This window comes from Sphaerisporangium perillae (assembly GCF_023276435.1).
Lineage (GTDB): Bacteria > Actinomycetota > Actinomycetes > Streptosporangiales > Streptosporangiaceae > Sphaerisporangium > Sphaerisporangium perillae.
Map to the genome: position 1 here is coordinate 1 of NZ_JALLPO010000039.1, position 96,875 is coordinate 96,875.

A 96,875-nucleotide genomic window follows, 5' to 3' on the forward strand; every position below is an offset into this window, starting at 1 on the left:
CCGGCGCCCTCCCTCTGCCCGGTCTGGTGGTCGTGGATGGGGCGCCGCGGCGGCGAGAAGGAGTGCGGCGGTGCCGGTGCCTTCGTACGTCGAGCGACCCGGCGTACGAAGGCACCAGCGGGAGAACTAGCGTGCGTGGCGTTGGGGGACGACGTCGGGGCCGATGCCGAGACGGGCGGCCCGCACGGCCTGCTCCTCCTCGGGGGAGAGTTGCTGGATGCCGCGGCCGCCCCGCACCGGACGGACGTACGTGCGGGTCTCGGTGCGGCCGTTGATCGACGTCAGCACGATGCCGTCGCCCAGGCCGTTGATCATGGCGACCGAGAAGGACAGCCTGCCGGTCATCTCGGCCAGGGCGTCATAGCGGAACACCGCCACATCGCGGATCGCCTTGACGTCGACCACGCCGTCGAGCACGCACTGCCGCCCGAGCATTGCGAGGCACTCCTCCACGGCACTCCGGGCGCTGCGCAGCGCCAGCAGGCCGATCACCACACCGGTCATCCCGGCCAGCCCGCCGATCAAAGCGATCAAAGTCCCCAGCACATGACCGAGGGTAATCAATCATTCACGGAATCGTGCGGAAATCCCTGTGCGATCTGGGTTTCCGCGCGGTTTCGCTGGAGGCCCGAGATCGCGGCCCCGGCCTCCGAGCGGCGTGCCAGCAGCCACACCAGGCCGACCGCGCCGAGCCCGAAGGCGTCCTGGACGATCCGCCCGGCGACGGGGCTGAGGACCGGGATCTCGGCGGCGCGGAGCGAGACCCCCCACCAGGGGATCGGCAGCACGTAGTAGAGCCAGACCCCTGCCGGAAGCGCGATTCGGGTCAGGTGACGAGCGTGCCGGGTCACGCTCGCGGGCAGGCCGTACCTGGCCTTCGCGGGCCCGGAACCGGCGGTCGCCGGCCCTGTGCGTGCGGGCCCCGTGCGTGCGGGCCCTGTGCGTGCGGGCCAGGTGGGTGCGGCTCCTGTGGGCGCGGTTCCGGTGAGGGCGGTTCCGGTGAGGGCGGCGAGGACCACGACCAGCCAGGCCAGGTGGTGGATCCAGGCGACCGGTGAGATCAGCACGGCCATCAGGCCCGTCAGCGCCACGGCCGTCATCCGGTCGCCCCGGAGCAGTGCCCGGCGGGCGTGGCGGAAGCCGTACCACGCGACCACGGCCACCAGCGCGAGCCAGAGCACCGTGGTGAGGGCGTCCGGCAGGTAGAGGCGCAGCAGCATCCCGCGGATCGACTGGTTGGTGGTGGCGTTGTTGGCCCCGACGCGGTCGCCGTCGAGCAGGGCGGAGAACCAGAACGCGGCAGCGTCCCGCGGGATGACCAGGAAGGGCAGCACCGTCAGCAGCCCGGCGGTGAAGGCCGCCATGAAGAACGTCTTGCGCTGCTCGGGCAGGGCGCCCCTGCCGAATCCGGTGATCAGCAGATATATCAGGAACACACCGGGGGTGAGCTTGACCGCCGTGGCGAGCCCGATCAGCATGCCGCGCGGCCACCAGGGCCTGCGCGCGACACAGTCGACCAGGCACAGCATCACCAGCAGGATGTCCACCTGACCGAAGCGGACCTGGTCCCTGACGGGCATCAGATAAAGGCACGCCGCCGCGAGCACGCCGAACAGCACGGGCGCGGCCCATACCGGCCGGGCGCGCGACAGAGCCTCGCGGAAGCCGTACCAGGCCGTGACCGCGAGGCAGGCCAGCACGCCCACCGTCCACACCCACTGGGCCGCCGGCCACGACATCACGGCCAGCGGCGTGGCCAGCAGCGCGGCGATCGGCGGATAGGTGAACGGCAGCAGCTGAGGCGCCGGCGTGAACGCGTCGTAGAGCGGGAGCCCGCGCAGCAGGCTCTCGCCGCCCGTGCGGTAGACGTCAAGATCGACCAGGCGCTGGTCGGCCGGGTTCGTGAGCCAGTAACGCACCAGCGGGACCGCGGCCACCCCGATGATCAGTACGGCGAGCGGCCACGCCCACCACCGCCCACCACCGCGCGCCTCACCAGTCCTCACGACGTGGCAGGTTACCCGTTCCTGCCGACCACGGCCGGGCTCGCGAGCCAGGTGACCCACCGCAAGAGGCGCCGACACCGCCGCACCACCCCCCACCGCCCCGGCGCCCCGAACGTGCCCCCTCCCGGAGGGAGAACCGCACCACCCGGCCGGCACGTCGCCCCCGGCCCTAAGGAGGAATCGGGGCCGCGAAGGTGGGCCCGGTTGGTGGGGGGCGGGTTGGGGGCTCGCGCGTGGGGGGAGGGCGCTGCGGGCAGTTGGTCCGACTTGTCGCCGGAGGTCCGGGCTTGCGTGTGCGGGGAGAGGAACTCTGGGTTCTGGCTATGGTTTGCAGGGCCGAGGTGGTCGGACAGGGTGGAGGCGAGGTTCCCGTTGGACATGCGAGAGGCCGTCCGGGGGTTCCTCGCGCCGGGCCTGCGGCCGCGGTCGTGGTTCACGCTCGTGTGCGCCATCGTCCTGGCCGCCCTCTGCGTGGGACCCGCCGGCGCCGCGTCACGCGACGGCCTCTCGATGCCCGACCGGCGCGATGGCCGGGTGGCGCTCGAAGGGACCCACAGTGGCCAGGTCGCGCTCGCAGGACCCCAAAATGACCCGGCGGCGCTCGCAGGACCCCGCAGTGGCCGGGTGGCGCTCGAAGGGGTCCGCGATGGCCGGGTGGCGGTCGAAGGGGTCCGCAGTGGGCGGGCGCCGGTGGTATGGCCCTTTGGTGATCTGTTGCCCGGACGGGCGCGGGACGGGGTCTCGGCGCAGGTGGCGCTGATCGGGGTGCCGGGGCTCCAGTGGTCGGATCTCAGCCAGGCCGGTACGCCGAACCTGTGGGCGCTGACCGGAAAGGGCGCGTCGGCGTCGATGTCGATCCGCGCCTACCCCCGGCCGAACCGCGCGAGCACGTGCCCGGTCGCGGGCTGGCTGACGGTCTCGGCGGGACGGCGGGCGGGGTCGGCGGCGAGCGAGTGCGAGCTGCCCCCGGTTCCCCGGGTGGGCGCCGGCGGCTCGGCGAGCGTGCCGGGCTGGGCGGAGCTGGCGTCCTTCAACGCCGCCACCTCCTACCAGGCGACGATCGGGCTGCTCGGCCAGGCCGTACGGGACGCAGGCGGCGCCGTGGCCGCGGCCGGTCCTGGAGCGGCACTGGCCGCCGCCGACAAATCCGGAAATATCCAGCAATACGCGGACAGCGTGCGCGCCTTGGGCGACCTGAGCCGGTACGACCTTCTCGTCGCCGACGTGGACGACCTGGCCCGCGCCTGGATCACCCAGCCCTCGGCCACCACGACGGCCCCCGCCCCCGATCTGAGCGCCGAGGCCAGGGCACGCGCGGTGGCGAGCGCCGACCGCCGGGTGGGCGAGATCCTCGGCCTGCTGCCCGCCGGCGCGACCATCCTGGTCGCCGGCCTGTCGGACGCCTCGGCCGCCTCCCACCTGCACGTGGCGATCGCCACAGGACAGTCCCCGGCGGGCGAGCCGTATCGCCACGGCCATCTCACCGCCGCCTCCACCCGCCAGGACGCCCTGGTCGCCATCACCGACATCACCACCACGGTCCTGCGCCGGCTCGGCCCGACCGCCCCCGAGGGAGCCGTCGGGCGTCCCTGGACGCTGGGCGGGCCCGCCCCCGCGTCCGTCTCCGGCACCGTCACGGAACTGGCCGACGCCGACCTTGCCAGCCGGGTGCTCGTCCAGGTGCGCGCGCCGTTCTTCGCGGTGTTCGTGGCCGTCCAGCTTCTCTTCTACGGGCTGGCCGCCCTCGCCATGCGCCGCCGCTGGGGCTCGCGCGTGCCGGTCGCCACGCAGGTCCTCGCCGTGGTCAGCGGCGCCGTCGCCGTGTCCACCTTCCTGGCGCAGCTCGTCCCCTGGTGGAGCCTCGCCCATCCGATGGCCGCCCTGATCGGGACGATCGTGGGCTTCGCCGGCCTCCTGGCGGCGCTGGCGTTCGCCGGCCCCTGGCGCGCGCACCCGCTCGGCCCGCTCACCGTCGTGGCGGGCGTGACCTCCCTGGCGCTGCTGATCGACGTGATGACCGGGTCGCGCCTCCAGGTGAACGCCGTCACCGGGTACGAGCCGGTGACCGGCGGCCGGTTCTACGGCTTCAGCAACATCGCCTTCGCCGTGTACGCGACCGGCACGCTGCTCGCCCTCGCGGGGGTCGCGCAGGCGCTGCTCGAGCGAGGACGACGTGCCCTGGCCCTGGCCGTATGCCTCGTGTACGGCCTGACGGCCATCTTCGCGGACGGGTGGCCCGGCTGGGGCGCCGACTTCGGCGGGGTGCCCGCGTTCGTGCTGGGAGTCGCCGTCTTCCTGCTGATGCTCTCGGGCCGGCGGGTCACGGTGGTCAAGCTGGCGCTCGTGGCCGTCGCCGGAGCCGTCCTGATCAGCCTCATCTCGGTGGCCGACTGGCTGCGCCCGAGCGACCAGCGCACTCATCTGGGAGCGTTCGTCCAGCAGGTGGCCGACGGCGAGGCCCTGCCCGTGCTCGGCCGCAAGCTCGGGGCGATGCTGGGCACGCTCGGCAACTGGCAGCTCACCGTGCTGTCGCTCGCCGCCCTGGCGTTCCTCTTCCTCGTGCTAGCCCGCCCGTCACGCTGGGGCGCCTCGGCGCTCGGCCTCGCCTACGCCCAGGCCCCGGCGCTGCGGGCGGGGCTGTTCGGCGTGCTCACCACCGCGCTGGCGGGGTTCCTGGTCAACGACTCCGGCATCGCGATCCCGGCCATGGCGCTCACGGTGGCGGTGCCGCTGACCCTCGCCGCGTCGATCCGCGCGCTCCAGCGGTCAGGGCCCACCACGCCAGAGCCACCGTCAGCGCCAGCAGGATCCACGGCACCACCTGGCTCCGCAACACCGTGACCAGCCAGTGCAGGTCGAGCGGCTGATCGTCCTGGCGGGCCGGGAGGTAGGCCATCGACAGCACGGCGAGCCGGGCGACCGCGAAACCGTCGAGGGCGCTCGCCGGCACCATCGCGAGCAGCGCGAAGAGGAGCCCGTCGTACCACGGCAGGGCGTAGGGGGTGGCGAACAGCCAGGCCGCCACCATGACCGCGGCCACCCCTGCGGCCTCACGAGCCTGGACGGCCTCGGCGGAAACATCCCGAGCGGCCACGGCACCGGCAGGCACGGCGGGAGCGGACGTGGGGCTGGACGTGGTGGGAGCGGACGTGGTGGGAGCGGTGACGGCACCGGTCAGGCCGTACGGCCCTCGCAGCGCGCGCAGCAGCGACACGGCCAGCAGCGCGAGCACCGACAGGGACCCGATCTGGATCCACACACGGTAGGCGCCCGGCCCGAAGAGCGCCTGCAGCCCGCTCTGGACCAGGTGCCAAGGAGTGGCCCAGGAGATGGACTTGGTCGCGTGCAGCACCGGGTCGAGCGCGTGCGGCCCGGCCAGCGCGTACGCCACCAGCACGGTGAGCGAGGCCGTGCCGGCCACCACCGCTAGCGCCGCCGGCCGCCTCCTCAGCGCCCACGCGGGGCCGAGCGCGACCAGGCCCACGTTCGCCTTCACCGCGATGCCGAGGCCGAGCAGCGGCCCGGACGCCCGCCACCGCCCGCCCGCCCCGGCGGCCAGCGCGGCGACCACCAGGGCGATGGCCGGCGTGTCGACGTGCATGCCGGCGACCAGCTGGTAGATCACGAGCGGGTTGGCCGTCCACAGCAGCGCCGCCCGCGCCTGCCGCGCCCGGTCGGCGCGCGCGAGCCTGTGGAGCAGCAGCGCCGCCACGATGAAGGCGGCGGCGTTGACGGCCGCGAGCACGAACACGGTCAGCCGCACCGACCCGCCGCCGACGAGGCCGGCCAGCGCCTGGACGGCCGTCGCGACCGGCCCGTAGACGCTCGGCTCCTCCCGCCAGGGGGTCTCCACCGCGTCGGCGACAGGGTCTCCGGGCAGGGCGGACGCCCCCAGCACGTAAGGATCATGACCGAGAACGGCCATCCGGCCATACGCCGCGTAGTTCAGGTGGTCCGCCGAACCGGACGGCGGCAGGAAGGCGAGCACCACCGCGGCCAGGCATCCGGCGAGCAGCAGCCGGCGAGGATCGGGGCTCCAGCCGCGCCGCACGGCGAACAGCCCGGCGGCCAGGCCGAGGGCGCCCAGCGCGATGGCCACCGCCTCCAGGGCGATGACCAGATGGGCGCCGGGATGGGCGTCAAGGGAGTACGGCGGCTGCCACGCGGGCCCAGGGAGCGGCGGGACCACGGCCGACGGCCCGAGCGCCCCGATCGCGATCGTGACCACGACGCTGAGCGCGGCGCCCGCGACGGCGATGCCCGCCCATCCGCCGTACCCCGGCCGCACGCCTCGATCCACCGGACGATTCCAGCACATCACCGAGGCCACTCGCGCCACGCCGAATCCCACCCTCATGTACGAACCCGACCGGCCCGATGCCGCGTACGGCCACCCGAGTTCGTGCCGGCCACGCGCGGGACGTGCCGGCCACGCGCGGGACGTGCCGGCCACGGGTGGGACGCCGTCAGCGGGCGCCGCGCACCACGCCTCTGACGTCGGCCACCAACTGCTCGCGCGCCGCGAGGGCCAGCGCGACGTCCCGGAACTGGCGGGCGCGGTGGATCTGCGCGTGCCAGTCGGTGCCGGTCGCGCGGTGTGACATGTCCACGTCGACCTCGACGACCCGGAAGCCTCTGCGGACCAGATCGATCGTGAGACCCGTCTCGACGCCGAAGCCGTGGGCCAGCGGGCGTGCCGCCTCGAAGGCCGTCCTGGTCAGGCAGCGCTGCCCGTTGAGCGGCTGGCCGGCCTCGAAGCCGGAGGCGCGCCTGATGCCCTCACGGGCCAGCCGTACGACCAGGCCGTGGCCTCCGAGCTTGACGCGGGTGGCGAACCTGGCGATGGTCATGTCGGCCGAACCGCTGCGAACCGGCTCGATCAGCGGCGCGGCCGCGCGTGCGGTCCCGGCGAGGTCGGCGTCCAGGAAGAGCAGGTGGCGGGCCTCTGCCTCGTCGAGGAGGCGCACGGCTTCGGCGCCGCTCTCCATGGCCGCGGCCTTGCCGCGGTTGCGGCTGTGGCGGACGACGCGCGCGCCCGCCGCCTTGGCCGCCCTGCCGGTGGCGTCGTTGGAGCCGTCGTCGACCACGACGACCAGGTCGACCCCGGGGATGGTCAGCGCGGCGGTCACGGTGGCGCCGATGCGGTCGGCCTCATCCTTGGCCGGGATGATCACCGCTGTGTCGGGCTTTACGGATGGGTCGCTCATCGCTCCTCGTCCGGATGGCTACCTTTGGCGATCGATCGACGCTAGCACCGATCGGCGCCGGTGCGATTTCCCTTCGCGGACACCGCACGAGCCCCCGTTCGCCGTCCCGTGCGCGGGCACCCCCGCCGGGACGGCGGCATGGTCATGGCACCACCGTCCAGGGCTCGGCTCTGCGTGGCCTCGCCGGGACGGTGGTGCGGTGACCGTGTCAGCCGGGGTGTTCGGCTGTGAGCAGTTCCGCCGGGATGGTGTCGTGGACGGTGAACACCGAATCCAGACCCGTCACCTGGAGGATCTTGCGGACGGCGGGACGCGGCGAGGCCACCTCCAGCACGCCGCCGCGTTCTCGCATCCTCTTGAGCGCGGACAGCAGTACGTTCATGCCGGTGGAGTCGCAGAACTCCACTCCGGACATGTCTATGACGACCCGGTCCGGCCCGGTCTCCAGCAGGCGGGTGAACTCCGCCTGCAGACGGGGCGCGGTATATAGGTCGATTTCGCCGACGACCGTCAAGATGGCGTGGCCGGCATGTGATCGAGTCGAGACCTTGAGCTCCACAGCGGGCACACTAGCGCCGTACCGCCCCCGGGTCACGCTCTACCGCGATAACCGAAGAGTCGTCCGCCCTTTGTTCCCTGTTTCGGCCTCATGAAAACGCTCCGTGCGCAAAGCTTGACGCTATGCGACACCGGCTCGGCCGGAAGGGGGGGAGGCCCGGAACCTCCGCGTCCGGTCGTCACTTCGAGAGGGAGGGGCGGGCGTGGAGTGCGACGGGCCCGACAGCGCCGATGAACAGTGAAATACCTGAGGATCCCCAGCGACAATGCATGCGTGAGCGACTGGAGGGCATCCTCGCCCGGACGGAGAAGGCACGCGGCTGGGGGGCCGCGGCACTTCCCTTCCAGTCATTGATCAACCGGGACGGCTATGTCCCGGTCAAGACGCGCCTCACGGTCGACGATCTCGACCTGCTCATGGCGGCGCGCGAGGAGCTGCTCTGCTTCTCCGAGCTGGGCCTGCGCCTGCTCGATCTGCACCAGCCCCGCGACGCGGGGGGCATCACCAGCGACGCCGCGCATCCGATCCTGCGCTGCCGGAGTTGCATGTGGCGCTGGCCCTGCCCGACGTTCCGGGCGATGTCGGAGGCGCTGGAGACCCTTCCGGCCACCGGTCACGAGGCGGCGGCCGACGCCCTGCCGGCGGCGGCTCCGCAGGACGCGCCCGTGCCCGGCGGCGGTCCCGCCGTGGCGGACATCTCAGGAGGAGAGAACGGCTCGGCACAGCAGGACGGCCCGGCCGCCGCGCCGGCGTCCCTCGGCACGGGTTCCTTATCGAGCTCCAACGGAGCGGCGCCCGCCGTGAACGGTTCCCACAGTGCGAACGGCACGAACAGCACGAACGGCGCGAAGGGTACGAACGGCGCGAACGGCGCGAACCGCTCGGCGCCGTACGCGGACTCCGGTTCGGGGCGGGTCAACGGCCGAGGTCGTGCCGGCGATTCCGCCGATTCCGGCGATTCCGCCGAGCAGGCCAACGGGGCCGGCGGGGCCGCGGCAGGCCCCCGCTCAGGCCGCGGAGTCGGAGATGGGCAGCCTGATCTCGAAGCGGCAGCCCGCGCCTTCGTTGACGACGGCGATCGCTCCTTCGTGCGCTTCGACGATGCCGCGCGCGATGGCCAGGCCGAGTCCCGCGCCCCCATCGGGGCCAGGGGTGCGCGCGGCCTCGCCGCGAAAGGCCACGTCGAAGACCCGTGGTAGGTCCTCTTCGGGGATCCCGCCGCAGCAGTCGGCCACCGACAGGCGTACGGACAGCTCGTCCGCGACCGCCCGCACCACCACGGTGCCGTCCTCGGGGGTGTGCCGGATGGCGTTGACGACGAGGTTGCGCAGGGCGCGTCCCAGCTCGGCCGCGTCGGCGTACACGGGCAGGATGGGCTCGGCCTCGCCGGTCAGGCGGACGCCCTTGGCCTTGGCCAGGGCCTCCACCCCGGCGAGCGCGTCGGCCATGAGGTCGCCGAGGCCGATGCGGCGCGGTGAGAGCCGCAGCGCTCCGGCATGGATCCGCGAGAGTTCGAACAGGTCGTCCACCATGTGCGAGAGGCGGTCGACTTCGAGCCTGATCTGGTTGTGGTAGCGGCGGACGGTGCCGGCGTCGTCCACGACGCCGTCCTCCAGCGCCTCCACCATGGCGCGCATGCCCGCGAGCGGGGTGCGGAGGTCGTGGCTGACCCAGGCGACGAGCTCCCGCCGCGCGCCCTCCAGAGCCCTCTCCCGCTCCCGGCCCTCACGCAGCCGCTCGTACGCCTGGTCCAGCGCCTCGGAGATGGTGGTGAGCTCCGCCGGGAGGGGGCCCGCGGGCGGGACGAAGTCACGGGAGGGCGAGACGGCCTCCACCGCGGCGACCAGCCTCCTGCTGGCCGCGACGACCTGGCGGGCCACGGTTATCGCGACGCCGAGCCCGACGAGGCCGCCGACGGCGACGACCGTGAGGACGACGTTCTTGGGATGGCCGTCGATGATCATCTCGATGGTGATCGCCACCACGCCCGCGAGGGTGGCCGCCACTGTCACGACCGCGACCACGGCGAGCATGACGCCGATGGACCGGCCGCGCAGCAGCCGCAGGATCGCGAGGCCGAGCCCGGCGATCACCAGCCCCAGGCCCGCCGTGACGGCGACGATCTGCAGGATCATCGGCATGCCACCGTCGTGAAGATCATGAATGGCCCTCGGCGGGGTCGCCTTCGACGGGTTCGTAGCGGTAGCCGACGCCCCACACCGTGACGATGCGGCGCGGCGCGGTCGGGTCCGGTTCGATCTTCTCCCGTAGCCTGCGGACGTGGACGGTGACCGTGGAGGTGTCGCCGAACGACCATCCCCACACCTGGTCCAGGAGCGCGGCGCGGCTGAACGCCTGACGCGGGTTGCGCATGAGGTAGGCCAGCAGGTCGAACTCGCGGGCGGTGAGGGTGATCTCGCGGTCGCGCAGCCGTACCTCGTGGGCGCCCACGTCGACCAGCAGGTCCCCGTCGCGCAGCACCCCGGTGCCGGAGGTGACCAGGGCGCCCCGGGCCCGCCGCAGGACCGACTGCACCCGCAGCGCCAGCTCGCGGGGGCTGAACGGCTTGGTGACGTAGTCGTCGGCGCCGGTTTCCAGGCCCACGACGCGGTCGATCTCCTCGCCGAGGGCGGTGAGCATGATCACGGGGACCGGCCAGCGCTCCCTGAGCTTCTTGCAGACCTGCAGGCCGTCCATGCCAGGGAGCATCAGGTCGAGGACTAGCAGGTCGGGCGGGTTGGCGAGGGCCCTGCGCAGCGCCTCGGCCCCGTCCCCGACGCTCTCGACGACATGCCCGTCGCGTTCCAGGTACTTGACGACGACCTCCGCCACCGTGGGGTCGTCGTCCACGACCAGTATCCGGGGCGGGGGTGTGGCGCTCGTCATCGACTCCCTATCTCGCCCAATTTGTCACACTTTATCGCTCTATCGGGATAAAGTGCCGCAATAACCGAAGTTAACACCCACGGTAGAACCGATCCGGCCGCGCCTACGACCCGCGTCATCACTTCGTAAGAGTTGGGCCATCGGGAAAGTCACGATCTCGCGGAGAGATCGGCCATCGCGCACGACCGGGCCCCGCTCGACGTACCTTCTTGATATGGCCCGCATCGTGCTTTCCGTTCTCGGAGTCCTGCTCGCACTCTACGTAGTGTTCGGGCTCCTGATCCCCGCCATTTTCGGGATCTTCAAGATCCTCTTCATCATCGCCATCGTCGCCTTCGTGGCCGTGGCCGCGGTCACGGTGGTCGGCAAGCTCTCCAAGTGACATGACCGCCCTCCACGCCACCGCCGCGCTGTTCGCGCAGCTCGCCGCCGGGCAGGCCGGCCCGGCGACGGTGACGGCGGCCGGCCTGGTGGGCGTCACGCTCCTGCTGTTCGCCTGGGCGCTCGGGCGGCTGGCCTCGGTGCCACCGGTGGCGGTGACCACCGCCCGGCGCCCGAGCGCCGGCCGGGCCACGTTCTTCGTGCGGCTGCGCCATCCCGCCGCCGCGGGCCGCCCCCGGCCGAGAGCGCCCTCAGCGAGCCCCGCGTCCGTCTAGCGTTCCCGCACGCCCTTGTCGCGTGCGGGGAGGCGGGCGGGCGCTTTCGTCATGTCCTCACGCAGACGAAGGGGCTCTTCCATCATCATGTTCGACACCGTCATCGACTCCGCCTACCGCCTCATCAGCGCCGTGAGCTCCCTCACCGGACCGCCCTTGGCGATCGTGGCGTTCACAGTCGCCGTCCGCCTGCTCCTGCTGCCGCTCAGCGTCAGGCAGGCGAACGCCGTCAAGGCCCGCCTGCGCCTGGCGCCACAGGTCGAGGCGCTGAGGAAGCGTTTCGGCCGCGACCCCGAGCGGCTCCTCCAGGAGACCTCGAAGCTGTACGCCGCCGAGGGGACGTCGATGTTCGCCGGCATCCTGCCCGGCCTCGCCCAGACGCCGTTCTTCATGGTCACTTACCGGGTCTTCGTCTCGGCCACCATCGCGGGGCATCCCAACCTGCTGCTCGCCCAGAGCGCCCTCGGCGTCCCGCTCGGCGAGCACTTCGCGGCCGCGGTCGCGGGCGGCGGTCTGTTCGGCCCCGCCGCTCTGGTGTTCCTCGGGCTGTTCGCGCTGCTCGCGGTCGTCGCGTGGGTGACCTGGTGGCGCATGGGCGACACGGTACGGCCGCGCGTGCTGCGCCTGCTGCCGTTCGGGACCGTTCTGGTCGCGGGTTTCCTGCCGCTCGCGGCGGGGCTGTACCTGCTGGTGAGCACGGCGTGGACGGCGGCCGAGCGGGTGGTCCTGTACCCGAGACCGGCCTGACGAGGCGACCTCACGCCTCCTCGTGGTGTTGTGCGCCGTTAACGTGGAATGCCGGGAACGGTTCCCGTGACATCGCGCCAACCCGGAGGGCCGAACGATGAACGGTGCCGACAGCGAGGTCGGACGGCTGGAGACGGTGCTGCTGCACCGTCCCGGAGCCGAGCTCAAGCGGCTGACCCCCCGCAACAGCGACAAGCTGCTGTTCGACGGCATCCCGTGGGTCGGCAGGGCCCAGGACGAGCACGACGAGTTCGCCCAGGCGCTGCGCGACCACGGCGTCGAGGTCCTCTACCTCACCGAGCTACTGCAGGACACCCTGGAGTACGACGACGGGCGCCAGGAGATCATCAGCGCCGTGCTCGAGGAGCGGCAGCTCGGCGACCGGCTCGCGGAGCTGACGCGGCGCCACCTTGAGGACCTGCATCCCGAGGACCTCACGCAGACGCTGATCGCCGGCCTGGCCCGCGAGGAGCTGAAGACCGGGCGGGGCCTTGTGTACGAGCTGATGGACCGGCACGACTTCGTCATCGACCCGCTGCCCAACCTGCTGTTCACCAGGGACTCCAGCGTGTGGATCGGCGACCGGGTGGCCGTGACCAGCCTGGCGATGCCGGCCCGCACCAGGGAGAGCCTGCTGACCCGCCTGATCTACACCTACCATCCGAGGTTCGCGGGCGCCGAGCACCTGTACGAGCCATGGCTGGAGCACGTCGAGGGCGGCGACGTACTGCTGATGGGACCGGGGGTCATCGCCGTGGGGACCGGCGAGCGCACGACCCCGGCCGGGGTGGAGCGGCTGTGCCGGCGGGTCTTCGCCGCGGGCCTGGCGCACACCGTCCTCGCGGTGCCGATCGCCCAGCAGCGGGCCACGATGCACCTGGACACGATCTGCACGATGGTCGACCTGGACACGGTGGTCATGTATCCGCCGGTGGCCTACTCGCTGCAGGCCTACACCGTGACGTCGGCGGAGGACGGTGAGCTGCGCATCTTCGAGCCCCGGCCGTTCCTGGAGGCGGCCGCCCAGGCCATGGGCATCGAGCGGGTGAAGGTGATCGACACCGGGCTCGACCCCGTCACCGCCGAGCGCGAGCAGTGGGACGACGGCAACAACACGCTCGCCCTCGCTCCGCGCGTGGCGGTGGCCTACGAACGCAACGTGGAGACGAACGCGCGCCTGGAGGCCTCCGGTGTGAAGGTCATCCGAATTGCGGGCAGCGAACTCGGCAGCGGCCGGGGAGGTCCACGCTGCATGTCATGCCCTGTCAGCAGGGAACGTCTAGCCGCACTCGCGTAGGGCCCCGATTTCGGGCGTTCTAACTTGCGAATTAAGGACAGCGACCGGGGCGTGGATAACCGCCCACACCGTGGTCACGTCACCGTCGTGGCGCACGCCCCAGCGCTCGGCGAGGAACTCGACGATTCCGAGGCCCCGCCCGCCGAGCGAGGAGAGGGCCGGCCTGCCCGCGCGGGGCTCCGTGGCGGCTCCTCCATCACTCACCGTGACCTCGAGGTGGTCGTCCGCCCACTCCCATGTGGCCATGATCTGCCCTGATGGGAGCGGGTGGGCGTGACGCAACGCATTGCTCAGCAGTTCGCTCACCACGAGGACGGCGTCCTCTATGGCGGCGGCGAACACCCCGCATGCCTCGAGATCGGCGCTGAGACGTTGGCGTGCGACGGCGACGCTGGTCGGCGCATACGGCAACAGCACGACGCCCTCACTTCCCCGTTCTCCTGCATTTCCCCCTGAGGAAAACACATCCCAGTACGACCGAAATGCCCCGTTCGATGGTTCTGGAAACCGCACGGCGATCATTGCTTGTGCAGATTCGACAATAGGTGAGTCCATCCGTGACCAGCTCGTTACCGCTTCGGTGTGTCGGATCCGATATAGGCGCCTGCAATGTCCAGAACGAACCTCATTCGAGTGCCTCCACCAGGTCGAGGATGGGCGGTCACCTCGCCGCCTTGGGCCCGCGCGAGGCTGCGCGCTATGTAAAGTCCGAGCCCCACTCCGCCGAAGCGGCGCCGGTCGCCGCTGTCCGCCTGCACGAACCTTTCGAAGACGCGTTCGCGGTCCTCCGGGGCGATGCCGACCCCCTCGTCCTCGACCGCGAGGACGACCCGGCCGTCCTCCTGCCACGCGAGCACCCGGATCAGCCCTCCGTTCGGCGAGTACTTGAAGGCGTTCTCCAGCAACTGGCCGAGCAGGATGTCGGTGGCCAGCGCGTCCCCGTCGACCAGGGGCAGGTCGTTGGGGATGTCCACCTCCACGTGGTGCCGGTCGGACAGCACCGGCATCCCGAGGGTCGCGGCGCGGACCCGCTCGCCGAGGTCGAAGCTCTCCACCCGGATCTTGAGCTCCTCCGCCCCGGCCCGGGCGCCGAGCAGGAGGTGGTCCATCAGCTGGCCCAGCGCCCGCGCCCGCTCGGCGATGGTCCGCACCGCTGAGCGGCGTTCGACGTCCGACAGCTTGTCCCACCGCGCGTCCAGCGTGCTGGCGAACCCCTGCACCACGGTGATCGGCGTGCGGAGCTCGTGGCTGGTGGTCGCCAGGAAGAGATCCTTGGCCTCCTCCAGCTCCTTGGCGCGCGTGACGTCGCGGAAGTCCACCACGATCTCGGCGGTCTCGTTGATCTCCGCGCTCACCACGTCCAGCCAGCGGCCCGACGGAAGCTGCGTGGTGAGCTTCTCGCCAGGGGCGGGCAGCGGGAACGGGGGCCGGCCTCCGATCACCTCGCCCGCTCCCAGCCCGGTGAGCTCCTCGGCCGCGGGGTTCCACTGGCTGACGAACCCCGCGCCGTCCAGCACCGCGATGCCGTCCGCGCTCGCGTCTACGACGGCCCGCTCGTGCGCCCGCTGCCGCACCGCGTCCTGGTAGGCCATCGCGTTGGCCAGCGCGATGCCGGCGTGCCCCGCCAGCAGTTCCAGCAGCTCCAGCTCGATGTGCCCGGCCTTGTGCTCGGCGAACAGCGCGTACAGGGCTCCGTACGGCCGGCCGCCGACCGCGGCGACGCCGAGCGCGATGGTGTGCAGGCCGGGCAGCTCCGACCAGATCAGCTCGTCGAGCGCGGCCTGGTCGCCGGTCTCGAGCAGCACGGTCTTACCGGTGCGCAGCAGCTTGCCGACAAGGCTCGTGTGCAGGTCGGCCGTCGTGCCCCTGAGCCGGGTGGGCAGCCGGTGGGTGCTCACCAGCCGCAGGCGCTCGTCCTCGATCAGCACGAAACCGCCCGCGTCGGCCCCGGTCAGCTCGGTCAGGCTCGCGGCGATGCGGTCGAGGACGGCTGCGAGCTCCAGTTCGGCGTTGATGTCGGCCACCACGTCGGTGAGCCGCCGGACGAGCCTCGCCCTGCGGGTGCCCCTCTCGCGGGCGGCCGCGTCGTTCTCGACGGCGTGGTAGACGCTCACGTACCCGAGCAGCGCGCCGGCCTCCGAGCGCAGCGCGCTGATGTCCACGCCGACGTCGAGCAGGGAGCCGTCGCTGCGCAGGCGCTTGGTGCGCAGCGAGACCGGCCCGCCGGTGCGGACCCGTTCGAGCACCGCGTTGTGCTCGGCCACCAGCTCGTCGGGGACCAGGGGCGCCCTGCGGCCGGTCATGTCGGCCGAGGTCCAGCCGAACAGGCGCTCCGCCGCGGGGTTCCACATCAGGACGGTAAGATCACGATCGAGCGCTACGACGGCATTGGGAGAGCTCGCGAGGACAGCGTGGGCAAAGCCGTCATCGACGTTCTCTACCCTGTCGTCACTCATGACCCCCATCGTGCCCGTTTTTGGCACCGTGCCTTGGCACTTTCGTCATGCGAATCGTCGCATTCAGGTCGCCCGTCCATGACATGGCCGCCACTCCCTCTGTCGTGGCCGGTAGGAGGGCTCGCTCGGATACGCTGCCGGTAGCGGAAGGGGTACGGCCATGACGACAGGGGATCTCGAGGCCCTGGTGCGGGTGACCGCTCCCGGCTATGTGGGCGAGACCCCACCGGATGTGGCGTTCGGCATGACCGACAGCCCCGTCGGGCGGATGGTGCTCGCCGTCACCGCGCGCGGCGTGGTCGCGTGCAGCTACGAGAACGAGCACGTCGTCTTCGCGCGGGTCTCCCGGGAGATCGGCTCGTTCATCGGCCCGGATCCCCGGCGGCTGGACCCGATCCGCCGCGAGTTGGACGCGTACTTCTCCGGCCGGCTCCGGACTTTCACCCTGCCGGTGGATCTGCGGCTGGCCACGCCCTTCGCCCGGACGGTGCTGCAGATGACCATGGCCGTGCCCTACGGCAGTGTCACGACTTATCAGGAGATCGCCGCGCGGATCGGGCGGCCTCAGGCGTTGCGCGCGATAGGCAACGCCCTGACGGCCAACCCGGTCTGCGTCATCGTCCCCTGCCACCGGGCGGTCGAGGCGTCGGGACGCCCCGGCGGCTACGCCGGTGGCGCCGCCGCCAAGGCGCACCTGCTCCACCTCGAAAGCGCCCAAGGCGACACCGGGCGGCACTGAAGCCGTCCCCTCGAGGACGGCCCCTGTGTCCTGGGTCCGCTATACGCGAGCGTCGGTGACCGCGGCACGGTCTCCGCCGCGCCGCCGCACGAAGCCCACGAGCAGCGTCACCAGCGCGGAGACGATGAACGCGGCCAGCGCGGCGTTCATCCACACCTGCCGCTCGAACCCGATCAGCTCCCGGGCTCCGGACCACGCCCCGTCCCACCACGCCACCGTGGGCGTCGCCGTGACCAGCCAGTACGCCACGAAGCCGAGCACCCACGGCACGAGCATCCCCCAGCGTGACGGCGCCGCCTCCGAGGTGTCCCACCTGGCGGCCCCGCCCAGCAGGAAGTAGTCGACCACGAGCACCGCGAACATCGGCACGAACACCGCGCCGATGACCCCGAGGAAGGCCCCGTAGGAGTTCACGTCGGCGAACAGGGCGATGCCGGTCGTCAGCACGCCGACCCCGGCCGAGAAGACGCGCCGGTCCACCCGGGGCAGCAGGTTCTGCAGGGACATGGCCGTCGAGTAGACGTTGGCGAACGACTGGTCGGCCTCGCGCAGCACCAGGACGCCGAAGAACAGGGCGCCGAGCGGCACCGCGACGAACGCGTCCCACACCCGGTCGGGATCGTTGCCGACCAGGGCCAGCGCGACGATGCCGAGGACCAGGCACGCCACCTGGGCGATCGTGTAACCGGTGACGACCCCGGTGAACGCCGCCCGGCTCGACCGCGAGTGCCGGGCGTAGTCCGCCGCCACCGGGACCCAGGAGACCGAGAGCGCGATCACGTAGTCGACGGCCGGGGCGAACGCGTTCCAGCTCCCGCCCCCGAGGCTCGGCGCCTCGCGCAGCAGCGCCACCGCCAGCCACACCATAGCGACGACCACGGCGGCCGTCACGAAGCGGCGGAGCAGCCGGATCGCGCCCAGCGGCCTGATCGTCAGGGCGACCGTCAGCGCTCCGGCCCCGAGCACCCACACCTGGTACGGAACGGAGTCACCGAAGACGGCCCGCGCCCCGGTGGCGATCACCCACAGCTCGAACGCTCCCCAGCCGAGCATCTGGACGATGTTCAGCACCGTCGGGACGTACGACAGGCGCGCTCCGAACAGGCCGCGCAGCAGCACCATCGCCGGCGCGCCCGTACGCGCCCCGGGCACGGCCGCGAGGCCCACCATCACGGTCCCGATGAGGCTGCCCACGACGGCGGCGAGCACGGCCGCCGTGAGGCTCAGTGACGAACCGTCGCCCAGCGGGTCCAGGAGGTACAAGGCGCCCGAGAATCCGAGCAGGCTCACCCCGAGGTTCGCCCAGAACGCGCCCTGGTCGAGCGTTCCGAGCGTCTTCGGAGGGGCCTCGTCGAGGGTCAGGGGGACTTCATCGACGGCGGACGTCATCGCACGCTCCCTACGCCGGCATTACCCGGACAGGTTCATGCGGTCGGCGGCGCGCCCGGTTCACCCGGGAACCGCCCTCTCAGCCCGGTGACGCCCGAGCTCCCGCGGTATGAATTTGACCGAATTATTACACCCCTTCGTCAGGCGACGAAGGGCTGCCCCCCGTTTTCGGCCACCATGGGACGGCCCGCGGCCGCCCAGGACTGCATGCCGCCCTCGACGTTGATGGCCTCGCGGCCCACGTGGTTGAGCCACGCGGTGGCGTTCGCGGACCTGCCGCCGACGCGGCAGACGACGTAGACGGGGACGCCGGTCGGAACCTCGTCGACCCGCTGCTGCAGCGTGCCCAGCGGGATGTGGACGGCGGTCGGGGCGTGGCCCGCCTGCCACTCGTCGGGCTCGCGCACGTCGAGCAGGTAGACATCGTCGGGCACGGCCCCGGCCTCGATCTCTGGGACGGTCATGCCCACCATTGTTCCCCGCTTCGCGAGCGTTCCGCCCGCTAACAGATGGTTACCTCGCACTAACAGAGCGAAGTTACCCGCAAGCGGCCCGGCATAGGCGGACAGAACCGCCCGTTCCTCCCCCAAGGGGTGACCACCTGGGATTCCTACTTGAGCAGGCGGGAGAGCCTCCGGTCGGCGAGCGGCTTGCCGCCCGTCTGGCACGTCGGGCAGTACTGCAGCGAGGAGTCGGCGAACGAGACCTCTCTGATCGTGTCGCCGCAGACGTCGCACTGCTGCCCGCTGCGGCCGTGCACGCGCAGGCCGGACTTCTTCTCGGTCTTCAGGTCCTTCGCGGCGATGCCGCGCGAGCGCTCGACCGCCTCGCGCAGCGTGCCGACGATCGCCTCGTGCAGGTCGGCGACCGCCGTGTCGGTCAGCGACCCGGCGATCTTGAACGGCGACATCTTCGCGACGTGCAGCACCTCGTCGGAGTACGCGTTGCCGATGCCCGCGATCACCTTCTGGTCGCGCAGCAGCCCCTTGATCTGCGTGCGGCTCCCGTTCACGATGCCCTTCAGCGCCTCCACTGTGAAGCCGGGGGCCAGCGGGTCGGGACCCAGGCTCGCGATGCCGGGCACCTGGGCAGGATCGGTGACGACGTAGACGGCCAGGCGTTTCTGCGTGCCCGCCTCGGTGAGCTCGAACCCCGGCATCCGGCCCTCGTCGTCCGGCGCGAACCGCACCCGGACGGCCAGCGGGCCCTTGCCCGGACGGACCGGCTTGGCGCCGGAGAGGTCGTCCCGCCAGCGCAGCCAGCCGCCACGGGCCAGGTGGGTGACGAAGTGGAGCCCGTCGCAGTCAAGATCGAGGAACTTGCCGTGCCGGGCCACGCCCGTCACCGTCAGGCCGCCCAGCGCGGTGACCGGCGGGTCGACGGTCTTCAACGCCTGGAAGCCCACCACGTCCACACCCGCGACCGCGCGGCCGACGGCGCGTTCGCGCAGGAACTCGGCGAGCGACTCCACCTCGGGCAGCTCGGGCATGCCCTCACACTAACCGCTCGCCGCGTCCCGATACGGCCCTCCTCGGCGAAGCCGCGCCTTCCGGCCAGGCCCGCTCCGGCGAGCCGCGCCGTCCGGCCCGACCCGACCCGCACCGGCATGCCACGCACCGGCCCGGCCTACTTGGCCAGGGCGTCCTTGGGCACCGGCTTGTCCGCGGCCAGGGCGTTGAACAGCTTCAGGGCGCGCTGGGTGTCCCACTTCACGACGGCGGCGCCGTTGATCGTGGGGAGCGACCCGACGGGGACGGCCGTGGTGACCGGGTCGCCGCTCATCGCGAGCCCGAGCGACAGCAGGTCGAAGGTCCCCGTGCCGCCGTCCACCGCGACCGAGTCGGTGGCGCTCATCGCGAGCGGCACGGACCTGAAGGGGTTGACCAGGATGCCGGGGCTCGCGGCCTTCTTGACCACGGCCGAGAAGAACTGCCGCTGGCGCTGCGTGCGGTCGAAGTCGGGGAGCGCGCCCGTCGCGCGGGTGCGGACGAACCCGAGCGCCGTGCCGCCGTCCATGTCCTGGCAGCCCTTCTTCAGGTTGATGCCGGCCTTGGGGTCCTTGATGTTCTGCTTCACGCAGATGTTCACCCCGCCGATCGCGTCCACGATGCCGACGAAGCCGCTGAACCCGATCTCCATGTAGTGGTCGATCCGGATGCCGGTGGCCTTCTCGACCGTCTTGGCCAGCAGCGTCGGGCCGCCGAAGGCGTAGGCGGCGTTCAGCTTGTCGCTCCCGTGCCCGTCGATGGGGACGTAGGAGTCGCGGGGCAGGCTGACGAGGGTCGGCTTGCCGTCGCCGCTCGGGATGTGCAGGAGCATCATCGTGTCGGTGCGCTTGCCGACGGCCCGGCCGGTGGCGAGCTTCTTGCGCTGGGCGGCCGACAGCCCGGCCCGGCTGTCGGACCCGACCAGCAGCCAGTCCTCACCGGGGGTGGCCGCCGGGCGGCCGTTGTAGTCGGTGAGCGACTCGACGGTGGTCAGGCGGGAGTTGACCCACAGGAACCCGCCGACGCCGAGGACGATCAGCAGCACGAGCAGGACCGCCAGGATCCGGACGATCAGCCGGCCCGTCCGCCGCGGCCGCCGGGCGCGCGGCTCTCCGCCGCCGCCGTCGTGGCCGCCGGCGCCCGAACGCGCCGTGTCGGGCTCCTGCACCCCGGACAGGGGGCGGACCGGCGACTGCCCGGACCGCGGCTTGCCGTACACGCGCGACCGGCCCCGGCCCGCGTCGCCCGAGGGCGCCGCCGGAGCCGCCTCCCCGCCGCCGGGGACCGCCTGCACCCAGGTCGCGTCTTCGCCGGCCCCGCCACGACCGCCGCCTACGTCGTCGCGGCGCTGCCGCTCACCCTCGTCGGGCCGTGCGCCCGGCGGGAAGCGGTATGCGGGCTGGCCCGCGGCATAGGCCTCTCCGGCACCGCCTCCGGCCGGCGGGCCGTACGCGCCCTGACCACCCGCTCCGGCGGGACGCCGGAGAGCCCGGGTCGGTCCCTCCCGGGTCTCGTCGGACCCCTCCGACCCGCCTCCAGGCAAATCGCCCACGTTGCCGTCCCCGTCCTGTGCCAAGAGCCACCTCTGCCTCGAAGCTACGCCGTCGTGGCCGAGCCGGTGGCCCTGTCACCACAGTTTTCTCCGGTAAAAGTACGCAGAGTCACAGTAAGTCACCAATGTCGTGCCGCCGGAAACATTGGCCAGGCCGCCACCGTTACGGTTAACGACGACAACTAGCGAAAGGACAGTCGTGTCCGCTCCGGACCCGTGGAGTACCTGCCCGTGCCACGGCACGGGCCCAATTCAATCGGGGATGGCAGACCTGTGACCATGGTTCTCGGTCTGCCGGCCGTACTTCTTCTCACCCTCGCGACCGGCTTCTTCGTCGCGCAGGAGTTCGCGTACATCGCCGCCGACCGGGCGACGCTCCGGCAGCAGGCCGCCTCGGGCGACGCCGCCGCCGGACGTGCCGTGGAGGTCACCGGCAGGCTCTCGTTCATGTTGTCGGGCGCGCAGCTCGGCATCACCGTGACCACGCTGCTCGTGGGCTTCATCACCGAACCGGCGCTCACCCCTTTGATCACACCCGGCCTCTCGGGGGCCGGCGTCCCGGAAGCGGCCATTCCCGGCGTCGCCGTGACCCTCGGACTGGTGATCGCCACGATCGTCCAGATGGTCCTGGGCGAGCTGGTGCCGAAGAACATCGGCATCGCCCGGCCGGAGCCCCTCGCCAAGTGGCTGTCCCGGCCGACGCTGGTCTACCTGGCCGTCGCGGGCCCGGTCATCCGGCTCTTCGACTCCTCCGCCGCGCGGCTGCTCCGCCTGTTCGGCGTCGAGCCCGTGGAGGAGGTGGAGCACGGCGCGACCCCCGAGGAGCTCTCGCGCATCATCGCCGAGTCCGAGGCGGCCGGCGATCTGTCCGGGCGCCTCTCCGACCTGCTGGAGCGGGCGCTGGAGTTCGGCGACCGTACCGCCGAGGACGTCATGGTCCCCCGGCCCCGGGTCGTCTCGCTGCGTGCCGGACGGCCGGCCTCGGACCTGCTGGAGGCCATGAAGTCGTCGGGCCACTCCCGCTACCCCGTCCTCGGCGCCGACGGGCGTGACGTCGTCGGCGTGACCGGCCTGCGCCGGCTGCTCGGCGCCGGGCCGCTGCCGGGCGACGCGCCCATCGACGGCATCACCGACGCGCCCCTACTGGTGCCCACCACGCTGCCGCTGCCCGTGCTCCTCGAACGGATGCGCACGGCGGAAGGCGAGCTGGCGTGCGTCATCGACGAGTACGGCGGCCTCGCCGGCGTCGTCACCATGGAGGACCTGGCCGAGGAGCTCGTCGGCGAGCTGATCGACGAGAACGACCCCGAGCCGGCCGAGGCCGTCCCCCTGGGCGACGGCACCTGGGACGTGCGCGGCACCCTCCGGCTGGACGAGGTGGAACGCGCGACCGGCCTCCAGCTTCCCGAGAGCGAAGAGTACGAGACCGTGGCCGGCCTGATCATGGCCCGCCTCGGACGTCTGGCCCAGCCCGGCGACGAGCTGAGCGTGCCCCTGGTGCCCGAGCTCCACCTGCTGGAGGACCGGGACCCCGCCGAGGAAGACGCTCTGATCACCGTGCTGGACGTCCAGCGCAGGGTCCCTGACCGGGTGCGGCTCGCGCGGGTCACCGACGCCGCCGTCATGATCGGTGAGGCTCGATGAACACCCTGACCGCACTGCTCCTGGGCGTCGTCCTGCTGCTCGGCAACGGCCTGTTCGTCGCGGCCGAGTTCGCCGTGGTGTCGGGCAGGCGGCACCGCCTGGAAGAGGCCGCCGCCGGCGGCGGCCGCCTGACCAGGACGGCCGGCCGGGCGGCGCTGCGCAACGCGCGCGAGCTGTCGCTCATGCTGGCCGGAGCCCAGCTCGGCATCACGCTGTGCTCCCTGGGCCTGGCCATGGTCACGGAACCGGCCATCGAGCACCTGCTCGAGCCGGTCTTCGGGTTCGTCGGCCTCCCGGAGTCCCTTGAGGTCGGCGTCGCGTACGTCATCGCCCTGACGATCATCACGTTCCTGCACATGGTGGTGGGGGAGATGGCGCCCAAGTCCTGGGCCCTGACCCACCCCGAACAGGCCGCGATGGGCCTCGCGCTGCCCTTCCGCGGCTTCACCTGGATCGCCCGGCCGGTGCTCGCCACCCTCAACGGGCTCTCCAACGGGCTGCTGCGCGCGTTCGGCGTCCGGCCGCGCGACGAGCTCGCCACCACCCGCACGCCGCCGCAGCTCGCCATGCTCGTCGGCGAGTCGGGCCGGATGGGGCTGCTGGACCGGGACGAGCACGACCTGCTCACCAGTGCGCTGCGCGTCCAGTCACAGCCGGTCGAGCGGCTGATGGTGCCGATCGAGACCGCCGCCGCCGTACCCGCCGGCACGGCCGACGGTGTCGTTCGGGAGGTGGCCGCGGCGAGCGGCCACCTGCGGCTGCTGGTCAACGGCGGCTCCCCCGAGAACGTGCTCGGCGTGCTGCACGTGCGCGACACCCTGATCAACCCCGGCACCCCTCCGGAGGAGCTCATGAGCCCCGCTCCGCGCCTCCAGCCGTCCACGACCATCCCTGAGGCCGTGGAACGCCTCCAGGACGCTCACGCCCATCTGGGCCTCGTGACGGGCAAGGACGGCCGGGTCACCGGCATGGTCAGCCTCACCGACCTCGTCGGCGAACTGCTCAACACCCGGACGCCCCGCGCCGCCGGCCTCGACCGTCAGCGCACCGCCGCCCAGGCGAGGTAGCCCGGGCGCGCGCCCGTCCGCCCTGGAGCCCGTACGGGCCCGGGCGGGCGTCGCGCGTGCAAGCCCGCAGAAAGCGATCTGAAAGCCGCGGGGGTTAGACATTCGGGGTGGGGCGACCACGACGGACGTGTAGGAAGGGTTAAGAGGACCCGCCGGGGCTTCTCTCCCTGGGCGCCGGCGGCTACCTTGATCGAAGCCTCTTCGTCACAGGGGTGTCTTGTGCGCCATATGGGGTAACGCCCATCGGGAGCACGAGACCTCGAACCTTCGGGGGTTCCAGGGGTCGACTCCTTGACCACGCATCTCCCCGGAGGACCGACGATGACAGCGACCGCCACACCCTTCGCGGCCCCTTGGGCGAGCGCAGAAGGTTCGCGGGAGAAAACTTTGCCTTACCCGTCCGGCAGTCTGGAGCCCCAGGAGATGCCCGCCTGGACGAACGCAAAAGCCCCGTCGGAAGAAGCTTCGCTTCGACCCGCCGGGGCTCGGGGGTTCCAGGGGGTGTCCCCCTGGACTAACACAAAGGCCCCGTGGGAAGAAGTTTTACTTCGACCCGCCGGGGCTCGGGGGTTCCAGGGGGTGTCCCCCTGGACTAACACAAAGGCCCCGTGGGAAGAAGTTTTACTTCGACCAGCCGGGGCCCTAGTGGGCGAGGAGGGATTTGAACCCTCACATCCTTTCGGACACACGGACCTGAACCGTGCGCGTCTGCCGTTCCGCCACTCGCCCTCTTTGAGTGCGTGGAAAGGCTAGCACGGATCCGTGCATGCCACCGAACCCGGATACGATCCTCCTAGACGATGGAGGAAGGGAGGTACCCGGTGGGAGTCCTTCAGCGCTTCGAGCGAAGGCTCGAGGGCTTGGTTGAGGGGGCCTTTGCGCGGGCGTTCAAATCTGACCTTCAGCCGGTCGAGGTCGCCAGCGCGGTTCAGCGGGAGATGGACGAACGAGCCGCGATCGTGGCGCAGGGTCGCACTCTTGTGCCCAACGACTTCGTGGTGGAGCTGTCCACGACCGACAGCGAGCGACTGGAGGTGTACGCCGACAGCATCGGTCACGAGCTCGCGAACCTCGCCAGGGAGTACGCCAAGGAGCAGGGGTACTCGTTCGTGGGACCTGTCCGGGTTCGCTTCGAGACCGCGGACGACCTCGCGGTCGGCCTGTTCCGCATCCGCTCGGGAGTCATCCGGGGCGCGACGGTGGAGCAGGACGAGATCCGGCAGCCGGTCAGCGATCTTCCCGCGAGCAAGCCCAGCGCGTTCGGCGGCCGCCCACGCCTGCTGGTGTCCACTCAGGACGACCCGCAGGGCCAGCGGTCATTCGAGCTGACGACCCCTGTGACGCTTCTAGGACGGGGCACCGACTGCGATCTGCGGCTGGTGGATCCGGGCGTCTCCAGGCACCATGCCGAGCTCAGAGTCGAGGGCCTGACTGTCGCCCTCGTAGATCTCGGTTCAACGAACGGCACATTCGTCAACGGCCAGCCGGTTCGCCGGATCGAGCTCCAGGACGGCACCCGCGTGACCTTGGGGCGCACGACTCTGGTGTTCCGGCGGGATTAAGGGTAGACAGACGGTCCATGTCCGAGCTCACTCTGCTGCTGATCCGGCTCGCGTTCCTCGCGGTGCTGTGGTTCTTTGTGATTGCCGCGGTGGGTGTGATCCGGACAGACTTGTTCGGCTCACGCTCGGCCGCCGCGGCGGTCGCGCGCAAGCCTGGCAAACCCGCACGTCAACCGGCCAAGCCGAAGAAGGGGGAGCCGAAACAACTGGTCGTTACGGGTGGTCCCCTCCAAGGAACCATCATCAACCTCACGGAGACGCCAATCACTATCGGTCGGGCGAATGACGCCACGCTGGTACTCAGCGACGATTACGCTTCCAGCCGGCACGCCCGGCTGTTCCCCCAGGACGGTCAGTGGATCGTGGAAGACCTCGGCTCGACCAACGGCACGTATCTCGACCGCTCCAAAGTGACCCGCCCGACTCCGGTGCACCTCGGCCAGCCGATCCGCATCGGTAAAACCGTCATCGAATTGCGCAAATGACAATCGCACTCCGCTACGCCGCCCGCTCGGACGTCGGCCTCCTCCGCGAAGGAAACGAGGACTCCGCGTACGCGAGCCCGCGCCTGCTCGCCGTCGCAGACGGCATGGGCGGGCACGCTCACGGTGAGGTGGCCAGTTCGGTCGCCATCACCGCCATGTCGTCCCTTGACCGGGACGCCTCCGGGGGTGACCTGCTCAGCGCCATCGAGGCCGCGGTGCGCGATGCCAATCGCAAGCTGCACGAGATGGTCGGCCGTGATCCCAGCCTCAAGGGCATGGGGACCACTCTCACGGCCATGCTGTGGTCGGGCACCCGCGTCGCCCTCGTCCACGTCGGCGACTCCCGCGCCTACCTGCTCCGCAACGGCGAGCTGTACCAGATCACACACGATCACACGTTGGTGCAGTCGCTGGTGGACGACGGAAGGATCACGCAGGAGGAAGCCGCCAGCCATCCGCAGCGTTCGATTCTGCTCCGGGCCCTCGACGGCAGCGGCGAGGTCGATCCCGACCTCTCGCTTCGCGAGGCTCAGATCAACGACCGCTATCTCCTGTGCTCCGACGGCCTTTCCAGCGTCGTCAGCGCCGAGACCCTGCATCACACGTTGACCACGGTCGAGGAGCCCGAGTCGGTGGTCCGGCAGCTCATCGACCTCGCCAACCGGGGCGGTGGCCCCGACAACATCACCTGCATCGTCGCCGACGTCGTCGAGATCGAGGAGGGCCAGGTCGTGGCGGGTGACGCCGCGGTCGTGGGCGCCGCCGGGTCCAACCGGCTCCGCTCCCAGCCTCCCGACACACCGGCTGGACGCGCGTCCACGATCACCGCGCCGCAGCCAGTGATCGTGGACGACGACCTTGACGAGCCCGCGGGCGGCCCGGCGGCGAACGCCGTGGCCGCCCCGCGGCGTGTCAGGCGACGGCGGCTGTGGCCGGTCGCGGTGACCGTGGTCGGCCTTCTCGTGGTGGTCGTGGGGGGTGGTGGCTATTTCGGATACAGGTGGACCCAGGATCAGTACTACGTGGGCGCTCAAGGCGACGAGCTAGTGTTGTTTCGCGGGGTGGACACCACCATCGGACCGATCCAACTGAACTCCGTAGCCCAGAGCACCGGCCTGTCGGTGTCCTCCATCCCCGAGCCGGAGCGTGAACAGGTGCGGCGGGGCATCCCCGTAGCCGACCTCCAGGCAGGACAGACGAAGATCAACGACTTGAAGGCCAAATCCGGTGGCGACCAGAAGACCACCCAGCCGTCACCTTCCCCCAGCGCCACGGAGTCCTCGTAAGTGAGTGCCGTAGACGACGTCGCGGCCGTCCCCATGACCGCCAAACGGCGGGGGGCGCAGCTCATCATGCTCGCCTTCGCCGTCGCGATCGTCATGGTCGCCTACGCCAACGTCGGGCTGGGCGAGGGCGGCAAGGTTCCCGCCGGCATGCTGGGCTACGGCCTCGGCCTCGGCGGTCTGATGCTGGCCGCCTACTTCGTGCTGGCGAAGTTCGCCCCCTGGGCCGATCCCCTCATTCTTCCGCTGGTGACGCTGGTCAACGGCATCGGCCTGGTGATGATCTATCGCCTCGAGCTGGCCACGCGGCTCGCCTCGGCGAACACCCAGCTCTTCTGGACCGCCCTCGGCATCGTCATGTTCTCCATCACGCTGATCGTGCTGCGCGACCACCGCGCGCTGCAGCGGATGACGTACACCGCGGGTTTCGTGGGTCTCGGGCTGCTGATCCTGCCTCTGACGCCCTTCCTGGGCAAGCAGATCAACGGCGCCCGCATCTGGATCGAAATCGGGGGTTTCTCCATCCAGCCGGGCGAGTTCGCCAAGCTGGCGCTGGTCGTGTTCTTCGCGGGCTACCTCGTCGCCAAGCGTGACGTGCTGGCGCTCGCCGGGCGCCGCCTGCTCTTCATCGACCTGCCCCGCGCCCGCGACCTCGGGCCCGTGCTCATCACCTGGGTCGTCAGCGTCGGCGTCCTGGTCCTGGAGAAGGACCTCGGCACCTCGCTGCTGCTGTTCGGCGCTTTCATCGCGATGCTCTACATCGCCACGCAGCGCACGTCGTGGGTCCTCATCGGCGTGCTGCTGTTCGCCGGCGGCGCGTTCATCGCCGGCCAGTTGTTCAGCCACGTCGGCGACCGCTTCGAGGTCTGGCTCAACCCGAGCGACCCGGCCCTCTTCTACCGCACGGGCGGCAGCGGGCAGTTGATGCAGGGCCTGTTCGGCATGGGGTCCGGCGGCATCCTCGGCACGGGGCTGGGCCAGGGCCATCCCTGGCTGATCCCGCTGTCGTTCTCGGACTTCATCTTCGCCGCCACGGGCGAGGAGCTCGGGCTCACCGGCCTGATGGCCCTGCTCATGGTGTACGCCCTGATCGTCGAGCGCGGCCTGCGCACCGCCATCGCGGCCCGCGACCCGTTCAGCAAGCTGCTGGCGGGCGGCCTGTCGTTCATCCTGGCCTGGCAGGTGTTCATCATCGTCGGAGGCGTGACCAACCTGATTCCCCTGACAGGCCTGGTCACGCCGTTCATGTCGCAGGGCGGATCCGCCCTCCTGGCTAACTGGATCCTTATCGCGCTGCTGGTACGCATGTCAGACGCGGCACGACGGCCACCGCCGCAGGCGATCCAGGACGAAGGACTGACGCAGGTGTTCCAGCGATGAACGGCACGCTCAAGCGGGCAGCGGTGGCCTGCCTACTGATGTTCGGCCTGTTGATGATCAACATCAACTACCTTCAGGCCGTGAAGGCCGACGAGCTCCGCTCGGACAACCGCAACACGCGGAGCTTCTTCGCGCGCTACGAGAGCGAGCGCGGCCTGATCACCGCGGGCGGCGAGACGCTCGCCAAGTCGGTCGACGTCGGCGGCGACTTCCGGTTCCAGCGCAAGTACATCGACGGCCCGGTGTACGCCCCGGTCCTCGGGTTCTTCGCCCCTGAGAGCGAGCGGGGCATCGAGAGCGCTGAGAACTCCTACCTCAACGGCACCCACCCCGATCTGTTCGTCCGGCGCACGGTCGACCTCATCACGAGCAAGCCGACCCGCGGGGCCGCCGTAGACCTGACCCTGGTGCCCAAGGCCCAGAAGATCGCCTACGAGGACCTGCAGAAGAGCGGCAAGCGCGGCGCCGTCGTGGCGCTCGACCCGAAGACCGGCGCGGTCCTCACCATGGTGTCGGTGCCGAGCTACGACCCGAACACCATGGCCGTGCCGAACAAGGCCAAGGCCGCGAAGGCGTACAACAAGCTCAACGCCGACGACAACGAGCCGCTGATCAACCGGGCGACCAGCAAGACCTACGCTCCCGGGTCGACGTTCAAGGTGATCACCTCGGCGGCCTACCTCAGCGAGGACGGCACCCGAGACGTCAACACCACCGTGGACGCGCCGAACGTCCTGCCGCTGCCGGGCACCACCATCGGCCTGCGCAACTACCACGGCGAGTCGTGCGGCGGCCGCGCGACGCTGATCGACGCGCTGACGATCTCGTGCAACACGGCGTTCGGCTCCATGGCGCTGGAGATGGGCTACGACAAGCTCCAGGAGCAGGCCGCGAAGTTCGGCATCGGCCAGGAGATGAGCATCCCGCTGAACGTGGTCAAGAGCGACATCGGCCCCGACGAGGGCAAGGCCGCGCTGGCACAGACCGCCATCGGGCAGCGCAGCAACCAGATGACCCCGCTCCAGATGGCCGTGGTGGCCGCCGCCGTCGCCAACGAGGGCAAGGTCATGAAGCCCTACCTCGTGAACAAGATCGTCAGCCCGGACGGCGACGAGATCGACAGCGCGCGCCCGCAGGAGCTCGACGAGGCGATCACCCCTGACACCGCCGACAAGCTCCGGCAGATGATGATCAGCGTGGTGCAGAACGGCACCGGCACGGCCGCGCAGCTTCCCGGCATCACGGTGGCGGGCAAGACCGGCACCGCCGAGACCGCCAAGGGCGCCGCGTCGCACGCCTGGTTCATCTCCTTCGCTCCCGCCGAGGACCCGAAGATCGCGGTCGCGGTGTTCGTCGAGTCCGGCAGCGCCGGCAACGACGCCACCGGAGGTGCCGTCGCGGCGCCCATCGCGCACGACGTGATGCAGGCGGTGCTCCAGTAGTGACCTTCGCCAACCGGGTGCTGAACAACCGCTACCGGCTCACCGGGCGCATCGCGACCGGCGGCATGGGCGAGGTCTGGCGCGCCTCGGACGAGCTGCTGGGCCGGGACGTCGCGGTGAAGCTGCTGCGCGCGCACGTGGCCGCCGATCCGGAGTTCCGCGAGCGCTTCCGCAACGAGGCCCGCATCACCGCCGGCCTGGCCGACGCCGGCATCGCCCAGGTCTTCGACTACGGCGAGCAGGACGAGATCGCCTACCTGGTGATGGAGCTGGTTCCCGGGGAACCCCTGTCGGCGATCCTGGCCCGCAACGGCACGCTCAGCCCCGAGGTCACCCTCGACGTCATCGGCCAGACGGCACGGGCCCTGTACACCGCGCACCGGTCGGGCATCATCCACCGCGACATCAAGCCGGGCAACCTGCTCGTCACCGAGACCGGCACCATCAAGATCACCGACTTCGGCATCGCGCGCGCCCTTGAGGGCTCCCGCATGACCATGACGGGCACCGTGCTCGGCACCGCCCAGTACGTCAGCCCCGAACAGGCGTCCGGCAGCACGCTCACCCCGTCCACCGACCTGTACTCCCTCGGCGTCGTGGCCTACGAGTGCCTGACCGGGCAGCCGCCCTTCACGGGCGGCAACCAGGTCGCTATCGCGCTGCGTCACCTGAACGAGCAGGTGCCCCCGCTCCCGGAGTCCGTGCCGCGGTCCGTGCGCGACCTGGTCGTCGCCATGCTGGCGAAGGCCGCCGAGCACCGGCCCGCCACCGCGCGCGAGCTCGCCGACCGGGCGATGGTGCTGCGCGACTCCCTCGCCCACGTGAGTGAGTCGCATCTCAGCATGCTGACCGATCCGTCGGGTTTCGCGATCCGCAAGGCGATCGAGGAGTCCGGCGACCTGTTCGCCGGGAGCGAAGCGGCCGGTCGATGGGGCACCGCCGCCGGCCGCACGCCCGGCGACTTCGCCGGGCTGTACGAGAACCCCACCGCCGCCGCCGGGTACGACGGCACCACCGCCGGCGTCTCGCCCGCCACACCGACGCGCATCGGCCGCCCGCCGGCGGGCCCCGTGCACTCTCGGCCGGTCACCGCGCCGCCCCGGCGGCGGCGCCGGCGCTCGGCCATCGGGCTGTTCGCGGTCGCGGGCTGCGCGGCGGCGGTCGGGTTCGGCGCGCTGGCGGCCGGCGGCCTCCCTGAGCTGGGGCTCGACGGAGGGGGGCCGACCACGCCGGCCAAACCGGTGACCGATGGCCCTGTGTCGTCTCCGGCCCCGTCGAGGACCCCGACGGCATCGGTTCCACCGAAACCCGTGAAGCCTGTCAAGCCGACGGTGTCACGGTCGGCTACGGTAATCACATCGGCGAAGCCAACTCGCACCCGGACGCCGAAGCCCACCCCGTCCGCTACTCCGACCCCTACTCCGACGCCCACACCGACCCCCACGCCGAGTGAGACGCCAAGCCCCACCTCATCCGCAAGCACCACAATCCCCCCGAACGGGGAGACGTAATGCGGCGAGGGGTCGATGATGGACACCGGCAGCCGCACCGCGGGCCGGTACCCAAGATGAACGGCAAGGGACAGTGCAGGAAATGACTCAGCCTCGGCTACTCGGTGGTCGCTATGAGCTCGACGGGGTCGTCGGGCGCGGCGGCATGGCCGAGGTGTATCGCGCCCGGGACATCCGGCTGGACCGCGTTGTCGCCATCAAGACACTGCGTGCCGACCTGGCGAGAGACCACACCTTTCAGGCCCGTTTCCGCCGTGAGGCACAGTCCGCGGCGTCCTTGAACCACCCTTCGATCGTGGCGGTGTACGACACCGGCGAGGACATGACGGAAGGCACTCCCGTGCCGTACATCGTCATGGAGTTCGTCGACGGGCGTACGCTCCGCGACCTGCTGCGGGCCGACCGGCGCCTGCTGCCCGAACGGGCGGCCGAGCTGGTCGACGGCATCCTTCGTGCCCTCGACTACAGCCACCGCGGCGGCATCGTCCACCGGGACATCAAGCCCGCCAACGTGATGATCACGCTCGCCGGCGACGTCAAGGTCATGGACTTCGGCATCGCGCGCGCGATGGCCGACTCCGCCGCGACCATGACGCAGACGGCGCAGGTCATCGGCACGGCTCAGTACCTCTCGCCCGAGCAGGCCAGAGGCGAGCGCGTGGACGCCCGCAGCGACATCTACTCCACAGGCTGCGTGCTGTACGAGCTGCTCACCGGCCAGCCGCCGTTCACCGGCGACTCCCCGGTGGCGATCGCCTACCAGCACGTGCGCGAGGACCCGATCCCGCCGTCGCAGATCGATCCCGACATCCCCAAGTGGGCCGACGCGATCGTCCTGAAGGCCATGGCCAAGGACCCCGCGCACCGCTACCAGAGCGCGGCCGAGATGCGGGCGGACATCCAGCGCGCCATGTCCGGCATGCCGGTCGACGCCGCCCACACGATGGCCCTCAGCAACAACAACTACACGGGCCAGCAGACCCGCACGCTCAACGCGCCGGGCGGCCCCGCCACCCAGCGCACCAACGCCGTCCCGGCCTACGAGTACGCCCCCACGCAGGCCGGCGGCGGCCGCTACGAGCGCCGCCGCGCCGCCTCGGGGGGGAACACCGCGCTCAAGACGGCCGCGTGGATCCTCATCCCGCTGATCGTGATCGGCGCCTTCATCGGCGTCGGATACGCCTTCCTGAGCTCTCCCGGCACCAAGGACACGGCGACCCAGGTCTCGATCCCGCTGGTGAAGAACCAGACGATGGAGGCCGCGAAGGCCAAGCTCGAGGCCGAGGGCCTGAAGGTCGAGGTCGTCGAGGAGTTCAACGCCGACATCGACAAGGGCGTCGTCATCGGCACCGACCCGGCCGCCGGCCAGCAGGTCGCCAAGGGCGACACCGTCAAGCTCATGGTCTCCAAGGGCCTCAAGCAGGTGGTCGTGCCCGATGTGATCGGCAGCACCGTGGACGAGGCCACGCAGACCCTGGAGGCCAACAACCTCAAGGCGCAGGTCGTGCCCGTCGTCTCCGGCAAGGAGCAGGAGAAGGTCTTCCAGTCCAAACCGGCCGCCGGCGAGAAGGTCGACGAGAACAGCATCGTCAAGATCTACGTGCCCAAGCAGCAGACCGAGGTCCCCGATGTCACCGGCCAGACCCTGGCGGACGCGACGGCCACGCTGAAGGGCGCCGGCTTCAAGGTCAAGCCGGTCCGGCAGACGAGCGCGGACGTTCCCGAGGGCAACGTCATCAGCCAGAGCCCGCGGCCCGGTTCCAAGCTGACGCCCGGTACGACGATCACCCTGGTGGTGTCCGCAGGTCCCCCCCAGGAGACCTTCCCGACCGACGAGCCGACCGACCAGCCGACCGAGCCGACCGACCAGCCGCCGTCCGACCAGCCGACCGACGACCCGTTCAGCGACCCGCCGGCGGACAACTTCGGCAACTGACGCCCCGCCCTACCGCGTCACTGCGACAAGGCCCCTCCCCGCAGCGGGGAGGGGCCTTGTCGTCTTTCCGGCCTCTGTGGCGCGCCTGGACCGGAGTGGGTGAGAGAGGGGCTACGCGCTTACTGAGCGGCGGAGCGGGGCTCGACGCCGCCGGGACCCGCGCCGGCGGGCGGGGACATGAGAAGAGGATCTCCGCCGCTCGGGGGCGACGGCGGAGACCCTCATCCGGTAGTCGTTAGAAAGGGGCCCGGCGTTACATGATTTGGGCGAGCCAATTCGCGAGAAGTTCGTGCCCGTGGTGAGACAGCACGGATTCGGGGTGGAACTGCACGCCCTCGATGGGGGCGGCGCTGTGCCTGAGCCCCATGATGACCCCGGTGTCGGTGACGGCGGTGACCTCGAGAACCTCGGGCATGGTGCCCGGCACGACGGCGAGCGAGTGGTAGCGCGTCATGGTGACCGGCGAGGGCAGCCCCTCGAACACTCCCCTGCCGTCGTGGCGGATCTCGCTGGTGCGCCCGTGCATCAGCTCCGGCGCGCGGGCGACGACGCCGCCGTAGGCGACGGCGATGGCCTGGTGGCCGAGGCAGACGCCGAGCAGGGGAAGGTCGCGCTCGGCGCAGAAGGTCACCAGGGGGACGCTCACCCCCGCCGCCTCCGGCGTGCCGGGACCGGGGCTGATGACGACCCCGTCGAAGCCCTCGGCGTCCTGGACGCGCACGTGGTCGCGCGGCCGGACGTCGCACTCGGCGCCCAGCTCGCGGAGGTACTGCACGATCGTGTGGACGAAACTGTCATGGTTGTCCACGACGAGTACGCGGGTCATCGGCCTACGGTCACCCTGTCGAGAGGGACGTGCGGCTCCATCAGAGGGAACACGAAATACCAGAGTACGGCCCCCGCGCCACCTGCCAGCACCAGGACCGTCGCCAGCTTGACCCCGGTGCCTCCGGGGATGACGCGCCAGATCCATCCGTACATCGGCTGCCTCGCTTCCAGGAGCTGATCGGTGTGCCAAGGGCCGCTCGCCGTCCGGGTGCGACGCCTCAGCCGGTGCTGCGGTCGCGCTTGCCGGACAGGACCCCGTAGACGACGAGCCGTTGCCGGGCGGAGTACTCCGGATGGCAGGTCGTGAGCGTGATGACCGCCTGGGTGGGCCGCGCGTCCGGATGGTTGGGCACGGGGGCGATGACGTCCACGTCCGTCGGCAGGACGACCTGCTTGCCGGAGACGCGGTAGGTGTACCGGGCCTCGGGGGCGTCGATGATGATGTCGTCGCCGCGGCGGAGCTCGTCGATGCGGTTGAACGGCGCGGCGTAGGTCGTCCGGTGACCCGAAAGGACGAAGTTCCCGATCTTGCCGGGCCTGGCCGTGCCCGGATAGTGTCCCGGCCCCCGGCGCAGGTCCTCGGAGGTGACGCCTTCGAGGATGGCGTACTCGTAGCTCCGGCCCAGGCGGGGGATCCTGATCAGCCCGACCGCGCGGCCCAGGTCGAGCTTGCCCAGCTTGTCGAGCTTCGCGAGTTTCGTCGTCTCGTGGAGCTGCTGCTTGAGGATGCGCTGGTACCACTCGGTGTAGGAGCTGGTCCCCCACAGCAGGTAGCCGCAGAACAGCAACATGATGACGCCTACGGTGATGCTGAGCTCTCCGCAGGTGCGCAGCAGCGCCCTCACGGGGGCCAGGCGGTGCCGTGGCGGCGCCGCTCCCCGTCACGGCGGTGGCGGGGCGTCCTGGGCTCCTCAGGGCTCTCTCCGGGCCGCTCGTCAGGCCTGTTCACCTAGTTGCATCCATCCACAGCAGACGGCATGATCACGAAGTATCCGGACCGGGGGCTGCAGGCGTGCCGGTCACACCTGTGCAGCCAGCGTAGGCACGGCTTCCGGCACCGTCCCGGCGACGATCGGCGCTTGACTCACATTTTGCGCTGGAATCGCCGTTCGCCGCCTGCGCCGACTAGGCTTACTCGGGTCTTCCTACACCAGCGATTACGCTGGCTGCCAGAGCCCGCGACAACCGAGCGGGTCCCCATCAGGAGAGCTGCCGTGCCCAAGTCTCACACTCGCAAGAAGGCGGTCTACACCCCGCCGCAGAAGTCGCAGCAGGTCAAGGTGAGCCCCCGCTGGCTGGCACCGCTGATGGTCATCTCGTGGATCGTCGGCATCCTGTGGATCGCGGTCTTCTACATCATGCCAACGGCGCCGGGCATCGGAGTCCTGGGCAACTGGAACCTGGCGGTGGGCTTCGTCCTGATCATCTTCGGCGTGATCCTGTCCACACGCTGGCGGTAGAGCCGGACGGACCGCACGGCGGGTGACGGTTTTCCACAGGTTTTATCCACAACCTGGGGAAGCAGCCCGCCACCTGCGGCTTCTACCCCCCCAAGGGCGGCAAAGCGGCCACCAGCAGCACGCAGGCGACGAGCACCGCGAGCGCCGTGCCGAGTTGGAACGCGCTGCGCTTCTTGGCGGGCGCGTAGGCGAACAGGGCCGTCACGAGCGTTCCGGTGACCAGGCCGCCGAGGTGTCCCTGCCAGCTGATCCCCGGGATCACGAAGGTCAGCACCACGTTGATCCCGATCAGCCAGAGCACGCCGCTGACGTCGTAGCCGAGGCGGCGGGCGACCACGAACATCGCGCCGAACAGGCCGTAGATCGCGCCCGAGGCGCCGACGGCGGCGGACCCGAAGAGGTAGACCGCGACCGACCCGCCGAGCGCCGACAGCAGGTAGACGCCCGCGAACCGGGCCGAGCCGAGCATCCTCTCCAGTTGCGGGCCGATGACGTACAGGGCCCACATGTTGAACAGGATGTGCCAGTAGGTCGGCGGCGGCGCGTGCAGGAAGGCTCCAGTGAACAGCCGCCACCACTCGCCGGCGGCGACGTAGTCGGCCGACATCTGGAACCGGCCGAGGACCTGCGGGGCGTTGACCACCTCGCCGAGGTAGGCCAGCACGTTGATCGCCACCAGCGTCCACGTGACGACCGGCGTCGTGACGGGCCTGCCGCCGAACGGCGCCTCCGCCCGGCGGACGGACCTGCTCCCCTCGCGCACGCACTCCACGCACTGGTGCCCGACCGAGGCCACCCGCATGCAGTCGGGGCAGATCGGGCGATCGCACCGCTGGCAGCGCACGTAGGTCTCGCGGTCGGGGTGCCGGTAGCAGCTGGGAACGCCGTCGTACGGGCCCTGCTCCGTGCGGTCCTGCGGCCGGTCCGACGGACTCGGGTGATCTGGCTGCGTGGTCATCGCCTGTTCGACGCCCCTTCACCTGTGCGCTTATCCACAGACTGCCACCCTATGCACGCCACCGGGTGCCTGACGCCACGGACATCGCATCGAATTGGCCGACGCCGGTCGTTCTTTCCACCGGTTGGCTCCCCTGGCGGCCCCGGATGCCCGGGGTCGCCGCGGGAGGCCTGCCTTCGCTCAGGACTGGACGCGCTCGATCACGACCTCCTGGATGACGACGTCCGTGAGCGGACGGTCCTGCCGGGCCGGGGTCTTGGCGATGGCGTCCACGACGTCCTGCCCCTCGATGACCTCGCCGAAGATGGTGTGCTTGCCGTTGAGGTGCGGGGTGGGGACGACGGTGATGAAGAACTGCGAGCCGTTCGTCCCACGGCCGAAGCGCTTGCCGGCGTTGGCCATGGCGAGCAGGTACGGCCGGCTGAACTGCAGGTCAGGGTGGATCTCGTCGTCGAAGTCGTACCCGGGGCCGCCGACGCCGTGGCCCAGCGGGTCGCCTCCCTGGATCATGAAGCCCTGGATGACCCGGTGGAAGATCGTGCCGTCGTAGAGCTTGTCGTTCGTCTTCTGCCCGGTCCCGGGGTGGGTCCACTCACGGCCCCCCTCGGCGAGCTCCACGAAGTTGCGCACGGTCTTGGGCGCGTGGTCGGGGAAAAGGCGGAGTTTGATGTCTCCGAGAGTGGTCCGCAGTTTTGCGATGAGATTCTCAGCCACGAGGACTGCCCCCTTCGATATGTTTCTGGTTAGTGCCAGATTCGTGATGTTTTGAGGACTATGGCGCAATGGCCTACCCCGCATCCTCCCATGCCTCGTCAGGATTGAGCCGCTTTCGATCGGGAAGGTGAGCCTGCGGGGCCCCAAGGACAGGGGAGGTTGTCGTGTCCCTGACACTGAGAAGACGCCGCGTGAGCATGGTCATGCCGATGACCGGCACGCGGATGGGTCGCATGAAGGCCCAAGCCATCCGGACGGCGGACCAAGTCCGTCCAATGGCGAGCACCGCCCGCGAGGTCGCCGCACACCGCATCGAAGACGCTCGCATCTGGGCCGCACCCAAGCTCGACCGTGCGGCTCACCAGGTCGAGGAGCAGATCGCGCCGAAGGTGAGCGCGTTCCTCTCCCAGGCGGCGGAGCGGATCGATCCCGCGCCGTCGATCAGGCGACGCGGTCGCTGGTCGACGATCGCACTGCTGGCCGGCTTCGCGGCCTGCGCGGTGGGCATTGTGCTCTACCGCAACAACGCCCGCCAATGGGCCGACTCCATGAAGGACACCGGGGCGGATGCCAGCAGGTGGTCCGGTGACAGGGTGGAGGACGCGAGCAGGGCCGAGGAAGGTGACGTGAGGGCCGACGAGACCCCGCGCAGGAAGTACTGATCCCATGTGCGGTATGCGCCCCCCGGGTCCGCCCAGGGGGCGCATCCCGTTGTTGACGGCCACCCGCGCTTGTTAGAACGTGTTCCACATCGCCGAACCGTGGAGCACCGATGACGCTGTCGCCGCTCGATGACTACCCGATCCACCAGACCGCCCAGGTCATGCGCCACGTGGCCACCTCCGACCGCAACTTCTACGACCGCTACTACTTCAACTGCCACGCCGGCTCCGACGAGCTCATGCTCATCATCGGCATGGGGCAGTATCCGAACCTCGGCGTGACCGACGCCTTCGCCTGCGTCCGCTACCGCGACCTGCACCGCGTGGTCCGCGCGTCCCGCGAGCTGGGCGACGATCGGATGGACACCAGTGTCGGCCCCTTCCGGGTCGAGGTCATCGAAGGGCTCAAGCGGCTCCGGGTGGTCCTGGACGCCAACGAGCACGACCTGTCGTTCGATCTCACCTGGGAAGGCACCATCCCGGCCACGCTCGAACCCCGGCACTTCCTCCGCTGGCAGGAGCGGGTCGTCTTCGACTCGGTGCGGATGGCGCAGACCGGACGCTGGAGCGGGCACATCATGGTCGGCGACGAGCGCGTGGAGGTCACCCCCGACCGCTGGCGGGGCGCCAGGGACCGCTCGTGGGGCATCCGCCCGGTGGGCGAGGCCGAGCCGCCCGGCATCCAGGCCAAGAACCCCGGCACCTTCTACTGGCTCTACACGCCCATGCAGTTCGACGACCACTCCATCCTGTGCATCGTCCAGGAGGACGAGAAGGGCCGGCGACTCCTCGAGGAGGCCGTGCGAGTATGGCCCTCCGGCGAGGAGGAGTACCTCGGCAGGCCTGAGTACCGTCCGGTGTACGCGCCCGGTACCCGGGACGTCACCTCCGCCACGATCACGTTCTCGCCGCCCGGGGGCAAGCCCTTCGACCTGCACTGCACGCCCGTACTGCCCGTCCACCTGATGGTCGGCACCGGCTACGGCCTGGAGCCCGGCTGGCGGCACGGCATGTACCAGGGGCCGAAACCGGTCGTGCAGGGCGTGACCTACACCCTTCCCGAGGACGCGGCGAAGATGTGGGGCATGGTCGACGCCGTCGGCCGCTTCGAGTACGACGGCAACGTGGGGTACGGGCTGTACGAATACTGGGCGCTCGGCCCGCACCCGTCCTTCACGGAATGATCCGCGCGGCCACGCCACGGGCCGGTCTGCCCCCGACGGCCCCGCCTGCGGCTGAACCGCACCGCCCTCGCGTACGTTGCGGGAGAGAGAAGTCTCCCTTTCCCCCAGGAGTGGAGGTTGCATGTCGGCCGATGAGACAGGGACGACACGCCGTGCGGTGATCTTCCGGAGCCTCGCGGGCGGGTTCGCCGCCGTGCTGGGCCTGGTCGGTGTGCGGCCGGCGCAGGCATCAGTGGACACGGCGTCGGACGCGACCGACGAGGCGGCGGCGGGACCGGTTCTCGCCAAGACCAAGAACATCCCGGTTCGCGGCGGAAAGATCATCAAGGGCAAGTACGTCGTCACCCAGCCGACGAAGGGAGTGTTCCGGGCGTTCAGCGCGAAGTGCACTCATCAGGGCTGCACGGTGGCGAGCGTCAGCGGCGGCACGATCAACTGTCCCTGCCATGGAAGCAAGTTCAAGATCTCGACAGGAGCCGTGGCGCAGGGCCCGGCCGACAAACCCCTCCCGCGTAAGAGGATCACGGTCTCCAAGGGCGTCATCCGTCTGAAATAGGCATCTTCTCCGGCGCTCCCCGCCCAGCGGCCGGGAGCGCCGGATCACCATTTCTGGCGATTTATCAGGGCGGCACCGCGAATAGAGACGGCTCCAGCGGGCAGCGGTGCTCCGTGTCCGACACCGGCAGTTCCGAGCGCGCAGACATCTCCAGCGTGTTCCCCCCGTTCCCCGGCGGCGACGCCTCCGATCTCTCTGACGGCGCGGCCGGCGAGCCCCCCTCGGGGGCGCGGGGAGCCGAGCTCGCCTCTGACGACGACCCCGCCGAACCGCAGGTCACGGAACGCGGCACGCCCGCCGAGGCCTCGCCCGACGGCGCGGGCACCGCCTCCGGCGACGGTCCCGCGGGGACGCGCGCGGTGGATCCCAAGGACCACGAGCAGCCCTTCGGGCGGCCCGGGCGGCCGTTGCGGAGCAACCCCTTCCTGTTCGGCCTGACCGCCGCCCTCGGCGTGCTGACCGCCTGGCTGCTCGTCCAGTCGATCGCCACCGCCGGGTCCGCGCTCGTCCTGATCATCGTCTCGCTGTTCCTGGCGATCGGCCTCAACCCCGCCGTCGAGGCCCTGCAGCGCCGCAACCTGTCCCGCCGCTTCGCGATCGCGATCGTGTTCGGCGGGGTCATCGCGTTCTTCGCGGCCTTCGGGCTGGCGATCGTGCCGCCGCTCACCGACCAGACCACCGGCTTCGTCCAGCACCTCCCGGAGTACCTGCAGCAGCTGCAGAACCACCCGTGGATCCGCACCATCGACCAGCGCTACCAGGTCCTGGACAAGCTCCAGCAGTACGTGACCAGCGGCGATCTCGCGAGCCAGATGTTCGGCGGCCTGCTCGGAGTGGCCAGCGTCGTGATCAGCGCGCTGTTCAGCGGGCTGACGATCCTGGTGCTCACCCTTTACTTCCTCGGCTCGCTGCACTCGATCAAGGAGACGGCCTACCGGCTCGTCCCGCGCTCGCGGCGGACCCGGGTGCGGCTGCTCGGCGATGAGATCATCAAGCAGATCGGCGGCTACGTCGCCGGCAACCTGATCATCTCGCTGATCGCCGGGTGCGTGACCTTCGTCTTCCTGTCCATCCTCAAGGTGCCGTACGCGCTCGCCCTGGCCATCTTCGTGGCCGTCACCGACCTCATCCCGATGGTCGGCGCGGTGGCGGGCGCGGTGGTCGCCTCCGGAGTCGGCTTCCTGACCTCGGTCCAGGCCGGCATCGCCTGCGTGATCTTCTTCATCGTGTACCAGCAGATCGAGAACTACCTGATCTCGCCGCCGGTGTTCAAGTCGTCGGTCGCGGTGCCCCCGGTCGCCACGATCATCGGCGCGCTGCTCGGAGGAGCGCTGCTCGGCATCGTGGGCGCGCTGCTCGGCATCCCGCTGGCGGCCGCGGTCCTGCTCCTGGTGAGAGAAGTGGTCTTCCCCCGCCAGGAAAGGCTGTGAATCCGCGGCCCGCCGCGCCTCGGTCGTCCCCTGCCCTCGGGCGCCCGCCGCTCGCTCCCCGCGGTGGCGCGCCGGGCCGTTCAGGGTGGCGCGCCGGGCCGTCCACGGTCGTACCGGCCTATCCGCGGTCGCGCGCCGACGGACCCTGCCACACGTACGGGTTGCGGGACTTGCGGCCGGGCTCGCGGAGCACGTCGTGGCGCTCGGCGGGCTTGCCGGCGCGGCGCTTGCGCATCAGCCACCATCCGACGCCGAGGACGACGAGCCCGAACGGCGTGCGGGCCAGCCAACGGGTCATCACGAGTTGCAGGATCCTCTTCATGCCTTCTCCTCGTTCCGGTCGTTGCGCCTCCCTCTACCCCTTTGACCGGCGAACATGCTGCTACGGGCTCCGCCCGGTCACAGCTTCCACTTCTGGTTGCTCCAGCGGTTGCAGTCCCAAAGATGCACCCGGGCGCCGTTGCTCCCGACGCCCTTGAGGTCCGCGTCCAGGCACCGCCCGTTGGCGAGGCTGTAGATGGCGTGGCTACGCCGGTCGTACACCCACTGCTGGTTGGCACGACCGTTGCAGTCCCACAGCTGCACCCGGGTGCCGTTCCTGCCGAGGTTGCCGTGGTCGGCGTCCAGGCACCGCCCGTTGGACAGGCTGCGGATGGTGTGGGTGGCCGGATCGTAGGTCCACGCCTGGTTGGCCCAGCCGTTGCAGTCCCACAGCTGGATGCGGGTGCCGTTGCGCCCGATGCGGCCGAGGTCGGCGTCCAGGCACCGGCTGTCGGCCCGGCTGTGGATGGGGCCGGTCCCGGTGACACCCGCCGACGCGCCCGGGGCGGCGACGATCGCCGCGCAGCCGGACGCGGCCGTGAGCACCAGGGCCGCCCTGGTCAGGTAACGTCGCATCAATCCCGCTCTCCTCTCGTGCGTTCGTGCGCGAGCCCCGCGGCGCACGTCCACCCCGGTCGATCAGACCGTCCACTTCTGGTTGGCCCACCCGTTGCAGTCCCACAGCTGGATGCGGGTGCCGTTGCTGCCGATGCCGCCGAGGTCGGCGTCCAGGCAGCGGCCGTTGTACAGGCTGTAAATGGTGTGGCTGATCGCGTCGTAGATCCACTTCTGGTTGCTCCAGCCGTTGCAGTCCCACAACTGCACCTTGGTGCCGTTGCCGCCGATGGTGTTCAGGTCGGCGTCCAGGCAGCGGCCGTTGTACTGGCTGCGGATCGTGTGCGTCCTGACGTCGTAGGTCCACTTCTGGTTGTTCCAGCCGTTGCAGTTCCACAGCTGGACCTTGGTGCCGTTGCCGCCGATGGTGTTCAGGTCGGCGTCCAGGCAGCGCCAGTTGGCGTGGCTGCGGATGGGGCCGGTCGCGCCGGCCTCCCACGCCGCGGCGGACGCGCCGGTCGTCCCGGCCAGGACCACCGCGCAGCCGGAGATGGCCGCGAGCGTGCGGGCCACCCTGGTGAACTTCCCTCGCATCGTTGTCCGATCTCTCTTCGCGCACGTCTGACTACTCTGCGTAGTCGAACTTACACGCCAAGTGATGGAACAGCGGGGGTTGACACGACGGCGAGACCTTCGATCGTGGCACCGCTTCGCTCACGACCGGACCGCCGGGCGGACGATCACATATTGATCATGTGGCCGGCGAGGCCGTGGACGGCCTCCTTGACCGCTTCGCCGAGCGTCGGGTGCGCGTGCACGTTGCGCGCCACCTCGTGGACGGTCAGGTCCCACTGCTGGGCGAGCGTCAGCTCGGGCAGCAGTTCGGTGACCTCGGGCCCGATCAGGTGAGCGCCGAGCAGCTCTCCGTACTGTTCGTCGCTGAGCAGCTTGACGAACCCGACGGTGTCTCCCAGGCCGTGGGCCTTGCCGTTCGCCGAGAAGGGGAACTTGGCGACCTTCACCTGGAAGCCCTTTTCGCGCGCCTGCGCCTCGGTGTACCCGAAGCTCGCGATCTGCGGCTGGCAGTAGGTCGCGCGCGGGATCATGATGTAGTCGAGCTCCATCGTCTCCGCGTCCGCGATCGTCTCCGCCGCGACGATGCCCATCGCCTCGGCCGCGTGCGCGAGCATGAGCTTGGCCGTCACGTCGCCGATGGCGAAGATGTGCGGCACGCTCGTGCGGCACCGCCCGTCGATGTCGATGGCTCCCCGGTCGGTCAGGCGCACCCCGGTGTTCTCCAGGCCGTACCCCTCGACGCGCGGCTGGAAGCCGATGGCCTGCAGCACCTTGCCGGCTTCGAGCGTCCGCTGCTCGCCACCGCGCGACACCGTGACGCGCACCTTGTCACCGGACTCGTCGATGGACTCCACCCGGGTCGAGGTGAGGACCTCGATGCCGAGCCGCTTGTAGCGGCGTGCCAGCTCGGCGGAGACCTCCTCGTCCTCCAGGGGCACGATGCGGTCGAGGAACTCGACGATCGTCACCTTGACCCCGTAGTTGTGCAGCACGTACGCGAACTCGACGCCGATGGCGCCCGCGCCCGCGATGACGATGCTCTCGGGAAGCGTGTCGCTGAGGATCTGCTCCTCGTAGGTCACGACCCGCTCGCTGATCGACGTGCCGGGCAGCAGCCGCGTCGTCGCGCCGGCCGCGATGATGCAGTGGTCGAACGTCACCGCTTCCGTGCCGCCGCCGGTACGGGCGACCTGCAGGGTGTTGGCGTCGGTGAAGGTGCCCCGGCCGTCGTACTCGGTGATGCCGTTCTTCTTCATGAGGTAGTGAACGCCCTTGACGCGCCCGTCGGCGACCTTCCGGCTCCGCTTGAACGCCTCGGAGTAGTCGAAGGTGACCTGGCCGTCCACGTGGATGCCGAAGGTCTTGGCCTCCTGGGTGAACAGGTAGGCGAGCTCGGCGTTGCGCAGCAGCGCCTTGGAGGGGATGCAACCCACGTTGAGGCAGACACCACCCCAGTACCGTTCCTCGACGACGGCCACGCTGAGGCCGAGCTGGGCGGCCCGGACGGCCGCGACATACCCACCGGGGCCTGCCCCGAGAACCACGACGTCATAATGAGCAGTCATGCACCGGACCATATGTGGTACCGGCGTACGGCGTCTCACCGGGGTCGGCCTGCCCAGCGGCCACCTGGCGGGAAACGGTCGACCTTGTCGCGATATCGGCGTACTTCTCCACCAGCCTCGCCCCTCGACTTTGTCACACTAAAGCGCCCTGCATCCGTATGCAACGGACACAGACCCGGAAATACCATTAATGGCCATTCAGAGCCAGGTTCCCGGAATAGACACGGGCGCGGGCGCGGAATCCTCGGCCGCAGCGCGCCTCGCTATAACAAGATCAAGACGAGCATGTCGGGCGAAGTCGGGAAATATCGAACCGAAGACCACAACAAGAGATTAAGCACATAGCAAAAGTGGAAGTTATTCGTTTGTCACCCGTCGCGCCAGGAAAACAAGACAAGTAGCCAGACTCACTGAGTCACTACAGCAATCACCTGCATTACCGGTGAATGCCATCAACTACCCGAAGTCGTCCAAGGGGGACACGCAATGCCCGAGGTCAAGAAGTTCTTGAGCACGCTTACGGTCGGCGCCGCACTCACCGGGGGCATGCTCGGCCTAGGCTCCGCGACCACGACCACCAGCGCCAACGCGGCCACCACGATCAGCATGGGCACCTCGGACGGCCACCGGGAGTGGGCCCGCAACCGCAACCGCAACTACAACCGGAATCGCGCCTGGGCCCGGAACTGGAACCGGACCTTCGCCCGTAGCTGGGCCCGCAACTTCGCCCGCCACCTGAACCGCAGCGCAAGCCGTAGCCGCAACATCAACCGCCAGGCTCAGGCCATCAACATCAGGCTGGTGTTCCCGAGCCAACTCGGCGCGCCGGTGTCCGCCTCCGTGACGTCCACGCCGACGTCGACCTCGACGGCGCCGACGACGACGACGAAGATCCCGTAGCACTGAACAACCCGGCTCCCGTTCTCGAGTGGATCGTGGCCCCCGTCGCAGGGGCCACGATCCGCGGGGAACGCGGGCATCGGGTCATCCCCCCGTATCCGCTCAACGCGGCCGTGACGGTCAGGAGCTCCGGGTGGCCGCGCGCGAGGACCACACCCAGACGAGCAGGGCCACATCGAGGCCGAACAACATGACGCCGCTCGGAACGTGCGTGCCCAGCATCTCCGTGGTGAAGTGCTGACCCATGCCGATGAGGAACAGGGCCAGGCTCGCGAGGGCGGGCCAGCCGGCGCCCCGTCCCGGCCGCCACACGAGCACCGCGGCGATGATCTGGACCAGGGCGATCAGGTGCACGACCATGCCCGCCATGACGTGGGTCTCCGCGAGGGCCTCTCCGCCCTTGACCCCCTGCCCGGCGAACGACGCGGCGACGATGAGGCCGGCCGCCTGGGCGGTCACGAGGATCCGCAACGTCCACAGCAGCCCTGGGGAGACGCGGTCGCGGTGGTGGAGCGTCTTCGTGGTCATGACTTCCTGCATGGAGCCCTCCTTGGTCCGGTGATCGGGCTCATCGTGACGGCCGGCCCTCCCCGCGGTCGTCAGCCCGTCGGCGGACCGGCCCTCCACCGCGTGACGGAGCCGTCCCGACTCCCACGGCCTCCGACAACTTCGAAAGTCTTGACAATTTATTCTTTCGGTGAGACCGTTGATACATGTTGGATGTAGCGGTGATCGAGGACCCGGCGGCGGCCGAGGTCTCGCTCGATCCGGTGAGGGCCCGGCTGCTGTCCGAACTGTCCGTGCCGGGGTCGGCGACGATGCTGGCGGCCAAGGTCGGCCTGCCACGGCAGAAGGTGAACTACCACCTCAAAACGCTGGAGCGGTACGGGCTGGTCGAGCTGGTGGAGGAGCGGCGCAAGGGCAACGTCACCGAGCGGGTGATGCGGGCGACCGCGGCCTCCTACGTGATCTCTCCGATCGCGCTCGCCCAGGTGCAGCCCGACCCCTCGCGCGCGCCCGATCAGCTGTCGGCGCGCTGGCTGCTGGCCGTGGCGGCCCGGCTGGTGCGCGATGTGGGCCAGCTGATCACCGGGGCGGCCAAGGCGCGCAAGAAGGTCGCGACGTTCGCGATCGACGGCGAGATCCGGTTCGCCTCGGCGGCCGACCGGGCCGCCTTCGCCACCGAGCTGGCCGAGGCGGTGACCGCGCTGGTCGGCAAGTACCACGACGAGACGGCGGAAGGCGGCCGCGACCACCGCGTCATCGTCGCCGTCCACCCCAGCGTCTCGACCGAAACGCCCGCCCCCGGGAAGGAGTCGTGAGACATCCCTGCCGATGCCAGGTGCCGCGCCCGCCGGCGTGACGGCTCGTCGCCCGGCCGGCGCGGTTCTGTCGGACCGTTCTGGCATGCTCCGGGAGCATGACCGAGATCCCTCCGGAGAACTACTCGCAGCGCTGGGCCGACGACACCCGCGTGGTGCCCCCGCTGACCGGCGATGAGCGCGAGACCCTGACCGCGGCGCTCGACTGGCAGCGCGCGACGTTCGAGCTGAAGTGCTCCGGCATCCCCGCTGAGCGGCTGTCGGAGAAGTCCGTGCCGCCGTCCGGTCTGAGCCTGCACGGCCTGGTCCGCCATCTCGCCGCGGTGGAACGATGGTGGTTCCGCCTGCAGTTCGCCGGTGAGGACCTCCCGCTGCTGTACTACTCCGATGAGGATCCCGACCAGGACTTCGACTCCCTGGACGGCGACATCGCCGAGGCCTTCGCGGTCTGGCGGGCGGAGTGCGGCCACGCCCGCCGCATCATCGACGGCGCTCCCTCCCTCGACCAGACCGGCATTCGCGCGAAGACCGGAGAGCCCATCTCGCTACGTCGCATCCTCGTCGACATGATCGCCGAATACGCGCGGCACAACGGGCACGCCGACCTCCTCCGCGAGCGCATCGACGGCGCCACCGGCTACTGACGCCCGGTCCGCCTCGGGCGCCGGGCGACGGAAGCCGTAGGTCTCGTACCGCTTGGTACCGCCGATCGGTACAGCTCTCCGGTCCACGCCTCCTCGAAGGACCCGTTGCGCCCGTCCGGGCGCTTCGTACCGTCGTCCCCTGAGGCGTCAGGCGAGCCAGGAGCCCGGTCACAGGCGGTGTGACCGGGCTCCTGGAAAGGGTCAGTGAAACCGGTCCCCGGGGACAGGCCGCTGGTCAGGCGCTGGTAGTCGGTGCCGTAGCCGCGACGCTGCTGGTAGGCCCGGTACGAGCCGTGCCGGGCGTCGGCCCAGCGGTCGAATGACGCCGGGAGCGGGCCACAGCGCCGAGACGATCATCTGTCCGTCCCCGGCCTGCGGCCGGTACCGCTCCGGGTACTTCGACACCTGCACGCGCTGGCAGACGTCGCCCACCACCGCGGACTGCCAGGCCCGGCCTGATCGCCGTGCGCGTCGCCGGCCAGGACCAGGACCAGTTGTTGCGTCATGTGCGGCTCTGGGCCAGAACTCTGTCAGAAAAGGGTCAGCGGCTCGATCGGCATCGGTTCGGGCAGCGGATCGATCTCGGGCAGCCGGGCCCGAACGTCGTCGTGGAAACGGCGAGCGAGCATCAGCGCGTCGGCGTTGTCGGGGGTATGGATGAACACGGTCGGCGACCGGCCTTCGCGAAGCCATTCCGCGACCGTGCCGACCCAGTGCCGCCAGCCCTCGACCGTGCGCGCCGTGTCGTCCCGCCCGAGGTAGCGGACGATCGGACGGTCGGTGAGAGCGGACGACCGGCGCGGCACGCGCGGTTTCTTCGTCCACGCGTCTCGTTCGGCGTCACTGGTCGGCGGGCTCTGGAAGAAGGCGGTGGTGTCGAACGGGATCCACTCGGCGTCAGCGCCGGCGAGAACCCTTTCGAGCAGCCGTGCGGATCGCTCGTCATCGAAGAACGCGCGGTGGCGGACCTCGACGGCGTATCTGTACGAGCGGGGAAGCCGGCGAAGAAAGCCCGCCAGCGTGCCGAGGTCGTTCGGACCGAACGATCCCGGCAACTGGACCCAGAGGGCGTGGGCTCGCGGCCCGAGCGGCTCGATCGCCTCCAGGAACGATCGGAGCTCCTCGTCGACGCCGGTGAGACGACGCTCGTGCGTGATCGCCTTGGACAGCTTGACCACGAACCGGAAGTCGGGGGTGGTCTGCGCCGCCCACGACTCCACGGTGCTCCTCGCCGGAGTCGCGTAGAACGTCGTGTTTCCCTCCACCGCGTTGCACCAGGTCGCATAGGACCGCAGGCGCTCGCCGGGAGGGAGCGGATGAGGCAGAAAGCGCCCCTGCCATGGCGTGTGCGTCCACATCGCGCATCCCACATGAAGCCGCATGACCCCGACGCTATCCAAGGCCCGCGGAACAGGCCGAACGTTCCGCTCCGCGTACGCGGCCGGCCCAGGCAAGGCGGGATGTGACCGGCGGCATCGAGCGACTCGCTAGCCTAGGGCGCGATGAACCGTTTGACGACGTCGAGAGGTGAGTTCGACCTCACCCGCTTCCCCGAGGATCCCCGTGACCCGCTTCGCGCCTGGGACGCCGCCGACGAATATCTGCTGCGGGACCTCGACGGAATCGACGGCGGGCCGACGGACCTGTCGGGCACCGTGGTCGTGCTGGGCGATCGATGGGGCGCCCTGGTCACCGCGATCGCCGATCACCATCCCGTGCAGATCACCGACTCCTTCCTCAGCCAGGAGGCGACCCGCGCGAACCTGGAGCGCAACGGGGTCGCCGCGGACGCGGTGCGGCTCCGCACGACCAGGGACGCGCCTCCGGACCGGATCGACGTGCTGCTCATCCGGGTTCCCAAGAGCCTCGCGCTCCTTGAGGACCAGTTGCACCGCCTCGCACCCCACGTGCACGCGGGCACCGTGGTCGTCGGCGCCGGGATGGTCACCGAGATCCATAACTCGACGCTGAAGCTGTTCGAACGGATCCTCGGGCCGACCAGGACGTCGCTGGCGGCGAAGAAGGCACGGCTCATCTTCTGCTCGCCGGACCCTAGGCTCCCCCGGGCGGCCAACCCCTGGCCGCGTAGTTACACGCTGCCCACCGGCATCGGAGCCGTCTCCGGCCTGACCGTCACCAACCACGCGGGCATCTTCTGCGCCGACCGCCTCGACGTCGGCACCCGCTTCTTCCTGCGGAACCTGCCGCCGCGCCATGGACGCGAACACGTCGTGGACCTGGGCTGCGGCAACGGGGTGATCGGGCTCGCCGCGGCACTGAGCAACAGCGAGGCTCAGGTGACGTTCATCGACGAGTCGTACCAGGCGCTGGCCTCGGCGGAGGCGACATTCCGGGCGAACGTCGACGCGGGCACCACCGCGCGGTTCCTGGCGGCCGACGGCATGTCAGATGTACCCGCGGGGACGGTGGACCTGGTGCTGAACAACCCGCCGTTTCACACGCACCGCGCGACCACCGACGCGACGGCCTGGCGCATGTTCAACGGGTCACGCGCCGCGCTACGCCGCGGCGGCGAACTGTGGGTGGTCGGCAACCGGCATCTCGGCTACCACGCGAAGCTCCGCCGGCTCTTCGGCAATTGCGAGGTCGCCGCGAGCGACCCCCGGTTCGTCGTCCTGCGCGCCGTCAAGCGCTGACCGCACGGCGAACCGGCCGAAAGTACGGTGGCAGACGGCGCGAATCCCGCTTTCGGCCAATGCCTGGCAACGGGCCGGGCCCGCAGGATGAGCGCATGCCCCCCGAAGATCCCCATCCTGTGTTGAAAGCCGATGGCCTGACCGAGCGTCCCGGCGGCCGTCCGGCTCCTGACTCCCGCGACCGGCGCCCGGACGACGACGGTCCGGGAGGCCCTGCGGCGACCTCCCCCGGCCGGCCGCGTATCGCCGCGCTCGACGTAGTGCGCGGGTTCGCGCTGTGCGGGATCCTGCTGGCCAACATCCAGCCGATAGCCAACGCCGGCGACATCATCTTGGCGCCTTCGGCGACAGGCCCGCAGGACGTGAACGCGTGGGTGGGCCTGCTCGTCGAGCAGCGCTTCTTCCCGATCTTCTCTCTGCTGTTCGGTATCGGGTTCTCACTGCTGCTGGACTCCGCCGCCAACCGCGCCGCCCGTCCGCGGCTGATCCTGCTGCGCCGGCTTCTGGTGCTGCTCGGGGTCGGCCTGGTGCACTTCCTGCTGCTGTGGCAGGGCGACATCCTGAGCACCTATGCCGTCGTCGGCCTGCTGGTGCTGCTGCCCTCGACCTGGCTGCCGCGCTGGGCCGTCGCCGGTCTCGCCGCCGCGCTCGTCGCGGCATCGTTGATCGTCGGTGCTGACAGGACGCTGCTGGTCGCCGGGCTGTTCCTGCTCGGCTCGGCACTGGTCCGGTACGGGGTGATCGCACGGATGGAGCAGTCCACGTGGGTTCCGGCCGTGCTGGGCCTGGCATTGGCGGCGGGAGCGGCGCCTGTCCTGTGGCTGCAGGCCGGGGTGCGGTCCGGCGACGCGCACTTCGGCCGCTTGATGGCCGGGGCCGGGTTGCTGCTCGCGGGGGTGTACGTGTGCGCCCTGCTGGTCCTGCTCAGGACGCCGTTCCGCCGGGCGCTGCAGGCCGTCTTCGCACCGCTGGGCCGGATGGCGCTGACCAACTACCTGACCGCCACGCTCCTCGTCCTGGCGGTCGCGCACGTCGTCAACGGCCCGCCGGACGGCTGGCCGCTGACGACGGTGTTCCTGATCGCCGCCGTCATCCTCACCGCCCAGTGGGTGTTCTCCACCCTCTGGCTGCGCCGATACCGCTTCGGCCCCCTCGAGTGGCTCTGGCGCTGGGCCACCTGGGCCCACCGTCCACCCCTGCGCCGCACCCACTGACCGCTTTGACACTACGTCACGCCGACCGGCATAGCGGAAGGACATGAGCAGATCGCCTGGCTCTACGAGCAGTTCTTCAAGGGCTTCCCGGACTATCACCTGACGGCGTGGTTCGAGGTCGACGAGTGCGACAACCCCGCGGTCACGGAATGGACGATCACCGGCACCCATACGGGCCCCTTCCTGCTGCCCGACGGGCGTGAACTGGAAGGAACCGGCCGTTACATCATCGTCCGAGCGACGTGCGCTTCGTTCGTCGAGAACGGCAAGATCACCACGCACCGGGAATACTACGATCAGCTGGAGCTCTACAGCCAACTCGGCTTCGGCCTGACGGAACTCAACGCCGCCCACGCCTAGCCCGTATCGCCGGTCACCCCCGCATGAGCGACGGCCTCTGGGCGTCGAGGAGACGGTCAAGCCGTCAGCTCACGACGCCGCCGAAGCCGAAGGTGTCGACCGGGGGCGCCGACGGCGAGGAGGTCCCGGTACGCCGTCACTCGCGAGGGAACCGAGCCCGGCGCGGACTCCGCCACCGCCGAGCAGAAGGCCGCGCTCATTCACGGCGTGAGCGAGCTGCTGCTCGACGTGCTCGGCAAACCGCTGGACTCCACCTTTGCCATCATCGACGAGGTCGAAACGGAGAACTGGGGCCGGGGCGGCCTGCCGGTCGAGCGGTTCCGCGCCGCACAGCGCGCACGTCACTCCGAATAGGCCGCTCCGGCGCTTTCGACCTGAGGCGCACGCCGCGACATGAGGCACTCAAGGAGATCATGAACACCCGCGATCCGTTCCCCGAAAGCTCCCCGGCGGGACGGATCCGAGCAGGCGGACATGGTCCTGGGCGACGCCATGCCTGGCACCCTGTCCGGTTAAGGTGCATTCATGAGTCTTCGTGATATCCCGGTGCGCACGCTGGCCGATGCGCCCACCACGTTGGGAGAACTCACCGGCGACGCGGCGACCCTGGTGGTCAACGTGGCGTCGAAGTGCGGTCTCACCCCGCAGTACGCCGGACTGGTCCGGCTTCAGGAACGGTTCGGCGAGCGCGGTTTCACGGTCGTCGGCGTGCCCTGCAACCAGTTCGCGGGCCAGGAACCGGGATCGGCGGAGCAGATCCAGGACTTCTGTGTCACGACCTACGGCGTGGACTTCCCCCTGCTGGAGAAGGCCGACGTCAACGGCGAGAACCGCCACCCGCTCTACGCGTCCCTGGTGGAGACCCCGGACGCCTCGGGTGACGCGGGCGACATCCAGTGGAACTTCGAGAAGTTCCTCCTCGACCGCCAAGGCAACGTCGTCGCCCGGTTCCGCCCGCGCGCCGACCCCGAGGACCCGGCCATCGTCGAAGCCATCGAAAAGGCGATCGGCTAAGCGAACGGGCCTGAAAGGACTAAGTCCGATGGAGTAGGCCTGCCGGTCCTTGGACCGAAGCGTGCGCCGTCAGGCATGGCTAACGTCGGTGTCATGCGTACCGAAGACCTGTTGGACGAGGCGTACGAGCGGCTGCACCGGACGGGGCCGGAGTTCGAGGGCTGGCTGACCAATCACGGTCCGATGGCCGCCGAATCAATGGTCAGGCGCGGGCACGCACGCGAGGTCCACCGCTGGCTCGACGGCTACGTTCGCCGTTTGGAGGAACTGCCGCGCGGCACTTGGCCCATCGCCGCCGACGACTGGCGAGCGGCACTGGGAGATCCGCATCGCCTCGGCGACTGGCTGGCCTTTTTCGATCGTGAAGTGAGAGAACAACCCTGGCGTGCCGTACTGGAGACCTGGTGGCCGAGGCTACTGCCCGGCATCGCAGCCGGCGCCACCCACGGAGTGATTCGTACCGGGCACGCGGTCCATGCCTTGTCGAGCCACGAAGACGGACCGCGGCTGGCCGAATTCGGCCAGGCCCTCGGCTACTGGGCGGCGCGCTGGCAACCGGTCCCGGCGACCGCCGCGCCATCCGGCTCCGCCGGCTCCCCGCACGCCCTCGCCGGCATCCCGCGCGTGCCCGACCAGCAGAAAGGCATCAACCACCGGCTCGACCAGCTCGCCGGCGTCCCCGACTGGACGTCCGCGCTCTCCGCGCTGAAACCAGCCGCCGACGCCGAGCAGGCCCGTGACCGGATCGCCGAATTGGCGGATGCGGCCACCTTGCGCTACCTCTCCAGCGCGCACGGCTCCGCCATCATGCTGGTCCACTCCGCGACCGCGCCGACAGCCGTACTACGCACCTTGCCCGCACTACCCACCACCCTCTGGGTTGCGAGCCTGGCCGCCGCGTGGACGGCAAGCGCCGCGGTCACCGCCGCCTACGCCCCCGCCGAACTCATGCCCAGGACGAGCCTGCCCACCGCACCCGGCTCTGCGGAGGAGGTGTTCGCCCGCGCCGTTCTTCACCAGGACGAGCACGTCATCAAACTCGCCGACACCTGCCTCGACGTCTACCAGCGCACCAGTGACCCTGACGCCCTCGCCGCGGTGATCCGCGCCATGGACCTCATCGAATCGGGCAGCTGACCGACACGTTGGAGGGCCTGCCTCGCGCGGACCACGCGACGGACGTCTTCTATCCTGGGGAACGCGGCGCGGCGACCACGGCCGCGCGAGCCGAGAAGGGGATTCCGGTGGCCGGGAAGGTGTGGAACGAGGTCAGCAGCGCCACTGACCGCCTGGGCGTGCCGCTTCCCAGCACAGCGACCGCCTCTGCGCGTCCCTGACCTGGAGGTCCGCGATCGACTCCGTGGCGATCGACCGCTGCCGGTGTGGCACCGGCGGGCACGACGCCCGGCCCTTCCGGGTACCTGCCGTGCCACCATCCCGAAACCCTGTGGACGGACGCCTCAGGGCATCTACCGAAGGAGCACGCATGGCTGAACGTCCGGGACGCAGGAACCCGCAGATCACCCACGCGCAGGTGCAGCGAGTCGAGCGGCTCACCCCCCACATGATCCGAGTCGTGCTGGGTGGCCCCGGCCTGGCGGGGTTCACCGCGGGCCAGTACACCGACCACTACATCAAGCTGCTGTTCCCCGCCGAAGGTGTGACGTACCCGGAACCCTTCGACCTCCAGCACATCCGCGCCGAGTTCCCGCGCGAGCAGTGGCCGCGGATGCGCACCTACACCGTGCGCCGCTGGAACGCCGAGGAACGCGAGCTGTCCGTCGACTTCGTCTACCACGGGCCGGAAGGCCTCGCCGGACCATGGGTCGCCAGTGTCCAACCCGGCGACGAGGTGCGCTTCACCGGCCCCGGCGGCGCCTACGCTCCGGACTCGGCCGCGGATTGGCACCTGCTCGCCGGCGACGAGAGCGCACTCCCCGCCATCTCAGCCGCGCTGGAGCGGCTGCCGCAGGACGCGCGGGCACACGCCTTCATCGAGGTCAGCGGCCCTGAGGAGGAGCAGAAGCTGGAATCGCCCGGCAACGTCTCGATCACTTGGCTGCACCGGGGCGACGCCCGCGTCGGCGACGCCCTCGTCCGCGCGATCCGCGACCTCGACTTTCCCTCTGGTGAGCTCCAGGCATTCGTGCACGGCGAGGCAGGCTTCGTCAAAGAACTCCGGCGGCTGCTGCGCGTCGAGCTCGGCGTGCCCCGGGAGCGGCTGTCCATCTCGGGCTACTGGCGCATCGGCCAGGACGAGGACATCTGGCAGGCCACCAAGCGCGACTGGAACCGCCAGGTCGAGGAGGAGCAGGAGACCACGTGAACCCACGGCGAGCCGGGTCACGCCAGGCGCAGCTGCACCAAGGGTCTCGTTCAGGGTGCCCGAGGAGCTGCGCGAACGCGCCAAGGCCCGCGCCGAACAAGAGGGCAAGACGGTCTCCGCATTGGCCCGAGAAGCCTTTGAACAATTCCTGCAATCAGGCTGATCCGACTGAGGCGCAATTATGCAAGCGGCGGAGGGCTCCCCGCGAGCGACCGTGACTGACCGCTGTTGACCGCCCTTAGTGGCCCGCTAATGGCCGGGCGATTTGGAGGGTCAAGGCGCGGTGCTCACCCGGGGGCAGGGCTTGCCGGCGTCCTTGGCGCGGATGGCCGTGGTGATGATGGTGTCGAGCCTGTCCCGGGTAGTCACCAGGTTGCCGATCTGCTGGTCGATGCGGTCCCGCTCGGCCGACAGCCGGTCGAGTAGCTCGGGCAGCTCGCCGATGCGCGTCGCCGACCTCCTCGACCCACGTTCGGAACGCCTAATCGAGGTCGATGAGCGTGTTATCCAGGTCGAAGAGTGCAGGCCATTGCACAGCCGCACATCTTATGCAGCCTCGTCTCTGGGACCAGCGATCATGCCGCTTCAGAACGCATCAGAGTTGAAAGCGTACCCCTTGAGGCATTGACCAATTAAAATCCACCCGTGGCGACTTCAGACGGGGTGCGTGTCAGGGTTGGGACGGTCGTCGATGCCCCGATGGTGCTAGCTCTGTTCGATCGTGCGGTGGAGTGGCTTGTCGCGCTGGGGCTGGATGGCCAGTGGGGATCGATACCGTGGTCAGCGCAGCCGAAATCTGTCGCGGGAATCACGCGTCTTTCGGGCAGCGGTGGGATGAGGGTGGCAGAGATCGATGGCGTCCCGGTCGGGGCCATGTGGTTGGGCGATGCTCCGGACTTCGTCCCTGCGGTATGTGAGCCAGAGATCTTCATTGACGCGTTCGTCGTCGACCGGCGCTATGCCGGGCACCACATTGGGCAGGTCCTCCTCGACCAAGCTCGAACCGAAGCGACCGGTCGCGGGATCGGGTTGCTCAGGCTCGACTGCTGGGCAGGTGGAGATCAAAAGCTGATCCGCTACTACGAAAGAGCCGGCTTCACTCGCGCCGAACGCTTTACGCTCCCCCACATACTCGATGGCTGGGAGGGACAGGTTCTGACCCAGCGCATCGGATCAGGGCGCATGCCTCATGATCAATGAAACCGCCCACTACTCCCAGCTCAGTGCATTTCGATCGGAGCGGGCGGCTATGGCGCGGAGCATGACTCTCCGAATGAGCCCGCTTCGTGATCGCCACGCACTGCTCCCTTGCCGCCGCTGACGCACGCGAAGGGAGGGACTGGGGTGCGATGGCGGACACCCCAAAACAGGATGATGGGGTACGCTTCCGGTTAGCGTTTCGGGACGCAACCGGTCCGCGGAAAGGGCTCAGCCCACCCGAGCCTCAGTGTGTTCATGGTGTCATTCCTCCTTTTCGGCCCGAAGGTGCGGACGTCGGGCATATCCGAAAGGGAGGTCTTTGTGGCCAACCGTCTGCCCGAAAACCCCAGCCTTGACCACCTGAAGAACGAGGCCAAGCAACTGCTGCGCGGCGTACGTGCGGGCGAGCTCCGCGCGCTAGCGACGGCGGGCGGGTGGTATCCAGGACAGCTGTCAGAACTGCGGTTGGCCGGCGCGCAACTGGTGGTGGCCCGCAAGTACGGCTTCACGAGCTGGTCGCAGCTGCGGGCACAACTGAAGATGGTGGACAAGTTCGCGCGCCGACCACACGAGGTGGGCCCCTCGGCCGACCCCGCAACCGAGTTCCTGCGGCTGGCCTGCCGACCTACCACGGCCCCCCGAGCACCGAGGCCGCGGCGCGGCTGCTAGCCGCCCATCCCCAGATAGCCGACGCGTCGGTGTGGACGATGGCGGCGGTCGGCGACGCCGCGGGGATAGCCCACGCGGTCGCGGTCGACCCCGCATCGGCTCAGGCATACGGCGGGCCGTTCGGCTGGGAACCGCTGCTGTATCTGACCTGTTCACGAGTGGCGCAGGCCAACGCCGTGAGGACGGCGCGGGTCCTGCTGGCGGCGGGAGCAGATCCGAACGCCGGCTACCTGCCTGAGGGCATGGGACCGCCATTCACCGCATTGACCGGGGCCCTGGGCGGGGGAGAACTGGGGCAACCGCCGCACCCGCGGGGCCTGGAGCTGGCCCGAGTGCTCCTGGCGGCCGGGGCGGACGCCAACGACGGCAGAGCCCTGTACAACCGCGGAGTCCTGGGTGACGACACCGGCTACCTGGAGTTGCTGCTGGAGTTCGGCCTTGGCCGCGGGGACGGCGGGCCGTGGAAGGCCAGGCTGGGACGCGTGCAGGACTCGCCGGCCCGCATGCTGGAGAACACCGTGCTGACAGCTGCGTTGCGTGGCCAGGCACGGCAGATACGGTGCCTGCTGGCGCACGGCGCGCCCGCCGACGCCAAGGGTGACGGGCATCCGTTCTTCGGCGGGCACACGGCGCTGGAGCTGGCGCTGCTCGGCGGGCATACGGAGGTCGCGCGACTCCTGGCCGACGCGGGGGCCTCGGGCACGCTACGCGGGCTGGGCGCCGCAGAGGCGGCGATCATGCGAGGGGATCGGGAGCAGGTCGAGCAGCTGCTGAGCGTCGATCCGGGACTGGCCGGGCAACTCCTGACGCGGCGGCGGGATTTGCTCATCAAGGCCGCGGAGTACGGGCGAGTGCCGGCCGTACGGCTGGCCTGCGCGCTGGGCTTCGACGTGAACGCACGCCTCCCATCGACGGCGTTGCACAAGGCGGCGCGGGCAGGCAACCTGCCGATGGTGCGAGCGCTTTTGGAGCTGGGAGCTGACCGGTCACTACGGGAGTCCGATTACGACGCCACCCCGCTGGAGTGGGCACAGTTCGCCGGCCAGGCCGAGGTGGCGGAGCTCTTGAGCCAGTAGCGGCCGGCTCACTAACGAGCCAACGACGGTGAGCGCAGGGCCACCCGGAGGGGGTGCCGATGGTCATCGTCCGCATCGTCCTCCTGCCGGAACCCACTGCCGCGACACGACACTGCCCAGCTACCCCGCATCGCCAGTGCTCTCCACCTCACTCACTGTGCAGAGCACTGGCGATGTCTGCGGCGAAGACATATAGCGGCCCGTTCTCTCCCCAGCAAGCTGATCAGGCCCACCCTGCCACCGAGCACGTTTATGGACACCGCCGGAGGTGGCTGATGACAGTTTGGGCGTACGCACGCGTCTCGACGCGTGATCAGAATCCGCAGCTCCAGCTCGACGCCCTGGCGGCCAGCGGCTACGACGAACTGGTCATGGAAAAGGAGTCCGGCATCGGTACTGGTGAGCTCGCCTATTCAACTGTCGCGAGTTATCGGCAACGTGGACCTCGATGGTGACTGTCCGTGCTCTCTCAGCTGGCGTGAAGGATGCGAAAGCGATCGGGTTCCGCCGGATCTCGATCAACGACTTGGATGGGCGTCCAAGCCCATTGCCAAACGCTGATGCCTGGCGTGCGGGAGAACCGGATCTGACCGCGGGTGCCTTCGACTGCAACGCGCGGCCAGGTTTCGGCAGTGCGTGCCGAACGCAGCACATCGGCGAGGACGGCGACTGTGTCGTAGCCCTCGAAGGCGACGAAGGAGGGCGCTGCGCCCAGCCGCTCACGGAGGGCCGTCTCGACTCGTGCACCGAGTGGGCTGAGGCGCTCGGGTAGGTAGCGCAAGAACGGGATCGCGGCTCCGTCGTCGCCCAGCAAAGTCGCCCATTCGGCGAACTCCGGTTGCCCGGCCGGAGCACCGATCATGATCTCGGCGAGTCGCTGGTCGCGGCGGACAGACTTGACGATCGATACTGCCAGCTCCGGGTGGCCGACCAGAAGAAGGAGGGCACTCGCGCGATTGCCGACGAGTTCGTCGCACACGGCCGTGGGGCCGAGCGCGCGCATGTCGAGTTCGATGACGGTGCCGCCGCGTGGAGCGAGGCAGTCCCGCAGAATGCGGGCCCCAGCTGCCCAGTACACACTCGGCTGGGCTGCTACGGCGATTCGACTGTGGCCCGCGCTGAGGAGGAAGTCTGCGTAGACCTGCCAGCCGTGGGACTGCGCCGGGGCCAGGCGCGCGACCCATTCCGTCGGCTGTTCGGTGAGCGCGTCGAGAACCGCTGACGAGCAGAGGAATGGCAGGCCGAGCGCGTCGGCCCTGGCAGCAGCGGCGCGAGCGACGACGCTGTGATACTCCCCCGCCAAGGCAGCCACACCCAGGCGAGCCAATTCATCCACGGCCGCCGCGGCCCTCTGTGGATCAGCCGCGGTGTCTCGGACCACCAGCTCGAGTGGTCTTCCGACGATCCCGCCGGCGTCATTAACTTCGCGAACGGCCAGCTCGAGTCCAGCGAGCAAGTGTTGGCCTGCCTGGACCCAGCCGGGCCGAGTTAGCGGAACGAGAGCGCCGATCTGGACGGGTGATCCGTCAGTCCGCTCCGCTACAAGCGGCGATCGTGGCGTATTCATGCGTTGGCGTCTCCCGTGTGACGATTGGGTTGCAGTATGCCCGCATTACAGAGTGGCAACGACCTCGGTACTCGTGGGATCGCCTAGTCAACTGTCACGAGTGTCGACAACGTCAAGTTCAATGGTCACCGTCCGTGCTCTCCGGAGGCGTAGTGGGTCCAGGCTCCGCCGCCCTCGTTGAGAAGTCGGGCGGTGGTTTTGTCGTGGTAGCCGAGGGCATCGGCGACGACGGGAGCCGGCATCTCAAGGAGCTGCTGGCGGATGGCGGCGCCACGGCCGGCGGCCGCTGGGATGCCGATCTCTCTGAGGAGCGCGGACAAATGGTCGGGGCGGCAGGGCTGGCCCGCTCGGCGGCCAGGGAACATCCAGCGAGAGGCGCGGTTGGTGGCGGTGTTCATGTTGTCGCGAGTCGCGATGTAGTCCAGTAGCAGGGATGCGACCGGCTCGGGAACGGGTGAGGGCGGGTTCCCAAGTCGCAGGAACACTGCCTCTCCGTCGCGGAGCAGGTCGTCGATGGTGAGCTGGACGACCCGGGTGAGGGGTTGCGCGTAGAGAAGCACGATGAGTCCGGCGACACGCAGAAGCCGGGAACGTCGGCATCAAGTAACAGGCGGCGGAGGGCAGTCAGACGCTCGTCCTTGATCAGGGGTGGCCGGCGGGAGATCACCTTCGCCCAACTGGACGTAGTCAAGGCCTGGGGCGATGGCAGCAGCGTGGGAACCGACGGCACCCAGGTCGACACCTACATCGACAACCTGCTGGCCGAAGCCGGCATCAGGTACGGAACTGGAGTACGCACGGGTTCCGGAAAGAGATACCCCCCTGGGTTTGTTGAGCATTCAGGCTGGTCAGCGGGTTGATGCTCAGGAAGGCATGTTAGGCAAGTAGGTCATCCTGCGGTCAGCTCGGTGAGCAGGCTGGTGATGTGCTGCCTACCTGCTTGCGGGCCGATCTTGTCGATGCCGGAGATTTTCGTGATGCACGCGTTGGCGGCCCGAGGACATTCCCGTCGAAGAGGTTCTCGACGAGTGGCTATGCGGGGCGCAGAAGCTCCTCGCGCCTGGTCAGCAGTTGGGCGCGCTCAGCCAGCAACTGGGCGTGGCGCGCCTTCAGGTACGCCCCGGAGTCGCGCACCCATTGCGCCAGCTTCTTCACCTCGGCCCTGGTCTTCTCGATGCGCTGATGCTTGAGCACATCGCTGATGATGTTGTCGAAGAAGGCGTCCACAAACCACCGCGTGTCCACCTTGGGCATCACCGGCCGGGCCGCGATCCCGGTGTCGGCCAGCTCGCGGGCGAAGACGTCCAGAGCCCGCTGGGCATGCCAGGCGGCCTTGTCGGCACTGGTCAGCTTGTCGTGCTCGTAGGCGTCGGCGAGCGGGCCGCCGCCGAACACGTCGAAGGTGGAGGCGTTCCTGGCGGAGTCGAGGAAGCGCAGCACGACGCCGAGCGCCTCGTGCGCGCCCTGCCCAGCCTGGCAGGCCTCCTCACACTCGCGCACATCGGCACTTAACCGGTCGAGCGCGGCGCCGAGGTCGGCCAGCTCACGCGCGCGCGGATCGCCGCTCCGGATGAGCTGCTGCTCCTTCTCGGCCAGCAACCGGGCGTACTCCCGGGACGCGGGGTCGAGCACGGCCAGCTCGGCGACGGCCGCCGCCGCGTCGACTTCGAGCTGCGCCAGTCGGGCGCGGTGACCGTCCACGCGTTCCCTGGCCACTGCCGCCTCGGCGCGCTCGCGCTCTAGCCGCTCCTCGCGGTTGCCCAGCATGCGGGCCAGGACGGCGGACAGCCCGCCTTCCAGCCGGGCGACGTCACGCTCCTCCTCGACCAGCTCGAACTCCAGATCCTCCAGGGTGCTACGGACATCCTTGATCTGTTGCGCGGTGGTCTCACGCAGGTGCCGAACGTGCTCGGCGCGGTGCATTCTGGCAGCCGCCTCGCGCAGCCGTTCGTCAAGCTCCGAGGAGAGGGTCACGCAATGACGACGAACGGGCCGGACCGGATGTTCCGCGCAGCTCGCCGAGCTTACACAGCGACCGCCGGCCAACGTGCCTTACGACCCCCGAATACTTGTCAGGCACGTTCGCCGGGAACGCACTTGCCTTACCTGCCTGACGTCTTCTCAGCACCCCAGATAACCGACTCCCCTCGGGTGCTCCTGACCCAGGTCACGTGCAGGTTCTGCCTGGACGACGGCCAGGAATCGCCGAACCCGCGCGCTTCAGGGTTTGGCGGAATCGCCTACCACTACGGCTGCGACAACTACATCGCCCTGTTCTCCCGGTTCGTGCCGTGCGGGGCGTGGGAGGCGATCTACATCATCGGCGGGAGCCGAATTGTGCGCGTGATCAGGAGGCGGGCGGTGGCGCGCTTCCGTTGTAGAACGGGTTCTCGGGCAGATGCTCGGGTGTGACGAGCAGCCGGATCACGCCGGCCTTCACCTGCCACGCGTTCCAGACGATCCAGCCGGGTCCGACCCGGTCCGCAGGTAGCGGGTCAAAGGACGACATATTGCCCGTTTTCTTATCCGTCCGAATGAGGCTGAACACCGCGGTCAGGTTACGCTTGCGTGCCTCAGCCAGGATGTCGTCCACGGGGCGGCCGTTTCGCAGCCGGACCCCGTCGAACATCTCGCCTGGTGCCATGGCCGAGTCGAAGTTCGCGTATTCCTCTCCCGGCTTCGCCTGGCGTCCCAGTCTGACGTCCACGTTGCCGGTGAAACCGGCGGGGATCCGCATCACCATGAGGCAGTGGCTGTCCTCTCCTGGCTGGCATCCCTTGGGTGCCGTCTCCATCGAGAGGGCGACACCGTTGAACCGGGGGCCGGAGGGGTCTGGCTTAGCTTCCGGGTCGGGGCGAGAGGAACCGTTGTCCGCAATGATCATCCCCAGGGTCTTCCCCACTCCGCCTGGCGAGACGGGCACCGGGCGCAGATTGACGTTCAGGCCGACCGCGTGGAACGCCTCGGTGTACTTGTCGTGATCGGCGAACGGGTCCTTGATGCGGGCGACATACTGGTCGCCTTCCCGGTGGATCTCCACCGCGGAGTTGGCGTAGGAGACCGCCACGCCACGTCCGTCCTCCAGCAGGCTCGGACCCACCACGATGCCTGTTGCGAGCACGGCCGCAGCGGCCAGGCCCAACACAAGACGGCGAGGCCTGCGCGGAGCGTACCGACGAGTACGCCCCAGCCCCATGGGGGCGATGCCGGGCTCTTGGGCGGCGATCGAGGCCAGCAACGCCCGTGCCCCCGCACCGGACGCGTGGCTGTCCGGCTGTCCGGGCTCGACCGGGGCCAGTGGCCTCAGCAGTTCGTTGATCTCATCGACGTTCCTCACAGCGACCTCCCCGCCGGAATCATCCGGCTTTTCGATGTGAACCGGACACCGGCTTCGTCGAGCTCGCGCGAAAAGCGCCTGCGGGCGCGATACAACCTGATGCGCACGGCGTTGCGGGAAAGACCCAGCATCGTGGCGATCTCCTCGCGCTCCAAACCCTCCCAGGCGACCAGCGAAAGAAGCTCACGGTCGTCGTCGGACAGGCTCCGAAACACTGCGCCGATCACGCTTAGCTCAACGCCGCTGTCAGGGGAATCCCCATAAAGATCGGCGATCTCCGCGTCAAGCTCCACGCTGCGCAGCCGCTGCCGGACCGCGCTCCGGCGGTGGTCGGCCAGCACCTTGCGCGCTACGCCATACAGCCAGAGCCTGGCCTCCTGCCCCGGTGGCAACTCGGTCACCCGGCGCCAGGCGATGGTAAAGGTCTCCGCCACGACATCGGCCGCGTCCTGCGGGGAGTCACAGCGGCGCGCGGCGTAGGCCGCGATCTGGTCGTACGTCTCCCTGTAGACGGCCTCGAACCTGGCCACCCCGTCGTCATCCACGGGCGATTCCCATGGCTGATCTCCTTCGTCAGTACGAAACGCGGACATCCCCTACATGGCGAAAGGACCCCCATCATTTCGCGTGAATCTAAGAAATCTTCAGCGCTACTCATGGGCCACGGCCGACTCGAGACCACCCGGGCCTACACCAAGCCAACCGCCATCGACCGCGAAGCCGCCATCAACAGCCTGCCTACCGACCGCTGACCAGCGGCTTATTCCGCTCATACCCGTTGAGTAGGCGGGGCAGCAGCCGGGCGCCCTCACCGCCACCGGAAGGCCGGTGCTGGTCCACCCGGTCGAGGTCGTAACCGTCGCATCCGAGTTGACGTTGCGAATCTCATTGCACCGCCTTGGCCGGCGTGGAGAACGCCAGATTCCTGGCCGGCTGCTGGTTGCGCCAGCCGTCCAGCATCGCCGTCAACACCTGCTCCTCGGTCACTTTGAAACGCTTTGCGGCGCTCGGTCCAAGTATGGGTGTAGCTGTGAAGATGAGCCGAAGGGGGCGAGGCCGATGAACCTCAGTGAAGATCCCGTGGCCTTTGAGGCCTTCTATCGCCGCCACATCGATGCTGTCATGCGGTTCGTCGTACGTCGGGTGAGCGATCCTCATCTGGCCGCCGACCTGACCGCTGACATCTTCCTGGCGGCCTTGGACTCAGCGAATACCTACCGTTCCAGTCGGGGCGGCGAGATCGGATGGCTGTACGGAGTGGCGCGCAACGTCGTGTCGGCCCACCATCGCAGGGCTGCTCGTGAGGTGCGGGCGACCAGCCATATGGCGGGCAGGCGAATGATGGACGACAACGATCTCGTCCGGATGGAGGAGCGGATCGACGCCGAGCGCCAGATGCGGCGCGCTCTGGAGGCCATGGGCAACCTGCCCGAGGGCGAGCGGGCCGTGCTGGAGCTTGTGGCGATCGATCAGCTTACTGTCACGGAAGCCTCCACGGCCCTGGGCATCGGGAAGGTCACCGCACGAGTCCGGTTGTATCGGGCCAGACGCGCCCTCGCAGACATCGCTTCACCGTCGGCTGTGTACGTGGAGGGACAGGCATGAACACCATCTTCGAAGAGCGCCTGCTCGGTGCACTGAAGGAAGAAATCGCCACCAGGATGGCGGAACAGAACGTGGCTCTTCAGACACCGGTGCGGCGGCGCGGTCCGAACCATCGTTTCCTGGCGCTGTCCGCCGCGCTGGCCGGGGCCGCGGCGACCGCCACCCTGGCGCTCACTGTGTTCGGCGGAGCCGGCACACCGGCCTACGCGGTGGTCAAGGGCGCGGACGGATCGGTCGAGGTACAGATCAACGAGTTCCACGACTCCGACGAACTGGAGGCCAAGCTCGCCGCAGTGGGGATCACGGCGGTAGTCGATTATCTGCCGGCGGACCAGACCTGTCAGGAGCCGCGGGGCGAGCAGGCGGCCGCGGGAGGAAAGATGCGGGCCGGAATCGGCAGGGACGACAAGGGGATCACGTTCAAGATCAGCAAGGGGCAGATCGGGTCAAGCGAGACGCTGGTCCTGGCGATCTCCATGAGCCCGGCCGGCGCGGACAAACCACCTGTTGCAACCTCATTGCAGGTGGTCAAGGGGTCGGTCGCGACCTGCGTGGCGACCCCCTTGCACCTCCCCGCCAACCCTCCCGGCAACGAGAACAAGCAAGACAACGGTCCCACTAACAACATTGAGCACGGCGGTGAGGACGAGGGTCTCGGCCCGAGCACCGCCATCAGTTGACGCCGTAAACCGGGGCCGGCGACCTCCACGCCGTCAGCCGTCCCGGCAACACCCACCAGTGACTTGACGGCGACACGCGCGTGCGACGAACCCCGACCATTCACCTCGGTGGCACGCCTCATCCTGACCTGCCGACCCAGCCAATCGCACGGCCGGCCGAGACCTCATGCCTGAAGACAGGTGTTGGCCGCACGTCAGGGCGATCTTGAACTTTCCATCTTCAACACCGAATTCGCTGAAGTAACCCATCTCGACAAGGAGACACCATGCACATCCGTCCACTGCTGGCCGTACCGGTATTGGCCTTGGCGCTCGCAGCGTGCGGCGCGAAGGCCGGTGACGGGGGCGTCGCCAGCGTGGGTGGCGGCACGGCCGGTCCCGCGGCGTCGAGCTCGTCGTCGGCCCCCGCCGACAAGGGGGAGGCGGCGCTCAAGTTCGCCCAGTGCATGCGCGAGCACGGCGTGGACATGCCCGACCCCGAGCCCAACGGCGGGGTCGCGATTCAGCAACGCCCGGGAGAGGAGCAGAAAGTCCAGAAGGCCCAGGAAGCGTGCAAGCAGTTCCTGCAGGCCGCGGTAGGCGAGAAGGGGAAGGGGCTCGATCCGCAGAAGCAGGACATGCTGGTCAAGCTGGCCCAGTGCATGCGCCAGCACGGCATCGACATGCCGGATCCGACCGCCGACGGGCGGATCGAGATCAATGTCCCGGAGGGAACCCCGGAGCAGAAGGTCAAGGACGCACAGGAGGCGTGCAAGCAGTTCGCCGGCGACTTCCCGCTGCCGAAATGAAGAAGAGCCTCGCGTTCAGCGGCGCCGCCCTGCTCGCGGCGGTGGCAGCCTGGGCGGCGCTGGCCCTGCTCGACGGTGGCGGCACGGGCACGGCCTCGCCCAGCGAGCCGCCGGTCCCGGCCACCGCGACGATCGCCAGACAGGACCTGGTGGACACGAAGACTGTGGACGGCGCGCTCACCTACTCCGGCGAGCACCTCCTGACCAGCGGCGCCGCCGGCACTGTGACGTGGGTGGCCGCCGAGGGCACAGTGATCCGCCGCGGCCACCCACTGCTCAAGATCGACCAGAAGCCGCTCGTGCTGATGTACGGCAAGCTGCCGCTCTACCGGCAGCTGGAGCAGGGCGTCAGCGACGGCCCGGACGTCGAGCAGCTGGAGCGCAATCTGAAGGCGCTCGGCTATGGCGACTTCCTGACCGTGGACGAGCGCTTCAGCTACGCGACCTACTTGGCCGTCAGGCAGTGGCAGGACGACCTGGGTCTGCAGAGGACGGGGCGGGTGGACGAGGCGCAGGTCGTGTTCGTGCCTGCCGCGGTCCGGGTGACCGAGGCGAAGGTCGATGTCGGCGGACGTGCCGGCCCGGGTCAGGAGGTGCTCACGGTCAGCGGCATCCGGCGGCTGGTACACGTGGATCTCGACACCGACTACCAGGCACTGGCCAGGAAGGGTGCCAGAGTCAGTGTCAAGCTGCCGGGCGGCGAGCGGATCAACGGAAAGATCACCTCGGTGGGTACGGTCGCCAAGTCCGCCCAATCTGGACAGGGGCAGGACAGCGGCAAGACGACCGTCGATGTCGATATCACCCTGAACAAGACGCCGCGCACCAAGCTCGACCAGGCCCCGGTCGACGTCGAGCTGGAGAGTGAACGCCGCAAGGGCGTGCTCGCCGTGCCGGTCGAGGCGCTGCTGGCGCTGCGCGAGGGGGGGTTCGGCGTCGAGGTCGTCGAGGGCTCGGCCCCCAGGATCGTGCCGGTGCGGGTCGGTGCGTTCGGCAGCGGCAAGGTGGAGATCAGCGGAACGGGCCTCGCGGAGGGCATGAAGGTAGGGGTGCCCGCCACATGAGCATCGTCGAGCTGCAGGGCGTGACCAAGGTCTACGGCGGACGGGTCGAGGCGCTTCGCGGTTTGGACCTGACGGTCGAGTACGGCGAGCTGCTGGCCATCGTCGGTCCTTCCGGCTCCGGCAAGTCGACCATGCTCCAGCTGATCGGAACCCTGGACCGGCCGACGTCAGGGACCGTGCGCATCGCCGGCTACGACGTGGCCGAGCTGTCAGACCGGGAGTTGTCGGCGCTGCGCGCCCGCCACCTGGGATTCGTGTTCCAGCAGTTCCACCTCGCCACCGGCGTGAGCGCGCTGGACAACGTGGCCGACGGCCTGCTCTACACCGGCACCGCTCTGCGCGAGCGCCGCGAGCGAGCCGAAGCCGCCCTGCAACGGGTCGGACTAGGCCACCGGCTGGGGCACAAGCCGAACCAGATGTCGGGCGGCGAGCAGCAGCGGGTCGCGGTCGCCAGGGCCGTGGTGGGTGATCCCCCGCTGCTGCTGGCCGACGAGCCGACCGGCAACCTCGACTCGCACTCGGGGGCCGAGGTGCTGCGGGTGCTGAACGACCTGCACGCCGCCGGGACCACGGTCGCGGTCATCACCCACGACACCGAGATCGCCGAGTGGTGCCCGCGGCAGGTCCGGGTACGCGACGGCCAGATCATCGCCGGCGACGGCCGCCGCCCTCCGGCGGAGATCGCGAAGGGAGCCCGCCCATGACGCGCGCGAGACTGTCACCTGCCCGGCTCAGCGCCGTCGACGTGCTGCGTGTCGGGGCGGCCGGGCTGCGGACCCGCCCCACCCGGGTCATTCTGTCCGCGCTCGGCATCGCCATAGGCATCGCCACCATGATCGCGGTGATCGGCATCTCATCCTCGTCGCGGGAGCAACTGCTGCGCCAGCTCGACCGGCTCGGTACCAACCTGCTCACCGTCGCGCCCGGCCGTACCCTGTTCGGCGACAAGGCCAAGCTGCCCACCTTCGCGCTCAGCGTGGTCAAGCGCATCGGTCCCGTCAACACCGCCTCGGCCACCGGGACGGTCGATGCCACCGTGCGGCGCACCGACCACATCCCCGAAGCCGTGACCGGCGGCATCTCCGTCCAGGCGGCGAGCACCGAGCTGCTGACCACGCTGGAGGGAAGCGTCTCCAAAGGCATATGGCTGAACGCCTCCACCGAACACGCACCCGCCGTCGTGCTCGGCTCAGAGGCCGCCAAGCGGCTCGGCCTCGGCAGGACCGGCGTGCGGGTGTGGATGGGCAACCAGTGGTTCACCGTCATCGGCATCCTCGGGCCGATGCCGCTCGCCCCGGAAATCGAACGCTCGGTGCTCCTCGGGTTCCCCGCTGCCGCGACGTACCTGGCTTTCGACGGGCACCCCACGACGATCTACGAGCGTTCCGGAGAGGAGGCGGTAGAGGCCGTCAGGGCGGCGCTGCCGCGTACCGTCAACCCGGAGACCCCGGAGCAGGTCGAGGTCAGCAGACCCTCAGACGCGCTGGCCGCACGGGCCGCCGCCGCGGACGCATTCACCAACCTGCTCCTCGGACTCGGCGCGGTGGCACTGCTCGTCGGCGGAGTCGGCGTGGCGAACACGATGGTGATCTCCGTGCTGGAGCGGCGCAAGGAAATCGGCCTGCGCCGCTCCCTTGGGGCCACCCGGGGGCAGGTTCGCATCCAGTTCCTGTCAGAGTCCCTGCTGCTCTCCGCGCTCGGCGGCGTCGCCGGATCGGTGCTGGGCGCCCTGGCCACGGCGGGCTACGCGCTGACGAGGGACTGGCCACCCGTCGTGCCACCGTGGGCGATCGGCGGGGCAATCGGCGCCACGCTCGTCATCGGCACGGTCGCCGGCCTCTATCCCGCCATGCGCGCCGCCCGCCTGTCCCCGACGATCGCCCTGGCCACCACCTGAGTACGGCCCACGTCTTCCGCCGGTCTTCGCCGCGATCTTCGAGGAGCGGGGTAGCCGCCGCCTTGTCGCTCCGGCTGCCCTCCAGCGCCGACACCATCACCGGGCTGTACCCCACCATTTGAACCGCCCGCCTCGCTCCCACCGAAGCCCTCGCCACACCCTGACAATCCGCATCAACAGCGGGCCGCAGGACAAGCCATCAGCAAGACAAGAGCCGCGGCCGCAGTTCGCTTCGTGCGAATTCCCGTCGGCCGCCGGACCGCGCCTGGCGCGCCAGCCGTACGCCGACGACCGTGTGGCACTCAACACATCTCACGTGTCAGAAAGGCAAGCATGAACGACCCTCGAAATCCGGTACGCCCCGTGTACGGAGCCGCCCTCAATCGGCGCCGGCTGCTCGGTGGAGCGATCGCCGTCGCCGGCGGACTGGCCGTGCCTACCTAGACCGGCTCGGCTTTCGCCGCCGGCTCGCCGAGCCGACTGCGGCTCACGTTGACCGCGCCGACCGGCCCGCACGACATCGGGACCGTCTCGCTCCATCTGATCGACCACGCCCGGCAGGATCCCTTCCTGCCGGCTCCGCACCCTCGAGAACTGATGGTCTCCGTGTGGTATCCGGCCCGAAAGGCCGGTCGCCGCCTAGCGCCGTGGATGCCGGCGGCCGCTCTCGCCTACTACCGGCAGGAGCTGGAGACGGTCCTCGGGTCCCCGCCGGGCCCCTCGCCCGACGTGCCTCCGCCTCCAGCCGTTATGACCTCGGAGGTCTCGCTCGACGGCGTCGACTTCCCGATCACGCACGCCGCCGAAGGCGCGCCGGTCGACCGGTCGGCCGGCCCGTATCCGGTGGTGTTCTTCTCCCCAGGAGCGGACCAGAACCGCGAACAGGGAACCGCGCTGGTGGAGGAACTCGCCAGCCACGGGTACGTGGTGGTCACGATCAGCCATACGTATCAGGCTGGCGAGGTGGAGTTCCCCGGTGGACGGGTGGTACGAGGCCGGCCCGAGCAGGCGCCCCACGTCGCCTTGCCGATACGCATCGCCGACACCAGGTTCGTCATCGACTCGCTCTCCATGCTCAAAGCCGGCCAAAACCCCGACGCCGAACACCGTCCGCTCCCCGGCGGCCTGGGTGCCTGCATGGACATGGCCAGGATCGGCATGTTCGGGCATTCGCTGGGCGGCGCGACCACAGCCCAGATCATGGCCCAAGACCCCAGGGTCCGCGCCGGAGTCAACCTCGACGGCAGCTTCTTCCCTGACGACATCGACACTATCCAGGTGCCCCCCGAAGAGACCGAAAAGGCGCTGATCCTTCTGGCCGACCGGATAGGCGATCGACCGTTCATGATCATGGCCAGCGGCGGGTTCGGGCCGGACTACTTCGGCGCTCTGACCAGCATCGTCTGGCACCACCTGCGCGGGTGGCGGCGGTTCGTGTCGCTGGTCGGCACGACCCACTTCAGCTACACCGACGACGAGCCGCTGCTCAGCCAGTTGGCGAGGGCCGGAATCATCCCAACGGCCGCCCCCTGGGTCGGCACGATCGACCCGGATCGGGCCGTCGCCGCTCAACGCGCCTACATCCGTGCGTTCTTCGACCTGTGGTTGCGCAACCGCGAGACCCACCTGCTGGACGGCCCCTCTGCCCAGTATCCAGAAGCCACGTTCTATCCCCCAGCGTAACGCCGACGCGAACCACACCATCGCGAGACCGCCGCCTGACAGGACGTACCGCGCCCAGCGCGGGTGCCTCATCGTCCCAATCTCGAACAGGACGCATGAGGCCATCCTGCCCTTGATCAATCGATACCCTCAAGAAACGTGCTTCGATCTACGATTTCGCTCGTGGAGCGGGTGGCGGGAGTCGAACCCGCGCTGTCAGCTTGGGAATTGCAGGGATCACGCCTGGTGGGTGCGCTGACCTGCGACTGGGGCCGGTCGTGAGTGATCTGGGCGTGAAATGCGCGCCCGCGGACACTTCGCCCGACTGATCGTCCCGTATGCCGCGACCCACCGCGAAGCGGCAGCGGGCCGGCGACGGAGGTGCAAGCCCGTCTTCGCGTGTACCTGGCCCGGTCGTGGTTCCTCGGTCATCGGATGTCAACGGTTACAGACGGGCGGCATCCGCTCCTGCCGCTCCTCCAGCCTGCCACTGAACCCCTCACGGACGTCCTCGACCCAGCTGACCAGCCCTCGCGCTGACCATGCGGTGTCGTGTCAGCGGCCGCGTCAGGACGGCGACGGCCCGGGATCAGAGCGGTCGGCGATGGTGGATGCCATGAACGGTTCAGCGATCGCGGCCTCAAGGCCGGGTGAGATCCCCTCGGGCGACCCGACCTGAGCAATCTCGCTACCCCGGGCACCAACAGGACCACACTCCACTAACCGTCCGTTCAATCGAATTTCGTAACAGATTTAAGGAGCACACCACCATGTCCGTCACCCTTAACGACCAGGACACGCTCACCCTGCGGACCGCCGCGTGGGGCGCCGTCTCGCTGATGTCCGCCGCTGCTGCCGCCGGCTCGCCCCACAAGGCCGCCACCGAAGGCTCCATCGCCCTGACCTCCGCGACCGGCCTGGTCGGGCACGTGCTCACCAAGGCGCCCAAGGGCGTGAAGTACGGCAAGTCCACAGCCGACCTGGCCGACCAGGTGCTGCCGGCCCTGACGGCAGCCATGAGCCTGCTCAACAAGCAGGCTCCGGCAGAAGCCGACAACTTCCGCCGCACCGTCATCGTCGCCATCGAAGCAGCCGCCCGGCCCCAGAAGGGCGAGCCCAGCCCCACCATGGCTGAGATGGCCCGCAAGATCACCGAGGCCCTCGACGCCGCTTGATGGATGCCGACCCGCGCAGCTACCGCTTGTCACGGGGTCCTCTCCGGACCCCGTGACACGGGGGCGTGCCGGGGTCAGGGAAGGGCCGTTTCCCGAGCTGATTGTCTGCCATCCCGTTAGTCACGATCGCCACCAGCCACCCAGAGGCACGCAGCTCGGAAAGCCCATCAAGGACTTCGGGCCGGCAATGGACAAGGTGTGGCACTGCGCTGGCGGTATCGGCTCCATAGTTCGTCGACCGAATCTCGCAGGGCGAAATGCTCGCGCACCTTGGTGAAGAAGACTTCACGATGCAGGACCCCGGCTCTGTCCACAGCAATCAGCCAGTCAACCGCCCCGCGGCCCAAAGTCCCGCTCATCGGTAACTCTGCGGCCCACGCCCGAAATGCCTGGTCAAGATTGACAAGAGTGTTGTTCAGGTCGAAGAGCGCGCTGCACAGCAGCCAGCCTACGCGCACCGCTCTTGGGCCGTCTGTGATCCTCTGCCGTACGACTCCTCTTGCGTCACGGGCGACCGGTTAAGAAGCACCACACAGACAGACCCCATACCTGCATATGGTGTCTCTATGTAGTCATGCTGCTACATATAGTCATTGACGATGATTATTAGGCACGCGATCACAGGAACGCCACGCTGGGCCGCGTGGCTTGCCGTGCTGGTCGGAATCGTCACGGTGGCCCACTTGTGGACACACGCCACCATGCCGCATGAGCATCTGGGATCGCTGCACGTGCTTGTCCTGGATTCATGCCCGGACCACCCCGAACACGATCATCATGATGCGGCCGTCCATCCAGAAGCGTTCATGCTCCCCGTCTGGGGATGCGCGGTTGCCCCTCATGGACCGGTGGGCCTGGCTACCTCGGACACGGTGACGGAACTGGCGTCTGCGCCGACACCCGAAGGTTCAAGCCGGGCTCCGCCCCGCTCTTACCGTGCGCGAGCCGCGCTGACACACACGCTCGAAGTGTGTCGCTGCTGATTGGACTTGCACGACCAGCCGTCCACACGGACGTCGGTTCGTTCGACCTGTTCACTCAGTCAGCGACCCCGGCACAGTGCCGTGCCGGAGAGAGCGTGCGCCATCATGTCGATCTTGTCTTCTGTCATCACCGAACCCACCACACCGACCCTGACGCATCTGGTCGGCAACACGCCGGTGTGCTGGATCTCCCAACCGTTCGCCGCCGGCGGCCGAGGCTTCTGGGCCAAACTGGAGGGCACCAATCCCGGCGGACTCAAAGACCGTGCCGCCCTGCACATCGTCGAGCGAGCCCGAGCGCGGGGCGAGCTGGATCCCGGCGCCACGATCGTGGAGTCCACGTCCGGTACCTTCGGCCTGGGCCTGGCACTGGCGGCCATCGTTCACGGCCACCGGCTCACCGTGGTCTCCGATCCTGGCATGGAGACCATCGTCCATCGTCTGCTGGCCGCCTACGGCGTCCAGGTCGAGACCGTCAACGCCCCGCATCCGGTCGGCGGATGGCAGCGCGCACGGCTGGAGCGGGTAGAGCAGTTGCTGGCCGCCCATCCCGGCTCCTACTGCCCGGGGCAGTACGACAACCCCGACAACGTCGACGCCTACGCCGCTCTGGCGGGCGAGCTGATCAACCAGATCGGCCGCATCGACGTCCTGGTTTGCAGCGTCGGCACCGGAGGACATTCGGCCGGCATCGCGCGAGTGTTGCGCCGCCTGTATCCGGACATGCGGCTGATCGGCGTCGACTCGGTCGGGTCCACTATCTTCGGGCAGCCGGCCCGGCCTCGGCTGATGCGTGGCCTGGGCAGCAGCATCCATCCGCGCAACGTCGCCCACCACCTGTTCGACGAGGTGCACTGGGTGGCGCCGCACGAGGCGGTCTGGGCCTCCCGGACCCTGGCCGCCACCCACTACACCACCGGCGGGTGGAGCGTCGGCGCGGTCACCGTGGTCGCCGCCTGGTGCGCCCGCACTCTGCCGTCACAGGCCCGGATCGTGGCGGTGTTCCCCGACGGTCCCGCCCGCTACTACACCACCGTCTTCGACAACGCCTACTGCGCCACCCATGACCTGCTCGACCGGCCACCCGCAGATGAACCCGAGGAGATCAAGCATCCCGGCGAAGCCGAGGTCACCCGCTGGACCCGCTGCGCCACGGTGGTGGACCTGTGATGTGGCGGCGTTTCACATCTTTCGACCGCAGCGTCCAGCTGCTCATGATCAACCAGCTCACCATCAACATCGGCTTCTACATGCTGATGCCCTACCTCGCCGGACACCTGTCACACGGGCTCGGCATGGCGGCCTGGACGGTCGCCCTGGTACTCGGCATGCGCAACCTCAGCCAGCAAGGCCTGTTCCTGCTCGGCGGCACCCTGGCCGACCGGCTCGGCTACAAACCCGTCATCATCATCGGCTGCCTGCTACGCACCATCGGGTTCGCCCTGCTCGGCTTCTCCAGCTCCCTCCCGGCGCTGCTCGTCGCCTCGGCCGCCACCGGATTCGCCGGCGCGTTGTTCAACCCGGCCGTCCGCGCCTACCTCGCCCACGACGCAGCCGAACGCAGGGTGGAGGCCTTCGCCCTGTTCAACGTGTTCTACCAAGCGGGGATCCTTGCCGGCCCGCTTATCGGGCTCGCCCTGGTCGCGGTGGACTTCCGCCTTGTCTGCCTGGTAGCGGCAGCACTGTTCGCCCTGCTCACAGTGCTCCAAACCTACGCACTTCCGCCGCGTCAGATCACGACCACGGCGACCACCGGTGTCCTTCGCGAATGGCGGGCAATGCTCGCCAACCGACCCTTCGTACTGTTCTCCCTGGCGATGGCAGGCTCGTATGTACTGCCGTTCCAGGTCTACCTCACCCTGCCACTGGCAGTAGGCAGCACAAGCGCCGTCAGCGTCGTCTTCGCCATCTCAGCAATCGTCGCCATCGCCGGTCAGGTCCGCATCACCGACTGGGCCCACCGCCGCTGGACCCACACCGAGGCCATCACACGCGGTCTCACCCTGATGGGACTGGCCTTTCTCCCCCCTGCGCTGTGCGCTATGGCGTGGCCGAACTCGGCTGGAGCCCAGATGGCCGCGGTGCTGCTATGCACGGTGGCGCTGACCCTGGGGACGACGCTGAGCTACCCCTTCGAAATGGACACCATCATCACACTGTCCGGCGGGCGACTGGTGGCGAGCCACTACGGCCTCTACAACACCGCCGCCGGCATCGGAATCGCGGCAGGCAACCTATTGACCGGCGCGCTGGTTGATACCCGCTCCCCGGCGTTGCCCTGGATAGCATTGTCCGGTCTGGGAAGCGGGTGCGCGCTGGCCGTCCATCTCCTTACCCGGCAAGGCCGGCTTGCCCAACCCACCCCCGAAGCGACGGGCAAGCCAAATCAACAAGGGTGTACAGGCACCGCCGCTGCGGCGAAACCATCATGACAATGTTCGGAACTGGTGTGCCGCGGCCTTGGTCGCATCCGAATACCCAGGCCCCATGGCCCTGGTCTGCTTGACTTTGCCTGGGACGTCGGTGACGGGGTGATCAGGTTTCCACCTCAACCCCCTACGGCCTTTGGCAATGTGCGGCGATCATCCTGGAGCCCGAGGCCCCCGCCGGAGGCGAAAATGTTTTAGGCGGAACAGTCGGACGTGGACCGTCAAGCAACGATGCTCCGATTTGGAGGGTGCTCGCATGTTCGGTGTGGGTTGGCCTGAGTTGACGTTTCTGGTCGTGATCGTGGCGGTTGTCGCCGGTGTGGTCCTGATGTTGCGGGGCAGGCGTCGCTAGGCCGCCGGAGACGCATACTTCAGCACATGGCGGCGGCTTGTCTGCGCATCAGCAAGTGGCCGCGGCGGAATCGTTCATCTTCCAAAGGCTCGCGCAACATCCGCGCCACCTCGACGAACTCTTCCTTGCGGGCCAGGTCGGCCAAGTCGTCGATCGGCCACCGGTAGGCCGGCGCGACCTTATGGTCGAACTGCAGCACCGGGCCGCCCTCGGATTCGAAGAAACCGAGCAGGAGGTAACCCCCCGGAGCCAGCACCCGGCGGAACTCGGCAAAGTACGGCGGCAGCTCCGGTGGTGGGATGTGGATGACGGAGTACCAGGAGAGCAGCCCGCCCAGCTCGCCGTCGGCCACGTCGAAGGCGCCCATCGAACCGACCTCGAAACGCAGGTCAGGATGGTCTTTGCGGGCGATGTCGATCAGTGCGGGAGACAGGTCGATGCCGAAGGCGTCCAGTCCGAGGTTACGCAGGTGTGCCGTCATGTGCCCTGGACCGCAGCCGGCCTCGGCGACGGGCCGGGGTCCGGCGGCCTGTACGAGTTCGGCGAACACGGCGAGTATCGCGCGATCCAGTGGCAGGCGGTCGAGCGAGTCTCGGGCCAAGTCGGCGTAGAGGTCGGCGACGGCGTCGTAGGCGTCCGCCGTCGCGGTCAGATAGGGGGAGGATTCGGCCACGGCGGACGACTATAGTTCATCGGTCGGCAAAGGTCGTCGATCATCGACCGGTCGGCGCGTCCATTCCGTTCCGGTTCTTCACCCGGCGGTGCACCACGGCGTGGCCGCCACCGCCATCGCCCTCTCCTGAGCGGAAGGCGCCGTGGCCGACTCCGTGCGGAGCCGACCACGGCTGCCTGCCGCGGGCACGGGCTTCAGCTCTTCCTTACCTGCTGCACATCAATCCGCTTGTCGGCCCGGGATGCCATCGGATGCCGTATCTCGACAGTGACGTTGTATTCCCCGACCATCTGCACCCGTATGACTGCCTGATAGGTGCCGGGCCGCCCGGATACCTCGGTCATGACGACGGGCCCCTGCTGATGGGCCATCGGCATGGCGACCATGTCCGTCCAGGCGACGACCTGCCCCTTGGTGATCGGGTCGTAGGTGCCGGGCGCACTCACCCGGGCCTCGATCCGCACCTGCAGGTCACCGAGGTGCGCGGCGGTCACATCGATCGACGCCGCCGGCTGCTCTTTGGCTCCCGTCGCCCCTCGGGCTCCCCGGTCCGCCGCCGGTTGCCCGTCGGCTGCCGGAGCGGCGACCGCTGGTGCCGCCCCCGTCGGCCGGGTGACGAGGAAGCCGACCACCCCGATGATCAGGGCAAACGTCATCCCGACACAGACTCCGAGGACCAGGCCGTGGCCGAACGGGCTCAGCCCTGTGGATTTCTGCGGACGGCGTCGGCCGGGCCTGGCCTGCCGGCGTGACGGTGCCGGCCTGCCGAGCATCTCGTCCGGCAACCTGAGCTTGGTCATCAGGCTCACCGCGGCCTCCGCGATTTCGGCTGCCACACCGGATTGTCGGAGAGTGGGATCAGGTCCGACCGACGGTTGGAGTGCACCCGGAACAACCCCCACTGTCCACCGATGAGATGACGGGCCAAGACGTCGGAGCGGTAGAGGTAGTCGCCCGGCGCGGCGAAGAACCCGCCGGCCCCACCGGTGACCCTCGGGTCGAGAACGATGTTGTAGACGACGCCCGGGTTGAACTGGCCCTGAGTGGCCGCGATCTGGGACTGCGGGTCAGCGGGTGCACGGCGCCAGGTGTGGCCATGCAGGACGAAGCTCGTGGAGCGTGGGTCGCCGACGGCCTGCCCGACCCGGAAGACCGTCTTGTCACCGGTGTACGCCTGGAACACCGGCGTCGACGGGTCACAGTGCACGCAGGAATTGAAGATGTCGGTGATGTTCTGGTCCACGGCGAACCGGTGCGACCAGGGTTCGTTGCGGTAGTTGATCGAGAACTCTCCCTGGTCCTCCGGGTCGTTGGTCTGCCGGCTCGGCTTGAGCACCAGGTCAAGGTTGTCCGGCACCGGCTCGTTGTTCTTGTAGAACAGCGCCAGGTCGCTGTTCATCAGGACGATGTTCTCCCGAAAGTCCGGCTGCTTCGGATGGGTGATCACCGCGCTGGTGCCGGTCCTCAGCGGTCGGCCGGTCACCGGGTTCAGGTAGCGTGAGCCGGGCTGCTCGATGACCAGCGCCCCATACAGGCCGTGGTGCAGATGGTTCTGCACGTCGGCGCGATCCCGCAGCAGCGCCATTCCGGTCATGTCGCTGGGCAGCTTCCAGTAGTACTGCGTGCTCCGCCCCGGCGCCACCGCGTCAGGTGGCGTCGACAGGACGAATTGAGCGCTGATCGACGCCTTCGCGCTCACCGGGAAGGGCTCGAAGCCTGGGACGTTGTTCTCGTGCTTGGGTGGCCGCTCGATGCACTGTGGAAAGCGCAGCTCCTCCTGCTTGAATCCGAGCTGGCCTGGTTCCAGCGCTTCGTGGCAGTGCGGTGTCATCTTCTTCGGATCGAGCTTGTTGGTGAAGTTGATCGTCAGGCAGTCACCCGCGTTCGCCCGGATCACCAGCGGCTCGGGCTGCTTCTTGCCGTCCCGCAACGCCTTCTCGTCGGCCGCCAGCGCGTACATCAGGCCGTGCGGATCGTGATCGCCGGACTTGTTGTAGGTGATGTCCTTGTTCATCGCGACGATGCTGAAGGTTCGGTCCACACCGGTCCTGCAGCGTGTCCGGGTGCTTGGCCAGCCATGCCACGACTCGTAGTCGGACTCGTACTGGTGGATGATGGTGTAGGCGCTGTCGACGATCTTCTTGTAGCCGGGGCCCTTGTACTTCTCGTACGTGACCTTGTCCACGATCTCCACGAAGGTCTTGCTCGGGGCCTTGTGCCGTGCATCGCCGCCCGTGCAGGTGTGCCGCGGGAAGTCCGGCAGCTCCGGGATCGGCGTCTTCCCCGATCTCGGATTGGAGCACGAGAACAGTCGCAGCGGCCCCCAGGCCCCGAGGAACCAGTCATCGGCACCGGCGTAGTAGTACAGGAAGTCCTTCGTCATCATGTCCCGCGCTCGCGCCGGCAGCTGATCCGTCGGGATGGACACGTCGAAATATTCGAGCATGCCGATGTGCTGTGCCGCGATGACGTTCGACTCGGGGTCCTTGGGCTCGAATTTCCACCGGAACGCATCGAGATTGAATCCGTGTGACTCCTCCTGGGAGAGCTGGAAGAGCCGGAACTTCACCGGATCACCCGGGTACGCCTTGAGGATCGGCGTGAACGGATCCCCGTGGACGGCCGGGTCGAACAGACTCGCCGGGTCGGCGTTCCTACGGGCCTCGAACGGCTCCAGCCGGTAGTTGACCCCCATGCCGCCCTGGTCGTCGTTGCTCGACGGGAACCTGGCCGGGAAGATCGGCACCCCGTATGGGGTGACGAACTTGTCGTCGTCGGGCGTCTTGGGGTTGTCCGGCTGGAACAGGGGCACACGGTCCTCGATGAAGAGGGAGAGGTTGCGGTAGTCACGGCCGTCGGTGCGCTTACCGTTGAAATCGACCGTCGGCTTGCAGTGCAGGTCGAAGACGGTCCCGATGAGCGCCCGGTTCCCGGCCTTGGACTTGGACTTGTTCGGCAGTGCTGGCACACACCCGGCCGGGTGGATGGTTGAGCCGCCAAAGAGCCCGTTCTTCTGATGGACGTTCGGGAAGAAGTGGTCATGGAATGAGTTCGTGATCGTGTTCTCGGACACGAAGTCGCGGTAGATGATCGTCTGACCGGGATCGGCGCCCTCGTCATAGTTCCACCCGTTGGCGGCTCCATCGGAGGTCAGCACGTCGAACTGGACCATGTGCTGATGGATGCCGACCTCGTTGGTCTCCTGCAGGCGGTCGAAAGCGGTGCCGCCGAACGTACGGGGCAACTCGTTGGTCAGTTTGTAGATCACACAATCGCCGACGTTGAGAATGGGCGCGAACGGTTCCGGTTTTCGGCCCTGCCGCACCGCCTGTTTGTCAGACTGCAACACATAGACCCGTGCCTGGGGGTTGGTCCACTTCAGCTCCGGGTTGTACTGCTGCCGGATCTGGATGGCCGCGACCTTGTACATCTTGGTGGGGCGGTGAGCGGGGCACGGATTCTGGAAGAAGCCCCCCGGCACCTTCGCGCCCGGGTCGGCCGCCGCATTCTCCAAGGCGGTCGGCGGGAAGATTCCACTTGGCGATCGGTCCAAGACCCCAAGCGGCGGCTTCGGCGCCTTGAAACCGAACTTCCCCGGGATGAAGAACGGAAAGCCCGGCGTGGCCACCGCAGGCGAGGGTGGCGGGTTGACACCGGCGACACCCGGCCGATAATCGTGGTCCGCCAGCGGCTCCAGCGGCGGCACGGGCGTGCCGTCCGGGTTCTTCTGCGTTCCGTCCGCCAGCTTGTCCAGGGTGCGGTTGAGGCCCCACATGCCGTTGGCGAAGTGCGGATAGAGGTGGCAGTGGAAGATGATGTCGCCGAAGGTCGCGGGTTTACCGGCACGCGGCGACCCCGCGCCACCCTGGATGATCAGGCCGTAGTGGCTACCCGGAGAGACCGCCTGCACGTCAAGGATGTTGGTCGTCCTCGTCACGTGGGTAGGCTTGCTGATCTCATCCAGGCCACCCTCATCCTTCGGGTCGAACATCCAGCGGTTGACATGCCAGTGGAAGGTATGGGTCTCGAACTCGGCGGGATGCAACAGACGCACCTGGGTCGGCTCGCCGCGGTAATTCGCGAACACCAGATCCCCGCCACCCGGGTCACCGAACGCCCACGACGACAGCGACGTCTCCTCACCGATACAGCGCTCCGCGTCGAATCCCTGAGCAGCGCGCCTCGCCGCCGGACACCCCACCTCCTCACGATTGAACCCGGGCTCGGAGCGGTAGTTGAAGGCGAACCACTCGAGCTTCACCGGAATCTCGCCCTGCACCAAGGCATCCGCATCACCACCGCCCAGGCCCGGCAGCGTGCCCTTACTCAGCAGTTCCAGCTGAGACTTCGTGGGCTTCACACACTCGTTGCCGACCGGCGGCGCCACCGCGGCTTCGCCGCGGCAGAAACGGGTCAAGATGCCCGGCTCCGCTTCCACCTCGTCATGCATGTACAGCACATGCTCCCGAAAGTCCTTCCCCCCCGGACGCTTGATGATGGCCCGGGCCCCCGACGACAGCGACCGGCCGGTGCGGGAGTCCACCCAGGTCGCCCCGGGTGGCTCGACGACGAACGCGCCGAACGCCCCGAAAGCGTGTGAGCCGATGAAGCGCACCTTGCCGTCGGCACCCACGGGCCGGGTCTGCTGGGAGGTGAAGTCCGCTCCGTCCTTGAACTGGAACTCTCCCTCGACGTTGGCGAAGAGGCAGTAGGTGATGGTCTCGCCGGGCCGAGCGGTGGAGTCGGGGTTGTTGCCGACGACGGTGCCATCCGCCTCCTTGACGTCGTAGGCGAGGCCGTCGAAGTGCATGGAGGCGTTCGGGGCCTTCCGGGGGTCGAAGTCGTTGTTGGGAACGGTGGCAGCGGGGGCGAACTGCCGCGGTTCGGGGGTCACCGTGCCGGGGGCCTTCAGGGTCTCGCCTGGCAGCGTGAAGATCGCGGCGTTGCGTACCTTCTCGTTCACGGGCGGCGCCGGCTCGTTGAGCCGGTTGGTGAACCGCACCTCGATGCAGTCGCCCCGGTTGGCCCGCAGGGTCAGCGGCTCGATCAGATCCGCCTCATCCGCCCTGTCCGGGTCCGCGGCGTGCGCGTAGCCGGCGCGTACCGCCGCGATGTTCTCGTCCAGCACGTACATGCGCCCCTCCGGCACCACGTCACCGAAGCGGTTGAGGAACAGCGGCAGGTTGATCAGGGAGACCTTGAACGTCTCGGGCGTCTTCCCGGCGCACGCTTTGATCCTCGATGGGGTTTCTCGAGAGTGGGGCGTCTGTTCGGCGATCGCCTGGCTCATCAGCCACATCGACCCCCCGGCGAAGGCTATCCACAGTCCCACACCGGTGACCAGCAGCAACCTGAGCGGCCAGGACCGGCCGCGGGACCGGCGCGTCAGCAGGATCGCCACGGCGACGGCGGGAATGAGCAGCGGAGTGAGATCGGCGTATGGCGCGGACACGCATCCTCCTACTGATGACCATCGGGTGGTCGCCCTCATGGAACTGGACTACGACCAGAGGCGACGGTTACACCGCGCGATCGACCTGAGACTTCCGATCACGCAGATGCAAGTTTTATCGGGATCAACCCCAGGAATCTGGCTCCGTGGTGATCGCCGGAGAGTACGTGTTCGGTAAATACAGATCCCTGCAGCCAATCTTCGAAATAGGTCGATAGGGGTCAACTAGGTAGTTGGATGACAATCATGGACGTGGCGCAACTTGTACTTGAGTACCTAAAAGCACTCACAACCCCTCTCCTCATTTTCGGTCTTTTCGGTGTCCATTCACGGATGCCCATTACGTGCGAGGTTCCGTCGGTTTGATCACCGAGGTGTAATCTTCATATCGTGTCGTGTCGTGTCCGAAATGCCATCGCCGTCCGCTGAGGAGCGGGTGCGGCGGGTGCTGGAGACCAAGGACGCAGAGATCGCCTGAGGGCGCTTCTGGATGAGGAGCGAGGGGCGCGCAGGCGATTGGAGTTGCGACTGGCGGAGTTGGAGCGCCGGTCAGGCATGGACAGCAGTGGTGCAGGCGAGGCCGACAGGAATGTGGCTGATGTCGGCCGCCACACGATGCCCGACGTCGCTCCGCGCCCGCGCGCCGCTGTCGGCCATCGCCGGGCACGACAATGCGAAGAATCCGCCGGCAATCGCCGCTGCGACCGCCAAAGTCCACGTCGGCTTACCTACGGATGGACCTTTTCCCGAGGAATCACTCGGTTCCCCATATCGCTTGAATCTCGATGAATCGGGCGTTCTTCGCGCCACCGTGGTAGCACTGCGACCAGGGAATACCCATTCAGCGAAGCGGCGCCGAAGTAACGACAGATCAAACAGACGACAACAGTAATGACAAGAATTACTTCCGGGCCCTTTCTCTAGCACTGCTTAGAGGGGAATGCGTCGGCTATTGAGGTGTTCGGTGGCTTTTCTATTAAAAATAACGATCAGCCTGCCCGTACACCACATAGGTGTGTGTCGTTCAAGGGAGGCTCCGGTTGTTGGCATCGACGGAGGCCCGGTAGCGGCTGGGAGGTGCTGGTGTCCGCGCCGGTCAACATGGTGCGGGGTCTGCATGGGTGGTGATCCCAGGGGTGTCGGGGCCGCGTGTGGCCACCGTCGGATGACGCGGTGGCGTTACCGTGGCGCGCGCGCCTCAGGCGGTGGAGCAGGTGTCGTGGGTGGCATCGAAGCCCTTCAATGCCTGGGTGTCGCCAGCGGGCACGGGTCTGGCCGTTGGGCGAGTACATGATCGTGGTCTTGGGGTACCGCTTATGCGGGGCGTCGATGATCTTGGCGATGTGGTAGCCGCGCTGCTCCAGGGCGGCGACCACGCGCGGGTAACACAGCTCCGCGACGTGGTGTTCGCGCAGATCATGGCCGCCTGCCGGACGCAGGCGAAGCGAAGCGCTCACCGCGAGATCCCTATCTCCTGGGCCGCTGGACAGCGGCGGTGACGAAGTCGCCGGATGAGATCGTTCAGCCGCCGCTTGTTCTCCGGCTTGTCCAGCTGCTCGCGGGCCTGCTGGGTGAGTCGTCGTCCCTTGGGGTTCACAGGAAGGTACGGATACGGTCGATGATCGTCATGTCGGGATCCTCTCGTTGAGGTGGAGACGAGGGCCGGGTGTGATCACACCCGGCGGGGCGGCGCTGCGCCTTGGCCCCCGCCGCCGGTCGGCCCACTGGCGGCAGGCGGTGAACCTGCCTTGGGCCGACGGGGGTGGGGTGCGGGCGGTCAGGCCAGAAGGGGGATGAGGCAGGCGGCGAAGATCAGGTAGAACACCGCGGCGAACGACAGGGTCTTGGCGTTGAACCGGCCGGTCTTCAGCAGCACCAGCAGGTAGATGATCGCGACCATGGTCGCGATGCCCGACAGCAGTAGCGGGGAGTTGAATCGCCAGGGGGTGAACAGCAGGCCGAGCCCGCTGGGCACGGTGGCCTGGATCATCATCGCGCCGGAGATGTTGGCCAGCGCCAGGCGCGTTTTTCCTTGGCGAACCCAGATGATGGCGTTCATGATCTCTGGCAGCTCGGTGGCGATCGGGGACAGCAGCAGCGCGGTCACCGCGGCGGAAAGGCCGAGCATCGGCCCGATCGTGTCCAGCTGACCCACGAACGTGTGAGATGCCAGGAAGATGATGGCCAGCGTGACCAGAGTCTGGACGATGACCGCCCAGGTGGCCGGGGTCTCCCGGCGCCGCTGAAGCAGCAACGGCTCAAGGTCGGGGCCGTTATCGTGATCCCCGTCGGCGCGGATCTCCCGCCAGAAGTACACCGCGTAGGCGGCGAAGAACAGTAGTCCCAGCCAGGGTTTGAAGGCGAAGGCGACCAGCCCGAGGGCGACTTTCACCACGAAGATCGCCATGAACCAGGTCTGGTCCCGGGTCAGCTTCCTGGTGACCCCGACGTCATCGCTCGCCCGGTCGACCAGGGCCGGGTCACCGGCGCTCGCGCCCGGCTGCGGAGCACCGGCTGTCGCTAGGGCCCGGTTACGGCGCCGGGTCCACATCATCCAGCCGGTGACACCGTAGGCGACGGTCGCCAAGGCAAGAGGGCCGCCCATGGCCGCCCCGACACCGATGTCCTTCTGCTCCTCGCCGGTGCCGAACACGACTGCCACGAACGTGACGACGCTCTCCGGTAGCGCGGTTCCGAACGCGGCGAGAATCGTTCCCACCGCCATCGGGCCGACTTTGAGTCGCCGGCCCAGCCACTCCACCGCGTTGACGAACCACTCGCAGGAGAAGTAGATCACCGCGGCACACGCGATGAGCAACACGAAATGGATCATTAGGGGGCCGGTTTTCCTTCCCGCGTTACCGCGAGGAAGCCGCACCCGGAGTAATGTCCCGAGACCTCGACCCCGCCGCAACGCAAACGTCGCTATGGGTCGAAGGTCTCGTCCACCCCTACATGGGGCCCGGGCACCGGGAATCCCGTGGGATTCCAGCATGTCGACGACCGGCGGAGGACTACTCCCCTTCAGGGTCGGACTATACCCGAAGACACCTGACGCCAGCCACAGTGATCAACTTGCCCGTGAGCGGGTGATGTCGTCGCCCTGTCGCTCACCGGCGACTCCTGCGCGACCGCCTTCCCTCACAGCAGAGTGCCGCGATCCCCTGCGGCGAATCACCATCCACACCAGCACGAAGGAGATTCCAATCGCTGGGACAGGCTGAGGACTTCATATTGCCGGTCGCGGATCTCCGGTGTGATCGGGTAATCTGTGGGCTCGCGAAGGGGAGTAGCCCTGTAAATCGGTCGTCGACATGCTGGAGCTCCATTGAGTTCCCGGTGGCCGAATCTGCTGTTCGTGGCAGGTGGGCGAGACCTTCGATCCCTGGTCGGTGACGCGTGCGCGCATCGCGGGGGTCGAGGTCGTCCGGGCTCCTGGTTCGCTGGACATCCTCGCCTCCCGCTCTGTGCGGGAGAGATTGAGGGCGGCGAGCATGTGGCATTTCGCGCACTTATCTCGTACGCACGGGCGCTTTACCTGTCACCTGAGTCGTTCCTCAAGGCAGCTGAGTGGCCGGGCCAGTGGTTCGACATCGGCAAGACATAGTAGGCACCACCGTTGCCGCCTTTGGAACCGCGCTTCCTCAATGATTGATGGCGCTCTTCGCCGCGAGTACCACCGGCACGCCCGAGCCCGGGGGCTTCGGAGGGCGCCGCAATGGGCGGGTCTCTGGCGTCGCGGCGGTCGCCTGTGGAACGACCGGTGTCGACCCTGCCGCCAGTGACGCGGCATGCGGCTGACGCACCCTCATCCGGCCCATGTCCTGTGCCGGCAAGCCGATCCGACGCTCCGCCCTCGGTACAGGCCTTAAGGAGAGCTTTCATCATGGGTGCCAACCACTCACACGGCCCGGCCGCACCTCACTCTCGCGGCACGATGTGGGCGACACTGGCGGTCATCGTTCCCCTGGGGGTGGTCACGCTGACCGCGCTCATCTGGCTGTGGCCCACTCAGAGCACGTCCATCGGGCAGCCATCGGTCAGCCTGCAACGGGTGACAGGAACGGTCACTCAGGTCACGCTGACCTCCTGCCCTGAGCAGCCGCCGGCGGATGGCCAGCCCAGCGACCAACAGTCGCCGCCTGACCCCGCTACCTGCGGTGATGCCAAAGTCGAACTGACCAGCGGGCATGAAAGCGGGCGCCGCATCATCGCGCAGCTGCCCAGCGGCCCCACTGCGCAGATCTTCACCGAGGGTGACGACGTGGTGCTCATCTACACGCCGAAAGGCGTTCTTGATGTGCCGCCGTACCAGATCTCCGACCACGACCGGTCTTCACCTTTGGGGCTGCTCGGCGCCGCTTTCGCTCTAGCCGTGGTTGCCTTCGGCCGCTGGCGCGGCGTGACTGCTCTGGTGGGGCTGGCCATCACATTCGTGCTGCTGCTGACGTTCGTCATACCGGCGATCCTCACCGGAGAACCGCCGTTGCTCGTCGCCACCGTCGGCTCCGCTGCGATCATGCTTGCCGTGCTGTATCTCACCCACGGTTTCACCATCCCGACATCGATGGCCGTGGTCGGCACTCTGATCAGCCTCAGTCTTACTGGCGCGCTTTCGGTGGCGGCGATCAGCCTGGCCAACCTCAACGGCATCACCGACGAAAGCTCCTTCTACCTGGGCATGAGCTACCGGATCAACACCCAGGGCCTGCTATTGGCCAGCATCATCATCGGCTCGCTCGGCGTGCTCGACGACGTCACCACCACCCAGGCCGCTACCGTCACCGAACTGTCCCACGCCAACCCCGGCTACACCTTCGGCCAGCTGTATCGCGCCGCCGCCCGGGTCGGCCGCGTCCACATCGCCTCAGTGATCAACACGATCATCCTGGCCTACGCAGGAGCCTCCCTGCCCCTGCTGCTGCTGATCAGCGTCGGCGATCAGTCGGCCGGCGAGGTGCTGACCAACCCGGTAATCGCCCAGGAAATCGTCCGCAGCATCGTCGGGACGCTCGGGCTGATCGCCGCGGTACCCATCACCACTGCCCTTGCCGCCCTGGCCAGCACCCGGCGTGCGAGATCCGACGATTCAGCACCGCCGACAGCCCGCCATCGGCGACCGAGGGAGCCTCTCGCCGATCCGCTCGCCAACTGGTAGGGAGTTGATCCAGCGTGAGCCGACCTGCTTGGGCACGGCCGGCATCTCCTGCAGCCACCGACTGGCGACCTCGCGGCCGGCGTCGGTCAGCTCGTACACGGTGCGCTCTGGATAGGCCCGGTCACGTCCGGTCTCGCGCACTGAGATCAGGGCCTCGGCGTGCAGGCGGCCGATCGCGCGATGCAGACTCGCGCGCTGGTTGACGTTGACGACCTGCTCCTTGCCCCACTGCTTGATCAGCCTCTGCATGCCGTACGGGTGCCCCTGACCGCTGTCGACTCCGAACCCGAAGGACTCTGCGGGCGCCGATCGAGCCTGACATCGCGTACGCAGCCGAGTCATTGAGGCTGCCGACATCACCGCATAACACTCACGTCATGCCCTGGCCAGAAGGCTATGAAAGGTTAGCCAGTCTAATAAACCTCCTTGAGGAGTACCACGCACATGCGCAAGATGGTGATGCTGGCGGCAGCCGCTGCGACGCTCACACTGGGCACCGTGTCCCCCGCGATGGCCAAAGCCAGCGACGGCCACGTCTTCACGCTGGCCGTCTATGGAGATGCCCCGTATGGGACGTCACCCACCGACTCCGCCGAGTTTCAGGCGACACCCGGCTTCGTCGAGTCGATCAACAATGACCCACAGGTCAGCCTCATCGCCCACGTCGGCGACATCCACTCAGGCAAGCAGTACTGCACGCAGGCCTATGATCAGTCGGTATTCAACCTGTGGGCGAAGTACCAGAAGCCTTTGGTCTACACCCCCGGCGACAACGAGTGGACGGACTGCCACAAGGCAGCTGAGGGCGGCGGCACCTACAGCTCGGCCACGCAGCAGATCAACTATGTCCTCGATCCGGTCACGCACCAGCCGGTCGATTACGCCAGCGGCAATCCCGCCGCCAACCTCGACCTGGTCCGCTCGATCTTCTTCTCGAAGCCCGGCAGGACGCTCGGCAACGGAAAGCAGCACGTGCTCTCGCAGGCGCAGGTCTACGACCGTGCGCACCCCACGGACTCGAAGTTCGTCGAGAACGTGACGTGGCAGCAGAAGGGCATCCAGTTCGTGACGCTCAACATCCCGGGCGGCTCGAACAACGACACCGATGTCTGGTACGGCGCTCCGTCGCAGAGCGCCGCACAGAAGAAGGAGGTCGCCGAGCGCACGGCCGCCGACCTGCGCTGGCTTGACCGGGCATTCTCGCAGGCTCAGGAAGATGGCGCCAAGGGTGTCGTGATCTTCACGCAGGCCGACATGTGGGACCTGGACGGTAACACTCCGGCACACCTGACTGAGTACGAGCCCTTCGTGGCAAGCATCGCCTCCCACACGAAGAAGTTCGGGAAGTCGGTCTTGTTGTTGAACGGCGACTCCCACGTGTACAAGTCCGACAACCCGCTGTCTCCGTCCGCCCCGTGTGTCGGCGAGGCAGGCGCGTGCACCTCGGTCGCGTCAACGCACCCTGGATACGACGTGCCGAACTTCCACCGGGTGGTGGTGCACGGCAGCACCTTCCCGCTCGAGTGGCTGAAGCTGACCATTGACACGAAGGCAAACCACCCCGCGAGCGCCAACGCGTTCGGGCCGTTCAGCTGGCAGCGGATGACCCAGTCCTGACTCCGCGTGGTGCGTACCCGAGCACTCGCCTTCTGGCGATCCCCCGGGTACGCACCACGACCATCACCTTTGAGTCCAGGAAAGCTATTCAGGTCGAGGGGCCTCGGATCCGGAGGTTGTCCGTAGCTCCTTGACCTACGGCGTGATTCCCCAGGCTATTAACGGGCCATTACGTCGGTGTGAGGCTTTGTGTGGCCCTGTTGCTGTACTTGCTGCTGTACAGCACCTTTGCGGCGTAGTGACCATCGACACCGCTTCCGCTGTGACTTGAGCTATGCGATCATGCCGAGGTTCCCTTTCGGAGAGGATCGACCAATGGCCGGCGGAAACTACGATTCCTACGCACTTGCCCGACACTTCGAACAGATCAGCGAGCGCTTCGCCCGAATCGAGACGCAGCTCGCGCTCTTGTCGGAGAAGCTGGGTGTGCCCTACGACCCCCCGTCGGCGGGAGTGCCGACCGAAGTCGTCCAACTCGCCCGTGCCGGCAAGGAGCTCGAGGCCATCAAGCTGTACAGGGCTATGACCAATGCAAGCCTCGTCGAAGCCCGCGAGGTCGTCTTGGGGCTCTGAACGCCAACCGCGCGCGAGACTTGACGCGCTCGGGGCGCGCCTTCAGCACGCCGTTCGCGCTGAAGTGCTCCTGCTCGGCGGGAGCAAGGGACTGCCCTTCCTCAAGCCTGCACTGTCCGGCCTGGAGAAGATCATTCCTAACGTCGAACGGATCGAGTTCCCTGGGCTCGATCATGATGCGTCGGGAGATGTCAGCAAGCGACACCCTGCCGGCCGTCTGGAGGTCGTGGCGGCCGAACTGAGGCGTTTCTTCACCTCGGCAGCTAAGGGCCGAGACACCGGGACGAGGTAGCGGGCTCAGCCGCGCGATATGCGGCGAAGGTATTCGGATGGCGTTCTGACCTCGATGCGGGGTAACGGGCAACGAGGGCAAACCCATCACGGGGAACGGTTCCTAATGGCACGACGGCCCGCTTCTTGATCAGGAACGGGGTGTTTGTCGAGGTGGAGCCTAGGGGATTCGAACCCCTGACTTCCTGCTTGCAAATCGGCCTGATCACCAGGGGGAACGGCCGCGACCTGGGCGAGAGGCAGTCCGTGAGTGACCGTGACTGACCCCGGTTCACCGCCCTTAATGGCCCGCTAATGGCCCGGCGATTACGAATACCTCAGCGTGTCATGTGCGTGGTCGGTCCCCCTACCGCCCGCGTCATGCGGCACGGAAAGCCGCCACCTCTCGTCGTGCCGACGCCGTCCCGGGGTCTTGCTTGCGGAGGGCGCAGGGCACCGCGGTCAGACTCCTGGAAGGTGCGAGTCATAGATTCGCTGGAGCAGGGCGTTGAGCCGTTCCCGTTCGCGGTCGGTGAGGGCATGGAGGAAATCGTCCTCGTGGGCAGCCGCCATGGCGCCAACCGTCTCGATGAGGGCGCTTCCCTTGTCAGTGAGGGCGACGATGCGGCGCCGGCCGTCGGCGCCGTGGGCCTGTCGCTCGACCAGTCCTTTGGCCTCCAGCGAGTCGAGCACGGCGACGATGTTGCGTGCGTCCACGGCGACCAGGTCGGCCAGGTGCCGCTGCCCCAGCAGCCCCTGCTCCTTGAGTGTGACCAGGACGCCGTACTGGCCCTGAGTCAACTCGTAGCCCGCGAGGAACGCGTTCCAGGAACGTGCCACCAGAGCCCCAAGGCGGGCCACCAGAAACCCCGTGCCTCGTTCGTATGCAGGCCCGTCATCGTCGCCAGCATTCATAGCGCCATGCTAACAGATCGACATGTTGCATGTCGTTTGATAGACATGCAACATGTCGATAAACCAAAGACACAGGCACCTCCCCATCGGAGACTTCTCTGTTCACATCGTTGAAACGGGCGATCCGGACGGCCCGCCATACCTCCTCCTTCACGGCTGGCCGGAGTCGTGGAGGACATGGGAGGGCGTGATGGAGGCCGCCGCCGGCACAGCAAGAGTCATCGCCATCGATCTTCCTGGGATCGGCGAGTCCACCGGAGCTGTGGACGGCGGATCCAAACGCCTGATCGCGAGAGCCGTCCACGAGCTGGTCCGCACGCTCGGGCTCACCGATTTCACACTGGTCGGCCACGACGCCGGCGGGATGGTCGCCTACTCCTACCTCAGGCAGTACTCCGATGTCGCCCGGGTGGTCATCATGAACACCGTGATCCCGGGCGTCGACCCGTGGAGCGAGGTGCTGCGCAATCCCTACATCTGGCACTTCGGCCTCCACGCGGTGCCGGACCTGCCGGAGATCCTGGTGCAGGGGCGTCAGGCCGAATACTTCGGCTACTTCTACGACGTGCTGTCCCCTGCGCCAGAGAAATCACCAAAGACTCGCGCGCCGCACACGCCGCCGCCTACGGCACGGATGCCGCCCTGACCGCGGGGTTCGACCTCTACCGGGCGTTTCCTCAGGACGCCCGGGACAACGCCGACTTCGCCGCGGCTGGCCCCGTCGACACCCCCCTGCTCTACGTGCGCGGTGACAGCGAAGGTCGGGACATCACCACATACGCGGCTGGGCTACGTGAGGCCGGCATCCGGAATCTCACGACCGCCCTGGTGCCTGGCACCGGCCACTTCGCACAGGAAGAGGCACCCGCCGATGTATGGCGCCTCATCCACTCCTTCGCTGCGAGCACGTCGACGTAGACCAGACGCCTCAGCATCAGCGCGTAACACGGCCGCAGCCAGAGCGATCAGCCCCGCAAGCATCGGGAGCCGACTGCATCACAGCGGAGCGTGCCGGGGCTGCGCGAAGCGTACAAACGAACTCCGTTGCCGTACGAGATCGAAAAGAGTCACTTCCCGATCATGGGAGGTGGCCTTTGACGTGGGGGTGGAGCCTAAGGGGATTCGAACCCCTGACTTCCTGCTTGCAAAACGGCCTGATCACCTGGGGAAACGTGCCTGACCTCGGCGGCAAGCCTGCGCCGAGTCCCCGTGACTCCCCCTTGATCACCGCTCTTAATGGCACGCTAATGGCACGCGATCAAGCTGCGCCATCTGGACCGACGCCGCACCTACCTCAACTCGAATCCCGTCAGGGACACAGGTGACAGTGCGTAGCCGGCGCCAGCACGGCAGACGGTGAATCGGGATCGGGCGGTGGCGCGACGTCCGGTTTACAGCGAGCTGCGGTTCCCGACTGCGCTGTGCCTCTGACATCGTCATACGACCTTCGCCCCCTTTCAGACGACCCGCAATCCTAGTGGGATCGCTGTCCGGAAGGTTCAGGGCACCTCAAGCTGGGGCTATCTCGTACTCGATCGGGGTGAGCATCACCGACGTGCTGTGTCGTCGCTTAGTTGTAAAAGATCTCCAGGTACTCGAAGATCGCATTTACCAGCTCGATGAGGGTCTTCCAGCTACACCGATTCGCGGAGTGAAGTTGCTGCCCTCGAGGTTCCGGGGCGTGATGAGCGCGCGGTCGGCGTGCGACGAACACGGCAGAGAGGTGAAACATGCCACGCGGCAGGTCGCCTGCCTGGCGAAGCGCCACCCTGATTGGGTTCTTGGCCGTCCTCGGATCGCTCAGTCCAGCCTGCGCGTCCGACTCGCCGCCCGGGCCACCGCGATCGAGCGTCGGCGAAGCGCCGACCGCTGCCAACCCCAGCCTGGTGACCTACCCAGGCACCGAGTGGCGCCGCGCCGACCCGCGAGAGGCCGGATTCGATCCCGCCAAGCTGGACAAGATCGCCGCAGAGGCCCAGAAGAACGGCTCGAACTGCTTGGTCGTGATCCGGCACGGCAAGCTCGTGGCCGACTGGTACTGGAACGGCACCAGCGTCACGAGCCAGGAGGTCTTCTCCGCGACGAAATCCTACTCCAGCACTCTGATCGGCATCGCCCAAGCGGCCGGCGAACTCGACGTCGATGACAAGGTGTCGAAATACGTTTCTTCGTGGGCTGGCACGCCGTCCGAGAATGTCCGGATAAAGAACATCCTGAGCAACGACTCCGGCCGCCACTGGGACCCCACCACTGACTACCGCGATCTGCTCCGCGCGGCGAACAGGACGCGCTTCGCCGTCGAGCTGGACCAGGACGCCGCTCCCGGCAGGACCTGGGTGTACAACAATGCCGCCATCCAGACCCTCGATGCCGTGCTGAAGAAGGCAACCGGCAAGAACCCCGCCGACTACGCGAAGGAACGGCTGTTCGGCCCCATCGGCATGAGCCACTCGCAGATGACCCGTGACAGCGCCGGCAACACGAACATGTTCTTCGGCTTCCACTCGACCTGCCAGGACATGGCCCGGTTCGGCTACCTCTTCTTGCGCGGCGGCGCCTGGACCGGCACCCAGATAGTGCCGGCTCGGTGGGTCAAGGAGGCGACCGGCCGGCCGTCCCAGACACTCAATGCCGCCTACGGTTACCTCTGGTGGCTGAACAACCGCGGCCCTGTTGTCGCGAATCCCTTGCAGGCCAGCAGCCGGCAGCAGAGCGCGAAGGCACCCCGGCGCCGCCTGGTGGAGGGCGCGCCCAAGGAGATGTACTGGGCGTTGGGCCTGGGCGGCCAGATCATCCAGATCGATCCCGGATCGGACACCGTCGTCGTACGACTCGGCCGGGGCGATGCCAGATCGAAATACGGCCCGGCCCACACCGCCAAGCTGGTAACCCAAGCCCTCGTCAGACCCTAGATATGGCCGCTGATGAGAACATCCAAGTCATCGCCACGCCGCTATGGACCTCAGGTTCCCTGCTCGGCTCGGTAGTACACAATCAAGGCGGCGCGCCCGTGATTCCCCCTTGATCACCGCCTGATCGGGCACGCAACGGGCACGATCCCGAGGAGCCGTCAAGCATCAAGTGAGTCACGACACCGCGTTGAGCATCGGTGCACTTCGGGTGTGTGATGCGCTGGTCCCGGCGGGCTGATGGCACGTTAATGGCACGAACGCCACTTTCCCTGATGCGGGAAGCGGCGTTTTTGCTGGTGGAGCCTAGTACGACAGCAGTAGTTCGAGATCGTTCACACTGAGTGATCTCGCGCATGCGAACGGCCGCCTCTAGGATCGCGATCTTGTGAGAAACCGTGATCAAGAGACGGCCGCAGCGGCCAGCTTAGAGCCCGAACTGCTGGAACGGAGGTTCGCGGAGTTGACCAGCGCGATCGCTGGCACGTTCGGACGGGTCGAACCCCGCAAGGCCGCGACCGGCTACCTGCGTGGACTGCTGTCGGAGATCCCGCGAAAGACCTGCTGGGATCTGAGCAAACACGCTGGATACCCGACCCCGGACAGATGCAGCGGCTGCTGTCACGCGCCGCCTGGGACCAGGACGCCGTCCGCGATGCGGTCCGCCACTACGTGATCGACCACCTGGCCAGCCCGGACGCAGTGCTGGTGCTGGACGAGACCGGGCAGGAGAAGAAAGGGGTCATGACCTGCGGCGTGGGTCGCCAGTACACCGGCACCGCCGGCAAGGTCACCAACTGCATCGTCGCCGTCTACGCCACCTACGCCGGCCCGTTCGGCCACGCCCTGATCGACACCGAGCTGTACGTGCAGCGCAAATACCTCGACCAACCGGCGACGCGGGAGGCGATGGGCCTGCCCACTGACTGGCGGTTCGCGACCAAACCGCAGCTCGCGCAGCGGATCGCGGCCCGCACCCTGGCGGCGGGGGTCACGCTCGCGTGGGCGGCGGGCGATGAGGTGTACGGCCACGATCCCAAGCTCCGCGCCTTCCTGGAAGAACAGAAGATCGGCTATGTGCCGGCAGCCGGGGTCGATTTCCCCGTCCCCACGGCGGCCGGCCCGCACCGCGCCGACCACCTGGCCCGGCTGGTTCCCGCTCGCGCGTGGGAGCGGCGCTCGTGTGGCGCGGGCTCCAAGGGGCCGCGCATCTATGACCGGGCCATGGTCGCCACCGCGAGCCCGCGGCGGGCGCTGCCGATCCGGCGATCGGCCAAAACCCCGTCTGAGCTGGCGTTCTTCTACTGCCACGTGCCTGAGGGCCGGGCGTTGACGCTGCCCGTCCTGGTCCGGGTCGCAGGGGTCAGAGGAGGATTTCCAGCAGTCGAAAGGACAGGTCGGGCTCGACCACACCCAGGCCCGCCGGTACCGGTCATGGCGAAGGCACGTCATCTTGGCGATGGCCGCGCTCGCGGTCCTGGCCGTCGTCGTCGCGGTCGAGCGACGTCGTCACCCTGCCCCCGTCGTGCCGCATACCGGCCAGGACGATCCGCCCGACGACTACGGGCTCATTGCGCTGACCGTGCCCGAGGTCCGCCGTTTGCTCGCCGTATTCACCCACGTCAGCGCCGCCGTGACGCCACCGATTGCGGCTTTTTGGCGCGAGTTCGAACTGCGCTGGAGCCAGTGGCGACGCCGCCACCAGGCCCGCGCCCGCTGGTACCACTACCGCAGACGCCTCACCCTCACATAACCCCAGCTCACACCATCAGACAGCGCTCGTGGAGGCGAAGGGCCAGATCACAAAGTACTGCTGTCGTACTAGGGGATTCGAACCCCTAACTTCCTGCTTGCAAAGACGCATGCCGATCTTTCTTCACCTGCGAAGACGCAGATCAGGGCCTTGATTGCGTTCCCCGTGACTCCCCGCTGTTCCCCCTCGTTTCCCGTCCCATCGGGCACGCGACGGGCACGGCTGTACCCTCTTCGAGACGGTCTTCGGCATTGCACCGCGCCTCCCCGCATGGGTACGGCTTACCGTAGGCGATCGGGCACGACGCCGGGGATGCTGGATAGCACCGGAGGCCGTCATCGCCCTATGTCTCTGGAAGCATGTCAACCCGGGAACCTGCGGATTAAAAGCTCGGATTCGATCAGTTCTGGACGGTTCATTGCAGACCAGAGGCCCTGTGCGGTCCACCCTGAACGGGTCTGAACGGTCCTGTACTGCAACGGGAAATGCAACTGCTCGACAGGCGTGATCAATCTCCCGTGGAGCTCGGAGCCGTGGAGTCGATCTGAGGGGCGGTCTTTCGAAGCTCCTCGATCAGCGGCCACATTGGATCGTCCTTCTCACTGAAGGTGTCAAGGTCGATGATCTGCTCTTTATCGATGATCTTCGCGTTCGACCCGCTGTCCTCCCCGGTCAGTGTGGTGACTGGTCGACCTGCTTTCTCCGATCCGCCGTGGTTAGTCAGGTAGGCCCCGCCTATGAGGACCAGAGCAGCACACGGAACGAGCATCAGTTGGTAGCGCCGTATCCGTCTCGACCGGAACCGTAGCGAATCTTCCTTGATCACTCGTCTCCTCCAATGCACAGCAGCAAGTGTGGTGCTTCATGAGCAAAGCTGCGAGGGCAGGAAAGGCTTGGTGCTTTGCCAACCAGTTTGGTTTCGGTGCGCGACTGGCTGACAGCTCCGCAGCAGCTCAGAGTGGGTGAAGCTTTGCTCGGGAGTCACCGTGACTCCCTCGATTCCCCATCCTGACGGGCACGGAGCGGACACGCCGTCGAACTGCGACGGTTTACAGCGCGTGACCGTTCCGGCCTGCTCGTAACTTCTGACCTGCGGCGTGACCATGCCGTACGGCACACCGACCCCTAAGATCATTCCGCGTATATTCCGCAGGCTACGGGCACTTGAGCCACGCGACCAAGGGATAAGATCCACCGCTCGGCATCTTCATCCACCGATAACCGGCCTCAACCCGGGACCACTTGTTCTCATTGCCCTTGTCCTTCTCGTCCCAAAGACACGAGGGACGACCTCCAACATGATCGCCACCGCTGCTGTCGGTCCACCACACGTTAGCCGGAAGTAAGGCCGTCACTCCATCATCCGGCTGGAACGAACCCGACCCGTGAATGGTGAGCTGAGCTTGCCCCTCAGCGACGATCAGCGGGACGTTACCCAGCGGCAGGAAGCTCGCCACCACGCCACCCACAACCGCCGAGACAAGAATGATCGGCGCCATGAACACCCTACTGACGGTTACACGGCCCGCCTTGGCGGTGGCCAGGCTTCTGAAGAGAGACATAGGCGAACTGTACGGCGCATTCCGAGTAGGGCGGTTGACCTGGGCTTCGGGCTGGCCGTGTCCTGAGGTCCTGGCCCAAGGCCGTCACTCGTCGTCGGTGCGGTAGGGCTTCGGACGCGGGAGAACCACGATAAGCAGAGTTGCGATTGGCCCGAGAAAGAGAGAAAGCAACCACCAACCGAAGCCCGAACGCCACTTGCCCTGTGCCAAACCAGCGTTGACCAGGGCGAGAGTGAAATAGAAAGCACCCGCAAGATCATTGTTGCTCACCGTATTAAGCATACGAAGACATCGGGCACGCAACGGGCACGGAAGCGAAAAGGGACCGATTAAAGCGAGAAACCCAGGTAGGGAAAACCATCCCTGACCTGGGTTTTCTTGTCGGTGGAGCCTAGGGGATTCGAACCCCTGACTTCCTGCTTGCAAACGGGAGCCAGTCACGACGTAGAGGGCTTCTCCTGCTGGTGACGCGTGTGAAGGCGGCCGTTGGTGTGCGGTGTTGTGCGGCCCTGTTGCTGTACTCGCTGCTGTACAGCACTGTTATCCGTCGCTCGCCATGAGCACGAGACGTCACTGGAGTTGAGCATGTCGGGGACCGAAACAATGCAAGGTCCAGCGACACGATCGTGAGTACGACATGACGTTCGTCTCGCGGATCTTGGGTGCCCGCAGCCCGCTGCGTGCAGGGGTTCGGACCCGCGCTGTCGTCCTCTTCTGCCGATGAGCGGATGTGCGGTCAGGTAGGACCGGTGATCTTTGCCATTGCCGGGTCGCTCGGAACGGCGCTGGGGTGAAGCGCAGGAGGCTGGCGCTGAGCACGAACCACAGCATGTCCCAGCCCCCGAGACCTTGCTGGCTAACTCGCCTTCAGGCGGCTAATGCGAGTTCTGCCAGTTCAAGGCGGGCGAGATGGCTAGTTCGACCTCGATCGAGGGGGTGGCTGTTCCACCAGGCGTCCAACCGAATCAGGTT

General features: G+C 68.4%; 89 protein-coding genes, 1 tRNA gene, 5 pseudogenes and 1 riboswitch. Of the genes and pseudogenes, 53 read left to right on the top strand and 42 right to left on the bottom strand.

All coding sequences use genetic code 11. The features are described from left to right. Nucleotides 1–126 precede the first annotated feature (126 nt). A complete protein-coding gene (locus tag MYF83_RS31810; RefSeq protein WP_248964452.1) occupies nucleotides 127–534 on the bottom strand; it encodes a DUF4446 family protein in 408 nt (135 codons plus the stop codon). 26 nt (nucleotides 535–560) lie between these two features. Beyond that, on the bottom strand, nucleotides 561–2,006 hold the full coding sequence (locus MYF83_RS31815; RefSeq protein WP_248964453.1) for a glycosyltransferase 87 family protein: 1,446 nt from the start codon (nucleotides 2,004–2,006) through the stop codon (nucleotides 561–563). A gap of 378 nt (nucleotides 2,007–2,384) precedes the next feature. On the opposite strand from MYF83_RS31815, the gene MYF83_RS44555 reads away from it, so the two are divergent. Next, a complete protein-coding gene (locus tag MYF83_RS44555) occupies nucleotides 2,385–4,847 on the top strand; it encodes a hypothetical protein (RefSeq protein ID WP_279340352.1) in 2,463 nt (820 codons plus the stop codon). Nucleotides 4,848–5,472: 625 nt separating this feature from the next. Here the strand turns inward: MYF83_RS44555 and mptB are convergent. The 7 genes and pseudogenes from mptB to MYF83_RS31850 form a co-directional block, all read right to left on the bottom strand. Next, nucleotides 5,473–6,363 (bottom strand): annotated as a pseudogene (mptB, locus tag MYF83_RS44560) (polyprenol phosphomannose-dependent alpha 1,6 mannosyltransferase MptB); the annotation flags it as partial. A gap of 109 nt (nucleotides 6,364–6,472) precedes the next feature. Next, nucleotides 6,473–7,213 carry a glycosyltransferase family 2 protein gene (locus MYF83_RS31825; protein WP_248964455.1) on the bottom strand — a complete coding sequence of 247 codons (741 nt, stop codon included), beginning with the start codon at nucleotides 7,211–7,213 and terminating at the stop codon, nucleotides 6,473–6,475. Between the two features lie 208 nt (nucleotides 7,214–7,421). Further along, a complete protein-coding gene (locus MYF83_RS31830) occupies nucleotides 7,422–7,772 on the bottom strand; it encodes an STAS domain-containing protein (protein WP_189164420.1) in 351 nt (116 codons plus the stop codon). 347 nt (nucleotides 7,773–8,119) lie between these two features. Continuing rightward, nucleotides 8,120–8,293: a hypothetical protein gene (locus MYF83_RS31835; RefSeq protein WP_248964456.1), complete on the bottom strand. Its 174-nt coding sequence runs from the start codon at nucleotides 8,291–8,293 to the stop codon at nucleotides 8,120–8,122. A gap of 92 nt (nucleotides 8,294–8,385) precedes the next feature. Further along, the gene (locus MYF83_RS31840; protein WP_248964457.1) at nucleotides 8,386–8,691 is read right to left on the bottom strand and encodes a hypothetical protein; all 306 of its coding nucleotides are present in this window, start codon (nucleotides 8,689–8,691) and stop codon (nucleotides 8,386–8,388) included. Between the two features lie 88 nt (nucleotides 8,692–8,779). Then, nucleotides 8,780–9,907 (bottom strand): sensor histidine kinase, encoded by a 1,128-nt coding sequence (locus tag MYF83_RS31845; RefSeq protein WP_248964458.1) that lies wholly within the window; start codon nucleotides 9,905–9,907, stop codon nucleotides 8,780–8,782. A gap of 22 nt (nucleotides 9,908–9,929) precedes the next feature. Next, complete coding sequence (locus tag MYF83_RS31850) at nucleotides 9,930–10,658, bottom strand: response regulator transcription factor (protein WP_248964459.1); 729 nt, start codon at nucleotides 10,656–10,658, stop codon at nucleotides 9,930–9,932. A 214-nt stretch (nucleotides 10,659–10,872) separates the two neighbouring features. Here MYF83_RS31850 and MYF83_RS31855 point away from each other — a divergent pair, with 214 nt between their 5' ends. From MYF83_RS31855 to MYF83_RS31870, 4 genes are all read left to right on the top strand, one after another. Then, nucleotides 10,873–11,040 (top strand): hypothetical protein, encoded by a 168-nt coding sequence (locus tag MYF83_RS31855; protein ID WP_248964460.1) that lies wholly within the window; start codon nucleotides 10,873–10,875, stop codon nucleotides 11,038–11,040. A 1-nt stretch (nucleotide 11,041) separates the two neighbouring features. Continuing rightward, nucleotides 11,042–11,314: a DUF6412 domain-containing protein gene (locus MYF83_RS31860; RefSeq protein WP_248964461.1), complete on the top strand. Its 273-nt coding sequence runs from the start codon at nucleotides 11,042–11,044 to the stop codon at nucleotides 11,312–11,314. An 87-nt stretch (nucleotides 11,315–11,401) separates the two neighbouring features. Next, the gene (locus MYF83_RS31865) at nucleotides 11,402–12,061 is read left to right on the top strand and encodes a YidC/Oxa1 family membrane protein insertase (RefSeq protein ID WP_248964462.1); all 660 of its coding nucleotides are present in this window, start codon (nucleotides 11,402–11,404) and stop codon (nucleotides 12,059–12,061) included. A 97-nt stretch (nucleotides 12,062–12,158) separates the two neighbouring features. Continuing rightward, nucleotides 12,159–13,358 (top strand): arginine deiminase, encoded by a 1,200-nt coding sequence (locus MYF83_RS31870; RefSeq protein WP_248964463.1) that lies wholly within the window; start codon nucleotides 12,159–12,161, stop codon nucleotides 13,356–13,358. On the opposite strand, the gene MYF83_RS31875 is transcribed toward MYF83_RS31870, so the two are convergent. Then, on the bottom strand, nucleotides 13,341–13,775 hold the full coding sequence (locus MYF83_RS31875; RefSeq protein ID WP_308201530.1) for an ATP-binding protein: 435 nt from the start codon (nucleotides 13,773–13,775) through the stop codon (nucleotides 13,341–13,343). The two genes, MYF83_RS31870 and MYF83_RS31875, sit on opposite strands and share 18 nt — an antisense overlap. A gap of 152 nt (nucleotides 13,776–13,927) precedes the next feature. After that, the gene (locus tag MYF83_RS31880) at nucleotides 13,928–15,814 is read right to left on the bottom strand and encodes a PAS domain-containing sensor histidine kinase (RefSeq protein ID WP_372500303.1); all 1,887 of its coding nucleotides are present in this window, start codon (nucleotides 15,812–15,814) and stop codon (nucleotides 13,928–13,930) included. Nucleotides 15,815–15,974: 160 nt separating this feature from the next. Between MYF83_RS31880 and MYF83_RS31885 the strand changes: the two genes are divergently transcribed. Continuing rightward, nucleotides 15,975–16,553, top strand: coding sequence for a methylated-DNA--[protein]-cysteine S-methyltransferase (locus MYF83_RS31885; RefSeq protein ID WP_248964465.1), 579 nt, complete (start codon nucleotides 15,975–15,977; stop codon nucleotides 16,551–16,553). A 39-nt stretch (nucleotides 16,554–16,592) separates the two neighbouring features. On the opposite strand, the gene MYF83_RS31890 is transcribed toward MYF83_RS31885, so the two are convergent. The 4 genes from MYF83_RS31890 to MYF83_RS31905 all read right to left on the bottom strand — a co-directional run bounded on the left by MYF83_RS31890 (nucleotide 16,593) and on the right by MYF83_RS31905 (nucleotide 21,005). Then, nucleotides 16,593–17,942, bottom strand: coding sequence for a purine-cytosine permease family protein (locus tag MYF83_RS31890; protein WP_248964466.1), 1,350 nt, complete (start codon nucleotides 17,940–17,942; stop codon nucleotides 16,593–16,595). After that, nucleotides 17,933–18,059: riboswitch (TPP riboswitch) on the bottom strand. Its footprint overlaps the gene before it by 10 nt. A 23-nt stretch (nucleotides 18,060–18,082) precedes the next feature. Then, nucleotides 18,083–18,415, bottom strand: a complete 333-nt coding sequence (locus MYF83_RS31895; RefSeq protein WP_248964467.1) for a rhodanese-like domain-containing protein — start codon at nucleotides 18,413–18,415, stop codon at nucleotides 18,083–18,085. Nucleotides 18,416–18,552: 137 nt separating this feature from the next. Next, nucleotides 18,553–19,431 carry an Fpg/Nei family DNA glycosylase gene (locus MYF83_RS31900; RefSeq protein WP_248964468.1) on the bottom strand — a complete coding sequence of 293 codons (879 nt, stop codon included), beginning with the start codon at nucleotides 19,429–19,431 and terminating at the stop codon, nucleotides 18,553–18,555. Between the two features lie 137 nt (nucleotides 19,432–19,568). Then, the gene (locus tag MYF83_RS31905) at nucleotides 19,569–21,005 is read right to left on the bottom strand and encodes an LCP family protein (protein WP_248964469.1); all 1,437 of its coding nucleotides are present in this window, start codon (nucleotides 21,003–21,005) and stop codon (nucleotides 19,569–19,571) included. A 255-nt stretch (nucleotides 21,006–21,260) separates the two neighbouring features. On the opposite strand from MYF83_RS31905, the gene MYF83_RS31910 reads away from it, so the two are divergent. Both MYF83_RS31910 and MYF83_RS31915 read left to right on the top strand, forming a co-directional pair. Continuing rightward, entirely contained in the window at nucleotides 21,261–22,625 is a 1,365-nt protein-coding gene (locus MYF83_RS31910) for a hemolysin family protein (RefSeq protein ID WP_279340360.1), read from the top strand. Further along, on the top strand, nucleotides 22,622–23,692 hold the full coding sequence (locus MYF83_RS31915; RefSeq protein ID WP_248964471.1) for a hemolysin family protein: 1,071 nt from the start codon (nucleotides 22,622–22,624) through the stop codon (nucleotides 23,690–23,692). Before MYF83_RS31910 ends, MYF83_RS31915 begins: the two co-directional genes overlap by 4 nt. A gap of 646 nt (nucleotides 23,693–24,338) precedes the next feature. Here MYF83_RS31915 and MYF83_RS31920 read toward each other — a convergent pair. Beyond that, nucleotides 24,339–24,421, bottom strand: a tRNA-Leu gene (locus MYF83_RS31920). Between the two features lie 92 nt (nucleotides 24,422–24,513). On the opposite strand from MYF83_RS31920, the gene MYF83_RS31925 reads away from it, so the two are divergent. The 7 genes from MYF83_RS31925 (at nucleotide 24,514) to pknB (ending at nucleotide 33,291) form a co-directional block, all read left to right on the top strand. Continuing rightward, on the top strand, nucleotides 24,514–25,254 hold the full coding sequence (locus MYF83_RS31925; protein ID WP_248964472.1) for an FHA domain-containing protein: 741 nt from the start codon (nucleotides 24,514–24,516) through the stop codon (nucleotides 25,252–25,254). A gap of 17 nt (nucleotides 25,255–25,271) precedes the next feature. Beyond that, nucleotides 25,272–25,739: an FHA domain-containing protein FhaB/FipA gene (locus tag MYF83_RS31930; RefSeq protein ID WP_248964473.1), complete on the top strand. Its 468-nt coding sequence runs from the start codon at nucleotides 25,272–25,274 to the stop codon at nucleotides 25,737–25,739. Continuing rightward, on the top strand, nucleotides 25,736–27,025 hold the full coding sequence (locus tag MYF83_RS31935; RefSeq protein ID WP_248964474.1) for a Stp1/IreP family PP2C-type Ser/Thr phosphatase: 1,290 nt from the start codon (nucleotides 25,736–25,738) through the stop codon (nucleotides 27,023–27,025). Before MYF83_RS31930 ends, MYF83_RS31935 begins: the two co-directional genes overlap by 4 nt. Before the next feature lie 33 nt (nucleotides 27,026–27,058). After that, complete coding sequence (locus MYF83_RS31940) at nucleotides 27,059–28,402, top strand: FtsW/RodA/SpoVE family cell cycle protein (RefSeq protein ID WP_248964538.1); 1,344 nt, start codon at nucleotides 27,059–27,061, stop codon at nucleotides 28,400–28,402. Then, nucleotides 28,399–29,844: a peptidoglycan D,D-transpeptidase FtsI family protein gene (locus tag MYF83_RS31945; RefSeq protein ID WP_248964475.1), complete on the top strand. Its 1,446-nt coding sequence runs from the start codon at nucleotides 28,399–28,401 to the stop codon at nucleotides 29,842–29,844. The genes MYF83_RS31940 and MYF83_RS31945 overlap by 4 nt, the downstream gene beginning before the upstream one ends. Continuing rightward, nucleotides 29,844–31,355: a serine/threonine-protein kinase gene (locus MYF83_RS31950; RefSeq protein WP_248964476.1), complete on the top strand. Its 1,512-nt coding sequence runs from the start codon at nucleotides 29,844–29,846 to the stop codon at nucleotides 31,353–31,355. Before MYF83_RS31945 ends, MYF83_RS31950 begins: the two co-directional genes overlap by 1 nt. 82 nt (nucleotides 31,356–31,437) lie before the next feature. After that, nucleotides 31,438–33,291 carry a Stk1 family PASTA domain-containing Ser/Thr kinase gene (gene pknB, locus MYF83_RS31955; protein ID WP_248964477.1) on the top strand — a complete coding sequence of 618 codons (1,854 nt, stop codon included), beginning with the start codon at nucleotides 31,438–31,440 and terminating at the stop codon, nucleotides 33,289–33,291. A 253-nt stretch (nucleotides 33,292–33,544) separates the two neighbouring features. On the opposite strand, the gene MYF83_RS31960 is transcribed toward pknB, so the two are convergent. The 3 genes from MYF83_RS31960 to MYF83_RS31970 all read right to left on the bottom strand — a co-directional run bounded on the left by MYF83_RS31960 (nucleotide 33,545) and on the right by MYF83_RS31970 (nucleotide 34,964). Then, complete coding sequence (locus MYF83_RS31960) at nucleotides 33,545–34,117, bottom strand: anthranilate synthase component II (RefSeq protein ID WP_248964478.1); 573 nt, start codon at nucleotides 34,115–34,117, stop codon at nucleotides 33,545–33,547. Continuing rightward, nucleotides 34,114–34,272 carry a hypothetical protein gene (locus tag MYF83_RS31965; protein ID WP_248964479.1) on the bottom strand — a complete coding sequence of 53 codons (159 nt, stop codon included), beginning with the start codon at nucleotides 34,270–34,272 and terminating at the stop codon, nucleotides 34,114–34,116. Before MYF83_RS31965 ends, MYF83_RS31960 begins: the two co-directional genes overlap by 4 nt. Before the next feature lie 65 nt (nucleotides 34,273–34,337). Continuing rightward, nucleotides 34,338–34,964 (bottom strand): class E sortase, encoded by a 627-nt coding sequence (locus MYF83_RS31970; RefSeq protein WP_248964480.1) that lies wholly within the window; start codon nucleotides 34,962–34,964, stop codon nucleotides 34,338–34,340. A gap of 369 nt (nucleotides 34,965–35,333) precedes the next feature. Here MYF83_RS31970 and MYF83_RS31975 point away from each other — a divergent pair, with 369 nt between their 5' ends. Continuing rightward, nucleotides 35,334–35,579, top strand: coding sequence for a cell division protein CrgA (locus MYF83_RS31975; protein WP_248964481.1), 246 nt, complete (start codon nucleotides 35,334–35,336; stop codon nucleotides 35,577–35,579). A gap of 82 nt (nucleotides 35,580–35,661) precedes the next feature. Here the strand turns inward: MYF83_RS31975 and MYF83_RS31980 are convergent, their stop codons facing one another. After that, a complete protein-coding gene (locus MYF83_RS31980; protein ID WP_248964482.1) occupies nucleotides 35,662–36,537 on the bottom strand; it encodes a rhomboid family intramembrane serine protease in 876 nt (291 codons plus the stop codon). A 180-nt stretch (nucleotides 36,538–36,717) separates the two neighbouring features. Further along, nucleotides 36,718–37,251, bottom strand: a complete 534-nt coding sequence (locus MYF83_RS31985) for a peptidylprolyl isomerase (RefSeq protein ID WP_248964483.1) — start codon at nucleotides 37,249–37,251, stop codon at nucleotides 36,718–36,720. 233 nt (nucleotides 37,252–37,484) lie between these two features. Between MYF83_RS31985 and MYF83_RS31990 the strand changes: the two genes are divergently transcribed. The 4 genes from MYF83_RS31990 (at nucleotide 37,485) to MYF83_RS32005 (ending at nucleotide 41,083) form a co-directional block, all read left to right on the top strand. Next, nucleotides 37,485–37,913 (top strand): DUF5324 family protein, encoded by a 429-nt coding sequence (locus MYF83_RS31990; protein WP_279340365.1) that lies wholly within the window; start codon nucleotides 37,485–37,487, stop codon nucleotides 37,911–37,913. 110 nt (nucleotides 37,914–38,023) lie between these two features. Further along, nucleotides 38,024–39,097, top strand: a complete 1,074-nt coding sequence (locus MYF83_RS31995) for an Rv3169 family protein (RefSeq protein ID WP_248964485.1) — start codon at nucleotides 38,024–38,026, stop codon at nucleotides 39,095–39,097. Nucleotides 39,098–39,218: 121 nt separating this feature from the next. Beyond that, a complete protein-coding gene (locus MYF83_RS32000) occupies nucleotides 39,219–39,653 on the top strand; it encodes a Rieske (2Fe-2S) protein (RefSeq protein WP_248964486.1) in 435 nt (144 codons plus the stop codon). A 113-nt stretch (nucleotides 39,654–39,766) separates the two neighbouring features. Then, on the top strand, nucleotides 39,767–41,083 hold the full coding sequence (locus MYF83_RS32005) for an AI-2E family transporter (RefSeq protein ID WP_248964487.1): 1,317 nt from the start codon (nucleotides 39,767–39,769) through the stop codon (nucleotides 41,081–41,083). A 118-nt stretch (nucleotides 41,084–41,201) separates the two neighbouring features. On the opposite strand, the gene MYF83_RS32010 is transcribed toward MYF83_RS32005, so the two are convergent. The 4 genes from MYF83_RS32010 to lpdA all read right to left on the bottom strand — a co-directional run bounded on the left by MYF83_RS32010 (nucleotide 41,202) and on the right by lpdA (nucleotide 44,100). After that, the gene (locus MYF83_RS32010) at nucleotides 41,202–41,405 is read right to left on the bottom strand and encodes a DUF6203 family protein (RefSeq protein ID WP_248964488.1); all 204 of its coding nucleotides are present in this window, start codon (nucleotides 41,403–41,405) and stop codon (nucleotides 41,202–41,204) included. A gap of 77 nt (nucleotides 41,406–41,482) precedes the next feature. Next, nucleotides 41,483–41,980, bottom strand: a complete 498-nt coding sequence (locus tag MYF83_RS32015) for an RICIN domain-containing protein (RefSeq protein ID WP_248964489.1) — start codon at nucleotides 41,978–41,980, stop codon at nucleotides 41,483–41,485. Between the two features lie 63 nt (nucleotides 41,981–42,043). Continuing rightward, entirely contained in the window at nucleotides 42,044–42,553 is a 510-nt protein-coding gene (locus tag MYF83_RS32020; RefSeq protein ID WP_248964490.1) for an RICIN domain-containing protein, read from the bottom strand. 146 nt (nucleotides 42,554–42,699) lie between these two features. Then, nucleotides 42,700–44,100, bottom strand: coding sequence for a dihydrolipoyl dehydrogenase (gene lpdA / locus MYF83_RS32025; RefSeq protein ID WP_248964491.1), 1,401 nt, complete (start codon nucleotides 44,098–44,100; stop codon nucleotides 42,700–42,702). A 486-nt stretch (nucleotides 44,101–44,586) separates the two neighbouring features. Between lpdA and MYF83_RS32030 the strand changes: the two genes are divergently transcribed. Continuing rightward, nucleotides 44,587–45,000, top strand: coding sequence for a hypothetical protein (locus tag MYF83_RS32030; protein WP_248964492.1), 414 nt, complete (start codon nucleotides 44,587–44,589; stop codon nucleotides 44,998–45,000). Between the two features lie 120 nt (nucleotides 45,001–45,120). Here MYF83_RS32030 and MYF83_RS32035 read toward each other — a convergent pair whose 3' ends face one another. Continuing rightward, nucleotides 45,121–45,540, bottom strand: coding sequence for a hypothetical protein (locus tag MYF83_RS32035; protein ID WP_248964493.1), 420 nt, complete (start codon nucleotides 45,538–45,540; stop codon nucleotides 45,121–45,123). Between the two features lie 188 nt (nucleotides 45,541–45,728). On the opposite strand from MYF83_RS32035, the gene MYF83_RS32040 reads away from it, so the two are divergent. Continuing rightward, nucleotides 45,729–46,322 carry an ArsR/SmtB family transcription factor gene (locus tag MYF83_RS32040; protein WP_248964494.1) on the top strand — a complete coding sequence of 198 codons (594 nt, stop codon included), beginning with the start codon at nucleotides 45,729–45,731 and terminating at the stop codon, nucleotides 46,320–46,322. A gap of 98 nt (nucleotides 46,323–46,420) precedes the next feature. Further along, nucleotides 46,421–46,966 carry a DinB family protein gene (locus MYF83_RS32045; RefSeq protein WP_248964495.1) on the top strand — a complete coding sequence of 182 codons (546 nt, stop codon included), beginning with the start codon at nucleotides 46,421–46,423 and terminating at the stop codon, nucleotides 46,964–46,966. A gap of 530 nt (nucleotides 46,967–47,496) precedes the next feature. On the opposite strand, the gene MYF83_RS32050 is transcribed toward MYF83_RS32045, so the two are convergent. Next, nucleotides 47,497–48,348, bottom strand: a complete 852-nt coding sequence (locus tag MYF83_RS32050; protein WP_308201531.1) for a DUF72 domain-containing protein — start codon at nucleotides 48,346–48,348, stop codon at nucleotides 47,497–47,499. 120 nt (nucleotides 48,349–48,468) lie between these two features. Here MYF83_RS32050 and MYF83_RS32055 point away from each other — a divergent pair, with 120 nt between their 5' ends. The 7 genes and pseudogenes from MYF83_RS32055 (at nucleotide 48,469) to MYF83_RS32085 (ending at nucleotide 54,537) form a co-directional block, all read left to right on the top strand. After that, entirely contained in the window at nucleotides 48,469–49,623 is a 1,155-nt protein-coding gene (locus tag MYF83_RS32055; protein WP_248964497.1) for a methyltransferase, read from the top strand. A gap of 119 nt (nucleotides 49,624–49,742) precedes the next feature. After that, entirely contained in the window at nucleotides 49,743–50,837 is a 1,095-nt protein-coding gene (locus MYF83_RS32060; protein WP_248964498.1) for a DUF418 domain-containing protein, read from the top strand. Nucleotides 50,838–50,861: 24 nt separating this feature from the next. Continuing rightward, a pseudogene (locus MYF83_RS32065) lies at nucleotides 50,862–51,197 on the top strand (ester cyclase); the annotation flags it as partial. A 186-nt stretch (nucleotides 51,198–51,383) separates the two neighbouring features. Further along, nucleotides 51,384–51,551 (top strand): annotated as a pseudogene (locus MYF83_RS32070) (tautomerase family protein); the annotation flags it as partial. A 171-nt stretch (nucleotides 51,552–51,722) separates the two neighbouring features. After that, nucleotides 51,723–52,211, top strand: a complete 489-nt coding sequence (locus MYF83_RS32075) for a glutathione peroxidase (RefSeq protein WP_248964500.1) — start codon at nucleotides 51,723–51,725, stop codon at nucleotides 52,209–52,211. Nucleotides 52,212–52,304: 93 nt separating this feature from the next. Beyond that, nucleotides 52,305–53,348 carry a questin oxidase family protein gene (locus MYF83_RS32080; RefSeq protein ID WP_248964501.1) on the top strand — a complete coding sequence of 348 codons (1,044 nt, stop codon included), beginning with the start codon at nucleotides 52,305–52,307 and terminating at the stop codon, nucleotides 53,346–53,348. A gap of 349 nt (nucleotides 53,349–53,697) precedes the next feature. Beyond that, the gene (locus MYF83_RS32085; RefSeq protein WP_248964502.1) at nucleotides 53,698–54,537 is read left to right on the top strand and encodes a siderophore-interacting protein; all 840 of its coding nucleotides are present in this window, start codon (nucleotides 53,698–53,700) and stop codon (nucleotides 54,535–54,537) included. Nucleotides 54,538–54,810: 273 nt separating this feature from the next. Here MYF83_RS32085 and MYF83_RS32090 read toward each other — a convergent pair whose 3' ends face one another. Beyond that, complete coding sequence (locus MYF83_RS32090) at nucleotides 54,811–55,080, bottom strand: MerR family transcriptional regulator (protein ID WP_248964503.1); 270 nt, start codon at nucleotides 55,078–55,080, stop codon at nucleotides 54,811–54,813. Between the two features lie 156 nt (nucleotides 55,081–55,236). On the opposite strand from MYF83_RS32090, the gene MYF83_RS32095 reads away from it, so the two are divergent. The 4 genes from MYF83_RS32095 to MYF83_RS32110 all read left to right on the top strand — a co-directional run bounded on the left by MYF83_RS32095 (nucleotide 55,237) and on the right by MYF83_RS32110 (nucleotide 57,937). Next, nucleotides 55,237–55,737: a GNAT family N-acetyltransferase gene (locus tag MYF83_RS32095; protein WP_248964504.1), complete on the top strand. Its 501-nt coding sequence runs from the start codon at nucleotides 55,237–55,239 to the stop codon at nucleotides 55,735–55,737. Nucleotides 55,738–56,058: 321 nt separating this feature from the next. Beyond that, nucleotides 56,059–56,406 (top strand): hypothetical protein, encoded by a 348-nt coding sequence (locus MYF83_RS32100; RefSeq protein ID WP_248964505.1) that lies wholly within the window; start codon nucleotides 56,059–56,061, stop codon nucleotides 56,404–56,406. 38 nt (nucleotides 56,407–56,444) lie between these two features. Continuing rightward, nucleotides 56,445–57,482, top strand: coding sequence for an ankyrin repeat domain-containing protein (locus MYF83_RS32105; protein WP_248964506.1), 1,038 nt, complete (start codon nucleotides 56,445–56,447; stop codon nucleotides 57,480–57,482). 275 nt (nucleotides 57,483–57,757) lie between these two features. Further along, nucleotides 57,758–57,937, top strand: a complete 180-nt coding sequence (locus MYF83_RS32110) for a recombinase family protein (RefSeq protein WP_248964507.1) — start codon at nucleotides 57,758–57,760, stop codon at nucleotides 57,935–57,937. A 14-nt stretch (nucleotides 57,938–57,951) separates the two neighbouring features. Here MYF83_RS32110 and MYF83_RS32115 read toward each other — a convergent pair whose 3' ends face one another. After that, nucleotides 57,952–59,049, bottom strand: a complete 1,098-nt coding sequence (locus tag MYF83_RS32115; protein ID WP_248964508.1) for an ABC transporter substrate-binding protein — start codon at nucleotides 59,047–59,049, stop codon at nucleotides 57,952–57,954. 125 nt (nucleotides 59,050–59,174) lie between these two features. Beyond that, nucleotides 59,175–59,609, bottom strand: a complete 435-nt coding sequence (locus tag MYF83_RS32120; protein WP_248964509.1) for a hypothetical protein — start codon at nucleotides 59,607–59,609, stop codon at nucleotides 59,175–59,177. 108 nt (nucleotides 59,610–59,717) lie between these two features. Between MYF83_RS32120 and MYF83_RS44810 the strand changes: the two are divergent. Beyond that, a pseudogene (locus tag MYF83_RS44810) lies at nucleotides 59,718–59,834 on the top strand (Tn3 family transposase); the annotation flags it as partial. Between the two features lie 247 nt (nucleotides 59,835–60,081). On the opposite strand, the gene MYF83_RS32130 reads toward MYF83_RS44810, so the two are convergent. The 3 genes from MYF83_RS32130 to MYF83_RS32140 form a co-directional block, all read right to left on the bottom strand. Next, entirely contained in the window at nucleotides 60,082–61,023 is a 942-nt protein-coding gene (locus MYF83_RS32130) for a hypothetical protein (RefSeq protein ID WP_248964510.1), read from the bottom strand. A 373-nt stretch (nucleotides 61,024–61,396) separates the two neighbouring features. After that, nucleotides 61,397–62,386 (bottom strand): hypothetical protein, encoded by a 990-nt coding sequence (locus MYF83_RS32135; protein ID WP_248964511.1) that lies wholly within the window; start codon nucleotides 62,384–62,386, stop codon nucleotides 61,397–61,399. Next, the gene (locus MYF83_RS32140) at nucleotides 62,383–62,931 is read right to left on the bottom strand and encodes an RNA polymerase sigma factor (RefSeq protein WP_248964512.1); all 549 of its coding nucleotides are present in this window, start codon (nucleotides 62,929–62,931) and stop codon (nucleotides 62,383–62,385) included. Before MYF83_RS32140 ends, MYF83_RS32135 begins: the two co-directional genes overlap by 4 nt. 514 nt (nucleotides 62,932–63,445) lie before the next feature. On the opposite strand from MYF83_RS32140, the gene MYF83_RS32145 reads away from it, so the two are divergent. From MYF83_RS32145 to MYF83_RS32190, 10 genes are all read left to right on the top strand, one after another. Then, the gene (locus tag MYF83_RS32145; protein ID WP_248964513.1) at nucleotides 63,446–63,991 is read left to right on the top strand and encodes an RNA polymerase sigma factor; all 546 of its coding nucleotides are present in this window, start codon (nucleotides 63,446–63,448) and stop codon (nucleotides 63,989–63,991) included. After that, nucleotides 63,988–64,671, top strand: coding sequence for a hypothetical protein (locus MYF83_RS32150; protein ID WP_248964514.1), 684 nt, complete (start codon nucleotides 63,988–63,990; stop codon nucleotides 64,669–64,671). The genes MYF83_RS32145 and MYF83_RS32150 overlap by 4 nt, the downstream gene beginning before the upstream one ends. Before the next feature lie 266 nt (nucleotides 64,672–64,937). Further along, nucleotides 64,938–65,459 carry a hypothetical protein gene (locus MYF83_RS32155; RefSeq protein ID WP_248964515.1) on the top strand — a complete coding sequence of 174 codons (522 nt, stop codon included), beginning with the start codon at nucleotides 64,938–64,940 and terminating at the stop codon, nucleotides 65,457–65,459. Further along, the gene (locus MYF83_RS32160) at nucleotides 65,456–66,523 is read left to right on the top strand and encodes an efflux RND transporter periplasmic adaptor subunit (protein WP_248964516.1); all 1,068 of its coding nucleotides are present in this window, start codon (nucleotides 65,456–65,458) and stop codon (nucleotides 66,521–66,523) included. Before MYF83_RS32155 ends, MYF83_RS32160 begins: the two co-directional genes overlap by 4 nt. Then, entirely contained in the window at nucleotides 66,520–67,227 is a 708-nt protein-coding gene (locus tag MYF83_RS32165; RefSeq protein ID WP_248964517.1) for an ABC transporter ATP-binding protein, read from the top strand. Before MYF83_RS32160 ends, MYF83_RS32165 begins: the two co-directional genes overlap by 4 nt. Beyond that, on the top strand, nucleotides 67,224–68,420 hold the full coding sequence (locus MYF83_RS32170; protein WP_248964518.1) for an ABC transporter permease: 1,197 nt from the start codon (nucleotides 67,224–67,226) through the stop codon (nucleotides 68,418–68,420). Before MYF83_RS32165 ends, MYF83_RS32170 begins: the two co-directional genes overlap by 4 nt. Before the next feature lie 492 nt (nucleotides 68,421–68,912). Beyond that, a complete protein-coding gene (locus tag MYF83_RS32175; RefSeq protein WP_248964519.1) occupies nucleotides 68,913–70,103 on the top strand; it encodes an alpha/beta hydrolase family protein in 1,191 nt (396 codons plus the stop codon). Nucleotides 70,104–70,852: 749 nt separating this feature from the next. Next, nucleotides 70,853–71,257 carry a hypothetical protein gene (locus MYF83_RS32180; RefSeq protein ID WP_248964520.1) on the top strand — a complete coding sequence of 135 codons (405 nt, stop codon included), beginning with the start codon at nucleotides 70,853–70,855 and terminating at the stop codon, nucleotides 71,255–71,257. Between the two features lie 1,088 nt (nucleotides 71,258–72,345). Beyond that, nucleotides 72,346–73,410 carry a PLP-dependent cysteine synthase family protein gene (locus tag MYF83_RS32185; protein WP_279340356.1) on the top strand — a complete coding sequence of 355 codons (1,065 nt, stop codon included), beginning with the start codon at nucleotides 72,346–72,348 and terminating at the stop codon, nucleotides 73,408–73,410. 44 nt (nucleotides 73,411–73,454) lie between these two features. Then, on the top strand, nucleotides 73,455–74,672 hold the full coding sequence (locus MYF83_RS32190; RefSeq protein ID WP_248964521.1) for an MFS transporter: 1,218 nt from the start codon (nucleotides 73,455–73,457) through the stop codon (nucleotides 74,670–74,672). A 368-nt stretch (nucleotides 74,673–75,040) separates the two neighbouring features. On the opposite strand, the gene MYF83_RS32195 is transcribed toward MYF83_RS32190, so the two are convergent. From MYF83_RS32195 to MYF83_RS32205, 3 genes are all read right to left on the bottom strand, one after another. After that, the gene (locus MYF83_RS32195) at nucleotides 75,041–75,694 is read right to left on the bottom strand and encodes a class I SAM-dependent methyltransferase (RefSeq protein ID WP_248964522.1); all 654 of its coding nucleotides are present in this window, start codon (nucleotides 75,692–75,694) and stop codon (nucleotides 75,041–75,043) included. 194 nt (nucleotides 75,695–75,888) lie between these two features. Beyond that, nucleotides 75,889–76,503 (bottom strand): hypothetical protein, encoded by a 615-nt coding sequence (locus MYF83_RS32200; RefSeq protein ID WP_248964523.1) that lies wholly within the window; start codon nucleotides 76,501–76,503, stop codon nucleotides 75,889–75,891. Then, the gene (locus MYF83_RS32205; RefSeq protein ID WP_248964524.1) at nucleotides 76,500–81,146 is read right to left on the bottom strand and encodes a hypothetical protein; all 4,647 of its coding nucleotides are present in this window, start codon (nucleotides 81,144–81,146) and stop codon (nucleotides 76,500–76,502) included. The genes MYF83_RS32200 and MYF83_RS32205 overlap by 4 nt, the downstream gene beginning before the upstream one ends. 1,316 nt (nucleotides 81,147–82,462) lie before the next feature. On the opposite strand from MYF83_RS32205, the gene MYF83_RS32210 reads away from it, so the two are divergent. Further along, nucleotides 82,463–82,645, top strand: coding sequence for a hypothetical protein (locus MYF83_RS32210; protein ID WP_248964525.1), 183 nt, complete (start codon nucleotides 82,463–82,465; stop codon nucleotides 82,643–82,645). Nucleotides 82,646–82,923: 278 nt separating this feature from the next. On the opposite strand, the gene MYF83_RS32215 is transcribed toward MYF83_RS32210, so the two are convergent. After that, a complete protein-coding gene (locus MYF83_RS32215) occupies nucleotides 82,924–83,967 on the bottom strand; it encodes a sodium:calcium antiporter (protein WP_248964526.1) in 1,044 nt (347 codons plus the stop codon). Nucleotides 83,968–85,032: 1,065 nt separating this feature from the next. On the opposite strand from MYF83_RS32215, the gene MYF83_RS32220 reads away from it, so the two are divergent. Then, the gene (locus MYF83_RS32220) at nucleotides 85,033–86,304 is read left to right on the top strand and encodes a YibE/F family protein (RefSeq protein ID WP_248964527.1); all 1,272 of its coding nucleotides are present in this window, start codon (nucleotides 85,033–85,035) and stop codon (nucleotides 86,302–86,304) included. Here MYF83_RS32220 and MYF83_RS32225 read toward each other — a convergent pair. Continuing rightward, entirely contained in the window at nucleotides 86,236–86,553 is a 318-nt protein-coding gene (locus MYF83_RS32225) for a PadR family transcriptional regulator (protein WP_248964528.1), read from the bottom strand. The two genes, MYF83_RS32220 and MYF83_RS32225, sit on opposite strands and share 69 nt — an antisense overlap. Before the next feature lie 195 nt (nucleotides 86,554–86,748). Between MYF83_RS32225 and MYF83_RS32230 the strand changes: the two genes are divergently transcribed. Together MYF83_RS32230 and MYF83_RS32235 are read left to right on the top strand one after the other, a co-directional pair. Then, nucleotides 86,749–87,921, top strand: coding sequence for a hypothetical protein (locus MYF83_RS32230; RefSeq protein ID WP_248964529.1), 1,173 nt, complete (start codon nucleotides 86,749–86,751; stop codon nucleotides 87,919–87,921). Nucleotides 87,922–88,236: 315 nt separating this feature from the next. Next, the gene (locus MYF83_RS32235; protein WP_248964530.1) at nucleotides 88,237–88,494 is read left to right on the top strand and encodes a hypothetical protein; all 258 of its coding nucleotides are present in this window, start codon (nucleotides 88,237–88,239) and stop codon (nucleotides 88,492–88,494) included. Nucleotides 88,495–89,226: 732 nt separating this feature from the next. On the opposite strand, the gene MYF83_RS32240 is transcribed toward MYF83_RS32235, so the two are convergent. Continuing rightward, nucleotides 89,227–89,604 carry a MarR family winged helix-turn-helix transcriptional regulator gene (locus tag MYF83_RS32240; protein WP_248964531.1) on the bottom strand — a complete coding sequence of 126 codons (378 nt, stop codon included), beginning with the start codon at nucleotides 89,602–89,604 and terminating at the stop codon, nucleotides 89,227–89,229. A 127-nt stretch (nucleotides 89,605–89,731) separates the two neighbouring features. Between MYF83_RS32240 and MYF83_RS32245 the strand changes: the two genes are divergently transcribed. The 4 genes and pseudogenes from MYF83_RS32245 (at nucleotide 89,732) to MYF83_RS44820 (ending at nucleotide 94,341) form a co-directional block, all read left to right on the top strand. After that, nucleotides 89,732–90,325 carry an alpha/beta fold hydrolase gene (locus MYF83_RS32245; RefSeq protein ID WP_279340358.1) on the top strand — a complete coding sequence of 198 codons (594 nt, stop codon included), beginning with the start codon at nucleotides 89,732–89,734 and terminating at the stop codon, nucleotides 90,323–90,325. A gap of 1,084 nt (nucleotides 90,326–91,409) precedes the next feature. Further along, nucleotides 91,410–92,591 (top strand): serine hydrolase domain-containing protein, encoded by a 1,182-nt coding sequence (locus tag MYF83_RS32255; RefSeq protein ID WP_248964533.1) that lies wholly within the window; start codon nucleotides 91,410–91,412, stop codon nucleotides 92,589–92,591. A gap of 603 nt (nucleotides 92,592–93,194) precedes the next feature. After that, nucleotides 93,195–93,896 (top strand): annotated as a pseudogene (locus MYF83_RS44815) (IS701 family transposase); the annotation flags it as partial. Nucleotides 93,897–94,041: 145 nt separating this feature from the next. Then, entirely contained in the window at nucleotides 94,042–94,341 is a 300-nt protein-coding gene (locus tag MYF83_RS44820) for a hypothetical protein (protein ID WP_443729304.1), read from the top strand. Between the two features lie 508 nt (nucleotides 94,342–94,849). Here MYF83_RS44820 and MYF83_RS32265 read toward each other — a convergent pair. From MYF83_RS32265 to MYF83_RS32275, 3 genes are all read right to left on the bottom strand, one after another. Continuing rightward, the gene (locus MYF83_RS32265; protein WP_248964534.1) at nucleotides 94,850–95,167 is read right to left on the bottom strand and encodes a hypothetical protein; all 318 of its coding nucleotides are present in this window, start codon (nucleotides 95,165–95,167) and stop codon (nucleotides 94,850–94,852) included. 328 nt (nucleotides 95,168–95,495) lie between these two features. Further along, nucleotides 95,496–95,840: a hypothetical protein gene (locus MYF83_RS32270; RefSeq protein WP_248964535.1), complete on the bottom strand. Its 345-nt coding sequence runs from the start codon at nucleotides 95,838–95,840 to the stop codon at nucleotides 95,496–95,498. Nucleotides 95,841–95,987: 147 nt separating this feature from the next. Next, nucleotides 95,988–96,173, bottom strand: coding sequence for a hypothetical protein (locus tag MYF83_RS32275; protein ID WP_248964536.1), 186 nt, complete (start codon nucleotides 96,171–96,173; stop codon nucleotides 95,988–95,990). Nucleotides 96,174–96,875: the final 702 nt, after the last annotated feature.

Excerpts from the sequence above, each read along its gene's own strand:
- MYF83_RS31960 (WP_248964478.1), bottom strand. The coding sequence starts at position 34,117 with ATGACCCGCGTACTCGTCGTGGACAACCATGACAGTTTCGTCCACACG.
- MYF83_RS32145 (WP_248964513.1), top strand. The coding sequence starts at position 63,446 with ATGAACCTCAGTGAAGATCCCGTGGCCTTTGAGGCCTTCTATCGCCGC.
- MYF83_RS44555 (WP_279340352.1), top strand. The coding sequence starts at position 2,385 with ATGCGAGAGGCCGTCCGGGGGTTCCTCGCGCCGGGCCTGCGGCCGCGG.
- MYF83_RS32165 (WP_248964517.1), top strand. The coding sequence starts at position 66,520 with ATGAGCATCGTCGAGCTGCAGGGCGTGACCAAGGTCTACGGCGGACGG.
- MYF83_RS31910 (WP_279340360.1), top strand. The coding sequence starts at position 21,261 with ATGGTTCTCGGTCTGCCGGCCGTACTTCTTCTCACCCTCGCGACCGGC.
- MYF83_RS31865 (WP_248964462.1), top strand. The coding sequence starts at position 11,402 with ATGTTCGACACCGTCATCGACTCCGCCTACCGCCTCATCAGCGCCGTG.
- MYF83_RS32115 (WP_248964508.1), bottom strand. The coding sequence starts at position 59,049 with ATGAATACGCCACGATCGCCGCTTGTAGCGGAGCGGACTGACGGATCA.
- MYF83_RS32220 (WP_248964527.1), top strand. The coding sequence starts at position 85,033 with ATGGGTGCCAACCACTCACACGGCCCGGCCGCACCTCACTCTCGCGGC.
- MYF83_RS31835 (WP_248964456.1), bottom strand. The coding sequence starts at position 8,293 with ATGCGCGGCGTCGCTGGTGATGCCCCCCGCGTCGCGGGGCTGGTGCAG.
- MYF83_RS32230 (WP_248964529.1), top strand. The coding sequence starts at position 86,749 with ATGCGCAAGATGGTGATGCTGGCGGCAGCCGCTGCGACGCTCACACTG.
- MYF83_RS32110 (WP_248964507.1), top strand. The coding sequence starts at position 57,758 with ATGACAGTTTGGGCGTACGCACGCGTCTCGACGCGTGATCAGAATCCG.
- MYF83_RS31880 (WP_372500303.1), bottom strand. The coding sequence starts at position 15,814 with ATGAGTGACGACAGGGTAGAGAACGTCGATGACGGCTTTGCCCACGCT.
- MYF83_RS32030 (WP_248964492.1), top strand. The coding sequence starts at position 44,587 with ATGCCCGAGGTCAAGAAGTTCTTGAGCACGCTTACGGTCGGCGCCGCA.
- lpdA (WP_248964491.1), bottom strand. The coding sequence starts at position 44,100 with ATGACTGCTCATTATGACGTCGTGGTTCTCGGGGCAGGCCCCGGTGGG.
- MYF83_RS31965 (WP_248964479.1), bottom strand. The coding sequence starts at position 34,272 with ATGTACGGATGGATCTGGCGCGTCATCCCCGGAGGCACCGGGGTCAAG.
- MYF83_RS31845 (WP_248964458.1), bottom strand. The coding sequence starts at position 9,907 with ATGATCCTGCAGATCGTCGCCGTCACGGCGGGCCTGGGGCTGGTGATC.
- MYF83_RS32085 (WP_248964502.1), top strand. The coding sequence starts at position 53,698 with ATGGCTGAACGTCCGGGACGCAGGAACCCGCAGATCACCCACGCGCAG.
- MYF83_RS31940 (WP_248964538.1), top strand. The coding sequence starts at position 27,059 with ATGACCGCCAAACGGCGGGGGGCGCAGCTCATCATGCTCGCCTTCGCC.
- MYF83_RS32015 (WP_248964489.1), bottom strand. The coding sequence starts at position 41,980 with ATGCGACGTTACCTGACCAGGGCGGCCCTGGTGCTCACGGCCGCGTCC.
- MYF83_RS32055 (WP_248964497.1), top strand. The coding sequence starts at position 48,469 with ATGAACCGTTTGACGACGTCGAGAGGTGAGTTCGACCTCACCCGCTTC.
- MYF83_RS31935 (WP_248964474.1), top strand. The coding sequence starts at position 25,736 with ATGACAATCGCACTCCGCTACGCCGCCCGCTCGGACGTCGGCCTCCTC.
- MYF83_RS32010 (WP_248964488.1), bottom strand. The coding sequence starts at position 41,405 with ATGAAGAGGATCCTGCAACTCGTGATGACCCGTTGGCTGGCCCGCACG.
- MYF83_RS32150 (WP_248964514.1), top strand. The coding sequence starts at position 63,988 with ATGAACACCATCTTCGAAGAGCGCCTGCTCGGTGCACTGAAGGAAGAA.
- MYF83_RS31860 (WP_248964461.1), top strand. The coding sequence starts at position 11,042 with ATGACCGCCCTCCACGCCACCGCCGCGCTGTTCGCGCAGCTCGCCGCC.
- MYF83_RS31980 (WP_248964482.1), bottom strand. The coding sequence starts at position 36,537 with ATGACCACGCAGCCAGATCACCCGAGTCCGTCGGACCGGCCGCAGGAC.
- MYF83_RS31885 (WP_248964465.1), top strand. The coding sequence starts at position 15,975 with ATGACGACAGGGGATCTCGAGGCCCTGGTGCGGGTGACCGCTCCCGGC.
- MYF83_RS31915 (WP_248964471.1), top strand. The coding sequence starts at position 22,622 with ATGAACACCCTGACCGCACTGCTCCTGGGCGTCGTCCTGCTGCTCGGC.
- MYF83_RS31900 (WP_248964468.1), bottom strand. The coding sequence starts at position 19,431 with ATGCCCGAGCTGCCCGAGGTGGAGTCGCTCGCCGAGTTCCTGCGCGAA.
- MYF83_RS32020 (WP_248964490.1), bottom strand. The coding sequence starts at position 42,553 with ATGCGAGGGAAGTTCACCAGGGTGGCCCGCACGCTCGCGGCCATCTCC.
- MYF83_RS32235 (WP_248964530.1), top strand. The coding sequence starts at position 88,237 with ATGGCCGGCGGAAACTACGATTCCTACGCACTTGCCCGACACTTCGAA.
- MYF83_RS32185 (WP_279340356.1), top strand. The coding sequence starts at position 72,346 with ATGTCGATCTTGTCTTCTGTCATCACCGAACCCACCACACCGACCCTG.
- MYF83_RS32180 (WP_248964520.1), top strand. The coding sequence starts at position 70,853 with ATGTCCGTCACCCTTAACGACCAGGACACGCTCACCCTGCGGACCGCC.
- MYF83_RS31850 (WP_248964459.1), bottom strand. The coding sequence starts at position 10,658 with ATGACGAGCGCCACACCCCCGCCCCGGATACTGGTCGTGGACGACGAC.
- MYF83_RS32000 (WP_248964486.1), top strand. The coding sequence starts at position 39,219 with ATGTCGGCCGATGAGACAGGGACGACACGCCGTGCGGTGATCTTCCGG.
- MYF83_RS31990 (WP_279340365.1), top strand. The coding sequence starts at position 37,485 with ATGAAGGCCCAAGCCATCCGGACGGCGGACCAAGTCCGTCCAATGGCG.
- MYF83_RS32050 (WP_308201531.1), bottom strand. The coding sequence starts at position 48,348 with ATGCGGCTTCATGTGGGATGCGCGATGTGGACGCACACGCCATGGCAG.
- MYF83_RS32255 (WP_248964533.1), top strand. The coding sequence starts at position 91,410 with ATGCCACGCGGCAGGTCGCCTGCCTGGCGAAGCGCCACCCTGATTGGG.
- MYF83_RS31870 (WP_248964463.1), top strand. The coding sequence starts at position 12,159 with ATGAACGGTGCCGACAGCGAGGTCGGACGGCTGGAGACGGTGCTGCTG.
- MYF83_RS32225 (WP_248964528.1), bottom strand. The coding sequence starts at position 86,553 with ATGCAGAGGCTGATCAAGCAGTGGGGCAAGGAGCAGGTCGTCAACGTC.
- MYF83_RS32075 (WP_248964500.1), top strand. The coding sequence starts at position 51,723 with ATGAGTCTTCGTGATATCCCGGTGCGCACGCTGGCCGATGCGCCCACC.
- MYF83_RS32170 (WP_248964518.1), top strand. The coding sequence starts at position 67,224 with ATGACGCGCGCGAGACTGTCACCTGCCCGGCTCAGCGCCGTCGACGTG.
- MYF83_RS31930 (WP_248964473.1), top strand. The coding sequence starts at position 25,272 with ATGTCCGAGCTCACTCTGCTGCTGATCCGGCTCGCGTTCCTCGCGGTG.
- MYF83_RS32160 (WP_248964516.1), top strand. The coding sequence starts at position 65,456 with ATGAAGAAGAGCCTCGCGTTCAGCGGCGCCGCCCTGCTCGCGGCGGTG.
- MYF83_RS32210 (WP_248964525.1), top strand. The coding sequence starts at position 82,463 with ATGCGGGGCGTCGATGATCTTGGCGATGTGGTAGCCGCGCTGCTCCAG.
- MYF83_RS31890 (WP_248964466.1), bottom strand. The coding sequence starts at position 17,942 with ATGACGTCCGCCGTCGATGAAGTCCCCCTGACCCTCGACGAGGCCCCT.
- pknB (WP_248964477.1), top strand. The coding sequence starts at position 31,438 with ATGACTCAGCCTCGGCTACTCGGTGGTCGCTATGAGCTCGACGGGGTC.
- MYF83_RS32035 (WP_248964493.1), bottom strand. The coding sequence starts at position 45,540 with ATGCAGGAAGTCATGACCACGAAGACGCTCCACCACCGCGACCGCGTC.
- MYF83_RS31945 (WP_248964475.1), top strand. The coding sequence starts at position 28,399 with ATGAACGGCACGCTCAAGCGGGCAGCGGTGGCCTGCCTACTGATGTTC.
- MYF83_RS31855 (WP_248964460.1), top strand. The coding sequence starts at position 10,873 with ATGGCCCGCATCGTGCTTTCCGTTCTCGGAGTCCTGCTCGCACTCTAC.
- MYF83_RS31995 (WP_248964485.1), top strand. The coding sequence starts at position 38,024 with ATGACGCTGTCGCCGCTCGATGACTACCCGATCCACCAGACCGCCCAG.
- MYF83_RS31895 (WP_248964467.1), bottom strand. The coding sequence starts at position 18,415 with ATGGTGGGCATGACCGTCCCAGAGATCGAGGCCGGGGCCGTGCCCGAC.
- MYF83_RS32105 (WP_248964506.1), top strand. The coding sequence starts at position 56,445 with ATGGCGGCGGTCGGCGACGCCGCGGGGATAGCCCACGCGGTCGCGGTC.
- MYF83_RS32245 (WP_279340358.1), top strand. The coding sequence starts at position 89,732 with ATGTCGATAAACCAAAGACACAGGCACCTCCCCATCGGAGACTTCTCT.
- MYF83_RS32080 (WP_248964501.1), top strand. The coding sequence starts at position 52,305 with ATGCGTACCGAAGACCTGTTGGACGAGGCGTACGAGCGGCTGCACCGG.
- MYF83_RS32095 (WP_248964504.1), top strand. The coding sequence starts at position 55,237 with ATGGTGCTAGCTCTGTTCGATCGTGCGGTGGAGTGGCTTGTCGCGCTG.
- MYF83_RS32270 (WP_248964535.1), bottom strand. The coding sequence starts at position 95,840 with ATGGCGCCGATCATTCTTGTCTCGGCGGTTGTGGGTGGCGTGGTGGCG.
- MYF83_RS32045 (WP_248964495.1), top strand. The coding sequence starts at position 46,421 with ATGACCGAGATCCCTCCGGAGAACTACTCGCAGCGCTGGGCCGACGAC.
- MYF83_RS32190 (WP_248964521.1), top strand. The coding sequence starts at position 73,455 with ATGATCAACCAGCTCACCATCAACATCGGCTTCTACATGCTGATGCCC.
- MYF83_RS32155 (WP_248964515.1), top strand. The coding sequence starts at position 64,938 with ATGCACATCCGTCCACTGCTGGCCGTACCGGTATTGGCCTTGGCGCTC.
- MYF83_RS31825 (WP_248964455.1), bottom strand. The coding sequence starts at position 7,213 with ATGAGCGACCCATCCGTAAAGCCCGACACAGCGGTGATCATCCCGGCC.